Origin of the sequence: Rhizobium sp. ZW T2_16 (assembly GCF_044987325.1) — a bacterium.
GTDB lineage: Bacteria > Pseudomonadota > Alphaproteobacteria > Rhizobiales > Rhizobiaceae > Neorhizobium > Neorhizobium cellulosilyticum.
Genome location: NZ_JBJDRG010000007.1, coordinates 110,842 through 223,256, shown reverse-complemented (window position 1 = coordinate 223,256; position 112,415 = coordinate 110,842). Strand labels below are relative to the sequence as shown.

At 58.7% G+C, this 112,415-nt stretch carries 114 protein-coding genes, 2 tRNA genes and 1 pseudogene (1 of these 117 running past the window's edge); 56 read left to right on the top strand and 61 right to left on the bottom strand.

The genetic code is table 11. The features are described from left to right. From secA to ACI3K0_RS18875, 3 genes are all read left to right on the top strand, one after another. Nucleotides 1-2,032: the 3' portion of a preprotein translocase subunit SecA gene (gene secA / locus ACI3K0_RS18885; RefSeq protein WP_404945954.1), read on the top strand. It extends 680 nt beyond the left edge of the window; 2,032 of the gene's 2,712 nt are visible here — the last part of the coding sequence; the start codon falls outside the window, past its left edge; the stop codon is at nt 2,030-2,032. A 164-nt stretch (nt 2,033-2,196) separates the two neighbouring features. Further along, nucleotides 2,197-3,606 (top strand): lipopolysaccharide biosynthesis protein, encoded by a 1,410-nt coding sequence (locus ACI3K0_RS18880; protein WP_206828175.1) that lies wholly within the window; start codon nt 2,197-2,199, stop codon nt 3,604-3,606. Between the two features lie 2 nt (nt 3,607-3,608). Beyond that, nucleotides 3,609-4,874 (top strand): GNAT family N-acetyltransferase, encoded by a 1,266-nt coding sequence (locus tag ACI3K0_RS18875; protein ID WP_404945953.1) that lies wholly within the window; start codon nt 3,609-3,611, stop codon nt 4,872-4,874. Nucleotides 4,875-4,947: 73 nt separating this feature from the next. Here ACI3K0_RS18875 and ACI3K0_RS18870 read toward each other — a convergent pair whose 3' ends face one another. Next, entirely contained in the window at nt 4,948-5,715 is a 768-nt protein-coding gene (locus tag ACI3K0_RS18870; RefSeq protein WP_404945952.1) for a hypothetical protein, read from the bottom strand. Nucleotides 5,716-5,946: 231 nt separating this feature from the next. Between ACI3K0_RS18870 and ACI3K0_RS18865 the strand changes: the two genes are divergently transcribed. Then, nucleotides 5,947-6,031 (top strand) — tRNA-Leu (locus ACI3K0_RS18865). 243 nt (nt 6,032-6,274) lie between these two features. Here the strand turns inward: ACI3K0_RS18865 and ACI3K0_RS18860 are convergent. Genes ACI3K0_RS18860 through ACI3K0_RS18835 form a run of 6 tightly spaced genes read right to left on the bottom strand, consistent with a single transcriptional unit; the run spans nt 6,275 to nt 8,114 of the window. Continuing rightward, nucleotides 6,275-6,475 (bottom strand): GcrA family cell cycle regulator, encoded by a 201-nt coding sequence (locus tag ACI3K0_RS18860; RefSeq protein WP_404945951.1) that lies wholly within the window; start codon nt 6,473-6,475, stop codon nt 6,275-6,277. Beyond that, complete coding sequence (locus tag ACI3K0_RS18855) at nt 6,472-6,933, bottom strand: hypothetical protein (protein ID WP_404945950.1); 462 nt, start codon at nt 6,931-6,933, stop codon at nt 6,472-6,474. The genes ACI3K0_RS18860 and ACI3K0_RS18855 overlap by 4 nt, the downstream gene beginning before the upstream one ends. 3 nt (nt 6,934-6,936) lie before the next feature. Further along, nucleotides 6,937-7,125: a hypothetical protein gene (locus tag ACI3K0_RS18850; RefSeq protein ID WP_404945949.1), complete on the bottom strand. Its 189-nt coding sequence runs from the start codon at nt 7,123-7,125 to the stop codon at nt 6,937-6,939. Beyond that, nucleotides 7,122-7,571 carry a hypothetical protein gene (locus ACI3K0_RS18845; protein ID WP_404945948.1) on the bottom strand — a complete coding sequence of 150 codons (450 nt, stop codon included), beginning with the start codon at nt 7,569-7,571 and terminating at the stop codon, nt 7,122-7,124. Before ACI3K0_RS18845 ends, ACI3K0_RS18850 begins: the two co-directional genes overlap by 4 nt. Then, nucleotides 7,571-7,879 carry a hypothetical protein gene (locus tag ACI3K0_RS18840; RefSeq protein WP_404945947.1) on the bottom strand — a complete coding sequence of 103 codons (309 nt, stop codon included), beginning with the start codon at nt 7,877-7,879 and terminating at the stop codon, nt 7,571-7,573. The genes ACI3K0_RS18845 and ACI3K0_RS18840 overlap by 1 nt, the downstream gene beginning before the upstream one ends. Before the next feature lie 49 nt (nt 7,880-7,928). After that, complete coding sequence (locus ACI3K0_RS18835; protein ID WP_404945946.1) at nt 7,929-8,114, bottom strand: hypothetical protein; 186 nt, start codon at nt 8,112-8,114, stop codon at nt 7,929-7,931. A 128-nt stretch (nt 8,115-8,242) separates the two neighbouring features. Between ACI3K0_RS18835 and ACI3K0_RS18830 the strand changes: the two genes are divergently transcribed. The 7 genes from ACI3K0_RS18830 to ACI3K0_RS18800 all read left to right on the top strand — a co-directional run bounded on the left by ACI3K0_RS18830 (nt 8,243) and on the right by ACI3K0_RS18800 (nt 11,855). Next, on the top strand, nt 8,243-8,488 hold the full coding sequence (locus ACI3K0_RS18830; protein WP_404945945.1) for a multiprotein-bridging factor 1 family protein: 246 nt from the start codon (nt 8,243-8,245) through the stop codon (nt 8,486-8,488). Continuing rightward, nucleotides 8,485-8,910, top strand: coding sequence for a hypothetical protein (locus ACI3K0_RS18825; protein WP_404945944.1), 426 nt, complete (start codon nt 8,485-8,487; stop codon nt 8,908-8,910). Before ACI3K0_RS18830 ends, ACI3K0_RS18825 begins: the two co-directional genes overlap by 4 nt. A 38-nt stretch (nt 8,911-8,948) precedes the next feature. After that, nucleotides 8,949-9,188, top strand: coding sequence for a hypothetical protein (locus ACI3K0_RS18820; RefSeq protein WP_404945943.1), 240 nt, complete (start codon nt 8,949-8,951; stop codon nt 9,186-9,188). A gap of 157 nt (nt 9,189-9,345) precedes the next feature. Beyond that, nucleotides 9,346-10,164 (top strand): site-specific integrase, encoded by an 819-nt coding sequence (locus ACI3K0_RS18815; protein ID WP_404945942.1) that lies wholly within the window; start codon nt 9,346-9,348, stop codon nt 10,162-10,164. 154 nt (nt 10,165-10,318) lie between these two features. After that, nucleotides 10,319-10,774 (top strand): Panacea domain-containing protein, encoded by a 456-nt coding sequence (locus ACI3K0_RS18810; RefSeq protein ID WP_404945941.1) that lies wholly within the window; start codon nt 10,319-10,321, stop codon nt 10,772-10,774. Then, entirely contained in the window at nt 10,774-11,379 is a 606-nt protein-coding gene (locus ACI3K0_RS18805; protein WP_404945940.1) for a hypothetical protein, read from the top strand. Before ACI3K0_RS18810 ends, ACI3K0_RS18805 begins: the two co-directional genes overlap by 1 nt. Then, on the top strand, nt 11,367-11,855 hold the full coding sequence (locus ACI3K0_RS18800) for a hypothetical protein (RefSeq protein WP_404945939.1): 489 nt from the start codon (nt 11,367-11,369) through the stop codon (nt 11,853-11,855). Before ACI3K0_RS18805 ends, ACI3K0_RS18800 begins: the two co-directional genes overlap by 13 nt. Before the next feature lie 1,130 nt (nt 11,856-12,985). Here the strand turns inward: ACI3K0_RS18800 and ACI3K0_RS18795 are convergent. From ACI3K0_RS18795 to ACI3K0_RS18775, 5 genes are all read right to left on the bottom strand, one after another. After that, entirely contained in the window at nt 12,986-13,222 is a 237-nt protein-coding gene (locus tag ACI3K0_RS18795) for an acyltransferase (protein ID WP_404945970.1), read from the bottom strand. A 257-nt stretch (nt 13,223-13,479) separates the two neighbouring features. Continuing rightward, nucleotides 13,480-14,790: a hypothetical protein gene (locus tag ACI3K0_RS18790; RefSeq protein ID WP_404945938.1), complete on the bottom strand. Its 1,311-nt coding sequence runs from the start codon at nt 14,788-14,790 to the stop codon at nt 13,480-13,482. Between the two features lie 272 nt (nt 14,791-15,062). Continuing rightward, the gene (locus ACI3K0_RS18785) at nt 15,063-16,028 is read right to left on the bottom strand and encodes a hypothetical protein (RefSeq protein ID WP_404945937.1); all 966 of its coding nucleotides are present in this window, start codon (nt 16,026-16,028) and stop codon (nt 15,063-15,065) included. Nucleotides 16,029-16,449: 421 nt separating this feature from the next. Beyond that, nucleotides 16,450-17,538: an acyltransferase family protein gene (locus ACI3K0_RS18780; protein WP_404945936.1), complete on the bottom strand. Its 1,089-nt coding sequence runs from the start codon at nt 17,536-17,538 to the stop codon at nt 16,450-16,452. A 125-nt stretch (nt 17,539-17,663) separates the two neighbouring features. After that, nucleotides 17,664-17,963 (bottom strand): hypothetical protein, encoded by a 300-nt coding sequence (locus tag ACI3K0_RS18775; RefSeq protein ID WP_404945935.1) that lies wholly within the window; start codon nt 17,961-17,963, stop codon nt 17,664-17,666. Nucleotides 17,964-18,041: 78 nt separating this feature from the next. Here ACI3K0_RS18775 and ACI3K0_RS18770 point away from each other — a divergent pair, with 78 nt between their 5' ends. Together ACI3K0_RS18770 and ACI3K0_RS18765 are read left to right on the top strand one after the other, a co-directional pair. Next, on the top strand, nt 18,042-18,500 hold the full coding sequence (locus ACI3K0_RS18770; RefSeq protein WP_404945934.1) for a hypothetical protein: 459 nt from the start codon (nt 18,042-18,044) through the stop codon (nt 18,498-18,500). Beyond that, nucleotides 18,500-18,838 carry a hypothetical protein gene (locus ACI3K0_RS18765; protein WP_404945933.1) on the top strand — a complete coding sequence of 113 codons (339 nt, stop codon included), beginning with the start codon at nt 18,500-18,502 and terminating at the stop codon, nt 18,836-18,838. The genes ACI3K0_RS18770 and ACI3K0_RS18765 overlap by 1 nt, the downstream gene beginning before the upstream one ends. A 437-nt stretch (nt 18,839-19,275) precedes the next feature. Here ACI3K0_RS18765 and ACI3K0_RS18760 read toward each other — a convergent pair whose 3' ends face one another. The 3 genes from ACI3K0_RS18760 to ACI3K0_RS18750 form a co-directional block, all read right to left on the bottom strand. Next, nucleotides 19,276-20,160 carry a DNA adenine methylase gene (locus ACI3K0_RS18760; protein ID WP_404945932.1) on the bottom strand — a complete coding sequence of 295 codons (885 nt, stop codon included), beginning with the start codon at nt 20,158-20,160 and terminating at the stop codon, nt 19,276-19,278. A gap of 51 nt (nt 20,161-20,211) precedes the next feature. After that, nucleotides 20,212-21,696 carry a hypothetical protein gene (locus tag ACI3K0_RS18755; RefSeq protein ID WP_404945931.1) on the bottom strand — a complete coding sequence of 495 codons (1,485 nt, stop codon included), beginning with the start codon at nt 21,694-21,696 and terminating at the stop codon, nt 20,212-20,214. A gap of 315 nt (nt 21,697-22,011) precedes the next feature. After that, on the bottom strand, nt 22,012-23,364 hold the full coding sequence (locus ACI3K0_RS18750) for a hypothetical protein (protein WP_404945930.1): 1,353 nt from the start codon (nt 23,362-23,364) through the stop codon (nt 22,012-22,014). A gap of 776 nt (nt 23,365-24,140) precedes the next feature. Between ACI3K0_RS18750 and ACI3K0_RS18745 the strand changes: the two genes are divergently transcribed. From ACI3K0_RS18745 to ACI3K0_RS18735, 3 genes are all read left to right on the top strand, one after another. Beyond that, on the top strand, nt 24,141-24,422 hold the full coding sequence (locus tag ACI3K0_RS18745; RefSeq protein WP_148148248.1) for a hypothetical protein: 282 nt from the start codon (nt 24,141-24,143) through the stop codon (nt 24,420-24,422). Nucleotides 24,423-24,545: 123 nt separating this feature from the next. Further along, nucleotides 24,546-24,887 carry a hypothetical protein gene (locus tag ACI3K0_RS18740; RefSeq protein ID WP_404945929.1) on the top strand — a complete coding sequence of 114 codons (342 nt, stop codon included), beginning with the start codon at nt 24,546-24,548 and terminating at the stop codon, nt 24,885-24,887. A gap of 251 nt (nt 24,888-25,138) precedes the next feature. After that, nucleotides 25,139-25,654 carry a disulfide bond formation protein B gene (locus ACI3K0_RS18735; protein ID WP_206828076.1) on the top strand — a complete coding sequence of 172 codons (516 nt, stop codon included), beginning with the start codon at nt 25,139-25,141 and terminating at the stop codon, nt 25,652-25,654. A gap of 33 nt (nt 25,655-25,687) precedes the next feature. Here ACI3K0_RS18735 and ACI3K0_RS18730 read toward each other — a convergent pair whose 3' ends face one another. Together ACI3K0_RS18730 and ACI3K0_RS18725 are read right to left on the bottom strand one after the other, a co-directional pair. Then, nucleotides 25,688-26,245 carry an HNH endonuclease gene (locus ACI3K0_RS18730; protein ID WP_404945928.1) on the bottom strand — a complete coding sequence of 186 codons (558 nt, stop codon included), beginning with the start codon at nt 26,243-26,245 and terminating at the stop codon, nt 25,688-25,690. Between the two features lie 99 nt (nt 26,246-26,344). After that, nucleotides 26,345-27,001 (bottom strand): DNA-3-methyladenine glycosylase, encoded by a 657-nt coding sequence (locus tag ACI3K0_RS18725; RefSeq protein WP_183828207.1) that lies wholly within the window; start codon nt 26,999-27,001, stop codon nt 26,345-26,347. A gap of 195 nt (nt 27,002-27,196) precedes the next feature. Between ACI3K0_RS18725 and gluQRS the strand changes: the two genes are divergently transcribed. Then, entirely contained in the window at nt 27,197-28,078 is an 882-nt protein-coding gene (gene gluQRS, locus ACI3K0_RS18720; protein WP_183828210.1) for a tRNA glutamyl-Q(34) synthetase GluQRS, read from the top strand. On the opposite strand, the gene ACI3K0_RS18715 is transcribed toward gluQRS, so the two are convergent. After that, nucleotides 28,007-28,981: a YihY/virulence factor BrkB family protein gene (locus ACI3K0_RS18715; protein WP_404945927.1), complete on the bottom strand. Its 975-nt coding sequence runs from the start codon at nt 28,979-28,981 to the stop codon at nt 28,007-28,009. The two genes, gluQRS and ACI3K0_RS18715, sit on opposite strands and share 72 nt — an antisense overlap. An 82-nt stretch (nt 28,982-29,063) precedes the next feature. Here ACI3K0_RS18715 and ACI3K0_RS18710 point away from each other — a divergent pair, with 82 nt between their 5' ends. From ACI3K0_RS18710 to ACI3K0_RS18680, 7 genes are all read left to right on the top strand, one after another. Further along, nucleotides 29,064-29,897: an SDR family oxidoreductase gene (locus tag ACI3K0_RS18710; protein ID WP_404945926.1), complete on the top strand. Its 834-nt coding sequence runs from the start codon at nt 29,064-29,066 to the stop codon at nt 29,895-29,897. Between the two features lie 20 nt (nt 29,898-29,917). Beyond that, on the top strand, nt 29,918-30,121 hold the full coding sequence (locus ACI3K0_RS18705) for a twin transmembrane helix small protein (RefSeq protein ID WP_404945925.1): 204 nt from the start codon (nt 29,918-29,920) through the stop codon (nt 30,119-30,121). A 12-nt stretch (nt 30,122-30,133) separates the two neighbouring features. Next, the gene (locus tag ACI3K0_RS18700) at nt 30,134-30,706 is read left to right on the top strand and encodes a cob(I)yrinic acid a,c-diamide adenosyltransferase (RefSeq protein ID WP_148148240.1); all 573 of its coding nucleotides are present in this window, start codon (nt 30,134-30,136) and stop codon (nt 30,704-30,706) included. 22 nt (nt 30,707-30,728) lie between these two features. Then, nucleotides 30,729-31,475 carry a rhomboid family intramembrane serine protease gene (locus ACI3K0_RS18695; RefSeq protein ID WP_404945924.1) on the top strand — a complete coding sequence of 249 codons (747 nt, stop codon included), beginning with the start codon at nt 30,729-30,731 and terminating at the stop codon, nt 31,473-31,475. A 139-nt stretch (nt 31,476-31,614) separates the two neighbouring features. Further along, on the top strand, nt 31,615-32,361 hold the full coding sequence (locus ACI3K0_RS18690) for an electron transfer flavoprotein subunit beta/FixA family protein (RefSeq protein WP_313604839.1): 747 nt from the start codon (nt 31,615-31,617) through the stop codon (nt 32,359-32,361). 25 nt (nt 32,362-32,386) lie between these two features. Then, nucleotides 32,387-33,316: an electron transfer flavoprotein subunit alpha/FixB family protein gene (locus ACI3K0_RS18685; protein WP_404945923.1), complete on the top strand. Its 930-nt coding sequence runs from the start codon at nt 32,387-32,389 to the stop codon at nt 33,314-33,316. A gap of 166 nt (nt 33,317-33,482) precedes the next feature. Further along, complete coding sequence (locus ACI3K0_RS18680) at nt 33,483-34,358, top strand: 3-hydroxybutyryl-CoA dehydrogenase (protein WP_148148236.1); 876 nt, start codon at nt 33,483-33,485, stop codon at nt 34,356-34,358. 332 nt (nt 34,359-34,690) lie between these two features. On the opposite strand, the gene tlpA is transcribed toward ACI3K0_RS18680, so the two are convergent. Further along, nucleotides 34,691-35,359 (bottom strand): thiol:disulfide interchange protein TlpA, encoded by a 669-nt coding sequence (gene tlpA / locus ACI3K0_RS18675; protein WP_404945922.1) that lies wholly within the window; start codon nt 35,357-35,359, stop codon nt 34,691-34,693. Between the two features lie 26 nt (nt 35,360-35,385). Here tlpA and argH point away from each other — a divergent pair, with 26 nt between their 5' ends. The 4 genes from argH (at nt 35,386) to ACI3K0_RS18655 (ending at nt 41,264) form a co-directional block, all read left to right on the top strand. Further along, a complete protein-coding gene (gene argH / locus ACI3K0_RS18670) occupies nt 35,386-36,786 on the top strand; it encodes an argininosuccinate lyase (RefSeq protein WP_404945921.1) in 1,401 nt (466 codons plus the stop codon). 101 nt (nt 36,787-36,887) lie between these two features. After that, entirely contained in the window at nt 36,888-37,085 is a 198-nt protein-coding gene (locus tag ACI3K0_RS18665; protein WP_148148233.1) for a hypothetical protein, read from the top strand. A 15-nt stretch (nt 37,086-37,100) separates the two neighbouring features. Next, a complete protein-coding gene (lysA, locus tag ACI3K0_RS18660) occupies nt 37,101-38,369 on the top strand; it encodes a diaminopimelate decarboxylase (protein ID WP_404945920.1) in 1,269 nt (422 codons plus the stop codon). Nucleotides 38,370-38,525: 156 nt separating this feature from the next. After that, entirely contained in the window at nt 38,526-41,264 is a 2,739-nt protein-coding gene (locus tag ACI3K0_RS18655; protein WP_404945919.1) for a TIGR02302 family protein, read from the top strand. Between the two features lie 216 nt (nt 41,265-41,480). On the opposite strand, the gene ACI3K0_RS18650 is transcribed toward ACI3K0_RS18655, so the two are convergent. From ACI3K0_RS18650 to ACI3K0_RS18640, 3 genes are all read right to left on the bottom strand, one after another. Further along, nucleotides 41,481-41,858, bottom strand: a complete 378-nt coding sequence (locus tag ACI3K0_RS18650; RefSeq protein ID WP_148148230.1) for a response regulator — start codon at nt 41,856-41,858, stop codon at nt 41,481-41,483. A gap of 150 nt (nt 41,859-42,008) precedes the next feature. Further along, nucleotides 42,009-42,551, bottom strand: a complete 543-nt coding sequence (hpt, locus tag ACI3K0_RS18645) for a hypoxanthine phosphoribosyltransferase (RefSeq protein WP_148148229.1) — start codon at nt 42,549-42,551, stop codon at nt 42,009-42,011. Nucleotides 42,552-42,616: 65 nt separating this feature from the next. Beyond that, nucleotides 42,617-43,291: a hypothetical protein gene (locus ACI3K0_RS18640; protein WP_404945918.1), complete on the bottom strand. Its 675-nt coding sequence runs from the start codon at nt 43,289-43,291 to the stop codon at nt 42,617-42,619. Between the two features lie 221 nt (nt 43,292-43,512). On the opposite strand from ACI3K0_RS18640, the gene ftsE reads away from it, so the two are divergent. The 4 genes from ftsE (at nt 43,513) to ACI3K0_RS18620 (ending at nt 46,874) form a co-directional block, all read left to right on the top strand. Next, nucleotides 43,513-44,172 (top strand): cell division ATP-binding protein FtsE, encoded by a 660-nt coding sequence (ftsE, locus tag ACI3K0_RS18635; RefSeq protein WP_183686322.1) that lies wholly within the window; start codon nt 43,513-43,515, stop codon nt 44,170-44,172. Nucleotides 44,173-44,257: 85 nt separating this feature from the next. Then, on the top strand, nt 44,258-45,208 hold the full coding sequence (locus ACI3K0_RS18630; RefSeq protein WP_244654445.1) for an ABC transporter permease: 951 nt from the start codon (nt 44,258-44,260) through the stop codon (nt 45,206-45,208). Between the two features lie 70 nt (nt 45,209-45,278). Then, complete coding sequence (locus ACI3K0_RS18625) at nt 45,279-46,010, top strand: YdcF family protein (protein ID WP_148148225.1); 732 nt, start codon at nt 45,279-45,281, stop codon at nt 46,008-46,010. Between the two features lie 72 nt (nt 46,011-46,082). After that, nucleotides 46,083-46,874, top strand: a complete 792-nt coding sequence (locus ACI3K0_RS18620) for a 1-acyl-sn-glycerol-3-phosphate acyltransferase (protein ID WP_206828101.1) — start codon at nt 46,083-46,085, stop codon at nt 46,872-46,874. Between the two features lie 5 nt (nt 46,875-46,879). Here the strand turns inward: ACI3K0_RS18620 and ACI3K0_RS18615 are convergent, their stop codons facing one another. Continuing rightward, nucleotides 46,880-47,398 (bottom strand): gamma-glutamylcyclotransferase, encoded by a 519-nt coding sequence (locus ACI3K0_RS18615; protein ID WP_206828103.1) that lies wholly within the window; start codon nt 47,396-47,398, stop codon nt 46,880-46,882. A gap of 52 nt (nt 47,399-47,450) precedes the next feature. On the opposite strand from ACI3K0_RS18615, the gene ACI3K0_RS18610 reads away from it, so the two are divergent. Then, on the top strand, nt 47,451-48,455 hold the full coding sequence (locus ACI3K0_RS18610) for a DUF2125 domain-containing protein (protein ID WP_404945917.1): 1,005 nt from the start codon (nt 47,451-47,453) through the stop codon (nt 48,453-48,455). A gap of 69 nt (nt 48,456-48,524) precedes the next feature. On the opposite strand, the gene ACI3K0_RS18605 is transcribed toward ACI3K0_RS18610, so the two are convergent. After that, on the bottom strand, nt 48,525-49,454 hold the full coding sequence (locus tag ACI3K0_RS18605; protein ID WP_404945916.1) for a prephenate/arogenate dehydrogenase family protein: 930 nt from the start codon (nt 49,452-49,454) through the stop codon (nt 48,525-48,527). Beyond that, nucleotides 49,454-50,560, bottom strand: a complete 1,107-nt coding sequence (hisC, locus tag ACI3K0_RS18600; RefSeq protein ID WP_404945915.1) for a histidinol-phosphate transaminase — start codon at nt 50,558-50,560, stop codon at nt 49,454-49,456. The genes ACI3K0_RS18605 and hisC overlap by 1 nt, the downstream gene beginning before the upstream one ends. A 141-nt stretch (nt 50,561-50,701) precedes the next feature. On the opposite strand from hisC, the gene ACI3K0_RS18595 reads away from it, so the two are divergent. Beyond that, a complete protein-coding gene (locus ACI3K0_RS18595; RefSeq protein ID WP_404945914.1) occupies nt 50,702-51,130 on the top strand; it encodes a nuclear transport factor 2 family protein in 429 nt (142 codons plus the stop codon). Here the strand turns inward: ACI3K0_RS18595 and ACI3K0_RS18590 are convergent. Next, a complete protein-coding gene (locus tag ACI3K0_RS18590; protein ID WP_148148218.1) occupies nt 51,121-51,870 on the bottom strand; it encodes a class I SAM-dependent methyltransferase in 750 nt (249 codons plus the stop codon). The two genes, ACI3K0_RS18595 and ACI3K0_RS18590, sit on opposite strands and share 10 nt — an antisense overlap. 89 nt (nt 51,871-51,959) lie before the next feature. On the opposite strand from ACI3K0_RS18590, the gene gloB reads away from it, so the two are divergent. Together gloB and ACI3K0_RS18580 are read left to right on the top strand one after the other, a co-directional pair. Beyond that, nucleotides 51,960-52,730, top strand: coding sequence for a hydroxyacylglutathione hydrolase (gene gloB, locus ACI3K0_RS18585; RefSeq protein WP_404945913.1), 771 nt, complete (start codon nt 51,960-51,962; stop codon nt 52,728-52,730). 4 nt (nt 52,731-52,734) lie between these two features. Beyond that, nucleotides 52,735-53,175, top strand: coding sequence for a cupin domain-containing protein (locus tag ACI3K0_RS18580; RefSeq protein WP_404945912.1), 441 nt, complete (start codon nt 52,735-52,737; stop codon nt 53,173-53,175). On the opposite strand, the gene ACI3K0_RS18575 is transcribed toward ACI3K0_RS18580, so the two are convergent. Both ACI3K0_RS18575 and ACI3K0_RS18570 read right to left on the bottom strand, forming a co-directional pair. Beyond that, nucleotides 53,176-54,066: a DMT family transporter gene (locus ACI3K0_RS18575; RefSeq protein WP_404945911.1), complete on the bottom strand. Its 891-nt coding sequence runs from the start codon at nt 54,064-54,066 to the stop codon at nt 53,176-53,178. A gap of 51 nt (nt 54,067-54,117) precedes the next feature. After that, nucleotides 54,118-54,888 carry a DUF3108 domain-containing protein gene (locus ACI3K0_RS18570; protein WP_183686326.1) on the bottom strand — a complete coding sequence of 257 codons (771 nt, stop codon included), beginning with the start codon at nt 54,886-54,888 and terminating at the stop codon, nt 54,118-54,120. Nucleotides 54,889-55,131: 243 nt separating this feature from the next. Between ACI3K0_RS18570 and rpmB the strand changes: the two genes are divergently transcribed. Next, complete coding sequence (rpmB, locus tag ACI3K0_RS18565) at nt 55,132-55,422, top strand: 50S ribosomal protein L28 (protein ID WP_148148213.1); 291 nt, start codon at nt 55,132-55,134, stop codon at nt 55,420-55,422. A gap of 109 nt (nt 55,423-55,531) precedes the next feature. Next, a complete protein-coding gene (locus tag ACI3K0_RS18560; protein ID WP_206828118.1) occupies nt 55,532-56,173 on the top strand; it encodes a queuosine precursor transporter in 642 nt (213 codons plus the stop codon). Nucleotides 56,174-56,202: 29 nt separating this feature from the next. Here the strand turns inward: ACI3K0_RS18560 and ACI3K0_RS18555 are convergent, their stop codons facing one another. The 4 genes from ACI3K0_RS18555 to ACI3K0_RS18540 all read right to left on the bottom strand — a co-directional run bounded on the left by ACI3K0_RS18555 (nt 56,203) and on the right by ACI3K0_RS18540 (nt 60,810). Beyond that, entirely contained in the window at nt 56,203-57,147 is a 945-nt protein-coding gene (locus ACI3K0_RS18555; RefSeq protein WP_404945969.1) for an esterase-like activity of phytase family protein, read from the bottom strand. Between the two features lie 49 nt (nt 57,148-57,196). Next, a complete protein-coding gene (cobT, locus tag ACI3K0_RS18550; RefSeq protein WP_404945910.1) occupies nt 57,197-59,107 on the bottom strand; it encodes a cobaltochelatase subunit CobT in 1,911 nt (636 codons plus the stop codon). A 19-nt stretch (nt 59,108-59,126) separates the two neighbouring features. Then, nucleotides 59,127-60,119: a cobaltochelatase subunit CobS gene (gene cobS, locus ACI3K0_RS18545; protein WP_183828269.1), complete on the bottom strand. Its 993-nt coding sequence runs from the start codon at nt 60,117-60,119 to the stop codon at nt 59,127-59,129. Nucleotides 60,120-60,180: 61 nt separating this feature from the next. Next, the gene (locus tag ACI3K0_RS18540) at nt 60,181-60,810 is read right to left on the bottom strand and encodes a J domain-containing protein (RefSeq protein ID WP_183828272.1); all 630 of its coding nucleotides are present in this window, start codon (nt 60,808-60,810) and stop codon (nt 60,181-60,183) included. A gap of 105 nt (nt 60,811-60,915) precedes the next feature. Here ACI3K0_RS18540 and ACI3K0_RS18535 point away from each other — a divergent pair, with 105 nt between their 5' ends. After that, entirely contained in the window at nt 60,916-61,197 is a 282-nt protein-coding gene (locus tag ACI3K0_RS18535; protein WP_404945909.1) for a BolA family protein, read from the top strand. 116 nt (nt 61,198-61,313) lie between these two features. Next, entirely contained in the window at nt 61,314-61,664 is a 351-nt protein-coding gene (locus ACI3K0_RS18530; RefSeq protein ID WP_404945908.1) for a hypothetical protein, read from the top strand. Here the strand turns inward: ACI3K0_RS18530 and ACI3K0_RS18525 are convergent. The 4 genes and pseudogenes from ACI3K0_RS18525 to ACI3K0_RS18510 all read right to left on the bottom strand — a co-directional run bounded on the left by ACI3K0_RS18525 (nt 61,661) and on the right by ACI3K0_RS18510 (nt 65,581). Further along, complete coding sequence (locus ACI3K0_RS18525) at nt 61,661-62,842, bottom strand: diguanylate cyclase (RefSeq protein WP_404945907.1); 1,182 nt, start codon at nt 62,840-62,842, stop codon at nt 61,661-61,663. The genes ACI3K0_RS18530 and ACI3K0_RS18525 overlap by 4 nt on opposite strands. A gap of 107 nt (nt 62,843-62,949) precedes the next feature. Next, a pseudogene (locus tag ACI3K0_RS18520) lies at nt 62,950-63,822 on the bottom strand (CBS domain-containing protein); the annotation flags it as partial. Nucleotides 63,823-63,833: 11 nt separating this feature from the next. After that, nucleotides 63,834-64,964 carry a 3-dehydroquinate synthase gene (aroB, locus tag ACI3K0_RS18515; RefSeq protein ID WP_404945906.1) on the bottom strand — a complete coding sequence of 377 codons (1,131 nt, stop codon included), beginning with the start codon at nt 64,962-64,964 and terminating at the stop codon, nt 63,834-63,836. Continuing rightward, complete coding sequence (locus ACI3K0_RS18510) at nt 64,961-65,581, bottom strand: shikimate kinase (RefSeq protein ID WP_404945905.1); 621 nt, start codon at nt 65,579-65,581, stop codon at nt 64,961-64,963. Before ACI3K0_RS18510 ends, aroB begins: the two co-directional genes overlap by 4 nt. A 156-nt stretch (nt 65,582-65,737) precedes the next feature. Between ACI3K0_RS18510 and ACI3K0_RS18505 the strand changes: the two genes are divergently transcribed. From ACI3K0_RS18505 to ACI3K0_RS18485, 5 genes are all read left to right on the top strand, one after another. Beyond that, on the top strand, nt 65,738-65,893 hold the full coding sequence (locus ACI3K0_RS18505; protein WP_183686328.1) for a hypothetical protein: 156 nt from the start codon (nt 65,738-65,740) through the stop codon (nt 65,891-65,893). A gap of 14 nt (nt 65,894-65,907) precedes the next feature. Further along, nucleotides 65,908-66,852, top strand: a complete 945-nt coding sequence (gene xerD, locus ACI3K0_RS18500; RefSeq protein ID WP_404945904.1) for a site-specific tyrosine recombinase XerD — start codon at nt 65,908-65,910, stop codon at nt 66,850-66,852. Between the two features lie 63 nt (nt 66,853-66,915). Next, nucleotides 66,916-67,869 carry an acetyl-CoA carboxylase carboxyltransferase subunit alpha gene (locus tag ACI3K0_RS18495; protein ID WP_183828296.1) on the top strand — a complete coding sequence of 318 codons (954 nt, stop codon included), beginning with the start codon at nt 66,916-66,918 and terminating at the stop codon, nt 67,867-67,869. Nucleotides 67,870-68,047: 178 nt separating this feature from the next. Next, entirely contained in the window at nt 68,048-69,361 is a 1,314-nt protein-coding gene (locus ACI3K0_RS18490) for a L,D-transpeptidase family protein (RefSeq protein WP_404945903.1), read from the top strand. Further along, the gene (locus ACI3K0_RS18485; protein ID WP_353654236.1) at nt 69,358-69,606 is read left to right on the top strand and encodes a sulfurtransferase TusA family protein; all 249 of its coding nucleotides are present in this window, start codon (nt 69,358-69,360) and stop codon (nt 69,604-69,606) included. The genes ACI3K0_RS18490 and ACI3K0_RS18485 overlap by 4 nt, the downstream gene beginning before the upstream one ends. On the opposite strand, the gene ACI3K0_RS18480 is transcribed toward ACI3K0_RS18485, so the two are convergent. Then, nucleotides 69,596-70,792: a CobW family GTP-binding protein gene (locus ACI3K0_RS18480; RefSeq protein ID WP_404945902.1), complete on the bottom strand. Its 1,197-nt coding sequence runs from the start codon at nt 70,790-70,792 to the stop codon at nt 69,596-69,598. The genes ACI3K0_RS18485 and ACI3K0_RS18480 overlap by 11 nt on opposite strands. Before the next feature lie 12 nt (nt 70,793-70,804). Then, the gene (locus ACI3K0_RS18475; protein ID WP_286195004.1) at nt 70,805-71,902 is read right to left on the bottom strand and encodes a D-alanyl-D-alanine carboxypeptidase family protein; all 1,098 of its coding nucleotides are present in this window, start codon (nt 71,900-71,902) and stop codon (nt 70,805-70,807) included. Nucleotides 71,903-72,161: 259 nt separating this feature from the next. Between ACI3K0_RS18475 and ACI3K0_RS18470 the strand changes: the two genes are divergently transcribed. The 3 genes from ACI3K0_RS18470 (at nt 72,162) to ACI3K0_RS18460 (ending at nt 74,224) form a co-directional block, all read left to right on the top strand. Continuing rightward, entirely contained in the window at nt 72,162-73,325 is a 1,164-nt protein-coding gene (locus tag ACI3K0_RS18470) for a M20 aminoacylase family protein (protein ID WP_404945901.1), read from the top strand. 55 nt (nt 73,326-73,380) lie between these two features. Beyond that, nucleotides 73,381-73,457: transfer RNA gene (locus ACI3K0_RS18465), tRNA-Arg, on the top strand. Between the two features lie 284 nt (nt 73,458-73,741). Then, on the top strand, nt 73,742-74,224 hold the full coding sequence (locus ACI3K0_RS18460) for a hypothetical protein (protein ID WP_404945900.1): 483 nt from the start codon (nt 73,742-73,744) through the stop codon (nt 74,222-74,224). Nucleotides 74,225-74,322: 98 nt separating this feature from the next. On the opposite strand, the gene ACI3K0_RS18455 is transcribed toward ACI3K0_RS18460, so the two are convergent. The 3 genes from ACI3K0_RS18455 to ACI3K0_RS18445 all read right to left on the bottom strand — a co-directional run bounded on the left by ACI3K0_RS18455 (nt 74,323) and on the right by ACI3K0_RS18445 (nt 77,395). Beyond that, nucleotides 74,323-74,481 (bottom strand): hypothetical protein, encoded by a 159-nt coding sequence (locus tag ACI3K0_RS18455; protein ID WP_183686332.1) that lies wholly within the window; start codon nt 74,479-74,481, stop codon nt 74,323-74,325. Between the two features lie 226 nt (nt 74,482-74,707). After that, nucleotides 74,708-76,630 carry a PAS domain-containing sensor histidine kinase gene (locus ACI3K0_RS18450; protein ID WP_183828314.1) on the bottom strand — a complete coding sequence of 641 codons (1,923 nt, stop codon included), beginning with the start codon at nt 76,628-76,630 and terminating at the stop codon, nt 74,708-74,710. 24 nt (nt 76,631-76,654) lie between these two features. Then, the gene (locus tag ACI3K0_RS18445; protein ID WP_148148197.1) at nt 76,655-77,395 is read right to left on the bottom strand and encodes a helix-turn-helix domain-containing protein; all 741 of its coding nucleotides are present in this window, start codon (nt 77,393-77,395) and stop codon (nt 76,655-76,657) included. Nucleotides 77,396-77,512: 117 nt separating this feature from the next. Between ACI3K0_RS18445 and ACI3K0_RS18440 the strand changes: the two genes are divergently transcribed. Further along, nucleotides 77,513-78,241 carry a response regulator gene (locus ACI3K0_RS18440; protein ID WP_148148196.1) on the top strand — a complete coding sequence of 243 codons (729 nt, stop codon included), beginning with the start codon at nt 77,513-77,515 and terminating at the stop codon, nt 78,239-78,241. Here the strand turns inward: ACI3K0_RS18440 and ACI3K0_RS18435 are convergent. From ACI3K0_RS18435 to ACI3K0_RS18425, 3 genes are all read right to left on the bottom strand, one after another. Continuing rightward, nucleotides 78,214-78,678: a hypothetical protein gene (locus ACI3K0_RS18435; RefSeq protein ID WP_404945899.1), complete on the bottom strand. Its 465-nt coding sequence runs from the start codon at nt 78,676-78,678 to the stop codon at nt 78,214-78,216. The two genes, ACI3K0_RS18440 and ACI3K0_RS18435, sit on opposite strands and share 28 nt — an antisense overlap. Before the next feature lie 131 nt (nt 78,679-78,809). Further along, entirely contained in the window at nt 78,810-79,358 is a 549-nt protein-coding gene (locus ACI3K0_RS18430; protein WP_404945968.1) for a DUF2937 family protein, read from the bottom strand. 90 nt (nt 79,359-79,448) lie between these two features. Next, on the bottom strand, nt 79,449-80,678 hold the full coding sequence (locus ACI3K0_RS18425; protein ID WP_404945898.1) for an FAD-dependent oxidoreductase: 1,230 nt from the start codon (nt 80,676-80,678) through the stop codon (nt 79,449-79,451). 127 nt (nt 80,679-80,805) lie between these two features. On the opposite strand from ACI3K0_RS18425, the gene dxr reads away from it, so the two are divergent. Further along, nucleotides 80,806-81,993, top strand: a complete 1,188-nt coding sequence (gene dxr, locus ACI3K0_RS18420; RefSeq protein ID WP_404945897.1) for a 1-deoxy-D-xylulose-5-phosphate reductoisomerase — start codon at nt 80,806-80,808, stop codon at nt 81,991-81,993. A 33-nt stretch (nt 81,994-82,026) separates the two neighbouring features. On the opposite strand, the gene hemA is transcribed toward dxr, so the two are convergent. After that, nucleotides 82,027-83,241 (bottom strand): 5-aminolevulinate synthase, encoded by a 1,215-nt coding sequence (gene hemA, locus ACI3K0_RS18415; protein ID WP_404945896.1) that lies wholly within the window; start codon nt 83,239-83,241, stop codon nt 82,027-82,029. A gap of 390 nt (nt 83,242-83,631) precedes the next feature. On the opposite strand from hemA, the gene ACI3K0_RS18410 reads away from it, so the two are divergent. From ACI3K0_RS18410 to ACI3K0_RS18390, 5 genes are all read left to right on the top strand, one after another. Beyond that, nucleotides 83,632-83,895 carry a glycine zipper domain-containing protein gene (locus ACI3K0_RS18410; protein WP_148148190.1) on the top strand — a complete coding sequence of 88 codons (264 nt, stop codon included), beginning with the start codon at nt 83,632-83,634 and terminating at the stop codon, nt 83,893-83,895. Between the two features lie 187 nt (nt 83,896-84,082). Then, on the top strand, nt 84,083-86,011 hold the full coding sequence (locus tag ACI3K0_RS18405) for an autotransporter assembly complex family protein (protein WP_404945895.1): 1,929 nt from the start codon (nt 84,083-84,085) through the stop codon (nt 86,009-86,011). Between the two features lie 18 nt (nt 86,012-86,029). Beyond that, nucleotides 86,030-90,526, top strand: a complete 4,497-nt coding sequence (locus tag ACI3K0_RS18400) for a translocation/assembly module TamB domain-containing protein (protein ID WP_404945894.1) — start codon at nt 86,030-86,032, stop codon at nt 90,524-90,526. A 192-nt stretch (nt 90,527-90,718) separates the two neighbouring features. Further along, entirely contained in the window at nt 90,719-91,198 is a 480-nt protein-coding gene (locus ACI3K0_RS18395; RefSeq protein ID WP_148148187.1) for a chemotaxis protein CheW, read from the top strand. Between the two features lie 204 nt (nt 91,199-91,402). Then, entirely contained in the window at nt 91,403-93,166 is a 1,764-nt protein-coding gene (locus ACI3K0_RS18390) for a methyl-accepting chemotaxis protein (protein WP_404945893.1), read from the top strand. Nucleotides 93,167-93,210: 44 nt separating this feature from the next. Here ACI3K0_RS18390 and ACI3K0_RS18385 read toward each other — a convergent pair whose 3' ends face one another. The 8 genes from ACI3K0_RS18385 to ACI3K0_RS18350 all read right to left on the bottom strand — a co-directional run bounded on the left by ACI3K0_RS18385 (nt 93,211) and on the right by ACI3K0_RS18350 (nt 102,240). Continuing rightward, nucleotides 93,211-94,260: an aldo/keto reductase gene (locus tag ACI3K0_RS18385; RefSeq protein WP_404945892.1), complete on the bottom strand. Its 1,050-nt coding sequence runs from the start codon at nt 94,258-94,260 to the stop codon at nt 93,211-93,213. Between the two features lie 176 nt (nt 94,261-94,436). After that, nucleotides 94,437-95,264: a formate dehydrogenase accessory sulfurtransferase FdhD gene (fdhD, locus tag ACI3K0_RS18380; RefSeq protein ID WP_404945891.1), complete on the bottom strand. Its 828-nt coding sequence runs from the start codon at nt 95,262-95,264 to the stop codon at nt 94,437-94,439. Between the two features lie 108 nt (nt 95,265-95,372). Continuing rightward, on the bottom strand, nt 95,373-96,269 hold the full coding sequence (locus ACI3K0_RS18375) for a LysR family transcriptional regulator (RefSeq protein ID WP_148148183.1): 897 nt from the start codon (nt 96,267-96,269) through the stop codon (nt 95,373-95,375). After that, a complete protein-coding gene (locus tag ACI3K0_RS18370; protein WP_404945890.1) occupies nt 96,266-97,072 on the bottom strand; it encodes a phosphate/phosphite/phosphonate ABC transporter substrate-binding protein in 807 nt (268 codons plus the stop codon). The genes ACI3K0_RS18375 and ACI3K0_RS18370 overlap by 4 nt, the downstream gene beginning before the upstream one ends. A gap of 103 nt (nt 97,073-97,175) precedes the next feature. Beyond that, nucleotides 97,176-98,108, bottom strand: a complete 933-nt coding sequence (locus ACI3K0_RS18365) for an L-lactate dehydrogenase (protein ID WP_404945889.1) — start codon at nt 98,106-98,108, stop codon at nt 97,176-97,178. Nucleotides 98,109-98,169: 61 nt separating this feature from the next. After that, on the bottom strand, nt 98,170-99,294 hold the full coding sequence (locus ACI3K0_RS18360) for a mandelate racemase/muconate lactonizing enzyme family protein (RefSeq protein ID WP_404945888.1): 1,125 nt from the start codon (nt 99,292-99,294) through the stop codon (nt 98,170-98,172). Nucleotides 99,295-99,543: 249 nt separating this feature from the next. Continuing rightward, nucleotides 99,544-101,043 (bottom strand): aldehyde dehydrogenase, encoded by a 1,500-nt coding sequence (locus tag ACI3K0_RS18355; RefSeq protein ID WP_404945887.1) that lies wholly within the window; start codon nt 101,041-101,043, stop codon nt 99,544-99,546. A 12-nt stretch (nt 101,044-101,055) separates the two neighbouring features. Further along, complete coding sequence (locus ACI3K0_RS18350) at nt 101,056-102,240, bottom strand: iron-containing alcohol dehydrogenase (protein WP_404945886.1); 1,185 nt, start codon at nt 102,238-102,240, stop codon at nt 101,056-101,058. An 82-nt stretch (nt 102,241-102,322) separates the two neighbouring features. On the opposite strand from ACI3K0_RS18350, the gene ACI3K0_RS18345 reads away from it, so the two are divergent. Beyond that, on the top strand, nt 102,323-103,219 hold the full coding sequence (locus ACI3K0_RS18345; protein WP_404945885.1) for a LysR substrate-binding domain-containing protein: 897 nt from the start codon (nt 102,323-102,325) through the stop codon (nt 103,217-103,219). A 212-nt stretch (nt 103,220-103,431) separates the two neighbouring features. Here the strand turns inward: ACI3K0_RS18345 and ACI3K0_RS18340 are convergent, their stop codons facing one another. From ACI3K0_RS18340 to ACI3K0_RS18305, 8 genes are all read right to left on the bottom strand, one after another. Beyond that, the gene (locus ACI3K0_RS18340; protein WP_183686345.1) at nt 103,432-103,839 is read right to left on the bottom strand and encodes a F0F1 ATP synthase subunit epsilon; all 408 of its coding nucleotides are present in this window, start codon (nt 103,837-103,839) and stop codon (nt 103,432-103,434) included. 110 nt (nt 103,840-103,949) lie between these two features. Continuing rightward, a complete protein-coding gene (gene atpD, locus ACI3K0_RS18335; RefSeq protein WP_404945884.1) occupies nt 103,950-105,380 on the bottom strand; it encodes a F0F1 ATP synthase subunit beta in 1,431 nt (476 codons plus the stop codon). Between the two features lie 23 nt (nt 105,381-105,403). Beyond that, nucleotides 105,404-106,282, bottom strand: a complete 879-nt coding sequence (locus ACI3K0_RS18330; protein WP_148148174.1) for a F0F1 ATP synthase subunit gamma — start codon at nt 106,280-106,282, stop codon at nt 105,404-105,406. A 32-nt stretch (nt 106,283-106,314) separates the two neighbouring features. Further along, complete coding sequence (atpA, locus tag ACI3K0_RS18325) at nt 106,315-107,844, bottom strand: F0F1 ATP synthase subunit alpha (protein WP_404945883.1); 1,530 nt, start codon at nt 107,842-107,844, stop codon at nt 106,315-106,317. Then, nucleotides 107,844-108,410: a F0F1 ATP synthase subunit delta gene (locus tag ACI3K0_RS18320; protein WP_404945882.1), complete on the bottom strand. Its 567-nt coding sequence runs from the start codon at nt 108,408-108,410 to the stop codon at nt 107,844-107,846. The genes atpA and ACI3K0_RS18320 overlap by 1 nt, the downstream gene beginning before the upstream one ends. A gap of 261 nt (nt 108,411-108,671) precedes the next feature. Further along, complete coding sequence (locus tag ACI3K0_RS18315; protein WP_404945881.1) at nt 108,672-109,055, bottom strand: DUF4345 domain-containing protein; 384 nt, start codon at nt 109,053-109,055, stop codon at nt 108,672-108,674. A 124-nt stretch (nt 109,056-109,179) separates the two neighbouring features. Next, on the bottom strand, nt 109,180-111,417 hold the full coding sequence (locus tag ACI3K0_RS18310; protein WP_404945880.1) for a primosomal protein N': 2,238 nt from the start codon (nt 111,415-111,417) through the stop codon (nt 109,180-109,182). A 54-nt stretch (nt 111,418-111,471) separates the two neighbouring features. After that, on the bottom strand, nt 111,472-112,401 hold the full coding sequence (locus ACI3K0_RS18305) for a GNAT family N-acetyltransferase (protein ID WP_404945879.1): 930 nt from the start codon (nt 112,399-112,401) through the stop codon (nt 111,472-111,474). Nucleotides 112,402-112,415 lie beyond the last annotated feature (14 nt).

The window sequence follows — 112,415 nt, the reverse complement described above, 5'->3', positions numbered from 1 at the left end:
TTCCGGCCCGCTGGACGACCGTTCCGATCTCTACACGACGATCGATACCTACATCCCGCTTCTCTCCGAAGAAGATTACGAGATCGACGAAAAGCAGCGCTCCGCCAATTTCTCCGAAGTCGGCACCGAGAAGCTGGAAAACCTTTTGCGCCAGGCCGGCCTCCTGAAGGGTGAATCGCTCTACGACGTCGAGAATGTCGCGATCGTCCACCACATCAACAACGCGCTGAAGGCCCACAAGCTCTTCACCCGCGACAAGGATTACATCGTCCGTAACGGCGAGATCGTCATCATCGACGAATTCACCGGCCGCATGATGCCGGGCCGCCGTTATTCGGAAGGCCAGCACCAGGCGCTGGAAGCCAAGGAAAAGGTACAGATCCAGCCGGAGAACCAGACGCTCTCCTCGATCACCTTCCAGAATTACTTCCGCATGTATTCCAAGCTCGCCGGCATGACCGGTACGGCGCAGACCGAAGCGGAAGAATTCGGCAACATCTACAAGCTCGAAGTCATCGAAGTTCCAACCAACCTGCCGATCGCCCGTATTGACGAGGACGACGAGGTCTACCGGACCTTCGAGGAAAAGTTCAAGGCGATCATCGTCGAGATCAAGGCTGCCCACGAGCGCAACCAACCGGTTCTCGTCGGTACGACCTCGATCGAAAAATCCGAGCTTCTGGCCACCATGCTGCGCCAGTCCGGCTTCGAAAACTTCAACGTGCTGAACGCCCGTTACCACGAGCAGGAAGCCTATATCGTTTCCCAGGCCGGTGTGCCGGGGGCCGTCACGATCGCCACCAACATGGCCGGTCGCGGTACCGACATCCAGCTCGGCGGCAATGTCGACATGCGTCTTGAGCGCGAGCTTGAAGGCGTGGAGGACGAAGCCGAGCGCAATGCCAGGGAAGCAGCGATCCGCGCTGAAATCAAGGAACTCAAGGCCAAGGCGCTGGAGGCCGGCGGTCTCTACGTCATCGCCACCGAACGCCACGAAAGCCGCCGTATCGACAACCAGCTGCGCGGCCGTTCCGGCCGTCAGGGTGACCCCGGCCGCTCCAAGTTCTTCCTGTCGCTTCAGGACGACCTGATGCGCATCTTCGGCTCCGACCGCATGGACGGCATGCTGCAGAAGCTGGGCCTCAAGGAAGGCGAGGCGATCGTCCATCCATGGATCAATAAGGCCGTGGAACGCGCCCAGAAGAAGGTCGAAGCCCGTAACTTCGACATCCGTAAGAACCTTTTGAAATACGACGACGTCACAAACGACCAGCGCAAGGTGATCTTCGAACAGCGTATTGAAATGATGGATTCGGAAGATGTTTCCGAGACCATCGAGGACATGCGCAACGAAGTCATCGAGGTCATCGTCGCCAAGCATATCCCGGAACGCGCCTACGCCGAACAGTGGGACGCACCCGGCCTGCATCAGGATGTCCAGCGCCTGCTCAACCTCGAACTTCCGATCGAGGACTGGGTCAAGGAAGAAGGCATCGGCGAAGACGATATCCGCGAGCGCATTACCGAGGCAGCCGACGCCGCTGCCAAGGATCGCCGCGAACGCTTCGGCAACGAGGTGATGAATTATGTCGAACGCTCGATCATGCTGCAGACGCTCGATCACCTGTGGCGCGAGCATATCGTCAATCTCGACCACCTGCGCTCCGTCATCGGCTTCCGCGGTTATGCTCAGCGTGACCCGCTGCAGGAATACAAGGCAGAAGCTTTCGAACTATTCCAGGCGCTGCTGGCTAACCTTCGCGAAGCCGTCACCGCCCAGATGATGCGCGTCGAGCTGATGCAGAATCCGGAGCCGCCGGTTCCGCCACAGACCTATGAGGAACATCATCTCGACCCGATGACCGGCGAAAACCAGATTACCGGCCGCGACGATGAAGACTTCATTGCCGCCCCCGAGGATCGTCACCCGGAAGATCAGTCGACCTGGGGCAAGATCGGCCGCAACGAGGCCTGCCCATGCGGTTCCGGCAAGAAATACAAGCATTGCCACGGCGCCTTCGAACAGGCCTGAGGCATCTGGAAATAGCTGATACAAACGCCGCCCAATGGGCGGCGTTTTGCTTTTGAGGCCAACGGCATCCATCAGTCTATCGTCGCTGCCAACCGTTTCTTAACCGCGACCTGCCATGCTTTTCATCAGTATTTGTGCGGCATAACGAGTATCCCTTGCCCTTCATGGCGGTTATCGAAACAGCGGAAAAACTGCTTCCGCCGGGCTTGCGCGCCCGGATCGTACCGCTGATCGCAAAAATCGGCACCGCACTGACGGACAACAGCGAAACGGCGAAGGCCCAGCGGCAGGCCCTGACGGCTTTCGCTATTCGCATCGCCTCGGCCGCAATCGCTTTTCTCTCCCAAATCGCTCTCGCACGGCTGATGGGGGAGTTCGAATACGGTCTCTACGCCTTCGTCTGGGTGATCGTGATCCTGACCGGCAATCTCTCCTGCCTCGGCTTCCACACCTCGATCATCCGCTTCTACCATCAGCATCTTGCAAGCGGCGAAACCGCGATATTGCGCGGGCTGAACGTGGCATCCTGCCTTGTTGCATTTCTGACGGCAACGCTGGTCGGCACACTGGGCTTTGCCTTCCTGGCCGTGTTCGGCAACGATATCGCCTCCTATTATCTCGTTCCGATCGGCATTGCGCTTTTCATCATCCCGATGATCGCGCTCGGCGATATTCTCGACGGCATGGCAAGGGCGCGCGGCTGGACCGTTTCGGCACTGGCGCCGACCTTCATTCTGAGACCGATCCTCATCCTCGTCTTCATGGCGACTGCGGAATTCATCGACGCACCGCATGATGCGACGACTGCAATGGGAGCGGCACTCGCCGCGACCTATGTCACCACGCTTGCCCATCTCGTGCAGCTCGCCGCGCTGATCCGCAAGGAGAAAAGCGAGGCGCCGCGCCAATATCAGTTGGGCACCTGGATGAGATATTCGCTACCGCTCTTTCTCGTTGACGGGATCAGTTTTCTGCTGACCAATGCCGATGTGGTCGTGGTCGGCCTTTACCTCCCGCCCGATCAGGTCGGCATCTATTTCGCCGCAGCAAAAACGATCGTGCTGGTGCAATTCGTCTATTTCTCGGTCAAGGCTGCAGCCGCACCGCGTTTCTCAGCCATCATTGCCGCCGCAGACCATGATGCGCTTGCCGATTTCGCAGCCCGGTCGACACGCTGGACCTTCTGGCCGTCGCTCATTATCGGCCTTTGCGCCCTCGCCGCCGGCGAGATGCTTCTGTCCCTCTTCGGCCCGAACTTTACCGACGGCTATGGGCTGATGGCCATCCTTTTTGCCGGCATCCTGGCCAAGGCATCCATCGGTCCTGCAGAAGTCCTGCTTACTATGGCCGGACACCAGAAACTCTGCGTTGGAGTTTATGCTGCAACCCTGATTGCTGCAGTAATCCTGTATTCTGTGATGATCCCGCTATTCGGCTTGACTGGAGCAGCCGTTGCGGCTGCTACTGCAATCATGATCGAATCCCTGCTGCTTCATCTGACAGTCCGCCGTACGCTCGGCATCACGCTGTTTGCCTTTGCACGCAAACCTCTTGCCGGTTTGGGAGCGAATTGACCATGCAATTCCCACCACCGGGCATCGAAAATACGAAGGGGCAAGCGGCTCTGGGACAGGATAGACAGGAATTGCCCGAAGCCGATCTCAAACTGCCTGTCGGCCGGGCCGGACGCGAATTCTCGCTCTATCCCGCAACCCTTGGCTATGAGCTGCAGGAAGAGCTGGAGTTCCTGTCGCATCGGGCGATGGAACCCAACATCTTTTTCTCCGCCCGCCTTCTGGCTCCTGCCATGCCACGTGTGGAAGACAAGCAGGTGCGTTTCGCGCTGATCCGCGATGACAACGGCATGCGCTCGCGCCTGCGCCTGCTGATGCCCTTTACCGTCGAGCGGCCAGGCTTTTCGGTCGGCGCTCCGATCATCCGTACCTGGGCCAATCCCTTTGGGCCGCTTGGAACTCCACTGCTGGACACAGAGGATGCCGCCGAGACGATAGACAACCTGTTCGAAGTTCTGACCCAGCCCCAGACCAAACTGCCATCGGTTCTGGTTCTGCCGGATATTCGCCTTAACGGTCGCTTCGCTCAATTGGCGAAGGCCGTCGCGATCGCCCGCGATCTTTCAGTCGCCACGACCGACACGTTCCGGCGCCCGATGCTGGAAAGCTATCTCGACGGTGAAAGCTACCTGAAGCAATCCGTATCGGCCCATCATTATCGCGAGATGCGCCGCCAATGGCGCAACCTGGAAAAGCTTGGCACCCTGACCTACAACGTTGCCCGCCAGCCGGAAGAGGTCCGCCTGCGGATGGAGGAATTCCTCGCCCTGGAAGCGAAAGGCTGGAAGGGCAAAAAGCGGTCAGCACTGATCAACGACCGTTATCGTGCCGCCTTCGCCCGCGAAGCGATAACCAACCTCGCCGAAATCGACGCGGTGCGCATTCACACGGTCGATCTCGATGGCCGCGCGATCGCCTCGATCATCGTTTTCATCATGGCCGGTGAGGCCTATACGTGGAAAACCGCCTATAACGAGAGTTTGGGCCGCCATTCGCCCGGCAAGCTGCTGATCATGAAGCTGACGGACTGGCATCTGGAGGATGCCAACATCCTGCGCACCGACAGCTGCGCCGTGCCCGATCATCCGATCATGAGCCGCATGTGGGAACAACGCGATGAGATGGGAAGCCTCGTCATCGGCCTGACACGCAATAGCGACCGTGATGTCCGGCAGGTCGCAACCCAGCTCCATCTCTATAGAAACACCCGCAATATAGCTCGTATCCTGCGCGAAAAGATCCTGCATCTGGCCGGCCGCGATACGTGACAAGAAATCTGTCGTGGATGCAGCATACTCAAGGGGCCGGCGTGTCAGCCGACCCCTTGAGTAACCCGAGCCGCTAACGCGACGCGGTCATGCGCAACATGCGGCAGAGCTGGACGAGCGCCGGATCATAAGCGCCAGCAGAGACATCCACGCATCGCTTCAACAGCTTCTGCCTTTCGCTCGGCGACATAGCGTTGAAGGCAGCCCGCTGAGGACCGGTCAATCCGCCTCCGGCTCCACCACCACCCGTTCCCGGACCTGTACCCGGCCCTGTTCCGGGCGTGCCGCCGCCGACCCCGACTCCGACATCCACACCGACACCAGTCGTGCCTCCGATACCGAGCCCGACAGTCGCGCCGATACCGCCGGTGCCGCCGATCGATGCGGTCGTTCTGGCATTGATGCCGTTCGACGTGCTGGCGCCGACCCGCGCATTCACCCCGTCGCTGCCTCCCACAGATGCGGCAACCCCGGCATTCAGCCCACGTGAACCATTGACGTTTGCACCGGCATTGACACCACGGCTTCCTCCGACCGAGGCATTGGCGCTCGCCACGCTGGAATTTCGTCCGATGCCCGCACCGGCATTCGCACCATTGCGACCACCGACGGATGCCCCGACACCAACACCGCCGGATCTGCCGCCGACGCTGGCTCCGGCATTCACGCCGTCACGCCCTCCCACCGACGCGCCCACACCGAGCCCGCCATTGCTGCTTCTGCCAACGCTGGCGCTGACGCCCCGATCACCCCCGATGGATAATCCCTGAGCATAGACTGGCGTCAGCCCGGCCGCCGTGATGCATGTGGACATCAATGCCGAAACAAATAGTTTTTTCATGATACTCTCCTCCTTGAGGGTCTGCCTGCAGAACCCACGGATTCGAATTCCAATCGCCGGCATTAGTTTCAGATTATTCTAATATAAGGCCTGCGAATATTAACGGTTTATGACGACGCCGCTTCGCGCCTCGCGTTCTTCCGGGAAGCGGATCGTTGCGGATCATATTTGAAGAACTTGCGCCTTGCATCTTCGTGGCCGCGCATGGTAAGCGCGTTCCACATCTACTGTGCCCCGTTGGCGGAATTGGTAGACGCGCCTGACTCAAAATCAGGTTCCGAGAGGAGTGCTGGTTCGATTCCGGCACGGGGCACCAACAAATTTCAAATAACGATGCAATATCAGCTACTTAGGAATACGTAAGGTTTTCCGGTCCACCTTGCTATCCACCTTCATTTTTTCGTTGGATTGATAGTCGGGACGATTGATCGCGCCACCCTGACGTGTCGCGGCAACCTCTGACGGATCTCGTCTTCGAGAATTTTCTCACCGATTCGAAGCAGCGCGGCGGATATTTTCAACATGCGCCGCGCGAACCTCAGTCTAATGATGCTCCAAATCATGCCACCGACCGCCGTGCTTGATCACTAGCCGGACGATACGCGAGGCGGCAATGCTTCGTGCAATACGGCTTTCCTTTGCGCGCGACATCCCCGCAAAAGAGAAAATGCCGGCCGTTGGGCGCGTCATTGACCGGAAACCGGCATTCGCCGCGCTCGATGTCGACCAGAGCTCGTGGAGCTTTGACAAAAGCGGTCATACGCTCCTCCCAGACGCAACCGGCTGCCGTGAGGCATACAGAGCGCGCGCAAGCCTCCGATGGTCCTTGATGACCTGGCGGAGCATTTGCCGCGCCACCTCGGCACCGTCGCTTGAAACGAGATCAGGTTCGCTGATGTAGGTCTTCTCGTCGGACACGTCGGCTGGCAACCATCCTTCCTCCCGGTCGGGCTCGCCACACCGAGGGTTATTCCAGCCAAGCGTCGGCTCGTGCTCGTCGCCTGACCATTCGTCATCGCAACTGTCGAGTTCGAGCTCGTACTCAGCATCGTTTTCGAAGATACGCGGGGCGCTGCCGATAGATGGTTCGGCATCGGCGCCATCTTCGAGGTCGCTATCGCCATCCAGCAGATCGAGGAGCGCGATTGCCTCGTCTATCCAGCGCTCCAGTTTCCCACGACTTAATTGATAGACGGCAGGGCTGACTATCGTTTCCATGGCTTAGCCCTCCTTCAAATCATCGACGATGTTCTGCGCTTGTGTGATACGCTCCATGGCGGTCATCGCCAGCAGATCGAGCGCACAGTAGTCAGCCCCCTCACCCATCAGTTGCTCAAGCATGCGACGTACCGCATGAAGGTAACTCTGTGCAGCGCCGAGAGCGTCTTCCACCTCGATCTTCCGGCTCATGCAATCCTCCGCCCGATGAAGGTGTTCAGACGGGTTTCGATGAGCTGCATCCGCTCACCCGGGCAGGTGACTTCGAAGAGGCGCTCGCCGTCGATCTGGTCGGCGAGGAGGCGAACTTTGTATTCCGTCTTGCTGCCGTTCCAGTTTTTCTTTCCAGCCTCATACAAGCCGTCGCCCTCGTACCAGCCTGTGGTGCGGAATGCCGAGATAAGGATGCTGCAACCCTCTCCGGCGCTCGTGTGGTCACGGACGAGCCAGTCACCAATGCGCGGGTCAAGCTCTTCCGCAGCCCGCTTCAGTTCGGACAGGTGGAAGTCGAAGCGCTCCTGAGCTGTCATCGGTTGGTCGTGGGTCGCACCCACTTCTATGGCGATTGCAGCCGAAGGTATTGCCGTGATGGCAACACCCCCAAGGAACCCACGACGGGAGACGTTGAGATCCTTCATTATGCGTCCTCCCCGTACCGAGCGGCCATGAAGCCGGACTTGAGCGCTCCGATCCTGGCTTCGATGTCATTGATCGCGAAGAGGAGCTTCTCGCGCTGCATCCTGCTGATGTGGAAGACGAGCTTGTCGCCAGCATATGACTGTGGACGCTGGAACCATTCGCCTGCCAGATCTGCGGTGATCGATGCCATTATCTGCAGATCGTAGAGGGGCGTTTCGAGATCGGCCATTGCGTCGGCGATTTGCTCGTCAGTCGGCTTTGCTTTCGGCACGGCTTCGCCGGCGGCCGGAACGGGTTTGTTCGGCATGGTAGGTCTCCAGATTGTCAGGAAATGAAGGTCTGCGCCGCAGCGCGTGTTATGCGAGTTCGAGTGCTTCCAAGTTGCGGCGCCACTGCATCGAGGCACCAGCGCCACCGATGAACTTCGGCTCGCGCGGAGCCGGGATCGTCAGCGCTGCGCCGTTGTCGCGCTCGGCGCGTTCGAAAGCGGCCCTGACGGCCGGGTTAGCAAAGAGGCTGGATAGTCTGATGGCTTCGTTCATAACCATTATTCCTTTGCATATGATCATTTTCTGTTTATAAATAAACCAGAATGATTAACTATGGTCAACAGGAAATGTTTACACGTAAGCAAAAAATGTTTATGTGTTCGGTATTGCAAGAGGAAACGATGTTGAAAGCGAACCAGATCCGGGCAGCCAGAGCCCTTCTCAACTGGAGCCAGGGCGAGCTTGTCGAAAGGACTGGTCTCTCTCTAACCACGATCCGCCGCATGGAAGATGACAAGATTGGGCCCCAGCGCAGCTCGGCCGGCAACGTCTCGACCGTTACCAAAACGCTCGAGGATGCCGGCGTACTATTCATCGGAGATGGTGACGACCGTCCTGGCGGCGCGGGCGTGAGGATGGGGCTATGACCCTAACCATCATGCTCTCTGTATGGGGAGCAGCGATCTCGACAGGTCTTGCCTGGATCAAGATTTGGGAGACGTTCTGGAAGGACAGGACACGCTTAGACACCACCTACACCTTCACAGGCGAGCGAGGGGGTGAGCACGAGATCGTCATCGCGAACCTGTCATCATTGCCCGTTCAGGTATCGTCCTGGGAGTTGGCGTGGGACCCTCGCTTTCTCCGGTTCGATCGCCCAAAGATTGACGTAACTCCCGCCTGGGAGGATGTCATCCGGTTCAAGATCGATGGCCATTCCACTTACACGCTGAAGTTTGCTGAAGAAAACAAGTTCCCCTGGGGACACAATATCTCTCGGGGCCGCCAGCTGAAACTCAAGCTGAAGATCTTCGGCCGCCGCCGCTGGCAAGTGCTTCAAATAACCTAGCGGGAAGAACTCTTATCGCTACCAGTTGAGGATTCGCGATGGCGAAGAAAGCAGTCATACCGAATGGCTCATGGCCCGCCCTTCTTCGGGACGAGTATGCCGCGGCATATGTTGGCGAGTCGTCAGTCGAAGCGTTCCTCGCTCGTGTCGGCAAAGACTGGCCGATGCCTTGGAAGGAGCGCGGTACCGGCAAAGGAAAATATCGAGTTTGGCGGAAGAGCGATCTCGACCGCCTCATAGACCCTGAGTTGCTCGGCGGCGATCCGCCCGCGTTGTGATGGAGACTTGCATGACCACATTGACGTTGGTGAGCCCGCAGCCTGGCTTAGAGGCTACTTCCGATCTCAGCGCCGATGCGCTCGACTATGGCCGCGCTGCGCTGTCCGAGAACACCATGCGGGCTTACAAAGGCGATTGGCAGGAATTCGAGGGTTGGTGCGCGGCTCGGCAGCGATCGCACACCTGCCGGCCTCTCCTGCGACCGTGGCGAACTATGCCAGCGCTCTCGCCTCGATGGGAAAGAAGGTACCGACGATCGCCCGAAAGCTGGCGGCAATCCGGTTCTTTCACCGCGGCGCTGGCGAAGACAACCCGACCGACAATGCCGGCGTGGCTGCCATCCTCAAGGGCATCCGCCGCACAGTAGGCACAGCGAGCCGCCAGAAAGCGCCGGCAACCGTTGACGTCATCCATGCCTTTCTCGGCCGCATCGACGCCAGCACCCTGCAGGGGAAGCGAGACAGGGCGCTCTTGCTGCTCGGGTTCGCCGGCGCCTTCCGCCGATCGGAGCTCGTGGCTATCACTGTTGAGGAGCTGACGTTTTCCGACAAGGGGGTGGACGTGTTCCTGCGGAAGTCAAAGACCGACCAGGAGGCGAAAGGCCAGTCGGTGGCTGTGTTGAACGGCAAGGCGCTTAAACCGGCTGACAGGCTCAAGGAATGGCTCGACGCCGCCGGCATCACCGCGGGGCCGGTCTTCCGTCGCATCAACCGTGGCGACCACCTGACGGACGAACCGCTATCGGCGCAGTCGGTGGCGCTGATCGTGAAGAAGTATGCGGATGCCGCCGGCCTCGATGTCGAAAAACTGTCGGGGCATTCGCTGCGCGCCGGCTTCGTTACCTCGGCTGCAGAGAACCGAGCCTCGATCAGTCGCATCATGGAGGTCACGAGGCATCGTGATCCGCGGACGGTAGAAACATACGTGCGGCGTGCCGACCGCTTCAAAGACCATGCCGGCGATGGCTTCCTTTGAACTTCATGGGAATTAAATCAAACGAAATCAATTGGCCGGACAATGAGGCGAAATCCTGCACTGGCAGTCAGCCTCGAACAAGTCTATGTAGCTACGCGTTGTGCCCGTAGTGATACGGCCACTTAGCTCAATAGTGAGCGATAAGGAGATCGAAATGTCCGTTAGGGATGTAGCAGAATACATCTTGCGGTCTTGCGGCGAAATGACCGCGATGAAGCTCCAGAAGCTGGTTTATTACTCGCAGGCGTGGTCGCTGGTCTGGGATGAACGTCCGTTGTTCAACGATCGCATTGAGGCATGGGCAAATGGCCCAGTATGCCGCTCTCTTTATTCGATGCATCACAGACAGTTTTCGATCCCACCGCGCCAGCTTATGCAGACAGATCCTCAGCTCGACGATCGCGCTCGCACCACGATCGACGCCGTTCTAGAGTTCTATGGAAAGCAATCTGCCCAGTGGCTGAGCGACCTCACTCACTTGGAGGAGCCATGGAAGCAAGCCCGCGCTCGCGCTGGTGTAGCTGAAGGCTATGCCTCGGATGAGGAAATTACCTTGGCCGATATGCATGAATATTATTCCGGTCTGCAGGCGAGCAATACGACCAACTAATGGACCGGCGACAGGCGCGGATTGATCGGCGGCTCGAAAAGCTGGTGAAGCAGCAGGAAAAAGCTGCACGCTTGGTGGTGAAGGTCGAGGCAGAGCAGAAGCCTAGGCAGGCTTTTTCTCCCGAAGGCGGCAAGTCGCCACGATCGATTGCTGATCCCGGCAGCATCATGCAAATGCGCATGGAATACACGATCCATGATCATTCCGATCGCAAAGAAACGTGGACTTGGGGCGAGCAGCGCAACTGGTGTCACCCGGAGTACGGCCCGGAAAACGCCTGCATTATCAGAGCGACTATGATTGAAATGAGTGGTCTCTATTGGCACGAGATCATGGCGCAGATGACCGGTGGCAAGGACCGCCACAAGAAGCATCATTCCCAGCCCTTCGACAGTATTTGTCCGGAAGCTCAAGACAGGTGGATCGAGATCGGTCGCGTGGAGGACGAGTTATTCAGATTTCTGAGAGCGGCGCACCGGCGCTTGAGATCGGCGCAGCGTCGAGACTGTCAGTCAACCAGGTACGCGCCCTACAGGACGTGCACGGCTGGCAGATCGCCTCGCAGTCTTGGAGCACTGAGGACCTTGCCACCGTGCGGGCGCTAACGGAAGAACAGCGCACGGCGTTCTATGGGAAGCTGCGCGCTTGGCACGCCGCTATGGGCTTCCGTGGTGGCATGGATGGTTCCTATTATTCCGGCGTGTCTCAGAGCGAACCCGATATGCTGCCTTCGCTTCGCCAGCACTTCCGGACCATGCGGACCTATGGCGGTCCCGCGCCGACAGGGCAGCCGATCCTACATTTCGGTGAGTGCGCGCCGCTCTCGGATCCCATGCGCTATCGTTGTGTCGAATTCGGCGCGAGTCGCTTCCAAGCAGCGAACGCCTACGCCAACGACATCAAGTCGTATATCGATCAGGCTGCGAACAATAAGGGCGCGGCGATCTTCGTCACCCACAACAACTTCGAAAGCAGCAACACACAGAACCTGCAAAACCTCCGCGACATGTGCGCCGATGTCTATGCTCGCAGCGATGTCGAGTGGATCACGCTCGATGACTATATCCGCAGCTACTCGTAACCCACCGCCCTGACATCGGGCGATGCTCAGGGCCGCACCCGAGGCGTAGATAACGACCTCATTGACAACCTATGTGACTGCATCCAATGCTGAGCGGCCACATACAGTTTTGGGGGATCCAAATGTTACGGAAGATTTTGCGTTTCCTCTTCCCAGTTTCGCGGGAATGGCATTGGTACGGAAGCCGTATGCGAAAGCAGACTGACAACGGCAAAGTCATCTATCGAGACCCAACTAGGCAAGAGATTGATGACCGAACAGCGTTCGAAGATCGTAAGGCCTATTAAGCCACCGCCTCGGCATCTGGAGCGTTGAGGGCCGCCTTTATGCCACGGCCCTCAACTTTGGGCGACCAGGGTGTTTTGGCTGCATCGACTAGGCGCTATTACGCTAGGAACTTCGATTGGTTTGATTTCAACCGCAGGATTACCGCCAATTCGCAACCCGCCCCCAAATGAAGTTGTGACCACTGAGCCTTTGTCGACCGAGCAGGCTGGTCCTATTTTTACTCCAGGGTAAATGACTGTATCCGCATAGATCCATGTCCCATGACAAACCTCGATCGACCTGCTCATAGGTGTGCCAGGCCCGCGCGAATTGCTAACCGTTACGAGTTCAGATGTTAAGAAAACAACATTGTCAGCTACGAAGCAGAGCTTGCCTAGTGTAATGCTTCCATCGCCTTCGAAGACACACCCGCCGCCAATGTAGGTGTTCCGACCCACTGAGAGGGTTTCAGGATGCATGAAGGTGCTTCCTGATATTATCGTCACCTTCTCAGCAATCTCTGCACCTGCCGCCTTTAAAGCACGAGCTCGTAGGAAGCTCGGGAGCAGAGCACATGATGCAGCGGACCGAAAAACCGCGCGCTTTAGCTTTATCGTAAAACCGATGATATTCACGGGCCGATCTTGTTCCATGATGCTTCGGTTTCTTCTTCGTGTGTGCAATTGCGATACTCGAACTTTCCATTACGCCAACGACGCATTCTGAACGTAGTTGAAGAGTTCGGGCGATCGTCAGCCACTGGTTGCCAGTTGGCTTCGAACACCCGTCGATATAGCCTCACAACAGCTTGAAATGCGTCGATCGGCGAGGGAACACTCATAGGCTTCTTCCTCAATAACATCTTAGTTGAGTGGTTTTAGTTTTCTTGCTGGGCTGCCGACGTACAGTGAGTTGGCGTCACATGATTTCGTCACGACGGATCCAGCACCGATGATGCAACCTGGACCAATGCGAACGCCCGGGAATATGATGACGCCAGCCCCGATCCAGCTTCCGTCACCTACCTCAATCGCTCCATGAATGGGTGGGCCGGCTCGGCACGATGATCCGCCAATTTCATGTGTTGTTGTCAAGAACATCACTCCGGTAGCTACATTGCAGTTTTTCCCGAGCCGGATGTTCTCTTCCCCTTCGAAAGTGCAACGGTAGCTTATGAAGGTTCCTGTATCCACCGTCAATTTCTCTGGGCGCCTGAAGATGTTGCCGGAAAGAATTACGACGTCTTTTGAGAGTCTCGCACCAGCGGCCCGAAGGATTCTCAGTCTGATCGAGGCGGGTAGCAAAGCAGAAGCGGAAGCTAGGTTAGAAATTGCGCGCTTGAACTTCATCGACACCTCTAAAAATGATTGCTCTTGTTCACGGGCAGAATTCCGATATCAGTCGCGCCGAGCTCATTCAGGCGTTTCAGCTGTCGATTACGCATGGCTTCGCGGCGACTAACTGAATACTTTCGAGGTTTGCTAGAACTTAGTGCGAGACCAAGAATTAAAGCGGTTAAGGTCGCTCCGCCATACATTGCCGTCGGCGAGATTGCGCCGTAAGCCGTTAGAAGGCACCCGGATAAGAACAAAGGCCATCCATACCGCTCCTCAAGAAACTGCAATGGTCTGGAGCAGACAAGCAGGAGATAGAAGAGCAAAAACAGGCCGAACAGGCCTAAATCGAACCAAGTCCCGAGAGCTCCGAGATCGCTGGGAAAGATGTCTTGCTGTCCTAGAAATTGTCGAACGTATATTAGGTCTGGCGGGACGCCGAAACCGAAGAGGGGTTCCTGTCTTAGCACGTAACGTACCACATCAAATTCATAGGCGCGGTAGGCTCCAGAGAGATCCGTTGCAAATGCGGCGAACGGATTGAAAGTAAAATCCACGAAACCATAGAAGATATAGGCTGTTACTGCGACGAACGCCGCTCTAACGCACAACGATATAACCCAGGCCCTGCACCTAAAAATGAAAGGTATTGTGAGACAAAGCAGAATGAGCAGATATACGCGCGAGAGGGACAAAACCGAGGCCAAGGCGGCGACCGCATAAAAAAACAGGCTACTGTATGTTACACGCCTCCGTAGCTCGTACAGCCAGTAGAAATAGGCGATTGCTGCGACCGTGGCATATAGGAATACTCGTGCCCCGCGGGCATCTTGGTCACTAACGATGGCCGACAATATGCTGTACGGAAGAATTCCAGTCAGTTGGGCTAAGGACATGAGGACGTAGGCGCAACAATAGGCCGTTGAATAAAATACGACTTCACGAAGCATGTAGCGCCTCAAGCCGACTGTCACCCATGCGTAGAATGGAATAAAGGCCATCAGCCATAGAAACTGAAAGAATACATTCGCATGAAATGTTATCGCAGCTCGGTCCGCGAATACTCCGATCTGGTAGAAAATAAGCGCAGCATATAAAGCACCAAGTGCGACGGGTAGAACTTTGCCGCGCGCCAGAAGATAGACCATGTAAAAAACGACAATTGCTGCCGCTGTTCCCAAAAGAGCAGGCTGGGCGAAGCCCCCGATCACTCGGTTTAGCCTTGATGAATAGAGGATATCACAGATGATGAGCGCGTGGATCAGGAGGCGATGTAGCGCATACTCGAGCGCAACCATCGGCTCTTTAGACCGTCTTTGAAGGGCGTTTCGCATTCAGGGAGTCATTCTCAATGCGATCAGATCTTGTTTTTCATCCTCGGTAGCGCGTCGGAATTGTTTAATGCCATTTATGGTCCTGTGGGCCACGAAGCCTTCCGCCCAATCCCCGTCTATCAATTCGACAGGTGAACGGACAAAATCGGCCTTCCATTCCTCTAAAGGACCCTCTGACCACCGGCTCAACTTGTCGCGAAGGCGGTGTGTCACGATTACCATCAGTTTGGACCAAGCTGGCATGCGTTAAGTTTCCGGTTATCCGAGGTTGCCTATGACGCTAATGTCTGTATCTGCAGAATTCTGTTCTGAAGTTCAATGATTTCAGAATCCAGCCGCGGTGCACTAATCTCGAGGGCATTCAAGAGTTTAGAAAACCGCCATCGCCAATCTAGCTGACGAAGGGCGCCCATGTGGTTTCGGGCTGGCGTGGCTGGCGTCCAAGATTTCAATGCGGCCTCGATCTGAATTAGCCCGTCGAGGCGGTTGAGATTTCGAAGCTTTAGCAACGCTTCAGGCCAGTCGAGCAAGGCAGTATCCCCTTCAGGAGGAACTCCAACTACGGTCGCCCCACACGCAAGCGCATCGGTCCATCGCCCAGTCATGTAAGCTTTCGTGGGATGTGTATAGGGTGCCGGCGCGGCGATATTCGAGTTTGCAAGAACGAACTTGGTTCGGCTGTAATGAGAGCGCATCAGTTCGGGAAAATCTTCCACTGCTGACAACATCGGTGGGCGACCGCGGAATGCTATGCCGCTTTTTGCGCATGCTTGAGCCGTGACATAGTCATCCTCCCAATCGGTCGGCTGCCGTCCGATCCGGAGAAGGTCGATTTCTCTTACAGCATTCGCCGTTCCCAGATTCAGCGCATCGCTTCCCCACTCCAGTCGAAGCGCTCGATCACCGAAGAGTTTTCGGTAGAATTCGTCGTCGTAGGACTGCATGTACGCGACAATATCAAAATGTCTGTCGATCAGCGTTTTCTCGCGTAATGAGGCGTCGGTCCAAAAGCTGTCGATGATCCAGATTGCGGTTCGAGAGAAACCTCCGAGTTCCTTCGCTACAGGCACAAACTTCCGAGCGCCAAAGGCTGTCGCGGTGATGAATAATGCAACTTTATCGTCCGTAGTACGCGCTCTTGAAGTATGCCGATAAAACAATGAGTGCAGTCGGTTGCTCTTTCGGAGTGAGACATCCTCGACCTCGCTCGAAGTTAGCTTGGCTAGTAGCTCCTGCATGTGAGATATCGGGGACCATCCCGTATGGAAGGGAATATCGCTTACAATAGTCAAACTCATCCGGAACGGACCTCGAATTTGCGATAAGAACCTCGGTAGAACTATCGCGATAAGAAGAAATCTGTAATACGCTGTGCATCGATAGAAAAAATACACAACATTGTAACGGAAACATCAATCCGATCGAGGTTTCAACTGCTACCTAAAAACAGGATTAATTCCAGAGGGTGGACATGAGGGTGCAGTTCTATTTGATCGCGACCCTGACTGGATTGATAGCTTGGGTGGCGATGTTTAACGGCACCCGTGACTTATATCGTTACGGCCAGTATGTCGGCGTGATGCCAAATCTACACATTAAAAGCCGCTTGAGTGGCGATGCGGTTCCCCCGTAGAATCAAACATAGGAAAAGTACTTCAGTCACTGCGGTGTCTCGTGGCTGATGGCGCCGGTGGCTTCGATATTTCGTTTGGCCTTTCGGTGGCGGAGGTTCAAGAAGGGCGTCTCAATAAAACGATAGCTCAATTCTGCCGCTATAAGTGATAGCAAGAATGTTGGGAGGATCCAGACTGTACGGCGAATTTCTGATCCCCACATCGCCGCCACAATCGGGTAATGCCACAGGTAGAAGCTATAAGATCGCTTTCCGAAGTAGACGGCTAGTGGACTGCTGAGTAGCCGTTGAATGATGTTATCGCCCAACGCGACTAGCAGCAGGCAAGCGGAGATGGCAGTAAAAAACGGGAGAAACATCCAGATGTCGTTGCTCTTGTCATCGGCGGCCCTGAGCACGATGAGAAGTCCGATAATCGGTATGAGCCAAAATCGGCTGGCAAGCCGCACCGCTTTATCAATTGGCACGCAAGCGAACAGCGCGCCGATCAATATGGCGTCTGCTCTGGTGTCTAAGCCATTAAGAATTCGGGCCGGCGTGGCCCCAGAGATCCCCAGATAAGATTTCCAGGCGATGATGAGAGCCATGGTTGCCACGAGTATTGGCGCGAGCGTTTTTCTACTGCCCTTGCGTACTAAGACGAGCACGACCAGTGACCAGATCGCATAAAATTGCTCCTCAACAGACAAGGACCAAGAGTGGGCCAAGTAGTTGCCATCGTAGTCAGTGAAGGCGCGTAGCCAGTTCATAAAGCTGAAAACTGCAGCCGCGAAATTGAGAGAAGCGGATTGTCCGTGGTCTCCCATCGCACCGTTGGCAAAAAGATATACGAATGTGAAAAAGAAAAGGGCTGCGGGCAATATCCGAAGTGAGCGTTTCATGTAGAAGTCGCGTATCGATATCGTGCCGGTTCTATCCGCCTCTCGTAACAATATAGACGTTATTAGGAAGCCGCTTATGGCGAAAAAGATATCAACGCCTATAATCCCGCCTGGGACCTTGTCATGGTACGCATGGGTAGCAAAAACGAGAAAAGCAGATACTGCTCGAAGCCCGTCTATCGCAGGAATATACGAAAAATTCGTTTGAGTATGAACATGAGTATATTTGACCACAGCAACCCCATCCGCACCAATTCGGTCGAAAATGAAGCATCAAGACTGATTGATCAATCGTTATATTTACGTTTCGTTGTTAATATTAATTCGGCTGTATTCCATAGGGCGATGTCGAGTTGACGTTATTTGCGAGGCAGCAATCCGTTCGCCTCGCGCATTCTATCATACCAGTCCTCCACCGCCTTCGCGGCCTGCCAGTGTTCTTTCTCCCATCCCCGATGGGGCATGATGATACGCGTTTTGAAGCCGTCTCTCCCATGAGCGCCGCCTGACCACATGAACTCGTTCTTGTGCGTGTGCGTCGTCAGGTCGCGCATGATCCGGCCGATGTAGATATCGCCGTCATAACCGGACCAATCCTCATGGCCTTCACCCGGCCATGTCACCCGCCACTCGTATTGTTTTTCCCAGTCATGACCCATGGCTGATCGAAATCCTGCGCCGTGGTTTCTGTCAACTATGGAAAACTCTATGTCGAAACCTTTCACAGGAGGCGGCCAATGATCTTGTTGCGCCGTGTCGCCGGTGGCGTCGCCAACCACTTCAGGATCCGAGCGTCGGAATGGATCATGCTCTGGCCGACCTTCGGTCTCTACCTTGTCTTGATGAACGACCCCACGATGTTCCAGACGTCGCCATCTTTCACTGTCCTTGCTGATTGGGCTGATGAAACGACCTGGGCATTATTCGTTATTGCCAGTGGCCTCGCTCGGCTCGCGGCGCTGACGATCAACGGAACCTTCCGAGGTTTCGTCTTCTCGCCTCACATCCGCGCGGGTGCCTCGCTGATCGGGGTAGGGATATGGTCTCAAGTGTCGCTTGGGTTCTTCATGGCTTGGCTTACTTCGGGCGGCGCAGCGTCAGGGGTGATCGCCTGGTCCACAATGGTTCTGCTGGAAATCATCAATACGCATCGGTCATGGGCTGATGTTGGTTCGCAGGGAATGGAAAAGCGGTAATGGATTGGACCGGGCTGGACTATGAGAAAATCGCAAATGCTCTTGTGATACTGGTGACCGGCTTGGCTGTCGGGCTCGGTTTCCGGCGAGGCAGAAGGGACGGGGGTGGGACGGCTCCGACCCTGGAGGTGGCGGCGGCCCTTGTGGACAGCTCCTCAGTCCGTAATCTCGAAAATGCCGTGAAGGACGTCAGGGTAGCGATTGAAGAGGGAACAGAGGAAAACCTCAATTACCGCAAGTCCCTCGAGCGTGCGGTCAAGGACATGACCGAATCTATCGACGAGCTGACGAAGGGGTTGGCGTCGCTCGAGAAAGAGATGATCCGCGAAAAGCATTGAGCGCGAGGCCCCTAACCGGGCCTCGCGCTTTTTTTCGTTGGGAAGGCGGCGGGGAGCTTGAGCACCAATCTGGCAACCAAATTGACTCTGCAGCACGAACCAAGAACGCAGCCGGATTTGTTCGGGACTTTTTCGGAACTTTATGCGCCGGAACTGGTGATTTGAGCGCTTTTTGTTCCGTATTTGCCAATACGGGCAAACTTAAGAAATGCCATAATATCAAATGATATCAAGGGGATAATTGGTCGGAATGGCGGGATTCGAACCCACGACCCCTTGACCCCCGGTCGAGTGTACTACGGCGAGCCTTCAGTTTTCCCTCGAACTGAACTGCCCCTAAAATTTGTGGGTGGACTGGCCTTGTTGAAGAGATTTGAACTCTTGGTCTCTCCCTTACCAAGGAGAGAGCGAGCTGGACAACCGAACAGGTAGATATGTTAACCCGCCGCCCTCTGGTATCTGCGCTGCTCCGCCTGCGTTGCGAAGACTTGCCCCGGTCTCTTCAACCCGCGGTCGAAGATCATCACCTCGGTGCCTTTCGCATAGTTTCGGGCGCTGTAGTTGATGCTAAACTGTTCCTGCTCGAAATCCGTGTATAGGCGACGGATCTGCTCGGCATTGTCATACGAGACGATCCATCGGTGATGTTTCATCTCGGAAATGACTGAAGCTAGCTGGGCGTGATCCTGGTGAACGTAATGATTTTGATACAAGAAGGCACCCTTAACATAATAGGGCGGATCAATGTAGACGAGACATTTCTCAGGGATAGTATTCAGGTGAGCCGACAGGAAATCTGAAGCGTCAAGTCGTGTGAGCGATATTCGCGACCTATACAGGCCAATACGCTTAGTCCGCTCTGCCAGGTCCTGACGGTTGAAACGGCAGTCGATCTTGTAGTTTCCGCTTTGATCAAGTCCACCGATCATTCCACCATTCAAAATACCGGAACGATTGGTCCGGTTTAGAAAAAATGCTGCGAACCCGACTTCGAATGGTGAATGGCTCTCGGGATAGCGCTTGATCTCTCTAGCCTGTAGCCACGTCTCAACGTCGATCTTTGTGCTCAAGATGCGATCCACGAACGCGTCGGTCTCGTAGATAACCGAATGCCAGAAGGAGTGTACGTTCAGGTCGATATCATTAATATGGATATGCTTGACCCGCTCGGAGAAAAGTAGATCTAACGCAACCGCTGCGCCCCCCGCAAAGGGCTCGGCGTAATGTCCGCCCTCCAACGAGTTTAGGCGGAGGATGTCCGTGAGGTAGGGTGCGAGCTTGCCCTTGCCGCCTGGATATCTAAGAGGTGAATAATTGGTCATAGGCGCCTCCGCATATCCTCGGCTAACATAAACTTCGCGCCTCGGCCAGAATTATTTCCCATTCTTTTCAAGGTAGTTGAAGATCTCTTCGTAGTAGGGGTGAAGGCGATCCCACACAGTGATGATCTCCTGAGTCGACGGAATGGCTTTATGGTCATGTATGGCTTCGTTCATACTGTCCAAAGTATGAATTTTGTCCTGCGCAGCGTTCGCAATATCTCGTGCGTACTCCAAACTGCGGATCTTCTTTTTGGGATCAATCACCCCTAAAACAGCACCTACCTTCGAGCGGAGTTTGACATTGCTGTCATGCCATCCGTTGGGGTTTTGGGAGGTTACAGCCATTGCCTCAAGAAAAACCATCGTGGATTTTTCGAGGAAAATGCGGTTCATCACCGAGCTTATGTAAGGGCTTTGGTCGACGCTCAGTTTACGCAACTCTCCGTAGAAACGGTTTAGACCATCGTTGCTTATACGGAGGCCATTAGCTGCGAGCTTTTTCCTAGTTTTCACAGGTTTCGATCTTGTTGTCGATGAGGCAGTCCCCGCAGCTTGAGCGCTTGCTCCGCCAGAACCGCTGCCGGAACTAACACTGCCCACTGAAGAGCTGCTTCCACCAGAAGAGGATCCTGCTCCGGTATTCGTGCCGGCTCCTGCTGTCGATCCGCCAGATGCAGATCCATTCGTTGCGCTGTGACCGTTGGCTGCGTTTCCGGCGTTTTGTTTGACCGGCGCTGGGTTCTTCTTGACACTAAGCGCGGCGAAGCCCTCAATATATTCGCGCTGTAGACTGGCGGTTGTCACTTTTGGTTCGTTGAAGTCTGGTTGTCCCATAGCTTTGAGCAATGCGACCAGAAGGCGGGCGGCAGCGGCTTCGTCACCATTCTCAGGTTCGACCTTGCCAGATCGGTCAAAGATCAGCCCGAGAGTGCCCGCAATTGATGGAGAGACCAAAACGCGCTCGACAGTCGTAGTTTTTGATGCGATGCCCTCAAGAAGCTCGTCAGTGTCTATTCCGTGGCCTTCCAAAAAATTCAGCGTCGTCATCCAACGAGCATATTTTCCTTCCGAGGCGTCGCTCCGTGCGGTCGCTATAGCGTTCCACCCTACGACGCCTCTGCCGCCCATCGCATTGTAATGCTTGCGCTTGATCCATGCGAAGGCTTTGCTCCGCTCTTCTACTACGCACTCAAGATCTTTGATGTTCAGTGCTAGAAAGCGGGAACTTAGAGCTTTGAAGGTAGGAAAGGGCGGTGTTCCGGCGGCGATCTGAGGATTGATCAGGGTCTTAAGTGCCGTCAATCGCCTGTTGCCCTCAAGTGCGATGTAGCCTCCTGGGTGATCTGAGTCTTCCATCACAATCATCAGCGACGACGGATCAAGTCCCCCCATCTCCACGATGTCTTGGGCCAGCTCGGAAATTTTGTGGATCTTATCTTCTTTAAGAAGAATTTCCATCGCCTCTCGTTCGGTGGCGACGTTCTTGTGACGAAAGTTTTGGATATCAAGCGAGATGCTAGCGATGTCAATTTTCATTGATTCCCCCAGAAGTTGCCGAGAGTTCTAGCCGCAAGCATGCAGACTAGTAAATGGTCCGCATCAACTCATAGACTGCAGGCACCTCGCACCCCTCGGTTTACCGAGCGTCGGTTTCACACCTGCTGAGTAAGTCGGTGCGCTTAAAAAAACACATTGAATCGATGTTGGGTTTGCATCCAAATATAGAAATAAACTCGTTGTTTTCGTTGAGTAACAACAAGTCGACGTCCTGCCAGAGTTCCTCTGGTTGGCGTATCTCAGGTGTGTTGGGTCTTGTAGCTCAGGCCCTGCCAGACACACTGCTTCGTTCCCTCATCGACCGCTGCTTAGTTGGGCTTTCAAGCCATCAAAGTCGGCACCAGAATACTCTTTGGCAATCGCCTCGGCAGCTACTTCGTCCAGCTGCATGAACTCGAAGGCTTTTTTCTTTAGGGTTGGAATCTGGTTGTAGGTGTCTGATTGAACAGCTGAGGCACCCCACGCTCCCCAGTTGGCAGCCTGCTGAATGGATGAGAGCAACCTGAACGCTTCCTCGTCGCTGATGTAAGTCGAAAGCTCTGCGTCGAATTCTGGAATGGCGCGAGCGAGACGGTTAGCTACGTCATAAGTACTAGAGCCTGCCCTAGAGATTAGGGCCTCCATGATCTTTGATCGAATCCGGCCAGACTTTTTCAAGCTGCCTACGATTTGCGGATTATGCCAGTACGCTTCTATCACGGCGTCCGCGAACTCGTGAAACGGTAGCAATTCAGCCGTACTGAGCTCGCTCGTCATCTGGTTCAGCAAGTGAAGTGGATGTCTTAGAATTGTTACTGCCAATCCGCTTTCGGTTGAAGCCACAATGTGGACGAGCAGTTTTGCTAGGCGCAATTTCGTGGCGCCATCTGATGTCAATAGCAGTCGAGGGTCCACTGCCAGCGGCGCTGCGAGTGTCTCCCACATGAGGAGATCATGTGCCTCTTTGACGATGAGATGCTTGTCTAATGCTTCGCGGATAGCCTCTTGATTGAGGCCCGCCATACCTGTGAGAAAGAAGCGTCCGTTACGCTGAATGTCGGCAGAAATAGACTTACACAGTTGAACGAGCTTCAAGATCAAATATGGGTAGGTAAGAGGATGTATCTCTCTCACCTCTGCGGCCACCACCGCATTAATGTTTGTTACGGACCGATCCGGAAAATAGTTCGCGCCGGCCATTCTCTGCAAAAGCAGATCCACATGCTGTGTCGATGACAGTATGGGGGCACTCAAAAACTTGTCGATAGCCTCAAAGAAGACGAACCGCGCTTCTTCCGCCGACGCATGCAATCCTGAAGGGTGTGCTGCTTTATTGCGATGGTCTATGAGTTGCTTAAGACGCTGACTCTGTAGAGTTGTGATGATTGATTTCGAGGCTAACCTGTCCACCAAAGTCGATTCATAGGGCTTCTGATCTTGCGCTAATAGCTCTATGTCATCAGATATCTTCTTGGCGTCCGAGCTCACCGAGGACAGTACGCGCACTTTCTGTCTAAGATCCTCAAACAGCGCGTTACAGGTGAGTACGATGCAGGCGCGGTTAGCCCCGACGCTGTAACAGGTCATAGCTTCCCGCACATAATCGGCCATCCCAGGATCTGCGACCCTGGCCGATAGTTCCTCCATATCCGTCAAGCCAGCGCCCATAGAAACCTTCCTCGAGTGATCTCGCAGCTAGCGCTCCTCTTCATCGAGAGGGTCAGCATCGTCAAGATCAAAAAAGGTCGCGCAAGCTAATCCCAGTCAGATCCGCGGCATCGCCGCTGGGGCCGAGAGAGAGTCTAGATCCTGTTGTTTGGCCTATTTGGCCCTATGAGTGTCGAGACTTGCTCACGTTCCGTTTGTAGAAACATCAGTCGAATAAATCATTTCCCAGGTGCGGGGACGGTTTAATTTTTCGAAACAAAATCAAAACATCGGCATAGCCCCGCACCCAGTGTGAGGTTCGTTGATTTTACTGGTGAATTGGCGAAAAATCGTGGTCGTTGAGTAACTCGAACTTTTTGACGGCAGCCGCCGGCTACATCAGTTCTGGTAAGACTCGGAGCTTCCCACCCCGATTATCGTCTTTACTTGATTCACGATGCGTGGCCTCTGACGTACCATGTGTTTCGAAATGCAAATTCTTGCTGGACACTTTCCGAAAAAGCGTAATTAAGATGTGTTGGCGGCATTGGTCCAGATAACGCTTAAGCTACTGCTTTTGCTGATTTAAGGTACGCCGGCACGGGGCACCATATTATCCGAAATAGACAGATCAATTGTCAGTTTGCGCGATTAAAGCCGTGCAGATATCTCCCCGCATTTGCCTTAGGATGACCTGCCGTGAGACAATATCCGGCATGCATCTTCAAGCTCCCTGTTGCGATGCACGTAAATCTTCCTAAATGACTGGGCATCGAGGAAAAATGGAGAAGAACTAGATGAGCGCCGAATTCGGCCCCTACGTCCAGATGTGCACCCTTGCTCAGCAAATGGCTGTCCAATATCAGAAAGACACCAATCTCGCCTTGGCGCCTTTTCTGAAACATTTCATGGATGAGGTCGAAGTGAACGTGGCTGCCGATAGTTTCAATCATCTCGGATTCATGCAGAAGATCCGAGAGCCGGTCGAATTGGGAGCGGAAAAGGCGTCCGACGCACGACGCAAGGAGTTTCTTCAGGCTCTTGCAACTGCTCTGCATGAGCGCATCCAAAGACACTGAGCAAATGCCAGCCACGACTGAACCGCTCGGGCTGAACAATCAGGCTTACGAGATTTGAACCTGCCCCCCGCCCTGGCACCTCTCGCCAGCCGTTCATGCGATGGTTGCACGCTTTGTTGCCGATTGCCCGATATCGATGACCTCGACAAGCCGGCAGATCAATGGTGCAGGCACTGCATTGCCGGGCGAGGCTGTTCCATCTATGTAGATCGCCCGAAACTCTGTCGTGATTTCCTTTGCCACTGGATGCTCGACAACGGTCTGGGCGATGAGTGGGATCCGTTGAAATCCCACATGATGGTCTACGGGCAGGGGCAGCAGATCACAATCCTGGCCGATCCTGACCGACCCGACCTATGGCGTCGTGAGCCGTATATGTCACAGCTCAAGAAGTGGGCGGCAAGCACGGCGCCGACAGGAGGATATGTGATCGTGTTCTGGCGAGACGAAGTGGTGAAGATCTGAAGACACGTCGTCCGGGCCGCTGACACGATGACGCGCGGCCATAGCGAGCCTTTGCAGTTCTCGCGTCTCCCGTTAGCATTCCGAAAGACGAGAAGGCCGATCACGACAATTTGCCGAAGGCAGAGTGTTACGCTGACATGTCCACCGGTTTACAGACTGGCGGATTGTGCTCTACAGCTTCGGCCCAATTTGACCCAATCGGCACAATATCGAACGGCAGCGTTCGATGGCGATTATGAAGGAGATGCGCAATGGCGCTGGCAGGTTCCACCACAAGGTTCAGCACGGGAGTAGCTTATGCCGGCTTCCTGACCCTTGCCATGGCCGCAACAGTCGGCAGCGCTCTGGGCTTCGAACATATCGGCGGCTACATTCCCTGCGCTCTCTGCCTGCTTGAGCGAGACCCTTACTATTTCGGCATTCCGATCGGGATTCTTGCGGTTGGTTCGGCAGCTTTCGGCCTGCCCTCCTGGATTACCCGTTCGCTTCTGATCGTCATCGGCATCATGATGCTGGTCGGCGCCGGCATGGGTGTCTACCACTCGGGCGTCGAATGGGGTTTCTGGCCCGGCCCTTCCGCCTGCGGTGGCAGCACAGCGATCACCACCAATGCCGGCAATCTGCTCGGCGACCTGAACACGGTTCACGGCCCGTCCTGCGCCGACGCTGCCCTTCGCGTGCTCGGCCTGTCCTTTGCCGGCTGGAACGTCGTCGCCAGCATTTTCCTCGCAGCCGTTGCCTTCATCGGCGCAAAAAAGGCCGCTTAAGCGGCCTTCGTGCGATCAGATCGACTGGTATGATCAGGGCTGTAGCTCAGTATCCCAGTAGAGATAGTCCATCCAGCTTTCATGAAGATAGTTTGGCGGAAACAGCCGGCCGTTGTTATGAAGATCCTGCATGCTCGGTGCATAGGGTTTCTGGTGCGGGATCATGCCGGCCTGTTTCGGCAATTTGCTGCCCTTGCGCAGATTGCAAGGGGAACAGGCCGCCACGACATTCTCCCAAGTCGTCTCGCCGCCATGGGCACGGGGAATGACGTGATCGAAGGTCAGTTCGTCATCCGCGCCGCAATACTGGCATTCGAACTTGTCGCGCAGGAACACGTTGAACCGCGTAAAGGCCGGGTTACGGGTCGGCTGAACATAGGTCTTGAGGCTGACGACGCTCGGCAGCTTCATCGAGAAGCTGGGCGAGCAGACCGAATGGTCGTATTCGGCGATGATGTTGACACGGTCAAGGAAGACCGCCTTGATCGCGTCCTGCCAGGACCACAACGACAAGGGATAGTAACTCAGCGGCCGGTAGTCAGCGTTCAACACGAGCGCCGGCAAGGCCTGCGGGGAGACTGCAATCGTCAAGTGACGCTCCTACCCGATTCGGCATCTATCTCCTCTATATTAGGTCCGTTGTTACAGGATTGTGAAGCCCTATAAATGCAGCGGGATACTTCCCCGCATTTATACGATGGGCAAAGCCTCGCGACGCATCGTCGCAGCGTAATAGGCCCAGAAAAGTCTGGCCGCGATCGACCGGTAAGGCGCCCATGACCGGGCGATTTCGGCGAGTTCTTTTGCCACCGGCCGCTGCTCCATTGCGAAGGCACGAGCCACGGATGTCTGCAGCGCCACGTCGCCGCCGGGAAAGACATCCGCATGGCCGGCGCAGAATATCAGATAGACTTCCGCCGTCCACGGCCCGATGCCGGGGAGAAGCACAAGCTGCCGAAGCGCCGCCTCGCCCTCAATCACGCAGATCGCATCCAGATCGATCGCACCGGTGAGCACAGCTTCGGAAAGTTTCCGCAGGGTCGAGGCTTTGGCACGCGAAAGGCCGAATGTGGCAATAATCTCGGGATCAAGCGCGGCATAGGCTTGCGCCGTGACCGGCCCCACCGCCTCGATCCGCCGCCAGATCGCATCCGCACTTGCCCGCGACACCATCTGCGAGACGATGATCGAGGCGAGACCGGCAAAGCCGGGCGCAGCAAGCCTGAGCGGCAGCGGGCCGGCGATCTCGGCAATCGGGACAAGGCGAGGGTCGAGTTGCAGGAGCTGGTTGAGCCCGGCTTCGATATCGGCGTCGTTGCGGATGATATTGATCTGGTCTTCGCGCATGACGCTTTCATGCTTGTGTCTGGATCCCCGGGTCAAGCCCGAGGATGACGAACGAAAGGTTTGCATGATAGGTGCCAGGAGACACCTTTCAGCAAGCTCTCAGGGTGCTATGTGGTAAAAACGTCTCCACAGGCTCGTCATCCTCGGGCTTGAACCGAGGATCCAGACGCAAGCAAGCCCGAACGCAAGCAATCAATGCCGAACTCACCGCCAGAAAAACCCGTCTATCGTTTCGCCCCCAGCCCGAATGGCTTTCTCCATCTCGGCCATGCGCTTTCGGCGTTTCTGAACCACGACATGGCGAAGGCGAGTGGTGGGCGGTTTCTGCTGCGCATCGAAGACATAGACCTCACGCGCTGTACAGCCGAATTCGAGGAGATGATCTATCGCGATCTCACCTGGCTCGGTCTCGACTGGGAAATGCCGGTGCGCCGCCAGTCAGAGCATTTCGATGCCTACCGGGACGCGCTCGACAGATTGCGGAGCATGGGCCTCGTCTATCCCACATTCCTCACCCGCGGCGAGGTGAAGGCGCACGTTACGGCATATGAAACAAATGGAAAAAACTGGCCGCGCGATCCCGATGGCTCGCCGCTTTATCCTGATGACGACAGACTGCGCAACGAGGCGGAACGGGCGCATCTTATCGCCAAGGGGATCAAACACGCGTGGCGAATGGATGTGATGAAGGCGATGGCCCTGGTCGGCAAGCAGCTTTCATGGCAGGAAACCGGCACCGGCCACCCCGAGACAATCCCGGCTGATCCGACGATCTGGGGTGATGTGATCCTGTCACGCTCGGATGCGCCGTCGAGCTATCATCTGTCGGTCGTGATCGACGATGCGTTGCAGGGAATTACCCATGTGGTGCGGGGCGAAGATCTCTATACGGCTACCGCCATCCACAGGTTGCTGCAGGAACTGCTCGGCTTGCCTGAGCCGGTCTATCATCACCATCAGTTGATTGTCGGAAGCGACGGGCGAAAACTGTCGAAAAGCGAAGGCTCAACCGGAATTGCGGCTCTTCGTGACGAGGGCCTCCTGCCCGGCGACATTCGCCGCATCGTCGGGCTCTGAGCGGCCGGCGCGCTTTGCCTTGCGCTTCTTGTTCACCTGATTGACCACCGAATAGACCTTGTATTTCAGGATAGCCGCATTGAGTTCGGCCCCGAGCATGAAGATCACGCCGACCATATAGAGGAAGACGAGCACGATCATGATCGAGGCAAGGCCCGCATAGGTGGCCGCGTAATTGGCAAAACTCGCCAGGTAATAGGCGAAACCGAAACCGAAGATCGTCCAGATGACGATGGTCAGCACCACACCTGGAAGCACATCGATGATCCGCCGGTCGCCAGCCGGCAGCCATTTGTGGGAAAAGAGCAGGCCAAGCATCAGAAGCAGGCCGGTGCCGACGAGGCCCCAATTGGCAAGCGCGTTGAGATCGCTCATCAGCCAGGGGAATTTCGTCTCGGCAAAGCGCTGCGCCACCGGCACCGCCAGAAGCACGATGCTGATCACGGCAAAGATCACCACCGCGACGATGACGTAACCGAGGCTGGCAAGGCGCGTCACATACCATGCCCGCGTTTCGGTCACCCGATAGGCACGATTGAGCGAGATGCGCAGGGCCTCAACGCCGTTGGAGGCGAAGTAGGCGGCTGCAAGCACGGAAACCGTCAGAAGCCCGCCGCGCGGCATGTCGATTACCCGCTGGATTTCCGACGCGATCGGATTAGCGATATCCGCCGGCCAGGCATCGAACATCAGGTGGATTGCCGTTTCTGAAAATCCGCCGGCACCGAGAAAACCGGCAAGTGCAGTGCCGAAGATCAGGAACGGGAACAGCGCTAGGAGCCCGGAAAGCGCCACATGGCTGGCCATGGCCCAGCCGTCATCCTCCGTGAAATGCCAATAGGCATCCCACAGGACCTTGAAGGCCAATCGGTGCCATCGCGGCCGGCGTATTTCTTCCTGCAAGGTCTGCTCCGTTGTGACTTAGGGCGAAATATGGGAGGAACATTCTCACTTGTACAGGTGAGTGCCGAGGAAGAATTCCTGAATGACTGCAACAAGAACGATCATCGTCACCGGCTGTTCCTCCGGCATCGGCGCTTATGCGGCAAGGGCATTGAAGGCAGACGGCTGGCGCGTCTTCGCAACGGTTCGAAACAGCGAAGATCTCACTGCCCTTGAAGCTGACGGCATAGAGGCGCTGATCCTCGATTACACGAAGCAGGATACGATCGATCAGCTGGTAAAAACCGTGGTCGAACGCACCGATGGCAGGATCGACGCGCTGTTCAACAATGGCGCCTACGGCCAGCCGGGAGCGGTGGAGGATCTGGCGACGGATGTGCTGCGCATCCAGTTCGAGACCAATCTCTTCGGCTGGCACGAACTGACCCGCCAGATCATTCCCCTCATGCGGGCTCAAGGGCGCGGCCGCATCGTAAACTGCTCCTCCATCCTCGGCCTTTTGCCTTATCGTTATCGCGGGGCTTACACGGCCTCGAAATATGCGCTCGAAGGACTGACGCTGACCCTGCGCATGGAACTGGCCGGCAGCGGCATCGAGGTGAGCCTGATCGAGCCCGGCCCGATCACCACCCGCTTCACCGCCAATGCACTCGCCAAGATCAGCGAGAATATCGATCTGACCGGCTCCGTACATGCCGCCGACTACGCGAGGCAGCTGCAACGCCTTGATGGCAGCGGCCCCGTCAACCGCCACAAGCTTGGTCCGGAAGCCGTTTACAAGGTGCTCGATCATGCCTTGAACGCGCCTCGTCCAAAGCCGCATTATCTGGTAACCAGACCTGCAAAGCAGGGTGCGTTGCTGAAGAAATTGCTCCCGGCTCAGCTTTTCTACACGCTGATGCGCCGTATCGACTGACAACTGACGGGAGGCAGGACATGTCGAGCTTCACTACCTTTCTAACCCTGATCGTGATGGGTCTCGTCGTGTTCGTGCTGATCCGCGGTCTGATCAACATGCTGAAAGGTACGGACGCCAACCGCTCGAACAAGCTGATGCAACTGCGCGTCATCCTGCAGGCGGTGGCGATTGCGCTTATCATGCTGACGCTGTGGATCACCGGCGGGGGAAGGCCAAGCTAAGGAAAAGAAAACATGGTCAAGCTGAACAAGATCTATACCCGCACCGGCGACAAAGGCACGACCGGGCTTGTCTCCGGTCCGCGCCGCGAAAAATTCGACCTGCGGGTGGAAGCTTACGGCACGGTTGACGAAACCAATTCGGCGGTCGGCCTCGCCCGGCTTCATACCATCGGCCTCGACGAACTGGACGTCATGCTTGTCCGCATTCAGAACGATCTCTTCGATCTCGGCTCGGACCTTGCGACACCCGACACCGGCGAGGAGTTGAGCTACGAGCCACTGCGCATCATCGAGGCGCAGGCGGAGCGGCTGGAGCGGGAGATCGACGCCCTGAACGGCGAGCTTGATCCCTTGAAATCCTTCGTGCTGCCCGGCGGCACGGCAGCGGCCGCACACCTGCATATGGCACGCACGATCGCAAGGCGCGCCGAACGGCTGATGGTCGAGCTGTCGCGGCAGGAAAAGGTGGGCGCCGCGGCGCTGAAATACATCAACCGCCTCTCCGATTTCCTCTTCGTCGCCGCCCGCTTTGCCAATGATCGCGGACAGGCTGACATTTTGTGGGTACCCGGCAAACACCGCTAAACGCCGCTCCAGGAGGTCGCGCATGTTCGTCCCGCTGCATGACACGAACGAACTGAAATATATCCGCGTCCAATGGATCACGATCAGCCTGATCGTGCTGAATGTGCTGGCATGGCTGTTCACCACATTCGCTCCGGTGGAACAGGCGGAGCGTGCGTCACTGGGCTTGGGTTTCATCCCTGCCCTGATCTTCGACCACGCGGTTCTCGATCCATCACTGGTCCTGGTGCCGGAAGATATGACCTTCCTGACCTATGCCTTCCTGCATATCGATTTCTGGCATCTCGCCCCCAACATGCTTTTCCTTTGGGTCTTTGGCGATAATGTCGAGGATGCGCTGGGCCATTTCCGCTTCCTGATCTTCTATCTTCTCTGCGCCGCAGCGGGAGCCGCACTCCATGGTTTCGTTACCCCCCAATCGGAAGGCCCGCTGATCGGTGCATCGGGTGCGATTTCCGGCGTGGTTGCCGCCTATTTTCTGCTGCATCCGCGGGTACGGGTGTGGGTCCTGGTGCTCTTTCGTATTCCCCTGCCGCTTCCCGCCTTCATTCCGCTGGCGCTCTGGATTGCCCAGCAATTCGTCATGCTGGCGCTGAACATGGATGACGCCGTCTCCTGGGGAGCGCATGTGGGCGGCATCATCGCCGGCGCGCTTCTGGTTCTCGTCATGCGCCGTCCCGGGGTTCCGCTCTTCGACCGACAGATCGTCACCCCTCGCGCCGTACATCATAAAACCAGCGTTCCGCAGGTACCGGCACGCGTCGAATAGGGATATGAGAAATGCGCAAGTGTCGGCATGGAAACGGCGTTGTAATCGGGTGAAAAATGCGTATCCATGTCGCCCACTGACACATGAGGAGATGGCAAATGTCGCATTTTGCCGTCGGAGATAGTCAAGGAAGGACCCCATGAAGATCCTGGTGCCTGTTAAGCGAGTCGTCGATTACAACGTGAAGATCCGCGTCAAACCGGATGGCACGGGCGTTGAACTCGCCAATGTGAAAATGTCGATGAACCCGTTCGACGAAATCTCCGTCGAAGAGGCTCTGCGACTGAAGGAAGCAGGCAAGGCGGAAGAAGTGGTGGTCGTGTCAATCGGACCGGCCAAGGCGGAAGAAACGCTGCGCACCGCGCTCGCCATGGGTGCCGATCGCGCCATCCTGATCGAGACCGACGATGCCGTCGAGCCGCTCGCCGTTGCCAAGATCCTGAAGGGCGTCGTTGACGCCGAAGCGCCTGGCCTGATCATCGTCGGCAAGCAGGCGATCGACGACGACAGCAATCAGACCGGCCAGATGTTGGCGGCTCTGCTCGGCTCTGCACAGGCAACCTTTGCCTCCAAGATCGAGATCGCCGGCGACAAGGCGACCGTGACCCGCGAAGTCGATGGCGGTTCCCAGACGATCGAAGTCAAGCTTCCAGCCGTCGTCACCACCGACCTGCGCCTCAACGAGCCGCGCTACGCTTCGCTGCCCAACATCATGAAGGCGAAGAAGAAGCCGCTCGACAAGAAGTCGCCTGCCGATTTCGGCGTCGATACCGCGCCTCGCCTCAAGGTGCTGAAGACCGAAGAGCCGGGCGGCCGCAAGGCTGGCGTCAAGGTCGGGTCGGTTGAAGAGCTGGTTTCCAGCCTCAAGACCGCCGGCGTGATCTGAGAACGGAAGACAGGAGACAACAATCATGACCATTCTTCTTCTGGCAGAAAACGACGCATCCGGCCTGTCCGACCAGACCGCGAAGGCGCTCACCGCCGCATCGAAAATCGGCGGCGATGTGCATATTCTGGTCGCTGGCGCAGGTGCAAAGGCTGCTGCCGACGCCGCCGCCAAGCTTTCCGGCGTCTCCAAGGTTCTCGTGGCCGAGGATGCGAGCCTCACCAACAATCTCGCGGAACCGCTGGCCGACCTGATCGTCTCGCTTAGCGCTTCCTATGACGTGATCGTCGGACCGGCCACGACGTCTGCCAAGAACGTCCTGCCGCGCGTTGCCGCCCTGCTCGACGTGATGCAGATCTCGGAAATCGTCGAGGTCGTCTCGGCTGACACGTTCAAGCGCCCGATCTATGCTGGCAACGCGATCCAGACCGTCCAGTCCACCGATGCCAAGAAGGTCATCACCGTGCGCACGGCATCGTTTGCCGCAGCAGGCGAAGGCGGTTCGGCAGCGGTTGAAACCGTTTCGGCTGCCGGAAATCCGGGTATATCGAGCTTCGTCTCCGACGCACTCGCCTCGTCCGAACGCCCTGAACTGACCTCGGCCAAGGTGATCATCTCGGGCGGTCGCGCGCTCGGATCTTCGGAAAAGTTCCAGGAGGTCATCCTTCCGGTCGCCGACAAGCTGGGTGCCGCCGTTGGCGCATCACGCGCCGCGGTCGATGCCGGTTACGCCCCGAACGACTGGCAGGTCGGCCAGACCGGCAAGGTGGTCGCTCCTGATCTCTATATCGCGGTCGGCATTTCCGGTGCGATCCAGCACCTCGCCGGCATGAAGGATTCGAAGGTCATCGTCGCCATCAACAAGGACGAGGAAGCCCCGATCTTCCAGGTCGCAGACTACGGCCTCGTCGGCGATCTCTTCGACATCCTGCCGAAGCTCGAAAAGGCGCTCTGACAGACGATCCGCCTTCGCGGCAGCGAAAAAAGCTGGCAAAATGATGGCCAGGCGAATAGAAAAATGCCGGACCGCTACACGTGGCCCGGCATTTTTTAAATAAGAATTTTCAAATAAAAAGCGTGCACCACAAGTGCGCCCAAGCCCAAGGGATGGAGTAAGCGTTATGGCCTTCCAGAATATCGGCATCATCGGCGCAGGTCAGATGGGCTGCGGCATCGCGCATGTTTCCTCCCTCGCAGGCTACAGGGTGCAGATTTACGATCTGGACCCGGACCGGATCCAGGCAGCACTTGCAACGATCAACGGCACGCTCGCCCGCCTCGTCGCCGGCGAGAAGATAACCGATGAGGAACGCAACGCGGCGCTCTCCAAAATCTCCGGCTCCGCCGACGTGAATGATCTCGCGCCGATGGACATCGTCATCGAGGCGGCAACTGAAGACGAAAGCGTCAAGCGCAAGATCTACGCACATGTCTGCCCGGTCCTGAAACCCGAGGCGCTGCTCGCCACCAATACCTCGTCGCTCTCCATTACCCGACTTGCTTCCGCAACCGACCGCCCTGAACGGTTCATGGGCATTCACTTCATGAACCCGGTGCCGGTGATGAAGCTGGTTGAACTGGTGCGTGGCATCGCCACCGACGAGCCGACCTTCAGGGCCGCCAAGGAATATGTCGCCTCGCTGGACAAGACCGTCACGGTCTCCGAGGATTTCCCGGCCTTCATCGTCAACCGCATCCTTCTGCCGATGATCAACGAAGCGATCTACACCCTTTATGAAGGCGTGGGGTCGGTGGACGCGATCGACACAGCCATGAAACTCGGCGCCAACCATCCGATGGGCCCGCTGCAGCTCGCGGATTTCATCGGCCTGGATACCTGCCTGTCGATCATGCAGGTTCTTTATGATGGCCTAGCTGACAGCAAATACCGCCCCTGCCCGCTTCTGGTGAAATATGTCGAAGCCGGCTGGCTCGGCCGCAAATCCGGACGCGGATTTTATGATTACCGCGGCGAGGTTCCAGTTCCGACGCGGTAAGACGGCTTCCGGAGGTCTTGCTTGTAAGAAATTACGCGACAGACTATATTGCGGAGTGAGAGGCGAGCTATTGCCCACCTCTCTGGTTTATTTATCGGAATGTGACCCGCACGCTTGCCTGCCAGCTCGTGCGGGTTTTCCGTAAGATAAACGTGATGCTAAATGGCATTGGCCACATAGTTCACTCTCCGGTTGGATGACGAGGCCTTCGCCCGGTCGAAGTGGCCTATCCTCTCCGATACGCCTGGCAGCGCGCGTCTGCTTCCACCATCACAACTTTCGAGAGAATATCGAAAAGCATGCTGCCGTCCATCAGCAATAATGCCGTACAGCTAACTTCCCTTCGCCGCCGTGATCAGCGCCTTGGCATCCTCGCTGTCCCATTCGGCGGGGCCGTTCATGGCGCCGATCAGGCAGCCTTTTTTATCGAGGATCAGGGTTGCCGGAAGGCCGAAGGCGAGGCCTTCCTTTTTCACGGCATTGAACACGCCCATGGAGCTGTCGCTGTAGAAGGCGAGCTTGTCGATCTTGTAATCCTGATAGAAATTCTTCGGTTTCTGGTCGCTACCGGTATCGATATTAACGGCCACAACCTCGAAATCACTCCCGCCCATCGTGCTCTGCAAGGCGTTGAGCGCCGGCATCTCTTCCCGGCAGGGCACGCACCATGTCGCCCAGAGGTTGAGCAGCACCGTCTTGCCGGCGAGATCGGCTACCGTCATCTCCTTGCCTTCCGGCCCCTTGAACGCCAGTTGCAACGGCCGCGGCGGTTGCGCCGCCGCCATGGCGGCCACTTCGCCCTTGGAGAAAGCGGAAACCGACTTCGCTAGTTCGGCAGAACCTTCGCACTGGCCGGCAGAGGACGTCGTCAGGCCGTCCATGCCATTGCCAGACCCCATGCTCCTCACGTATACCGCCACGGCGCCGGCGGTAATCCCTGCAATGGCGGCAATCATGATCAATCGGGCGGATGGGAGACCAAGCGGTCTTTTGGATGCCATTTCTTAACTCCAGGACTTGAGCTGCCATGGCCGATACGAAGGACGCGACCTCTTCCAATCAGATGTGGGGCGGACGTTTCGCTTCCGGGCCGGACGCGATCATGGAGGAGATAAATGCCTCGATCGGTTTCGACAAGAAGCTCTACGCCCAGGACATCCGCGGCTCAATCGCCCACGCAACCATGCTGGCCGAAAAAGGCATTATTTCGCGCGAAGATAAAGACAAGATCGTCGAAGGACTGAACACGATCCTGTCAGAAATCGAGAGCGGCAAGTTCGAGTTCTCGCGCAAGCTTGAAGACATCCATATGAACATCGAGGCGCGGCTGGCGAAGCTGATCGGCCCCGCTGCCGGCCGCCTGCACACGGCCCGTTCGCGCAACGACCAGGTCGCGCTCGATTTCCGCCTCTGGGTCAAGGAAGAACTTGCCAAGACCGAAAAGATGCTGACCGACCTGATCGCAGCCTTCCTCGACCGCGCGGAAGAACATGCAGACACCGTCATGCCCGGCTTCACCCATCTCCAGACCGCGCAGCCGGTCACCTTCGGCCATCATTGCATGGCCTATGTCGAAATGTTCGGCCGTGACCGCGCCCGCGTGCGTCACGCAATCGACCACCTGGACGAAAGCCCGATCGGCGCAGCAGCGCTTGCCGGCACCGGGTTCCCGATCGACCGCCACATGACCGCCAAGGCGCTCGGCTTCCGCGAGCCGACCCGCAATTCGATCGATACCGTGTCCGACCGCGACTTCGCGCTGGAATTCCTCTCGGTCGCCTCGATCTGCGCCGTGCACCTGTCGCGCCTCGCCGAAGAGATCGTCATCTGGTCGACCCCGCAATTCGGCTTCGTCCGCCTGTCGGACGCGTTTTCCACCGGCTCGTCAATCATGCCGCAGAAGAAGAACCCGGATGCCGCCGAACTGGTGCGCGCCAAGACCGGCCGTATCAACGGCTCGCTGGTGGCGCTGCTCACCATCATGAAGGGCCTGCCGCTCGCCTATTCCAAGGATATGCAGGAAGACAAGGAGCAGGTCTTCGACGCTGCCGAAAACCTGGAACTGGCGATTGCCGCCATGACCGGCATGATGCGCGACATGACGATCCGCGCTGACCGCATGCGCGCCGCCGCAGGCTCGGGTTATTCGACGGCCACCGATCTGGCCGACTGGCTGGTGCGCGAGGCGGGCCTTCCCTTCCGTGACGCCCACCATGCCACCGGCCATGCCGTGGCACTGGCAGAAAAGAAAGGCTGCGAACTGGCTGAACTCTCGCTTGAAGAGCTGCAGGCGATCAACCCGGCAATCACCGAAAAGGTCTTCGACGTCCTGACGGTCGATGCCTCCGTCGCCAGCCGCCAGAGTTTTGGCGGTACCGCGCCGTCCGAAGTGCGGAAGCAGATCGCTTACTGGCGCGGCCGCAATTGAACCCATATCAATTGATCGCCGATTGATATGGAAATGAACTGCACAAAAGGCTGGAACTTCGTTATGAAAGTTCCGCCTGTCCGTGCCGGAGAAAGAAGAGAATGTCCAAGTCGCTGATGAATACCGCCCGCGTCGCCCTGGTGCTTGGCCTTGCCGGCATCATTACCGTTGGCTGCGGCCGCAAAGGCGAGCTGGACCGCCCAAGCACGCCCGTGGAACAGCAGAATGTTCGCAAATCGGACGCTGCAAAAAAAGACCCGGTCGCTGAGCGCCCCTTCATCCTCGACAAGCTTCTGTAATTTCCGAGACCTGACGTGAACCATTTCCAGTATATCGACGGCGTGCTGCACGCCGAAAACGTCGACATTCGCGACATCGCCAAGGCTGTCGGAACCCCGTTCTACGTCTATTCGACGGCAACGCTGGAACGCCATTACAAGGTCTTCGCCGCAGCGTTTTCCGACGTCGACACCATGGTCTGCTACGCCATGAAGGCCAATTCCAACCAGGCCGTGTTGAAGACACTCGGCCGCCTTGGCGCCGGTGTCGATGTCGTTTCGGGCGGCGAACTGCGCCGCGCGCTGGCGGCCGGCATTCCGGCCAACCGCATCATGTTTTCCGGCGTCGGCAAGACGGTCGGCGAAATGGACCTCGCGCTGGAAGCCGGCATCTACTGTTTCAACGTCGAATCCGAACCGGAACTGGAAGTCCTCAACCTTCGCGCAGTCAAGGCCGGGAAAAAGGCGCATGTCTCCTTCCGCATCAACCCGGATGTGGATGCGGGAACACATGCCAAGATCTCGACCGGCAAGAAGGAAAACAAGTTCGGCATCGCCTATGAACGCGCCCGCGACGTCTATGCCCATGCGGCAACGCTTCCCGGCATCGAAGTTACCGGCATCGACATGCATATCGGCAGCCAGATCACCGAGCTTGCACCCTTCGAGCACGCTTTCCGCCTGCTGCGCGAACTGGTCGACACGCTGCGCGGCGATGGCCACCGGATCGACCATGTCGATATCGGCGGCGGTCTCGGCATTCCTTACAAGGACGACAACACGCCTCCCCCGCTGCCGGACGCCTATGCAGATACGGTCAAGCGCCAGTTGCGCTCGCTCAACTGCAAGATCGTTACCGAACCGGGCCGCCTGATCGTCGGCAATGCCGGCATTCTGGTGACCGAGGTCATCTACGTGAAGGACGGCGGCGAAAAGACATTCGTCATCGTCGACGGTGCGATGAACGACCTGATCCGTCCGACGCTTTATGAAGCCTACCACATGATCCGCCCGGTCGTCGTGCCGGCAACCGATGCACCGCGCATCCGGGGCGATATCGTCGGACCGGTCTGCGAGACCGGCGACTATCTGGCGCTCGATCGCGAGATGGCCGAACCGAAGCCGGGTGACCTGATCGCAGTCGCATCTGCCGGAGCCTATGGCGCCGTGCAGGCCGGAACCTACAATTCCCGCCTTCTCGTACCGGAAGTTCTGGTCAAGGGCTCGGAGTTCCACGTCATCCGCCCGCGCGGCACCTATGATGAGCTTATCGGGCTCGATTCCGTTCCAGCGTGGCTCAGCTGAGGGCGGATAAACGCCCGGATGCGCATTTGACGTGACATTCACAATTGCGGGAAACTGCCTAAAATATGAGGTCTGGCCCACGCCTGCCCTCGTCTTCGCCACAAAGACTGTTATCTTAGAGGCTTGTTTGCGCCGCCACGATCGGAGACGGACCGCATGAGCTTTACCCGCAAAGGTGCTTTTGAGACCCATCCCGCGCTTGCCCGCAGGGTGGCCCTGAAGCGTTCCTTCGCGCGTATCGTCCTGTTTTTCGAGCGGCTTTTGCCTCGGGCGCTTGCCCCGGTCGGCATCGTTGCCCTGTTTTTCTCCGCATCGTGGTTCGGCATTTTCCGCCTGTCGCCAGATTGGTTGCGCTGGGTACTGCTTGCAGCGTTTCTTTTCGCACTGATCGCAACCCTTCTGCCCTTGGCGCGGATTCGTTGGCCAAGCGCCAATGAAGCGGACCGTCTGCTGGAGGATCGCAACAATCTTCCGCACCAGCCGGTCGGCGTGCAGGAAGACGAGCCAGCCTTCGAGACCCCCCTATCCCGCGCCTTGTGGAAGGAACACCAGATCCGCATGGCGAAGCGGATTGCAGCGCTCGATGCGGGCCTGCCGCAGCCGGATATCGCCAAGCACGACCGTTTTGGCCTGCGAGCCATTCCGGCGCTCGTCTTTACCGTTGCGCTTGCCTTCTCCTATTCCAACCGCGGCGGCAGCCTGGGCGATGCCTTTATCCCCGCACCTCCGGCACCCAGCATCAATCCCGACCTGCGCATCGATGCGTGGCTGACCCCGCCTTCCTATACCGGGCGCGCACCGGTGTTCCTTACCGGCCAGCAGGCGCAGAACAATAACGGCAACGTGTCGATACCGCAGAACTCCGCCCTGACGGTCCGCGTCACCGGCGGTGAGGGCGAAGAGGCGGTGGTCTTCACCACGACCGCCAACAAGCAGGATGTGACGCTCCAGACGGAAGAGGCTAAGGCCGCGGCGAAAAAGGCTGCCGAGCAGGCCCAGAATGACGCTAATGCTCCAGTCGACCAGACCGCGAGGCCTCAGCCGCAGGCAGCACCGGCAAACGGCAACCAGCCGCTCGCACCGCGCACCTATGCCATGGCAATTAATGAAAGCGGCAATCTTACCGTCAACGGCCAGAACTGGATATTCAACGTCATCCCCGATCGCGCGCCGGAAATCGCTTTCGAAGGCCAGCCGAAACGCTCGGTCAATGGTGCGTTGGAAATCGGCTTCAAGGCCAAGGACGATTACGGCATTCGCGAAGCCCATGCGCTGATCGAGCCTGCAGGTCCGCAGGATCCGGCAACCACGCCTCTCTATCCGTTGCCGGAATACCGGCTCGATTTACCCCGCCAGACAAAAGGCCAGGAGATCAAGGGCCTCACCAGCCGCAGCCTGATCGAACATCCGCTGGCCGGAAAGCGCGTTCGCGTGACGCTGGTCGCAACCGACGGCGCCGGCCAGACGGGGCGCAGCCCGGTGCATGAAATGATCCTTCCCGGCCGCGGTTTCTCCGAGCCTCTCGCCGCAGCCGTTGCCGAACAGCGGCAGGTCTTTGCGCTCGACACCCGCCAGATGCCGAAGGCAATCGCGCTCAACGAAGCGCTGACGATCCGCCCCGATGAGACCATTCCGAACCTCGGCCATTTCCTGCTGATAGAATCCGCCCGCGGCCGCATGAAGCTTGCCCGGGGCGAGGAGCAGTTGAAGGAAACGGCTGATTATTTGTGGGAGATCGCGCTCGGCGTCGAAGACGGCGACCTGTCGCTTGCAGAACGCCGCCTGCGCGACGCCCAGCGCAACCTCTCCGAAGCCCTGCAGAACGGCGCGAACGATCAGGAGATCGCCCGCCTGATGCAGGAAATGCGCGAGGCGATGCAGCAATATATGAACGAACTGGCGCAACGCATGCAGAATGCTCCGCGGGCGCAGCAGAACATGCAGGCGCAGAATGTCATCCGCCAGCGTGACCTGCAGAACATGATGGACCAGATCGAAAATCTGGCCCGTTCCGGCAATCGCGATGCCGCCCAGCAGATGCTGAACGAATTGCAGCGGATGATGAACAACCTGCAGGCCGGACGCCCGCAGCGCGGCCAGCAGGGCCAGCAGCAGCAGAACAGCCAGATGCGCCAGCAGATCGACAAGCTCGGCGAGATCATGCAGGAACAGCAACGGCTGATGGATCAGACCTTCAAGCTGGATCAGGCGCTGCGCGACCGCATGCAGCGCGGCGACCCCGACGATCAAGGTGAAAGCGAACAACAGCAGTCGCAGCAAGGCCAGCAGCAACAGGGGCAGCAGGGTCAACAAGGCCAAGAGCAGCAGGGGCAAGGCCAGCAAGGTCAGCAGAACACCGACCAGATGACTGCCGAACAGTTGCGCGAGGCGCTGAAGAACCTGCGCGCCCAGCAGGAGGGCCTCGGCAAGAAGCTTGGCGAATTGCAGCAGGGCCTTAAGGGTCTAGGCATGCAGCCCGGCGAAGGCTTCGGCCAAGCTGAGCGTGAAATGGGCAATGCAGGCAAGGCTCTGGGTCAGGGTCAGGGCGAACAGGCTGTGCAGGGACAGGGCAATGCGCTCAATGCCCTGCGCCAGGGGGCCCAAAACATGATGCAGCAGATGATGCAGGCCATGCAGGGCCAGCAAGGGCAGCAGGGCGAGCAGAATGGCGAGGGCGAAGGCATGGCCAACCAGGGCGGCCAGAACGGCCGCGACCCCCTTGGCCGCCCTCGCGCCACGTCAGGCCCGGATTTCGGCGATCAGGTGAAGGTCCCCGACGAGATCGACGTGCAGCGGGCGCGAGAAATTCTCGACGCCATTCGTGAGAAGCTCGGCGGCGCGTTGTCGGGCGATGCGGAGCGGCAATATCTGGAGCGTTTGCTGGAGATCAGGTGAGCGTAAAAAAGCAAAGGCGGCGCAAGCATTGCCCCTCATCCGCGTGCCGGCACCTTCTCCCTGTCATGGCGGGGAAAGGAGCGGCGACCTCTCCATCCATCTCTGGCGTCAAACGGGGCACGTCCCCTCTCCCCGCTTGCGGGCCGAAGGACGGGTGAGACCCGTGGCCAGCCCTGGTATGGGCTAGGGTCAGTGGCAGCTTATCTCAGATAGATTTCAGGCAGCCTGCGACGACACACCCGCAAGCGCTCTTGCCACCGCTTTGCGGATATCCGGCAGCGCAAACGGCTTCGGCACGACGTCAACGATCTTGCTGGCGAGGTCGTCGGCGCGTTCCCGCTGCTCGGCATAACCGGTCATCAGCAGGATTTTCATCTCCGGAAAGCGGGCGGAAGCCTGGTGGGCGAGTTCGATCCCGTCCATGACCGGCATGCGGATATCGGAAAGAAGCAGATCATAGGAGCCCTCGTCGAGCTTCTCCAGTCCTTCTGCCCCATCACCGGCTTCAAAGGTCTCGTGACCGTCAAGCCGCAGCGCGCGTGCGACGAAGCGGCGGAGAGATTCCTCGTCTTCGGTAATAAGGATTCTGGCCATAGCGATCATCGCTCCCTGTGTTTCAATTCGGGAGCAAATGACCAGACTTTCCTTTTCGAGGAGTAAACGGAGCCCCCGCGGAGGCTCCGGATGGTTAACGCCTTGCCACCGCCGGAATGCGATTTCTTACCTCCCGACGCCCGTCCAGTATCAGGCGTCGCCGGTAACGACGCCGACGAACGGCAGTTCGCGGAAGGCATAGGCTGCATCCATGCCGTAGCCGACAACGAAATAGTCGGGGCATTCGAAACCGACGTAATCGGCTTCCAGCTCTTCCTTGCGCTTGACACTCTTGTCCAACAGTACGGCGATCGTCACGTTGCGCGCGCCGCGCTCATAGAGCAGTTCCTTGGCGAATTTCAGCGTGCGACCGGATTCGAGAATATCGTCGATCAGAAGCACATCGCGGCCATGCACGTCGCTGTCGATATCCTTGACGATGCGGACACCCTGCGACACCGTGCCCGTGCCGTAGCTCGACAATGTGATGAATTCAACTTCCGGGGCAAGGCCCGTCTCATGCAGCGAGCGCAGAAGGTCGGCCGCGAAAATGAACGATCCCTTGAGGATGGCGATGACCAGAAGGTCCTTGGTCGGACCCTTGGCGATCTCGGCCGCGATGGCATGATTGCGCTCAGCAATCTGCTCGGCGGTGAATAGCGGTTCGATCTGCTTGCCGCGCACGACTGGCATGAGGCTCTCCTGCGTGTCTCTCAAAGACGCCGCGATAGCACAATCGGCCCTGCTAAAGAAAGCTTTCAGGCTCCGCGCCCGGCCAATGAGAGCCTCAGATCGGGAAGTTTTCCACCGGGATGGGGTACGCGCACGGAAAAACCATAGCTTTCGCGGCCACCGATCTGCGAGGCAGAGGTCGAGATCAGCGTGCTTGCAACCACCGTTTCGCCCGAGAGAAGATCGGCACGGATCGACGGCATGTCGAGGCGGCCTTCAGTGCGATTCTCGACGATCCCGTTGATCAGGAGCACCCGCATGCCATTCGCATCCTGCGGCGTCATCGTCACATGGGTGATATCGAGCGCCGGCCCTGGCTCGGTCGATGCGCCCGAAAGCAGCGAGAAGCCGCCGAAAACCGTAAACACCGTCACGACGACGCTCGCGACGACGGCAACGAAGGCATCCGGCGACAGACGCAGGAGTTTTCGTTCGATTGCGCCGATCATGCCGCCGACAATGGTTTGGCGAGGCATGGCTTTGGCTTTGCGCGGTCGGCGATCGTTCGAATAGGTAGCAGCACGGCGGCGAGCACGATCGTTGACCGGCACGAAATGCGCGTCCTCGACCTCGGACGCCTTTACGAATGGCTTGGGAAACCGGATGACCTTCCCTTTGCCGTACTTCTCGTCACCCTCGGGCGGAAGAATATCGATCGGCATCTTGGCGCGGGCTTGGCGACGGTCCTGGAAGGTGCTCATGGTGCCCTCTCCGCCTACCTCCTCTTTACCCCTGATCAGTCTCGATCAGGCTTGAGAGGTCGGGCATTGAAACAAACTCTCCCCAGTCGTAAACTGATATGGTTAACGCTTTCCAAATTTGGCCTGAAAATCGCCCTTTTGACTGCTTGATTTACCCTTCGTTTACCCGCGGCGTTAAGAGATAGCCGCTGAAGCTTCACACAGCCAAGACAAGGTCGCCGGTGATCCATTTCGAAAATGTCGGTCTGCGTTATGGCATGGGCCCGGAAATCCTTCGGGACATGACGTTCGACATTCCCAAACGATCCTTCCAGTTCCTGACCGGCCCCTCGGGCGCGGGCAAGACGACGCTGCTTCGGCTCCTGTTCATGTCGCTCAATCCGACCCGCGGCATCATCCGCATGTTTGGGCGCGACCTGTCGCAGATCCCGCGCGACGAGTTTCCCATGCTGCGCCGCCGCGTCGGCATCGTCTTTCAGGACTTTCGTCTTCTCGACCATTTGACGACTTACGAGAATGTCGCCCTGCCGCTGCGGGTCAGGGGCAAGGATGAGGCCTCCTATCGCAATGACGTGATCGACCTTTTGAAATGGGTCGGTCTTGGCGAACGGATCAACGTACTTCCGGCAATCCTGTCGGGCGGTGAAAAGCAGCGTGCGGCAATCGCCCGTGCCCTTATGGACCGCCCGGAGATATTGCTTGCCGACGAACCGACGGGCAATGTCGACCCGCCGATGGCGCGCCGCCTGCTCAGCCTGTTTCTGGAATTGAACCGACTGGGCACCGCCGTCGTTATCGCAACGCACGACCTGGCATTGATGGATCAGGTCGACGCGCGACGTATGATCCTGACAGATGGACGGCTCGACATCTATGAGTGACGCAGGCCGAATGGGAAGGTCGCAATTTCCTGAAGACGAAACCACCAATAGCGGACGCCAGGACACCGCACGGCGCCGCACAGAAATGCACGTCCGCTCGACAGCCGCAATCCTGCCGCCCGCCAACATCCAGGGCAATGCGCTGATGGTCGTCATCGCCATCATGGCCTTTCTTGCCTGTCTCACGCTTGGCGCCGTCAGCATGGTGCGCGCCACGGCAGCCGGCTGGCAAAGCCAGATCTCCCGCGAGATCACCATCCAGATCAAGCCGGCCGAAGGGCTGGACATGGATGCTGCGCTGAAAAAGGCGCGGGATCTGGCGCTGACATTCGTCGGCACCAAGTCCGGCACGATCATGGATGACGCCGCAACCGCGAGACTTCTCGAACCCTGGCTCGGCTCCGACCTGCAGCTGGACGATCTGCCTGTGCCCCGCCTCGTCATCATCACCATCGACGAAAGCAATCCGCCGGATTTCGAGGGGATGCGCGCATTATTGAAGACGGAAGTGCCGCAGGCGTTTCTTGACGATCACCGCACCTGGGTCGACCGGCTCGTTTCCATGGCCCGCACCACGGTCTGGATCGGCACGGGCGTCCTGATCCTCGTTTTCACCGCGATGATCCTGACGGTAATCTTCGCCACTCGCGGCGCGCTTTCCGGCAACCGCCATATCGTCGAAGTGCTGCATTTCGTCGGCGCCGAACGCACCTTCGTTGCGAACGAATTTCAGAAACACTTCCTTAAGATCAGCCTGAAGGGCTCCGCGGTCGGCGGCGTGGTCGCAGCGCTCCTCTTCGCCACGGCCAGCCTTTGGCAGTCAAATTCCCGTGCGACACCGGAAAGTGAGCAGGCCATGGCACTGTTCGGATCGTTCACGATCGGCTGGAACGGCTATCTCGGCATCTTTGCCACAATGCTGATCATCGCCCTTCTGACCACGCTGACGGCGCGTTTCACCGTGATGCGGACGATCGACGAAATCGACCTCGTAAGATCCGATCCATCTCGCTCAGATGGACTGCCACCATCCTGACATTCAATCATATTACCTGGTAACGTTTCGAGGACTATTCACCGCCTCAATCTGCGACTAATGACAGGTCATGAAATTCGGCTGGAGCAATCGCTGGACGCCCGAAAGCCGCCCTCCGGGCAGGCCGGAAATCGGGCTATTGTCGCGCCAGAGCGCCTTGCGGCGGTTCGCAAGGCGACTGATCATGCTGGTCTTTATCTGTGCGGCTATCCTCGGCGGTGGTTTTTTGTGGTTTGCTGATTCGGTCACGTCGCTGCGCGCGCCCGATGGCGTAAAAGCAGACGCCATTGTGGTTCTTACCGGCGGTTATCTTCGCATCGAGCAGGCAGTCGGCCTGTTGCGAGACGGCGCGGGTAAGCGACTGCTGATTTCAGGTGCCCATCCCTCCACCACGCCGACCCAGATCCGCAAGGCAACCCAGGCATCTGCTGACCTGTTCAAATGCTGTGTCGATATCGGTTACGATGCGATCGACACGATCGGCAATGCCAACGAGATCACCCGCTGGATCCATGACCATGGTTACAAATCCGTTCTGGTCGTGACCAACAACTATCACATGCTGCGCAGCCTGCATGAATTGCGCCGCGCCGATCCCGCAACCGAATTCATTGCTTATCCGGTGGTCAATGCCGACCTTGCCCGTCGCGCCTGGTTCGCGGAACCCGACACGCTGCGCACGATGCTGTCGGAATACGGAAAGGTCGTGCTCGCCTCACTTCGGGACTGGCTTGGCATGGCGCGCTGGACCGGGCTTCGGACAGAAGAAGATCCTGACAAAACCAAGAACCCTTCTCCCTGATCTCGCACCGAGAACTCTTTTTTCCGTGCCCGATCTCGTGTAGGCAACGCGCAATCCTCAAAGGAACCCATCATGCTGTTGCTGCGCTCGATCCTGTTCAATACCGCGTTCTATACCAACACCATCCTGCGCATGATCCTGCTCTCGCCGGTCTATTTTCTCTCCCCGCGCAAGGCAGCCTTTCGGGTTCCGAAGGCCTGGGCAGCATCCAACAACTGGCTGATGGAAAAGATCGTCGGTGCGACATTCGAGATCGAGGGTATCGAGAACATCCCCGAAGGCGGCTGCATATTCGCGCCGAAACACCAGTCGGCCTGGGACACGTTTGCACTGCTGCCCTACCAGCGCGATCCAGTCTATATTCTGAAGCGCGAACTGATGTGGATCCCGCTTTTCGGCTGGTATGTCGCCAAACAACGGATGATCCCAGTCAACCGTGGCGCTCGCGGCAAGGTCATGGTCGAGGTGATGAAGCGCACCCGGCAGGAAATGGACAACGGCCGCCAGTTGATCATCTATCCGGAAGGCACGCGCAAACCGCCCGGCGCCCCGCCGGAATACCGTTACGGCATCGCCCGCATCTATCGCGACGTCAAGGTTCCGGTTGTGCCGATCGTTGCCCATTGGGGCTTGTTCTGGGGCCGCCGCAAACTGGTGAAGCATCCCGGCCGCTTCAAGGTCCGCATCCTGCCTCCGATCGAGCCGGGCATGGACCCGGATGCCTTTTATGCGCACCTGATCGAGACGCTGGAAAAGGCGAGCGACGAACTGCTGATCGAAACCGTAGAGGCCAACCCGCACCTGCCGTTGCCACCGACTGCGGTAAAGCGCTTGGCGGAATTGCGGGCTCAGTCGGCGGCCTGAGCCGTTTACGGGCTGACAGCGTCCCCGACTGCCTCCAGCCATAGATCGCGAATACCCATCTGCTTCAGTTGCGCCACCGTGTTGAGCACATAGGCATCGTTCGGCCCGGACTGACCATGCGATCGCAATACGACTTCCGCCGCCTCCTCCACGCTGAGGCTCCCGGCATATTGCTCGTGGTGGCGGTCGACCACATAGGTCACGGCCTGCACGCGACGCCCGCCCGGCAGGCCGATGGGTAGGATGCGTTCCTTGTAGACATTGGTGATGAGTTCACGTTTGCGCAGATAATCCAGCGCATCGTCACGATCCTTGTCGTCAACCCTGAATGCCATGCCCCGGCAGGACCCACCCCGGTCCAGTCCCATGACGAGACCTGGGTTTTCTGCGGTTCCGCGATGCGCGGTTGACCAGATGCAAAGCGAGCGGCGAAACCCGTGAACGCGTGCAGCCTCTCGTTCCACATAGGGAAATCCCGGGTTCCACATCAGTGATCCGTAGCCAAAGACCCAAAATTCGTCCATATCGCACGCCATGCCATCATTTTAGTTTGCGTCGCACCATTGGGAGAACAACATGGCAGCGTCAAGCCGATCCGGCACCAGCAGAAAACTCTGGTTTCTTGCGAGTGCCGTCGTGCTCGTCATCGCAGTCTACACCGCGGGCTGGTTTTATGCCGCCTCGGCCCTGCGCGAAAGGACGCTGCTTCTGCTCGGTAGCCAAGCGGATGCCGGTATTTCGGCCAACTGCGAGAATGCCGAATATCGCGGTTATCCCTTCCGCATCGGGATGTTCTGCTCGAAGGTAGATGTCGACGATACCGTCAACGGAATATCCGCAAGCTTCGGCCCTCTGCGTTCGGCAGCTCAGGTCTACAATCCGGGCCATATCGTATGGGAGCTCGATGCGCCGTCGGAAGTGCGCACCGGCCATGGCCTTTCCGTCGCCAGTACATGGGAAAGCCTGCAATCCAGCCTCGTGACCAAGCTAAAGGGCGTCGAGCGGGCCTCCATGGTCATCCAGAAGCCGAAGACGACCATTCAGTCTTCCGCCAGCGGGCAGGCTTTCGATATCGCGGCTGACCAGTCAGAAATTCATCTGCGCCAGAATGGTGCGGATCTCGACGCCGCCATCCAGCTGCAGAACGCCACAACGACAGCCAAGGGCCTGCCGCAGCTTCTACCCGCCACCAATACCAGCATCGACGTGACGCTCAAGGACCGCGCCGGTGTTCTGGACGGAAGCGACCGCAACGGACTTGCGCTGCATGGTTCGGAAGGAGACTTGCGCGAATTCAAGGCCGATCTTGGCCAAGGCCAGGTACTAACCCTTTCCGGTCCATTCTCCTTCGACGACAGGGGTCGCATGTCCGGCAAGATGAAGCTGAGGATTGAGGATATCCCGGCCTGGCAGGACAGCCTGAGCCGCGCATTTCCGGGCCTGGAATCGACGATCGGGACTGCGGCGAACATGCTGCAGGCACTAGGCGGCGGAGAGAAGGCTTCCCTCGATATCACAATCCGCCGCGGCAAGGTGTTTGCCGGTGGGCTGATCCCGATCGGCGAAATCCCACCGATCTAAGCGATTGCAGCAAAAGTGTGCAGCGGTTTTGCGTCCGCAATCGCGCACAACAAAATGGCTTTTCCGCCCCTACTTCTTCGTATCCAGCGAGTGGCGACCAAAGTCCGGCGCATCCACATCCTGTCCGGCCTGGACGATCGAACGACGGATCGCGCGGGTGCGGGTAAAAAGTTCGAACAGCTTGTCGCCCTCGCCCCATCGGATCGCCCGCTGCAGATAGGCGAGATCTTCGGAAAACCGCGCCAGCATTTCCAGGATCGCGTCCTTGTTGTGCAGGCAGATGTCGCGCCACATGGTCGGGTCGGACGCCGCCAGACGGGTGAAATCGCGGAAACCGGAAGCGGAATATTTGATCACTTCCGATTCCGTTACCGTTTCCAGATCGTCGGCGGTACCGACGATATTGTAGGCGATGATATGCGGCAGATGCGACACGATCGCCAGCACCTTGTCATGGTGCTGCGGGTCCATGTCGTCCACCCGCGAGCCGAGCGCCATCCAGAAGGCTTTCAGCCTGTCCAGTGCGTCAGCATCGGTATCCGGCAGCGGCGTGAAGATGCACCAGCGATCACGAAACAGACCGGCAAAACCGGCATCCGGGCCTGACTTCTCCGTGCCTGCCAGCGGATGGCCCGGAATGAAATGCACGTTGTCCGGCATATGCGGCGCCATCTGCGCGATAACGGATGCCTTGGTCGAGCCAACATCGGTCACGATCGCACCCGGCTTTAGCGAGCTGGCAATCTGCTTGGCAACGACCTCAGATGCGCCAACGGGAACCGAAACGATGACGAGATCAGCATCCTTGACCGCATCGGCGGCCGACACGGTGTATTCGGTGCCGAGCTCCAGTTCTTCGGCGCGGCGGAGCGTTTCCTCGCTGCGCGTCGAGACGACCACATGTTTGGCCAGCCCGAGCTGCTTGACGTCGCGGGCGATCGACGAGCCGATCAGGCCGATACCGATCAGCGCGATCCGCTCGAAATGCACGTCACTCATCATTTCCGTCCCATGAATTCGCCGAGCGCTTCAATGACGCCGCGATTGGCTTCTTCCGAGCCGACCGTCATGCGCAGTGCATTCGGCAGGCCGTAACCCTTCACCATGCGCAGGATGTAACCGCGGCTGGTGAGGAATTCGTCGGCATCCGGTGCACGCTTGCCGTCGACATCCGGAAAATGGATCAGCACGAAGTTGGTGACCGAAGGCGTAACCGTAAGACCGATGGTCTCGAAGGCATGGGTCAGCTTGTCCTTCCAGAGCAGATTGTGCTCGACGGCTTCCCCGACGAAGTTCTGGTCGCGGATGGCTGCGGCACCGGCGGCGATTGCCGGGGCATTCATGTTGAACGGACCACGCACGCGGTTCAGCGCATCGAGAATGCCGGCCGGGCCATACATCCAGCCGATACGAAGTGCGGCAAGGCCATAGACCTTCGAGAACGTGCGGCACATGACGACGTTCCTGTTCTGCGAAACCAGCTCGACGCCCGCCTCGTAGTCATTCTTGCGCACATATTCCGCATAGGCCGCATCGAGCACGAGAATGACATTCTTCGGCAGGCCGGCATGCAGGCGGCGGATATCGGCGACCGGAACATAGGTGCCGGTCGGATTGCCAGGATTGGCGATGAAGACGAGCTTGGTCTTGTCCGTAACGGCCGCAAGGATCGCGTCGACGTCGACCGTGTAATCCTTCTCCGGCACTTCGATGGCCGTCGCACCGGCGCCCATGATCTGGATCTTGTAGACGAGGAAGCCGTGCTGAGTGATGATCGCCTCGTCACCGGCACCGAGATAGACGTGACACAGCAGGCCAAGAAGTTCGTCCGACCCATTGCCGCACATGATATTTGCGACGTTCAACCCATGCACGGAAGCAATTGCCTCGCGCAGCGCCATCGCCTGGCCGTCCGGATAAAGCTCCAGATGACCGGCCGACTGGCGGAAAGCCTCAAGCGCCTTGGGGCTGGCGCCAAGCGGCGTTTCGTTGGAGGAAAGCTTGAACACGCGCGCAACGCCGGGAGCATGTTCCTTGCCGGGTACATAGGCAGCGATATCCAGAATGCCTGGACGCGGAACGGGCTCACTCACAACGATGCTCATCGGATCAACCTTCTTGGAAATGCCTGCAGTGGCAGGGATGTGAGACGGATTAAAGCCGAAAACGATTGTTGTCGAGAGTAACTGTCGGAACGATCGGCCCCAAAACGTCTTGAAGATGACTGGACTGCGATGGAGGAGACGATGAGCACCGGTGACCACGATGATATCAAGGCCTTGCTGGGGGATTGGATGGCCGCCTTGCGGACAAAGGATGCGGACGGGATCATCCGCTGCCAGTCAGTTACGATCCGCCAATTTTGGCTTGCCCCGCCGCTGCAGGAGACAGGCAATGACACGTCCTCCCTGCAAGCCTGGCTCGACAGCTGGGATGGACCACTCGAATTCGATATCCGCGACACAGACCTGAGGCTTGGCGGCGACATTGCCTGGTGCTCGGCGTTGGCCTGGCTGAGCGGCATCAAGAACGACGGACAGAAGATCGGTTTCTGGTTTCGCCTGACCATTGCCTTTGCCCGCGAGGACGGACGCTGGCTGATCGTCCATATCCATGAGTCCGTACCCTTCGCCATGGAAGGCCAGCCCCTGGCGATCTTCGACCTTCAGCCCTGATTTCGCTCGCGCGTGGTTCTGACGCCCTGCGGCGCCAACACAGGCACAAAGACGCGGCGTGATGCACGCGCGGCAACCGGCAATCCCTGATAGAGCCGTTTCTGTGCCTCAATCACGATGACGCCGGAAAAGACCGGCCAAAATCGCCGGCCCAGCCGCTCGAAAACATTCCTGGCCTTGAGCACTGCGCGCACCTTCGAGGGCGGAAAGAACAGCGCCTCGGCCGCAGCTCCGGGCGTGAAATTCGCCTCGCGCAGAAGCGTCGTCAGCTGGCTGCGGGAATAGGGCCGCCCGGAACCGAAGGGCGTGTGTTCCATCCGCGCCCAGACCCCGCGGCGGTTCGGCACGACGATGACCAGCCGCCCGCCGGGAGCGAGCACTCGCCAGATCTCCTTCAGGCTTTCCCTCGGGTTTTCGGTAAATTCCAGCGAATGGACCATCAGCACGCGATCGACGGAACTGTCCGGCAAAGGCAGTTCCTCATCGAAAACCAGCGCTGTCGAGGATTTTTCCCCGACCGGCCAGTTCACTGCCCCCTGCCCGGCCGGCATGAAGGCGAAGGTCCGTTCCGTATCGGTCCGGAACCGATCGAGATAGGGAACCGCATAGCCCAGTCCCACCAGGCGCTCCTCCGGCAGCCGCGCCCACAGCGAGGAAAGCGCCATGGCGATCGACTGCTCCGCCAGACGGCCGAGCGCGGAATGATAGAACTCACGGAGGTCAACAATATCGACAGACAAAACGCAAATGCTCGTGTTCAGTGGTTGGACTTGGACATGCCTCCCTCTACATTGTTCCGCAGGAAGCATTGAGCAATAGGTCTATTCTGATGAAGCCTTTGGAAATCGAAGTTTTTTCCTGCAGGAGCGATAATTACGGCGTTCTGGTGCATGAACCGGAAAGCGGATTGACCGTATCGATCGATGCGCCGGAGGAAAAACCCATCGTCGAGGCAGCAAACCGCCGCGGCTGGAAACTCACCCATATCTTCACCACCCACCACCATACCGACCATGTGGAAGCCAATCTGGCGTTGAAGGAGCGTTATGGGCTGGAGATTATAGGACCGGTCAACGAGGCGGTCGCTATCCCCGGGCTCGACAGGAGTGTCGAGGACGGTGAGGAATTCCAGTTCGGTGAACATCTTGTGCGGGTGATCGAAACGCCCGGCCACACCGCCGGCCATGTCTGCTTCCATTTCCCTGACGACAAGATCCTGTTTGCCGCCGATACGCTGTTTGCGCTCGGCTGCGGACGACTGTTCGAGCGCCCCGCCGCCGACATGTGGCACTCGCTGCAGAAACTGGCAGGCCTCCCGGACGAGACCGCGATTTATTTCGGCCACGAATACACGTTGTCCAACGCGAGATTTGCGCTGACGATCGATCCCGACAACGAGCCGTTGCAACGCCGCGCCGCCCAGATCGAGGAACTGCGTAAAGAGGGAAAGTTCACAATTCCGACAATGATGGGGCTGGAGAAGGAAACCAACCCCTTCTTGCGTGCCAAGGATCCAAAAATTCGCCGCAACCTGATCATGGAAGGCAAGACGAACGAGGAAGTGTTTGCAGAAATCCGCAAGCGCAAGGACAATTTCTAAATCGATGACACCCAACCCCGTCACGCAGACAGCAAAAGAAATCATTGCCGCGCTGAACATGCAGCACCACCCGGAAGGCGGCTGGTTTGCCGAGACCTTTCGGGATGGCGACGGCAAGACCCGTGGCCCCTCGACGGCGATATATTATCTGCTGCAAGCGGGTGAACGGTCGCATTGGCACCGCGTCCGTGATGCGGCCGAGGTCTGGCACTACTATGCCGGAGATCCGCTGCTTCTGAAGATCTCGGATGGGACGACGGTAGAGGAAATCCGCCTGGGCCCGGATCTCGCCGCCGGCGAGCGTCCGCAGGCGGTGGTGCCGGCGAACGCATGGCAATCGGCCGAGCCGCTGGGCAGCTTCACGCTCGTCGGCTGCACGGTGGCACCGGCATTCGAATTTTCGAGTTTTGAGATGGCAGAGCCCGGCTGGGAGCCGGGCGGATAACTATTCCGCGGGTGCCTCTGCCGCTTTCCGCTTGGGCTTGATCATCTCCTTCGCCGCCAGCACCGCCCCACCGGTAATCAGCACGCAGGCGATCAGAATCCGCCAACTCGGTTCGGCAAAGCCGCTGGCGAGCAGGATCAACGTCGAAAGCAGTGGCGCGGCATAGCTTGCAGCTCCGATCACCTGGATGTCGCCGTTCTTGACGCCGTAATCCCAGGCATAGAAGGCAGCACCCACCGGCAACAGGCCAAGGCCGACCACGGCCGCCCATTCGCCACCGCTCGCCGGCCAGACCGTCGTTTCCAGCGCCAGATGGCAGACGAGCGACAGAAGCGACGTTGCCAGGCAAAAGCCCGTCACCACGTCCGTCGACACCCGATCGAAACTACGTGTCAGCAGCGAATAACCCGACCACGTGAAGGCGCAAAGCAGAGCCGCGCCATAACCCAGGAGATAGGACTGGTCGAAGGATACGCCATTGCGCGAGACGATAGCGACAGTGCCGCATAGTCCGGCGAGTGCCCCGGCGACGTGATACCAGCGCAGCCTTTCTCCTGGCAGAAGCGCCGAACCGACAACGATCAATAGCGGCCAGAGATAGGCGATCAATCCGGCCTCAACAGCCGGCGCGTTACGAAGCGCGGTAAAATAGAGGAAATGATAGCCGAATAGACCGGCGATCCCTATGATCCACACCTTCGCCGGCTGCTTGAGCAGCTTGATACGCTCCGGCTTGATGGCCAGCAAAACCAGTCCCGGCAGGCTACCGATCGCGAATGTCATCGCATTCATCTGGAACGGCGGAACGCTTCCGGAAGCCGCCGTCATGAGAGCCAGCAGCGACCACATCAGGATCGCGGTAAAACCGATCAAGGTACCCTGTAACTTCAACCTCAGTTCCCCTCTTTGTTGGCCACGTCGCCGCGAGCACGGCACACGCTCTCAGCCGCCGTATCGGGCGGCCGTTATATAGAGCGGTCCCATCCTCGTTGGGATACGGGCATAGATCGGGGCATATACATTGGACCCGTCTGCCTTGGCAAACCACACTTCCATCGGGGTCTTCTGCAAATACTCGATGTCATCGCGTCCCTTACGGTAACCGGATTTCGGCTGGTAGCGGACAGTGCAGACGATGGCTTCGCCCTTGAAGCCCTTGGTCTCATAGGGCTTGGTCCCTTCCCGCTTGAGCAGCAGGTCCATCCGCGATTCCCCGTCATAAACCGGCACGCGGCTCGGGCAGACGGTCGCCCCCTCCGGGAAGATCAGCCCGCTCAACGGATCCAGCACCGAACGCAGGTCCTGTGGCGTGACAGGCACCCAGTTTTCCGCCTTGCGGCGCGGTGGCGGCGTAATCGTCGTGTCCGTCACATTGCCGTTGGTATAGACGACATCATAGATCCGCGTCCGTTTGCCCAGCTTGTAGACCAGATTGTATCGGTTGGCTTGCAGGCGATCCCCCTCGATCCGTCCTGCCACGTTCGTCTCGGCCGACACCTTCTTGATCACGTTGACGATGCCGCCTGACTTGAAGATGCCATTGATCTTGTAGCCGTTACCGTCGAATTCGCTCGAAAAGCTCGCCGTACCGATCGGCAGGATACCAAGAGTGATATCGTAATCGGTGACATGTTTATCGGCAGACCATGCCGATGAGGTGCCTGCAACAAAGAGGAAGACAGCTCCCGCAAGCGGGCGGATGAATGAGAACATGGTTTGCCTGCGACCGGTTTGAGAATTCCAAGAATCCGATATAAGAGGCGCATCATGGCAAGAAAATAGCCATGGCTGCAGTTAGTCGCGGTGCAAAGACGTACGAAAGCCGAGGTTTTGGCTTGACGCGCCGAGCCTCACTGACTATAGAACCGCAACTTTCCAATCAGGACCAGTTGGATCGGCGTGCTGGACATTGTCCGGATGAGCCTCCGATTGCAGAAGAAAACAAAGGTGAATGCCATGTCTCGTGTATGCGAACTGACCGGCAAGGGCGTAATGACCGGCAACAACGTCAGCCATGCCAACAACAAGACCCGTCGTCGGTTCCTCCCGAACCTGTGCCAGGTCACTCTGATCTCCGACGCTCTCGGCCAGCGCTTCCGCCTGCGCGTTTCCGCGCACGCTCTGCGTTCGGTTGAACACCGCGGCGGCCTCGATGCCTTCCTCCTGAAGTCCGACGAGACCGAACTGTCGATGCGCGCTCGTCTGCTGCGTCGCCAGATCGCCAAGAAGACTGCAGAAGCCGCTTAATAGCGACTTCAACACTTCACCGGCTTTGGAGAAGGCTTGACCGGATAATACCGGGCAAGCCTTTTCTCTTGGCCTATCCGCAACTGGTGGCATACCCCAGGATAAAAAAATGCAAGTAGCACGCTATACCCTTATCTATTCGCTCGCGATGGCAGCCATCGTGGTCGCCTCCAATATCCTCGTCCAGTTTCACCTGACCGGAACTCTGTGGGGCATCGCTCTCGGCGATATCCTCACCTGGGGCGCATTCACCTATCCCGTCGCTTTCCTCGTCACCGACCTTGCCAACCGCCAGTTCGGTCCGGCGATTGCCCGTCGCATCGTGTTCGTCGGCTTTGTCGTCGGCGTGGCGCTTTCCTTCTGGCTATCCGAACCGCGCATCGCGATCGCGTCGGGCACCGCTTTCCTGATTGGCCAGCTTCTCGATATCTCGGTCTTCAACGAACTGCGCCGAAAGACCTGGTGGAAGGCACCGCTTGCCGCCTCGATGATCGGCACCGTGATCGACACGGTCCTGTTCTTCTCGATCGCTTTTGCACCGGTCTTCGCCGTCATCGGCCCGAATTTCGATTTCGCCACGGCTCCCGCCCCTATCCTCGGCGTCATGTCCACGGAAGCGCCGCGCTGGATCTCCTGGGCACTCGGCGACCTCGTGGTCAAGGTCGTCGTCGGCGTCGTCCTGCTTCTGCCCTATGGCGCGCTGATGAACGTGCTGAAGCCGATGCCGCATGTGGCGGCAAAGACGGCCTGAAACATCAAAGGGAGCCTCGGCTCCCTTTTTTATTGGCTGATTTTGAACTCCAGCATCAGATTGCGCTGGAGAAAAAGTCCGTTGTCATCCGAGATGATAATGACATGTGAGCTGCCATCCGGCCCTGCCACCACGTCGATGCCTTCCATGTTGTCGATCGAATGATCTGCCCCGACATCGATCAACACCTCGCCATCGACCACGGCGCCCGGACGGATATCCGCGCCCTTGATGCGTCTAATCTTCATGCCCATTCCGCCGACAAAGCTGAAACGGCGCTCCAGAAGCAGAAGATCGCCGTCCGGCAGGAAAGCACCGTCCGTCGCGTCATAGGGGTCGTGGCGCACGACGGTGAATTGCCCCTTCAGCGGCCCGTCTACGATCGCCGCAAGCAGATTGCCCGCCGCATCCCGGCTGCTCTCCGCAATCGCCACAAGCCCGCCGGCAAGCGGACTGGAAGCCGGAGACGCAACCAGTGTTTCGATCCCGGCATTGCGCCGAAGCTCCTGCCGCGGAATGAGGAAATTGACGTTGCGCGAGGGCTTCGAGGTCTCGAAACCGGGATCCGGATAGGCATCGACCCGATGCTGCTGCTCAAAGCTGACAAATGCCTCGCCATCCCGCAGCGCCAGCCCTTCGGCATCCGAGGCGGATTTGGACCCCGCCTGCCCGTTGCGCATCAGGATAGGGCTAACAGCGACTTCGGAAAGCCCGGAGAGCCTCCCCGACGCGTCCCGCATTATCTGCCCGGTCAGCCATTCGCCCGTATCGAGAACGGAAATGAAATGCGTGCCATCCGGCCGAAAACGAATACTGGAAAGCGACTGGACGCGGCCATCATCAGAGCTGAACTCGATACCGCCAAGAAACTCCAGCGGTCCGAACTTCGTCTGATTGGAGTTCGGCTTGAATTGCAAGATCGGCTTTGCCGTCACCCGCGCAGCATCCTGCGCAAATGACATGGCCGGCATCATCGCAAGGACGACACCGGCCAGAAGAGCGTGCGACAGTTTTGACAATGGGTCAGCCAGCCCGGCGCATACGGCCACCACGAGCCGGGCGGCCAACCGCCGACTTGTCGACAAATAGTTCCGCCAGCTGCTCGGTCATCGCACCGGCAAGCTCGTCGGCATCGACGATCGTCACGGCATTGCGATAATAGCGCGTCACATCATGGCCGATACCGATCGCCAGCAGCTCCACCGGAGACTTGGTTTCGACCTGCTCGATGACGGCGCGCAGGTGCCGCTCCAGATAATTGCCCGGATTGACCGACAGGGTCGAATCGTCGACCGGTGCACCATCCGAGATCATCATCAAGATCTTGCGCTGTTCTGGCCGGTTGATCAGCCGGTTATGCGCCCACATCAGCGCTTCCCCGTCGATGTTTTCCTTGAGCAGGCCTTCGCGCATCATCAGGCCGAGATTGCGGCGCGAACGACGCCACGGAGCATCCGCCGACTTGTAGATGATATGGCGCAGGTCGTTGAGACGGCCGGGCGAAGCCGGCTTGCCGCTGGCCAGCCAGTTTTCGCGGCTCTGGCCGCCCTTCCACGCCTTGGTGGTGAAGCCCAAAATCTCGACCTTGACGCCGCAGCGCTCCAGCGTACGCGCCAAAATGTCGGCGCAGGACGCCGCAACCGTGATCGGCCGGCCGCGCATCGAACCGGAATTGTCGATCACAAGAGTGACAACAGTATCGCGGAACTGCGTGTCGCGCTCCTTCTTGAAGGAGAGCGGCTGCATCGGGTCGATGATCAGGCGCACAAGACGGGCCGGATCGAGATAGCCCTCTTCCAGATCGAAATCCCAGGAGCGGTTCTGCTGCGCCATCAGGCGGCGCTGCAGTCGGTTTGCCAGGCGACCGACCGCACCTTGAAGATGCGCCAGCTGCTTGTCGAGGAAAGCGCGCAAACGATCGAGTTCCGCCTCGTCGCAAAGCTCTTCGGCCGTGATCTCCTCGTCGAATTCCTGCGTGAAGATGTGATAATCCACCTTCTCGTTGAAATCGTCGAACGGGCTGTTCGGCCGGCGGGTTTCGCCGGGCGTTTCGGAATGGTCGTCGGCCTCGTCGGACATTTCGTCGTCCGACATTTCCGCGCCGTCCATCTCGCCTTCGTCCATCTCCTCGTCGGCAGCTTCGCTCTGCTCGGCGGGCGCTGCGTCGGAGCCGGCCTCTTCCTCGACCTCTTCGTTTTCGGTCTCGCCGCTGCTCGGCTGGTCCTCTTCCGACTGGTTCTCGATCTCTTCCGGCTCGTTCTCGTCGCCGTCCAGATCCTCGGCCATCTGCATGGAGGACAGCATGTGGCGGACGAGCTTTGCAAACGCCTGCTGGTCCTCGATCACGTTTTTCAGGTTATCGAGATCGGTAGAGGTATTTTGCTCGATGAAGGGACGCCAGAGATCGAGCACCTTGCCGGCGCTTTCCGGCGGCTTCTGGCCGGTCAGCTTTTCGCGCACCAGCATGGCGACCGCCTCGCCGATCGGCGCCTCTTCCTGCCGCTCGATGCCGGAAAAATTCGCCTTGGCGTATTTCTCTTCCTGCATCGAATTGAGGTTGGCGGCGACGCCGGCCATTCGCAATGCACCGATCGATTCGACGCGCGCCTGCTCGACGGCATCGAAAATCGCACGGGCATCAGACCCTTGCGGCGAAAGCGTCGCGTGGACATTCGTGTCGTGGCAGGCGATGCGCAGGGCCATGGAATCGCCAAGGCCTCGCGTCACCGCAAGCTCGTGCGCCGTCGGCCGCTTGGAAATTTCCGGCAGGCGGATGCGCTCGCCGGCCAGCCCCGGACGTTCATTGGCGAAGGAAACCTCCACCTCCTGGCTACCGGCAATCGACCGCACGCAGCCGGTTATCGCCCGCCGCATCGGTTCGGTATCGACCGGACCGGCGGGCTTGCCCCTGGAATTATCTCCGCGACCTGCCATCGGCTTCGCTTCCTCTGCCTTATGCTCCCAGAACGATGTTGGCGGCGCTTTCCTTCAGCTCTACGCCGAAGGCGCGCTGGTACTGTTCGGCCACCAGGGTCCGCTCCAGTTCATCGCACTTGTTGAGGAAGGTAATGCGGAAGGCGAATGCCACGTCACCGAAGATCTCGGCATTTTCAGCCCAGGTGATGACGGTACGCGGGCTCATCACGGTCGACAGGTCGCCATTAATGAAGGCCGAACGGGTGAGATCGGCAACGCGAACCATCTTGGAAACCGTCTCGCGGCCTTCCTTGGTGGCGCCGAAAGACTTCACCTTGGCGGCGACGATATCGACTTCCTTCTCATGCGGCAGGTAGTTCAACGTCGTGACGATAGACCAGCGGTCCATCTGCGCCTGGTTGATCTGCTGCGTGCCATGATAGAGGCCGGTCGTATCACCGAGGCCAACGGTGTTGGCAGTCGCAAAAATGCGGAAGGCGGGGTGAGGACGGATGACGCGGCTCTGGTCCAGAAGAGTCAGGCGGCCAGACGATTCCAGCACGCGCTGGATGACGAACATCACGTCCGGGCGACCGGCATCGTATTCGTCGAACACGAGCGCGACATTGTGCTGGTAGGCCCAGGGAAGAATGCCGTCCTTGAATTCGGTGATCTGCTTGCCGTCCTTCAGAACGATCGCGTCCTTGCCGACGAGATCGATACGGCTGACATGGCTGTCGAGATTGATACGCACGCACGGCCAGTTGAGGCGGGCCGCAACCTGCTCGATATGGGTCGATTTACCCGTACCGTGGAAGCCGGAGACCATCACGCGTCGGTTATGGGCAAAGCCTGCAAGAATGGCGAGCGTCGTGTCGCGATCGAAGAGGTAGTCCGGGTCGAGGTCCGGGACATAGGGGTCGCCGCTGCTGTAGGCCGGAACCCTCAGATCCGTGTCGATGCCGAATACTTCCCGAACGGAAACTGTGGTGTCGGGGAGGTTTGTAATATCCAAGTCAATCTTGCTCATCATAACTCCAGGGCACGGGCAACCGCCCGGCCGTCATCCTCGCTGCCTTGATTTTTGAGGCTTAGCAGAAACCCGCCTGCTTCAACAACTGATATGCTTGCACCACAGCACGAAAACGTTCCTCCGACCCGCGGTCCCCACCATTGGCATCCGGATGGTGCTTTTTCACCAGCTCCTTGTAGCGGGTCTTGATCTCGCTCGACGTGGCGTTGGCGCCAAGCTCCATTGTATTGAAGGCCTTGGCCTCCAGCGTCTTCAGCTTTCGCCCCTGCGTTTCATATCGCCCGCCGCCGCCAGCGCGCGCCTGCGCGACGAAGCCGAACGGATCCTTGAAACGCTGCTGCGTATAGGCGGAACCCGATCGTGCAGACGAATGGATGGGTGTGTCCTTGGCGTCCTTGTTGACGCCGACCTTCCATGTCGGGCGGTGGCCGGTAATCGCTTCCTTCTGGTAACGCGCGATCTCGCCATCCGACAGGCCGGAAAAATAATTGTAGCCCTTGTTGTATTCCTTCACATGCTCGAAGCAGAAGATGAAGAACTGGCCTTCGGCATTGCGCCCGACCGGTGCCTTGTGCACACCCGGCCTGTCGCATCCGTCCCATTGGCAGGTCGGCGCTTGCGGCGGGGCATCTTGCTGCCTTTTCCGGCGCGTCCGGATCCGGTCGAAATATTTGGAGTCGAGCTTCATGAGGCACACATTATGGGGCCCAAGATCGGGCCAAACAAGAATTGACAAAGCGGTTTGTTGCTGGTTTCTGGATCACCCTCTTGCGCCGACCACCGGAGCTTAAAAATGTCTGTCAAATCCCGTATCGAAGCCGCGCTTCGCGATAATCTCGCGCCCGAAAGGCTCGACGTGATCAACGAAAGCCATCAGCATGCCGGCCATCAGCCGGGCATGGATGGAGACGGCGAAACACATATGCGGGTGCGTATCGTCGCAGCAGCCTTTACCGGCATGAGCCGGATCGACCGGCACCGGACGGTAAACGCTCTTCTGAAACCTGAACTGGACGCCGGTCTTCACGCGTTGGCGGTGGAGGCCGCAGCACCGGGAGAACCGACACGCTGGTGATGGGGGATAGATAGGGATCGGAAGGCGAAACGCCAAGATACGCTGCATCCCTGTCACAAGTTGCTGCTTAGATCATGGCCAAAGGTACGATCGGCTATGGCTGGGGAGCGGCAGAAATGAGCGCTACATTTTCCGAATCGAGTGAACGCATCGGTCGTGTCAGCGAACTTTACGCACAGGCGCACAATATTCCACGCGATCCCGATTGGTATCTGCTCAAACTGACGGAGGAACTCGGCAAACTGACCGCCGAGCATCTCCTGCTGAACGGCCGATCCAAACCGAATGCCGATGGATCAGGCGGAACCCGCGAGGCACTGGAAAACGAAGCGGCAGACCTCTTTGGCCAGTTCGTCCTCTATCTGCGCGCCAACGATATAGATATCGAAGCCGCCATCGAACGAAAATGGCTGCGGCACCTCGATCGCCATGGTGAGTTGCTCATAGATCGCACCGTATCTGACTAAGCCGCGACCTGCGGCTCTTCCGAGATAACGACCATGTTGCGCCCACGGTGCTTGGCCTCGTAAAGCGCTTCGTCAGCCCTCTGGAGAAGCTTTTCGATCGCTGTCCGCACGGGCATGGCGGAAGCGACACCGAGGCTTGCGGTCACGACACCATGGTCCGACTTGCCATGTGGAATGGCTAATTCTTCTATCGCCCTGCGGATTTTTTCAGCCATGGCCAAGGCCTGCAGGGCCCCCTGCCCCGGCAACAAAACCAGCATCTCTTCTCCACCAAAGCGGAAGACGGAGTTCACCCTGCCCACGGTTGCAAAGATATGCTGCGAAACAGTTCGGATGCAGGCATCTCCGTCCATGTGGCCGTAGAGATCGTTGAACCGCTTGAAATGATCGATGTCGAGCAGGATTGCGGAAACGACCGGCGGCTCCAGTTGCCGACCCGTATTCCAGATTTCGCGCCCTATACGCGCCAGCGACCGACGGTTTAGAAGCCCGGTTAGCTCATCCCGCTCGGCATTGACCTCCAGCCGTCGATAAAGCAGGCCGGCACGTAGCTGATTGAGGAAATTCCGCCGGTCGGTGCGCTCCAGGAAATAGGCGGCGGCAGCAAGGAATATCGACAGCATCATGTAAAACGTCACGATGCCGCCAAAGGTGACGGCGTCGAACGCGCCCGTCAGATAGGCCGCGGAAAGATGCGAGACACACATCAGCACCAGCCCTGCCAACATGGCGGGAAACAGGGGCCGCAGGGCGATAACGAAAAACAGGAACGCCGCGGCATTGTAGTTCTGATAGATCAGAAGATAGGAACTCTGGCTACCGACAGCAGCCGCCATCGGCAGGCTGACGCCAAGCACGGCAACAAGCACGCTCAAGGCATCATAAAGACGTGAACTGGGCCAACGGCGCACCACGAGAGCACATGCGATGACGGCGGGCGTGAACACGAGAAGTCTGAGCGCCGTCACTTCGGTCAATACGTCGGGGATCATGGCCCGATCGCCGAAATAGACCAGATCATAGATAAAAAGACCGATCACGGCCCAGATGCCGATGAGGCGATTGCGCTCCGCGACATAATCCTGCCTGAACAGCAATTCGATTTCCGGCTTGAAACGCAGAAGCGCGAAACGATGCGCGATCTGGGCCTCTACCTGCTCCAATGTCACGATACTCATGGCAATACCTTAAACATACGGTAGTGCCGGCGTTAGGTTACAAAACTGAAGATTGAGCTAAGCTTTTGTGATCATTTGTCGGCATTGCACACGCCGCCCGAGCCGAACTACTCCGCAGCCGGCACCGCATCATCCGCCGGCCTGATCCTCAGCCGGGTGATCCGGTTCTTCTCCCGCTTCATCACGATGAAGCGCTTGCCGTAGAAGGTAAACGCCTGCCGTTCTTCGGGAATGAGCATGGATGAGTTGATGACGAGACCCGCGATCGTCGTCGCATCGCCATCCGGCAAATCCCAGCCGAGCGCGCGGTTGAGGTCGCGGATCGGCACCGAGCCTTCGACCACGATCGAACCGTTGGCTTCCTTGCGCACGCCCTGGAGTTCGACATCGTGTTCATCGGCAATATCGCCAACGATCTCTTCCATGATGTCTTCCAGCGTGACGATCCCCTGCACCTCGCCATATTCGTCGACCACGACGGCGAAATGCACCTTCCGCTTCAGGAAGGCCGCAAGCTGGTCCTTGAGGCTCGTGCTGTCGGGCACGAACCACGGCTTCTGCATGATTTTCAAAATATCGACATCGGCAGGCGTCGTATCCGGCTCCAGGAGCGCGCGCAGCAGGTCCTTGGCGTGCACCACGCCGATGATGTTTTCCGTCGAATTGCGCCACACCGGCATGCGCGTATAGGGGCTTTCCAGCACCGTGCGCACAATCACGTCCGCCGGGTCATCCGCATTGACGGCAACCATGGCCATGCGGTGGCGCATCACGTCGGAGACTTCCAGCTCGGTGAGATCGAACAGCTCGCTCAGCCGGTCACGATCCTCTGCGCCGAAATTGCCCTCCCGATGCATGGCATCGAGCGCGGCATGCAGCTCGTCATGACCACAGAGTGTCAGCGTTTGGCCGTTGAGCGATGTCCCGGTCGCACGCATCAGCCCACGGATGACCGCGTTTATGCTGCGCGAAAGGAGGCCGCCTGACGCTGTCATTTTGCGAGCTTTTCTTTCAGGAAGCTCAGGACTTCCGAAGATGGAACATCGTCAGCGACAAACGACTGGCCGATGCCGCGAGTAAGGATGAAGGTCAGCTTGCCGCCCTTCACCTTCTTATCCTGCATGATCGCATCGAGAAGCACGTCCGCACCCGGCAGATCACCCGGAATCTCACTCATCCTGGTCGGCAGGCCGACAGTCTTCAGATGCGCCTCGACGCGCTTTGCGTCATCCGGGCTTGCGAGATTGAGGCGGGTGGAGAATTCATGCGCCAGAACCATGCCGATCGCCACACCTTCGCCATGCACCAGCCTTGCGCTGTCATACTGCGTGGCCGCTTCCAGCGCATGCCCGAATGTATGGCCGAGATTGAGCAGCGCGCGACGGCCCATCTCGCGTTCGTCCTCGACGACGACATCGGCCTTCGACTGGCAGCTGACGGCAATTGCCTCGATCCGCTCCGGGCCGCCCTCGAACACTTGTTTCCAGTTCTTTTCCAGCCATTCGAAAAAGGCCGGGTTGTCGATCAGCCCGTATTTCGCAACTTCCGCATAACCGGCGCGGAATTCGCGCGGCGACAGCGTATCGAGAATGGATGTATCTGCCAGAACCAGATCCGGCTGGTGGAATACACCGAGCAGGTTCTTGCCATGGCGCGAGTTGACGCCGGTCTTGCCGCCAACGGAACTGTCGACCTGCGACAGAAGCGAGGTCGGGATCTGCACAAAGCGCACGCCGCGGCGCACGATACCGGCCGCAAAACCGGCAAGGTCGCCGATCACGCCGCCGCCGAGCGCGATCACCGCGTCATTGCGCTCGATGCGGGCCGCGAGCACCATGTCGCAGACGGTTGCCAGATGATCGAAGCTCTTGGTCTTCTCCCCGGCAGGCAGCGTCAGCGACACGGCTTCGATACCGTCGGTCTGCAGCGCATCCATCAGGGCTTCGAGATAGAGCGGGGCGACATGTTCGTCGGTGATGATCGCAGCCTTGCGTCCCTTGAGCCGCGAGGTGATCTCGCCGCCGGCACGGGCCAGCAATCCCGGACCGATCAGGATATCGTAGGCCCGGTCTCCGAGCGGCACATGCACGAGGCGTTCGGGGGATCGGGACTGCACTGTCATTCTGTATCACCTCGTTGGGCCGGATCGGATTGGATCATACCGGGTTGAGCCAAACCGGTAATTGCCTCCAGAACCGCGTTGGCCATCAATTCCTTGCGGATATTCACCGACATCACCGTCAGATCGGCCTCGGCATAAATCGGGTAACGCTGGATCATCAGGTTCTCCAGCGTCTGTCTTGGATTTTCCGTTTTAAGCAGCGGACGGTGGTCTCGCCGGCTGACCCGGTCCCACAATGTATCGAGATCGGCATTCAGCCAGATCGACAGACCGCCCTGTTTGATCTGGGCGCGGGTCGCTTCATTGATGAAGGCGCCACCGCCTGTGGATACGACCCGCGGCCCCTGTTTCAGCAGCCGTTCGACCACCCGCGTTTCCAGCGCCCGGAACTCCGTCTCACCATATTGTGAAAATAGTTCCGCGATCGTCATCCTGGAAACGGACTCAATTTCCGCGTCGGTATCGACAAAGGGAATTCCGAGCGTCTGGGCGACCAGCCGGCCGATAACCGACTTGCCCGCACCCATCAGGCCGACAAAAATCAGGTTGCGGTCGCCGAGCGCTTCGCGAGCCTGGTCCCGTAATGTCTGTCGCTCGACTGTTAGTTCTTCACTCATGATGCCGTCCGTTCGCAAAAACGGTATCAACAAATGTTCATTCAGCGTCAAGCCACGCACGCGACCAGATCCCTCAAGATCACGCCGCAGATGCAGTTCTTGTCGATCTATAAACCATTCGGGCTATAGTGCGCCGTAACGATACGGAGCCTTTTCATGCCCACTCTCTTCCGCTTCCTGTTCATCCTGGCTGCCATTGCCGGCGTGATCTATGGCAGCATGGTCGCGCTCGTGGTGCTGGTCGAGCCGAAAGACCGCGAAATCACCATCAGGGTCCCCTCCGAACGGCTCAACCCGCCCGCGCAGCAATAGGCGAGGCCATTCTCATGCGAGATCTGTCCGCTGCCCATATAGAAGCTTTTCTGGAAATGCTGAGCGCAGAACGGGGCGCTGCCGAAAACACGCTTCAAAGCTACCGACGGGATCTGGACGACCTCTATGATTTCCTGATTTCTCACAAGACCACGCCGCTTCTGGCCGAAAGCAAAAACCTTTCAGCCTATCTTGCCAATCTGGGAAAACGCGCCTTTGCGCCCTCCTCTCAGGCGCGCAGGCTTTCCGCCATGCGCCAGTTCTACAAGTTTCTTTATGCGGAAGGCCTGCGCGGCGAAGATCCGACCGCAGTGCTCGATGCACCGAAGAAACAGCGCGCCCTGCCGAAAAACCTGAGCGAGGCGGATGTCACCCGGCTTCTGGAACGCGCAGCACTGGAAGCGGCCGAACCCGCAAAGGATCACCTCAACCGCCTGCGCATGCTGGCGCTGCTGGAACTGCTCTACGCAACCGGCATGCGCGTCAGCGAACTCGTCTCCCTGCCGCTGAAAGTGCTCGAACAGGACGGGCGTTTTCTGATGATCCGCGGAAAAGGCAACAAGGAACGGCTCGTTCCGCTGTCGCGATCTTCGATCGCAGCATTGAAGGCCTATGGCGAGGCGAAGAAGGCGGCGGAAACCGATGGCGAGCCCAGCCCGTGGCTGTTCCCCTCGCATGGCAGCGCGGGTTACTTACCGCGCCAGGTCTTTGCCCGCGACCTCAAGGGATTGGCGGCAAGGGCCGGCATAAAGGCCGCGTCCATATCGCCGCATGTCATGCGCCACGCCTTTGCCAGCCATCTTTTGGCGCATGGCGCAGACCTGCGCGTTGTACAGGAACTGCTTGGACATTCAGACATTTCGACCACTCAGATATATACGCATGTGCTGGAAGAAAGGCTTCGTCAACTGGTGGAAACACATCACCCCCTTGCAAAAGAAGCCAAAAACCGGGATTAGAAGCCCCAAATGAAAAATGGGAGCTCTACGTTCCCATGGGAAAACAACGGGAAACCGGATCTGATGCAGACTTATCTCGATTTCGAAAAGCCTATCTCGGACCTCGAGGGCAAGATTCACGAGCTGAAGAAGCTCGCGACCGAAGACGAGAGCATCGACACGTCGGACGAAATCACCAGGCTCGAGGCGCGCGTCAAGGAAGCCACCCGCGAGATCTATTCCAAGCTCGGCGCCTGGGAAAAGACTCAAGTTGCACGTCATCCGCAGCGCCCGCATTTCGTCGATTACGCGGCGCATCTGTTCACCGAGTTCACGCCGCTCGCCGGTGACCGCAATTTCGGCGAGGACGCCGCCATCCAGGCAGGCCTTGCCCGCTTCAACGGCATTCCGGTTGCCCTGATCGGCCAGGAAAAGGGCAGCGACACCAAGACCCGCCTGAAGCACAATTTCGGCAGCCCGCGTCCTGAAGGATACCGCAAGGCGATCCGTATCATGGAAATGGCCGACCGCTTCGGCCTTCCCGTCATCAGCCTTGTCGACACGGCCGGTGCCTATCCGGGCGTTGGCGCAGAAGAGCGCGGCCAGGCGGAAGCCATCGCCCGTTCGACGGAAATGTGCCTTGGCCTGAAAGTTCCGATGATCTCGATCGTCATCGGCGAAGGCGGCTCGGGCGGCGCAATCGCGATCGCTACCGGCAACCGCGTCTACATGCTCGAACATTCGATCTATTCGGTCATTTCGCCGGAAGGTGCAGCCTCAATTCTCTGGCGCGATTCGACCCGCGCCCGCGAAGCGGCCACCAACATGAAGATCACCGCGCAGGACCTGAAGGGCCTCGGCATTATCGACGAGATCATTCCGGAGCCGAATGGCGGCGCGCATCGCGAGCCGAAGACGGTCATGGATGCAGCCGGCAAGGTCATTTCGTCGGCTCTGACAGACCTTTCGAAGCTCTCGGGCGAAGAAGTACGCAACGCACGCCGCCAGAAATTCCTGGAAATCGGCCGGAACCTCTGATTGCCGCCTTCTTTATGGAAGGTTGCCAATTTCGGCCACATTGATCATAACAGTGGTGCGCTGAGGGTTTTGCTGGACAGGCGATTTTGAGCGGTTAAGAAAATGTAAAGCTTACCGTATTATTATCGCACGCCTCTGCCCCCGGTTTGATGCCGAACTAGATATGTGGTCCGTTCCGATGCGTCTGAAGCACATCGCCCTCGCTCTTCTGGTTGCAACAGCTCTCACAGGCTGCAACGACACCCTTGATTCCGCGACCAGCGTCGATATTTCCAAGGTCAAGAACAAGGTCGAGCAGCCCTTGCCGGCAAAGATCGTCGCCGACATGCAGGCGAAGAACATGCCGCGCAATTCGCCGATCATGATCCGCATCCTCAAGGAAGAGGGTAAGCTGGAGATCTGGAAGGCGAAGGCGGACAACCGCTTCGACATCATCAAGAGCTACGACATCTGCGCGTGGTCGGGAAAGCTCGGCCCGAAGATCAAGGAAGGCGACCGCCAGGCGCCAGAAGGCTTCTACAGCCTGACGCCGGCGCACCTGAACCCGAATTCGCAATACTATCTCGCGATCAACACCGGCTTCCCGAACCGCTATGACGCGGCCAACGGACGCAACGGTACGAACCTGATGATCCACGGCGCCTGCTCGTCGTCGGGTTGTTATTCGATGACCGACGAGCAGATCCTCGAAATCTACGCCTTTGCCCGCGACGCCTTCAAGGGCGGCCAGACCTCCGTGCAGCTGCAGGCCCTACCCTTCCGCATGACGGCGGAAAACATGGCGCGCCATCGCGATAGCGGGCACAGCGACTTCTGGAAAATGGTCAAGGTCGGCTACGACAATTTCGAAGTCACCAAGCGCCCGCCGGAAGTGGCGGTCTGCGGCAAGAAATACGTCTTCAACCAGGAATCCAAGGGGCCGCTCAGCGCAGCCGCCGCCTGCCCGGACATGTCGACGCCGCCGGCGCTGGTTTCGGCTCTTTCCTCCTACAACAAGACTTATGATCTCGCCTTCGAAAAGGCCGTCGACAAGCTTGGCAAGAAGGTCTGGTACGAGCCGAGCGAAGCCGAACGCAAGGCAGTCGTTGCCGAAAAGCGCAAGGGCCGTGAACTCGCCTATGCGCCGACCGGAACCTCGCTCGAAGCCGGCAAGCTGATGAGCCAGTCGGAATTCCAGGAAATGATGCAGAAGCGCATGGCTGCCGGCCAGCCTAAGCCTGCATCGACCCAGCTCGCTTCGCTTTCTGCCGCTCCGCAGACGGCAACCGTCGCCGAACGGATGAAACAGGACCGCCTGCCGGCAACGACCGGTGCAATTCCGTCTGCGACAGGCGCCACCGTCGCCAGCACGACGGTGCCGACGATCCAGACAGCCGAAGGCAAGACGACCGCCGTGCCTGTTCCCGAACAAAACCCGCTCGCCTATGCAGCGCCCGCGGCACCGGTCAGCGAAGCCAAGAAGCCTTTCTGGAAGTTCTGGGACAAGCAGTGACCTCGCCGATAGACGTGATCTATGACCTCAGGGGGCTGAAATGCCCTCTGCCGGTGCTGAAGACCCGTCGCCGGCTGAAAGCACTTCATGACGGCGACCGCCTAGTCGTGGAGACCACCGATCCGCTCGCCGGCATCGATATCCCGCATTTCTGCAGCCAGGAAGGTCACGAACTCGTGGACAGCGAGAAGACGGCGGAAGGCCACCGCTTCATCATTCGCAAGGGTATCTCTGTTATCGGCTGAAGCCGGGCACGGCCAGCGGATTGTCTTCCAGCGCCGCCCGGTCCGGACGGTCGAGACGCGGTTCGCCGGTAAACGCCGCGAAAAGATCGGCGACGAATTCCTCCGTCAGCCCCTTGGTGATCAACACCATCCGGGTCTTTTGGTCGGAACCCTCCGGCCAGCGCGGCAGACGCTGCGGCGGATGGAAGATCGCCTGCACGCCATGTAGAACCAGCGGCCGCTCGGGATTGTCCGACAGCTTCACCACAGCCTTCATCCGCAAAAGCTTCTCGCCATGCGCGGATCTTAAGAGATCGACGAACATGTCGATCGCCATCGGATCGATCGGCCGATCATGCACGATCGAAAACGACCTTATATCGTCGCCATGGCGGTTCACGTCATTATGATGGTGGTGCCCATGGTCGTGTGCGTGGTGATGATGATCGTGATCGTGCCCATGGTCATGTCCGCAGTCGCATCCACCATCATGATCGTGGTCATGATAGTGATGCTCATGCTGATCCGCAGCAATCTCGTCGCGCAGCCAGCGATCCACATCCGCAATTTTCGACGATGGATCATAAAGCCCGTTTGCCAGCATCGAGAGGCTGCTGACCGAAGCATCGTCACCATCGGAAACCGGCGCACGCGGATTGAGCGAGGCAAGCCGTGCACGCAGGGCCGAAAGCTGCCCGGCATCCGCCAGCGTCTGTTTCGAGACGATTAGCCGGTCGGCAACCGCCACCTGCTTCACCGCTTCCGGATGCGCATTAAGCGTCGCAAGCCCATTGACCGCATCAACGACCGTTACCACGCCTTCGAGTTCGAAATTCTGGGCGATCACCGGATTGCCCATTACCGACTGCATCACCGGCGCTGGATCGGCAAGGCCGGTGGTTTCGATAACGACCCGCGTGATCGGCTTGGTGCGGCCGGTCTGGATCGCATCGATCATCGAGGCAAGCGTATCGACCAGCTCGCCGCGCACCGTGCAGCACAGGCAACCGTTCGACAGTTCGATCATCGAATCGCCGGAGGCTTCGACGAGCAGGTTGTCGATCCCGACCTCGCCGAACTCGTTGATGATGACGGCGATATCCTTGGCTGCAGGATCGCGAAGCATCCTGTTGAGCAAGGTCGATTTTCCGGCACCGAGAAAACCGGTGATGATGGAGACCGGGATGCGGTCCTGACCGAGGGCCATATGCTGTTCCAATCAGAATGTCGGACGCGGTACCGGGATCGGGATATTGGCGTAGGTTTTTTCGCCGATCTTCGTTTCGACCGGTTCTGTTCCCGGGATCAGGCCGGCAAACACATAGGCCGGCGGATGCGTCATTTCGTGAAGATAGGGCGAGTGCATGATCGTCCGGCCTGCATCGTCGCGCGTTTCGCTGCGAACCTTTGCTGCTTTCGGATTGCAGATGTCCTGGGTGAGGTCGTTGACCACGGCCGTATCGCCGTAAGGCGCGAGCGACGCCAGCGGTGTGCCTTGGCTGCCCGTCGTGGTCAGGCCCTGCTGCAGCAGATTGGCGGAATCGTCCGCACGGCCCGCAAGGCTGTCAGCCCCGAGCACGACCGAGATCACCGTGCGCCCGTTGCGGGTGGCCGAAGACACCTGGTTGAAACCGGCGGCACAGATGAAACCGGTCTTCATCCCGTCGGCACCGTCGAAACGGCCGATCAGCGTGTTGAAGTTCGGATACTGCTTCTTGCCGGTATCGATGCCTTCGATGGTGAAATAGGTCGAATATTGCGGGAATTCCCGCTTGATCTGCATCGCAAGGATGCCGAGGTCACGGGCCGTCGTATATTGTCCCTTGCCCGGCAATCCGTGCGGATTGATGAAATGCGACGAGGACATGCCGAGCCGCTGCGCCTCGGCATTCATCATCGCCACGAACTGATCGGTAGAGCCGCCGACGGTCTCCGCCACAGCAACAGCCATATCATTGGCGGACTTCACCAGCATGATCTTCAGCGCATTGTCCATGGTCAGCTGCGAGCCGGGCCGGAAATACATCTTGCTGGCCGGCTGGTCAGTGGCGAATTTGCTCATCGTCACCGTGCTGTCCAGCGACAGGCGACCGCTCTTCAGCGCCCGGAACGTGACATAGGCCGTCATAAGCTTTGTCAGCGAAGCCGGGTACCATTTCCGGAAAGCATCCTGATGCGCGATCACGCGGCCCGTATTGGCATCGATGATCATGCGCGGGTTGGCGAGCGCAGCATTGGCGGAGGCGAAAACTCCGAATGCCGTCACGAGGCAGGCAAGCCGTCTGGCGGTGCGGTGGCGAATATTTAGGTGCGGCAAGATCGTCCTCGTCCGAATGTTAACGAGTGGGGCCATTAGATGGCCTATATGTCGAAGCAATGGCAAAGAAGATTGATTACGTCAATCACCCGGCGCACTATGCAAGACGGAGGGTGAACATAACCACGTGAAGCCGGATCGCATCGGGCAGGAATGCGAGTAGGCTTTGCGGCCGCGACTTGCGGAAAACGAAAGGAGGAGCATTGACGGCACCAGCATCTTTGCCGGAAATGCTCTGGACGTTCAGGAAAGAGATACTATGCCCATATTGAACCGCGCAGCCGAGCTTCAGGGCGAAGTGACCGGCTGGCGACGATTTCTGCACCAGCATCCCGAAATTCTCTATGATGTTCACAATACAGCGGCCTTCGTGGCGGAAAAGCTGCGCGAATTCGGCGTCGACGAGGTCGCAACCGGCATCGGCCGCACCGGCGTCGTCGGCATCATCCGCGGCAAAGGAGAGGGCAGCCGCACGATCGGCATGCGCGCCGACATGGATGCTCTTCCGCTGACGGAAATGACGGCCAAGGACTACGCCTCGACAACCCTTGGCAAGATGCATGCCTGCGGCCATGACGGCCACACGTCGATGCTTTTGGGTGCCGCAAAATATCTCTCCGAGACCCGTAATTTCAACGGCAGCGTTGCCGTCATCTTCCAGCCGGCCGAAGAGGGCGGCGCCGGTGCGCTGGCGATGGTCGAAGACGGCCTTATGGACCGTTTCGGCATCGAGGAAGTCTATGGCATGCACAACATGCCGGGAATTCCTGTCGGCCAGTTCGCCATCCGCAAGGGCGGCATCATGGCAGCCCCTGACCGCTTCACCATCACCATTACCGGACGCGGCGGCCACGCCGCCCAGCCGCACAAGACGATCGACCCGATCTTCATCGGCTCCCAGCTTGTCGGCAGCCTGCAGGCAATTGCCGCCCGCAATGCCGACCCGGTCCAGTCGGTGGTGATTTCGGTGACGCGTTTCGACGCCGGAACCTCCCATAACATCATCCCCGACACGGCAACGATCATGGGCACGGTCCGTACCCTGAGCGAGGATACCCGCGATCTGGCGCAGAACCGGATAAAGCAGATCGTCGACGGACTGGTGAGCGCCCATGGTGCAACGGCGGATATCGAATATTACCGGCAGTGCCCGGTCACTTTCAACCACGATCTGGAAACCGACCACGCGATAGAGGTGGCGACAGGCGTGGTGGGGGCCGCCAATGTCGATGCCAACGTCGATCCCACCATGGCCGGCGAGGATTTCGCCTTCATGCTGAAGCAACGCCCCGGCGCCTTCATCTTCATCGGCAACGGCGACACTGCCCCGCTCCACAACCCGAAATACGATTTCGACGACGAATCGATCGCCTACGGCATTTCCTATTGGGTAAAACTTGCGGAGAAGCGGCTATCAGAATGATCGCCGGAAAAAGGCTTGGCTAATCCGGACGGCTTTTGTATGGATGAGCGCAAGTGGTCCCATAGCTCAGTAGGATAGAGCGCAGGATTCCTAATCCTGAGGCCGATGGTTCGAATCCATCTGGGATCACCACTTCCCCACTTTCATGTCGTCATGGGTTTTCCGCTTTTTCCGAAGTGCATTGACTGCAAGAGACAGCCCATGAAGCTTTTTGACGGTAACGACTCATTGTTCGTCATGAAGATTAAACGAGGCTGGGCCGGCAAAAATACGTCCGCGACAAAATTTTTAAATACCACCGGTCGAATCTTCTAATGGCATTTCGCCGACCGAAATCTATGGTTGGTCCGGCTTTTATCGTTAGCCGATTGTTCAAGTGTCGGTTGGCATAATCTACGAGGAGGTAAAACGCAGCTTTGATCGATAACCCAAAGTTCTTTTACATTGAGGACGATACAGCTATGCTCTTCGCCTCAAACGGCACTGCTCTTGCTGCTATTCTTGTCGGCCTACCCGACGTATTACCTCTCATCGACTTCCCATTACCAACATACCCGATGTGGGTATATTTTTTAGGCCTGATCTTCGCGTTCATGTCTAAGTCGGTCATCCAAATACAAAATGGGGACATGCGGCAACGCGAAAAACTGCAAGCCGCCCGCGATTGGATTATAAGCGTCAGCGAAAGCCCCGACGCGGCAGTTGAGCTAAAAGGTCAGCTTCCGGCCATGTGGGAGAAATTGGATATTCTACACAAAAAACTGCTGAAAGAGCACCATGGCCCTCGGCTCGACAAAATCCGGGCATTTTGTTTTTTTGCTGCAGGAGTGTGTTTTCTTCTCGGTACAGCGAGCCTCATACACTTGGCGAGTTACGCCAAGGCACCCACATCTTTGTGATCAGTCACCTTAATGTACTCAATAGCCTCAATCTGATTGAGATCGAATGTGCACCCCAGAAAGGCAATGTGATCCACAAACCTAACTGTGCGGCAACCTCACGGCCGCGCCGGTTGCGGCATGTCGCTCTGCGGACCGATCGAACTTGTAAAGGTCCGGTCGACCGATTGAAGACGCGTCCAGGAGACGGATACGCCAAAAAGCAGGATCGCGATGATCGGGATAACAAGAAGCACAACGCCGCCACTGATGCGCATGACCAACTCCAAAACTACATAGTCATGGGTGGGACCTTGTGCGCAGCAGCTTAACGGTTCGTTAATTTGCGCCGGTTTTACACAAGAGCAAGGCTTGTTCCTGCCTCCTTTTGAAACAAAGGCGGCCAGGCACAAAATGGCCGAAAAATGGCCTCAATCGCCACCGCGGACGCAGCTAAACCGGATCAATTGGACTCGAGCCTGCAAACTTACGATCAGCTGATCATCAGTCCAGTAGCTCGCGAATCCGAACGGCAAGCTCTCGCGCGGTATAGGGCTTCTTCAGCCAGCTTCCCGACAGGGCAAGTTCCCGGCCCGCAATCGCCGGCTCTGCGTAACCAGAGGTAAACAAAACCGGGATATGCGGCTTTTCCGAGCGGACGCGGTTGGCCAGTTCATCACCCGTCATGCCACCCGGCATCACCACGTCGGTAAACAGAAGCGCAATATCCTGGTGGCGATCGAGCTGGGAAAGCGCCTGACTGCCGTTCTCGGCCTCGATGACCTCGTAGCCGAAGCTCGTCAGACGTGAGACCGTGACACGGCGCACTCGCGGATCATCCTCGACAACCAGAATTTTCTCCGGTCCACCGGGAAGCGGGCTTTGCGCCTGATGCACCACGGCATGAAGATTTTCACGATCGACTTTCTTCTTTGCGGCGGGCAGGAACATCCTCACCGACGTCCCCTGCCCCGGCTCGCTGTAGAGCTGGATATTGCCGCCCGACTGCTTGACGAAGCCATAGACCATGCTGAGGCCAAGCCCCGTGCCGGCGCTCACACCCTTTGTGGTGAAGAACGGCTCGAAGGCTTTTTCCTTCACCTCCGGCGTCATGCCCGTGCCGGTGTCTGTAACGGCAACCAGAATGAACTCGCCTGTCCGCATGTTGGAATACATCTGCGCATAATCGACATCGAGCTTGATCCGGGAAATCTCGACCGTCAGCTTGCCGCCACGCGGCATCGCATCACGCGCATTGATGACGAGGTTGAGGATGGCGTTCTGCAGTTGCGACGCATCGACAAGCGCCTCGTTCGGCGCACCTGCAATGATCGTCCTGAATTCGATCGCCTCGCCGAGCGTGCGGCGCATCAGCTCGGAGAAGCTCGAGACGAGCTGCCCGACATCCACCAGCTTGTTGTTGAGCGGCTGGCGTCGCCCGAAGGCCAGCAATTGGCCGGTCAGCTTCGCGCCGTCATCCGCAGCCGCCTGGGCCTCCTGCAACAGGACACGAAGATTGGGATCTTCGAGCTTGTATTCCATCATCTCAAGATTGCCGCTGATGACTGTCAGGAGATTGTTGAAGTCATGCGCAAGACCGCCGGTCAGCTGGCCTATCGCTTCCATCTTCTGCGATTGGCGAAGCTCCTCCTCGATCTTCTGGCGGCTGGTGAGGTCGCGGATGAAACCGGTAAAGATGCGCTTGCCGCCAGTGCGCGCTTCGCCAACCGCCAGTTCCATCGGGAAGGTCGTGCCGTCCTTGCGAAGCCCGGTTACCACACGGCCGTAACCGATGATACGCCGCTCCCCCGTTTCCATATAGTTGGAAATGTAACCGTCATGAGCATCGCGATCGGGATTGGGCATCAGCATTCTGACATTCTGGCCACAGACTTCCGAAGCGCTGTAACCGAACAGCCGTTCTGCGGCGGCGCTGAACGATGTGACCGTCCCTCTATCGTCGATGACGATCGTGGATTCCGGAACGGTGTCGAGGATCGAGCGCAGATGCGCTTCCCTTTCTGCCAGATCGGTCTGTACCCTTTTCATCGCGGTCACATCGTTGTTGGTCTGGATGATTATGGGCGCTCCGTCGACCGACAGGGAGACGGCAACCAGACGCGTCGCAACGAAAACCGCAAGGCCGTCGCGTGTGCGGTGCTCCAGCTCTCCCTGCCAGGAATACTCCGATGCGAGCTGCTGCCTGATTTCATCGAGCGGCTTGGGAAAGCGCGTCTGCAGCAACTGGTGAACGGACTGGCCAACCGCCTCCTCACGCGACCAGCCATAGAGCGCCTCACAGCCCGAGCTCCACCGGGTGATGATACCGTCACTCCCGTGGACGATGACATTGGCATCGTCCAGAAGGTGAAGAACCGCATCCAGTTCAGCCTGGGTCGTGAGAGTGTTTCTTATCTTGTGTGGCATCAAATATCCTGGCTGCGCTGCGGCTTAGTGGTGGCGCCGATCTTCGGCTGCACCTGCATCTCCCCAGCCGTATTCATCGTCGTCTCCAGCCAATTGTGCAAGCAACATCGGCTTGATGACCTTGACCGAATGACGGCCTACGCAGCCCAGAACGCCCTTGGTGCTGAGCTTGGTGATCGTGCGCGAGACGGTCTCGATCGTCAGGCCGAGATAGTCCGCCATGTCCTGGCGTGTCATCGGCAGCTGCACCATCGACTGGACGTCGCTCTTGGCCGCCGCCCTGCGAAGGTGCTTCAACAGGAATGTGCAGAGGCGTTCCTCAGCGCTCTTGCACGAAAGCAATACCATCTGGTCCTGGGCAGCGGCCATTTCATCACAAACCCGTTCGAACACCTGCGGGCGCAGTTCTTCCGAATCTTGTACGGCTGCCTCGAAATTCTTTCTGGTCAGCCGGCGAACCTTTGTCCCGACAATCGCTTCGGCGCTGTAGAGGTAATTGCGCTTCAGCGACACGCCGAGAAGATCACCGTCGAAAACAAAACCGGTGATGACCCGGCGACCGTCCGAAATGATCCGGAAGATGCGCAATGCGCCTTCGACGACCTCGAAGACGTGCTTTGCTTCGTCGCCCTCGAAGAAGATCGACTGGCCGGGATGAATAAACTCGACCGGCTGCCGCGAGAACAGACCATTGAGCGTTTCCGGCTCTGCTTCATGAAGAAGAGTTGCTGCTGTGCGTTCGCGATTATAGCTGGTGAGAAGCATGGTATTAACCCCGTCGTTTGATAGGGGTAGTTGACCTGTCGGCAGTAACACGCGAATGCTACAGCCGTAAAAGACGGTTCGAATTGGTAACAGTTTGTAACAGCCCGGCTAGTTTTAATGTCTATTGACCCAGCCCATGCGGCACACATCCTCGTCGTCGATGACGATCCTCGTATCCGCCAGATGCTTTCCCGATATTTCGAGGGTGAAGGCTATCGGGTTACGACCGTACCCGATGGCGTCGAGATGAACGTTGCGATGCGTCAAAATAGTATCGACGCCGTGCTGCTCGATCTCTCGCTTCCGGGTGGACGCGACGGCCTCGACCTTGCGCGCGATATCCGTGCGAAATCCGACGTGCCGATCATGATGCTGACGGGCCGCGACGACGTTGTCGATCGCATCATCGGCATCGAGATCGGCGCAGATGATTATATCGCAAAACCTTTTCATTTGAGAGAAGTCCATGCCCGCCTAAAATCCATATTGAGGCGGCGGCAGCCAGCCACACCGCGGGTTGTGCAGGAAGAGGATCAGGTCATCCGCTTCGAAGGCTGGGCCCTTAACATCTCTCGGCGGCAGCTGCTCGATCCTGCTGGGGCCGAAATTGAACTGACGACCGGCGAATTCGACATGCTCGCAGCGTTCCTCAACCACGCAGGACGTGTGCTGACGCGTGACTTCCTCATGGACATGACACGCGGCCGACAGCTTGAGGCGTTCGACCGCACGATCGACGCCCAGATTGTCAGGCTTCGACGAAAGATCGAGGCGGATGTCAAACATCCCCAGTTCATCAAAGCGATCCGCGGCGTGGGCTACATTTTCACCGGCAAGATAGGATAATCCAGCGGGACGTCGTCATCGACCCCGCAAATCAGCCCATGGTCCCATGGTCCGCGCTCCAGAAAGCCGGTCAGCACGGACCAATCCGGAGGCAGGGCAGTCCATATGTGGATCGTTCGGCATTTTTCCTTGATCGCAAAATTTCTGATAGCTGAAAAAAGTAGGCCCAGCACCTGTCTGTTGTCGACAAGGCTCACCGATACAAAGAGCGGGACTTCGACCTGGCGTCGCAGATCCCCCTCACCTCTGACGGCAACATAGGCTATGCCCCGGATATAACCCATGCTGTCCTTGACGATGAACCAGCAGCGGCACAACGATGTCGTGGCCGTGAGCGCTGTCCACTGCTCCAGATCGACTCCCGGCATGGCTCGCTCAATCAGTGCATAGGCACGCAAGACGTCTCTGGGGCTGAGTGTGCCGATCTTGTAGCCCATTCGCTTCGTCCGCACCGTCTGCACGTTCATTGTTGATCAGATGACAGCCGAGCTATTTTGACGCACCCAAAGGATGTCACCTTGATGCTAATCAACCGCAGGCTGGAATGATGAAGGCACAGAAGCGCGGATTATTGCAGCGCTTTACCCCTGATGCGGGAAAAGGCTTTCGACCGGGCCTCACGACGAAACCGTGCCGCCGTGCCAAACAGCGCACTGACGCTCGCCACACAGAACGTGCCGATCAAGACACCAGCTCCGCACCATATCACTCCGGCTAAACTGACTGGGAAAGACGGCATGAAGCCCCGCCAGGCATCGCTGAAAATTCTATCATCCGGTTGCCTTGCGATCACCAGAGGCCTCAGGACAGAAGAGGCAGCCGCAAGATCTTCAAGTTGGTCCGAAAGCAACTGATATCGCGCTACACTTCGCCGCATTGCATCAACCTGCTGATGCAGAGAGCTCTCGTTCGAGGAGGCGTAAATATTCAGTGCCGTTTGCCGGTCGAGGCCGGCATGATTCGCCTGTTCGTCGAAAATCTGGATGGCGGTTGTAAGCTCGTCTATCGCACTGGCGAGACGGTACCGATATTGCTGCGCGAATTCCGGCGCCTGAGAAAACAGCAGGGCGCAGCCTCCAACAATCAGAACTACCAGCACCCGGCGAACAAGAAACACGGCCAACCCTCGGCTTCGTCATAGTCGTCAACGAATCCGGATCGCAAAGGTTGCAATTCGAAATAAGCCCGATACCCGCGCGGATAAGCCTTATCGTGTGGGACGCGGCTCCCTGACCCGCTCCATCCTGAAGCCGAGGCCGATCAACCGACCGGAAAGATGCGCAAGCACCGGCCATCGGGCGATCCCGCGAATGAAGCCGGGTGGGCCTTTGCGCTTGTGCTCATTCTCCTGATCCGCCCGCCGGCTGCTGCGCATCATTAACTGCAACTTCTGCGTCGCTCGGGTGGGAAAGCTGCGGCGTTTTTCGACGGCCGCGAGATCAGCATCGGCAAGCCTGCCTTCGCGAAGCGGGCGCGAGAGGATATTTGCTGCCGCAACGGCATCCTGGATGGCGAGGTTCACGCCCACCCCGCCGATCGGCGACATGGCATGCGCCGCATCTCCAATGCAGATCAATCCCGACCGCCACCACTGCCTGAGGCGATCGATCCGCACCGTCAGAAGGCTCGTATCGGAAAATGACCGTATTTCATCCATGCGCGATGCCGGAAGTGGCGAGACATCCGCCACCATCTTTCGGAAAGCTTCGATGCCATGATCGCAGATTTGAGCGAATGTCGTCCGACGGACGACATAACCGCATTGCCAGTAGTCACCGCGATCGATCAGGACGAATCCCTGCCTTGGGCCTGCATGGCCCATGACCTCGTTGGGATCGCCATCCTGTTTCGAAAGCTTCATCCAGACGACTTCACTCGGCACGCCGAAATTTTCGACACGCAGCCCAGCTTTGGCGCGAACGACGGAATTACGGCCATCCGCACCGACGACAAGATCACTCTCAATTTGAATGTCGCCTTCTGCCGTTCGGGCGACAACCCCCGAGACCCTGCTACCATCTTCGACGACGCGGGTAATCTCGGCATTCATGATCAACCGGAAATTGGGAAGCCCTTGCGCGGATGCCGCCAGGAAATTTAGAAAATCCCATTGCGGCATGAAGGCGATGAAACGGTTTTTCACCGGCAGGCGGGAAAAATCCGCGATCGTGATCGTCTTCCCACCCATCTCGGCCGAGAGCTTTTCTGCCCGCGTATGCGGCAGGGCGAGGAACTGGTCGATCAGGCCGAGCTGGTCGATCACTTCAAGCGTCGAGGGATGGATGGTGTCACCACGAAAATCCCGCAGAAAATCCGCATGTTTTTCGACAATGGTGACATCGACGCCGGCCCGCGCCAGCAGAAATCCGAGCATCAGCCCGGCAGGGCCGGCACCGGCAATGACGCAGGTCGTCTTGATCTTCACGATTTCGCTCATCGTTCCATTTCGCTCCGATCAGCCGCCGGATCAAGTCGTATCAGATCACATCTGCCGCATCGCAAGCGGTCTTGTGGCCGCCATCGTTCACTTGTAGACCAACGGCAACAGTGAATATGGAAACGGCATGGCAGACATGGATAGACGCCGCATCAGCATTCTCGGGTCGACTGGCTCGATCGGCGTCAACACGCTCGACGTGGTAGCGCAGCTGGGTGGACGGGATGCGTTCGACATCGTCGCAATCACGGGCAACAGCAATGTCACACTGCTCGCAGAACAGGCCGTGACGTTCGGCGCCCGCCTCGCCATCACGGCCGACGACAAACAATATGCGACGCTGAAGGATGCGCTTTCCGGCACCGGCATCGAGGTTGCTGCCGGCCGCGCAGCACTCGTGGAGGCAGGCCAGCGCCCGTCCGATTGGGTCATGGCTGCGATCGTCGGCACCGCCGGCCTGGCGCCGACGGTCGCTGCCGCCGAACGCGGCGCAGATATCGCGCTTGCCAACAAGGAATGTCTGGTTTCAGCCGGCGAACTCTTCGTCAAGGCAGTCGCGGATGGCGGCGGCAAGCTCATTCCGGTCGACAGCGAGCACAGCGCGATCTTCCAGTCGCTGGAGGATGACCAGCGCCACGCAGTCGAGCGGATCGTGCTCACCGCATCCGGCGGGCCTTTCCGTACCTGGAGCCGCGAACAAATGGCAAATGTGACCGCCGATATTGCCCGCGCCCACCCCAACTGGTCGATGGGCCTGAAGATCTCGATCGGCAGCGCCTCGATGTTCAACAAGGCGCTGGAAATGATCGAGGCCAAACACCTCTTCAATGTCCGCCCTGACCAGATCGAGGTGATCGTTCATCCGCAGTCGATCATTCATTCCATGGTCGGTTACACCGATGGCTCAGTGCTTGCCCAACTCGGTTGCCCCGACATGCGCACCGCTATCGGTTATGCCCTCACCTATCCGGATCGCCCGAAGCTCGATGTCGAACGACTGGATTTTGCCAAGCTGGCGCGGCTGGACTTCGAAGCACCGGACGAGGCGCGTTTTCCGGCATTGCGGCTTGCGCGCACCGCCATGGATCGCGGCGGCGTGCAGGGTGCGGTGATGAATGCGGCGGAAGAAACCGCCTTCAACGCCTTCCTGGAAAAGCGTATCGGCTTCCTGCAGATGGCGGATATCGCCGAGGACGTGATGGAAGACATGGTCGGCTACGGTTCTGCCATCACCATGGACGATGTCTTTGCTGCCGACGCGGAAGCCCGACGTCGTGCTGCTGAAGCAATTGCCCAAAAGGAAATGGCCGCATAAGCGGCCATTTTTCTTTAACTCTGGATTTTTGGATCAAGCCACATGCCGCGCCAGCGCGCAGCGTGACCAGAGTTGATGCAGCGAGCCGACCAGATGCTCGAGATCGGCATCCGAATGTAGCGGCGTCGGCGTGATGCGCAAACGCTCGGTCTTGCGCGGCACGGTTGGATAGTTGATCGGCTGCACATAGATATTGCAGTTATCCATCAACAGGTCCGAAATCCACTTGCACTTGGCGGCATCGCCGACCATGACCGGCACGATATGGCTGGGGTTCGGCATATGCGGAATGCCCTTGGCATCGAGCATGCTGCGCAGCTTGCGGACACGCTCCTGATGGCGCGCGCGCTCCATCTGGCTGACCTTCAGATGCTTGATCGAGGCGATCGCGCCGGCAGCAAGAGCCGGCGGCAAGGATGTCGTGAAGATGAAGCCGGAAGCGAACGAACGGACAAAATCGCAAAGTGCCGCCGACGCTGTGATATAACCGCCCATCACGCCGAACGCCTTGGCAAGTGTGCCCTCGATGATCGTCACACGATCCATCAGGCCTTCGCGCTCGGCAATACCGCCGCCGCGCGGGCCGTACATGCCCACCGCATGAACTTCATCCAGATAGGTCATCGAGCCGTATTTGTCGGCGAGATCGCAGATCTCCTTGATCGGCGCGATATCGCCGTCCATCGAATAGACGCTTTCGAACGCGATCATCTTCGGCGCCTTCGGATCGGCCGCCGCAAGCTTGGCTTCAAGGTCGACGAGATCGTTATGCTTCCAGATCACCCGCTCACACTTGCCGTGGCGGATGCCTTCGATCATCGAAGCGTGGTTCAGCGCGTCGGAGAAAATGATGAGACCGGGGATTTTCTGGCCAAGGACGCCGAGCGTCGCCCAGTTCGACATGTAGCCGGAATTGAAGATCAGGCCGGCTTCCTTGCCATGCAGGTCTGCGAGCTCGCGCTCGAGAAGAACGTGGTAGTGGGTGGTGCCAGAAATATTCCGGGTGCCTCCCGCACCCGCGCCACAGTGATCGATGGCTTCATGCATGGCCGCGATCACGGCCGGATGCTGGCCCATACCGAGGTAGTCGTTGGAACACCAGACGGTCACATCCTTGGTGCCATCAGGCGTGTGGTGCGTCGCTCGCGGGAAACTTCCACGCTGTCGTTCGAGATCGGCGAACACGCGGTAACGGCCTTCCTGATGTAGTCCGTCCAGTTCGCTTTTGAAAAATGCCTCGAAATCCATGCTTACGCTCCAAAACCTGCGTCAGGCCTTTTTTGATTTTTGCCATCTTCTTCGTCAACCCGAAAGAGGCTGCTTGCGCTTGCCTGCGGCAATAGGCCCATTTTAGATTTATTCCAATCCGAATCTTAGCGGTAGCCGAAATGTGAAGATTGACCCACATCAAGCATCTGGCGAATAAATTTGCCCCAACTGGACACAAGCAACGTTGACAGACAGTGATTGAAGAACCGGCCTCGCCACTATCCTGGGCAGCATTCTTGCATCGTTTTCGGCAATCCGAACAATAAAATACATTGCTCATATGGACTCTTTACAAGCGAGACCTATTGTTCCAACGGAAACGTAGCGCCGTCAGGGAATGGTTGCGACGAAACGGAACTGGAGGAAGCCATGAAGAAGGCTCTGATTATGTTGATGGTGGGCGCATCGCTCGCAAGTTGCACGGCGACCGAGCAGGGAGCTGGCATTGGAGCTGCATCAGGCGCCATTATCGGTGGCGTTGCCACCGGCAACGTTCGCGGCGCGGCAGTCGGCGCAGCCGTTGGCGGCGTGGCCGGTGCGCTGATCGGCAATGTCTCCGAGCAGCCGGGCCAGTGCTACTATCGCGACCGCTATGGTCGCCGCTACATCGACGATTGCCCGCGTCGTTATTAAAGCGCAGGAACCGACATAACGTCAGATATTTCAAATATGTGGCCCCGAAGCCAGCTTCGGGGCCTTTTATTTCATCAAATCATCATGCAGCCGAGATCAAGGGTACCCCTTTTAGGATTTTCCGGGTACAGAGGTTTCAAGCGACCATGAGGGTCTTCACCGACAGCTGCGATACTTAAGTCTGCGTATGGAAAAGAGAAAAGCTGGGAGGATGAGCGACTGGAGCAGCCGGCGGAGAAGCCTGGCCTGCTTGCTGGCTGGTAGCCTGGCTCTTTCGCCCGTCTTTGCGCCGGAGGCATACGCATTCAAGATATTCGGCGTCACGTTGTTCGGCAGCGACGAGGAAACCGTCGAAGTCATCGATCCGGTTCGTTATGAAGCAACGATCGAAACGGGCGACGCGGACAGCGATCTGGCTGACCGGCTGGAATCCGCCGCCGCACTTGTGAATGACGACGAAAAGCCGATTTCCGGTGATCTCGGCATCATCGTCAAGGCGCGCGAGGACCGGGACCGCCTGGTGGCCGTTCTTTACGAAGAAGCCCGATACGGCGGCATCGTCAACATATCGATCGCCGGAACCGATATCGACCAGCTCCCCCCTAATCCGACATTCGACCATTCCAAGCCTGTTCCGGTAACCGTGAATGTGACGCCCGGTCCCGAATTCAAACTCGGCGCAGTGCGCTTCGAGGGAGACGCGGCGGGCAGAAACCCTGCTGATTACGATCTGGAACCGGGCGGACCGGCCGGCTCGCTGATCATCCTGAAAGCCGGCGAAAAGATCGTTGTCGACTTGAAAGAAGAGGGGCGCCCGCTTGCCCATCCTCTCCAGCGACAGATCACGGCAGATCATGCAAAGCGGACAGTCGATGTGGTGCTTGGCGCCGTCGGCGGACCTGTGGCGCCGTTCGGCACAGTAACGGTCAAGGGCGCTCGGGCCGTCAATCCTGACTTCATCCAGAGTTACTCCCGTCTCGACCGGCGCGAACGCTACTCCCCGGAACAGCTCAAAAAAGCCTCGGAGCGTCTACGCCAGCTTGGTGTATTCTCCAGCATCACCATCCATGAAGCAGACAGCTTGGCTCCCGATGGTTCCCTGCCGCTTGCGATCGAGGTATCCGAAGGCAAGTTTCGCTATTTCGGCTTCGGTCTTGAATACGCGTCGACTGATGGCGCAGGGGTTCAGGGATATTGGGGACATCGCAACCTGTTCGGCCAGGCGGAATCGCTGCGGCTTGAGGGGGCTGTTTCCGGCATCGGCGCCACGACAGACGTGACGACATTCGATTACTCCGCCGGCATCACCTTCACCAAACCCGGTTTCTACGTCCCGGAAGCGACCTTCGTCTCCAAGCTCGAAGCCAAGAGCGAAAATCCCGAAGACATCTACGAAGCCCAGTCGATCACCTATTCCGCCGGCATCGCTTACGAACTTAATGCCACCGACAAGGTCACTGGAGGCGGCGAGATCTCCTACATCCGGGCCGACGACGCGTTTGATCGCAATGACTACCTGACCTTCAGCCTGCCGGTATCCTTCGAGCGCGACACGCGAGACAACAAGCTTGATCCGACCGAGGGCTATTACGGAACAGTCTCCGCCAAACCGAGTTATGAGGCACTTAAGGGCAATGTCTTCTCGTCATTCGAAGGCTCCATCGCAGGTTATTATGGGCTTGGCGCCGAAGACAAGGTGGTTCTCGCAGCCCGGTTGGGTGCTGGCACGTTGGTCGGAACCGGCGACTTGCAGGATATTCCGGTAACCCGTCGCTTCTACCAGGGCGGGGGCGGATCGGTGCGTGGTTACAGCTATCGCGAGATATCGCCCTATAATGACGATGACGATGCGGTAGGTGGCCGCTCCTACGTTTTGGCGTCTTTCGAAACGCGCGTAAAAGTGTCAGAGAATATCGGCATTGTTCCGTTTATAGACGTCGGAACGGTAGCAACCGAAATCGTGCCTGATTTCTCTGATATTCGCGCGGGTGCAGGATTGGGTTTGCGTTATGCAACGCCCTTTGGTCCAATTCGCTTGGATTTCGCAGTTCCACTCAGACGCTATGACGGTGGAAATTCTTTCGGTATCTACGCTGGCATTGGCCAGGCTTTCTAAAGAGGCAGCAACACAATTATGACATTCATCGTCCGCCTTCTGAAATGGACATTGAGAGCCGCAATTGCGGCAATCGGCGTTCTTTTCGTCATGGCGCTCGGCGTTGTTCTCTTCGTCGCCTTCACGCCCGTGGGCGGCGATATCGCTGCCAGCCGCATATCGTCACTTGTGTCCACTCCCGATCGCTCGATCACATTCACACGGCCCGAAGGCCTGCTGACGGGTGACCTTCGCGTCGGCGCACTGACGCTGTCCGACAGCAAAGGCCCTTACGCCCAGATCAACGGCATCGAGATCGACTGGTCGCCGACAGCGCTGATCACCGGCGAGTTCCGTGCCGACCGCATCACCGCAGGCGCGATCGATGTCTATCGTCCACCGGAACCAACCGCTGCAAAGCCCGCCACAACCACGACTTCGTCGGGGGGCACGACATTGCCCGTCGGCATCAGGGTCGCACAGCTCGACCTGCCGGACATCAATCTCGCTCAAGCGCTATCGGGCCGTGACTTCGCACTTTCGCTGAAAGGCTCGATCGATGCGACGGGGCCGAATATCGCGCTAGATCTTCAGGCGACCCGCAAGGATGAGCCGGATGCCAGAGCGCTTGCCGACATCGTTTATGCTCCCTCCGAAAATCGCCTGACACTCAAGGCATCGGTATCCGAGCCACAGGGCGGGCTTCTCGCACGCCTGCTGCGGCTACCCGGCGCTCCTGCTGTTCAGCTCGCCCTCGACGGCGAAGGCCCGCTGTCCAACTGGGCCGGCAAGCTTTCCGGGAATGTCGACGGCCAGCCGGTTATCTCTGTCGATGGTCGGCATGTGATGGTCGATAATGGCGGGCACCGCGTCGAGGTCAAAGGCGGCGGCCAGCTTGCCACTCTGATGCCGCCTGCACTTCGCGATCTGTTCGACGGCACGACCGATATCGATATCGCGGCAACCTATTCGAAATCGGGCCGCGTCGATTTCCAGCGCGGCCAGCTGACCTCGGGTGCCGTACGCATTTCCGCCAAGGGCGCGTGGGACCCCAAGGGTGACAACAGCCTGACTGCAAGCCTTGCTGGCACCAAGGGACCGGTCGAAGTGGCATGGCCGATCAACGGCCAGCCAAGTCGTTTTTCGCTCGAAACCCTGAATTTCACCCTGACCGGCGCCGCCGCGGCCGCGCGCTTCAACGCGACCGCATCCCTCCCCTATGCCGAGATTCCGCAAGGGCGGTTCCGCCAGATCAGGCTTCAGGCGGAAAGCGAAGACCTTGATCTGATTGCTCGTGCAGGCAGCATCCGCAGCCGCTTCACCGTCGGCGAACTGAACTTCGCCAACGCCGATATCGGCCGGATGGTCCGGGGACCGGTAACGCTCGATGCACCGCTGCGCCTTGCGCCACCCGCCATCGGGCTTGATGCCGCCACCTTCGAAAGCGCAGGCTTCAACGGCACCGTCAGCGGTGCCTACGACACATCCAAGCAGGCGGTGACCGGCAATTTCCGCCTTTCGGCCAATCCGAGCATCCTGCCGCCGGCACTCGCGCCACGCTTCGAAGGTGCCATCGCTGCAGAAGGATATGTGGACGTCGTTCAAGGCGGCCGCATGAGCCTTGAAAACCTCGTCGTCAAGTCGAACGCGCTTGAAGCCCATGGCAACGTGTTGATGGAAAACGGCAATGTCTCCGGCCGGCTTGCGGGTCGCCTGCCGGATATCAAGCGCTGGCTGGGTGACGCAGAAGGCGCCGCAGGCTTCGACATTTCCGCGAAGGGCCCGCTGACCGGCGCGAATGTCAGAGCCGTCATCAATTCAGCCGAAGCCCGGCTTGCCGGCCGCAGGCTGGAAGACCTGAGCCTCATCCTCGAAGGCACTGCAAATCCCGATGCGCCGCAGGGCCGCCTTACCGTCAACGGCTCGATCGATAGCAAACCGATCCGCATCAGCAGCGACCTGGCATCGGCGAACGGCGAAACCCAGGCACCGGCGATCAATGCCGAAATCGGCCCGAACAAGCTGACCGGTGCCTTGACCTTCTCGCCGGAATTCATGCCGTCCGGCCAGCTCCAGTTCGATTTCCCCGACGTATCGCTGCTTGCAGCGCTGGCCGCTCAGCAGGCCCAGGGTGATCTCAAGGGTTCCGTCACCTTCAATCGCGAAGGCCAGACAACCGGTGCCGTCATCAAGGCGAACGGTTCGGCAATTCGACGCGGTAATGCAGGCCTGGTGCAGCCGGCAATCGACCTGACCATACCGGACATCAAGACGATCGCCGCACAGGGCTCTATCCGTGCCGCGCGTCTTGGAACCGACAGCATTTTCCTTGAAGGCCTGAATGTCGGATTGGATCACTCCGGCACGACGACCTCGATCGACCTGTCAGCCAATTACGACGGCGCGCCTTTGACCACCAAGGCGACGATCGAAACCGCAAATGGTCTTGCCATCGGCTTGCAGAATTTCGAGGCAACACCGCGCAAGATCCCGGTACGTCTGGAAAATCCGACACGCATCGTCATCGAGAATGGCGGCGCACGCCTGTCGAACCTCACCCTTGCGACCGGCACCGGCAGCGTTTCTGTAAACGGCACGGCCGGCTCGACGCTCGATGTGGCCGCAACGATCAATGCGCTGCCGGCAAGCCTGCTCAACACCTTCCTGCCCACCATCCACGCGGCAGGCAACATTTCGGGCACGATCAATGCAACGGGCACAAGCTCTGCTCCCGCAATACGATATGATTTAGAATGGAGTGATGCCCAGCTTCGCCAGATGCGCGACGCTGGCATCAGTCCGTTTCGCATCTCTGCGACCGGCACCTTTGCAGATGGCGCAGTCACACTAGACGAAACGCGCATTGCCGGCAGCGGCGGCATGGAAATCACCGCCGACGGCAAGGTACTTCTCAACGCGAACGGTGGCCCGGCGCTGAACATCAATGCTCACGCCAAGGCTATTCCCGCCAGTATCGCCAATTCCTTCGTTCCCAGTCTCGGCGCCGAGGGCATGATTTCCGGCACTGTCACAGCCACCGGCACACCTCAGGCACCTGCAGTCCGTTACAATCTCCGCTGGGACAATGCAGCCGTCAGCCAGACCTCGACTGCCGGCGTTGCAGCAGTCGACATAACCGCTGAAGGCACATTTCAGGATGGCCGCGTTACCGTCGACACTCGCCTTTCCGGCGGAGGAGGCATCGCGCTCTCGGGCGGGGGCACAGCCGTGATTACCGGTGACCGGCCGCTCGATCTCAAATTCTCCGGCAGCCTTCCCTTCTCCATTCTTGCAGGTCAGCTTTCCGCCCAGGGCTTCATTCTGGAAGGCACCGGCAATGTCGATATCGCAGTCCGAGGCAATGCAGCGTCTCCGGCGATTACCGGCACGCTTGTCACATCCGGCTCGCGCTTCATTGATGTCCGCCGAAACCTCGCGATCAATTCGCTTACCGCCAATATCGCATTGGACGGCAAGACCGCACGTCTCTCGGGCATCTCGGGTTCGCTATCAGGCGGCGGCACCGTCACAGTTGATGGCACCGTCGGCATCGAACCCGCATCCGGCTTCCCCGCAGACCTGACGATCAGGCTGGCCCAGGCGAGTTATGCCGATGGCACCCTGTTTGCGATCACGGCAGACGGCACTCTCACATTCAAGGGTCCGGTGATGTCCGGCCCCATACTGGGCGGCGACATCGCGCTGACCAAGGCTTCGATCACCGTTCCGGCCAAGCTCCCGACCTCGCTCCGTTCGATCGATATCCGGCACCGCAACGCACCAGCTGCAGTTCTGCGACAGATGGAAGAGATCAGGCCGAAACAGGCATCGGGCAGCTCCAACCCCATCAGGCTCGAACTCAAGGTACGCGCACCAAACGGCATCTTCGTCCGTGGCCGCGGCATCGATGCGGAGCTTGGCGGGGAACTGACCGTCGCAGGCACGGCGATCGAGCCGCAGGTATCGGGCGGCTTCGAAATGCGCCGCGGCCGTATCATCATCCTGACCAAACGTCTCGATTTCACCGAGGGCGATATTACTTTCGGCGGCGGCCTGATCCCGGTCCTCAACATGTCGGCTGACACAACATCAGGCTCCACGACGATCACAGTCGGTGTAACCGGAATGGCCGACGACCCGACCATCGCCTTTTCTTCCTCCCCTGCCCTACCGCAGGATGAAGTTTTGGCGCAGCTGATCTTCGGCCAGTCCATGTCACGCCTTTCGCCCCTGCAGATCGCCCAGCTGGCCGATGCCGTGAGCCAGCTTGCCGGCGGCGGATCGACCTCGCTCCTGCAGACGTTGCGCAGCAATCTTGGCGTCGACGATCTGGACGTCAATACGGACTCGGCCGGCCAGACAACCGTTTCGGTTGGCCGTTACATCAATAACCGCACCTATCTCCAGGTAGAGCAGGGCGGCGAAGGTGGGGCGCAGGCGACGATCAATCTCGATGTCGGCCGCGGCGTGAAGCTCAAGGCAGGAGCAGGCACCGAGGGCGGCAAGGCCGGTATCTTCTACGAGAAAGAATATTAAGGCCTTAGCCTCTAGACCGCGATTTTGCGTTCTATGATTTATGTTTGAGAAATAATCCTCGATTAAAGTCGGCATCGCGCAATCTGAGATTCGCCGTGCTTCGGCGCCGGATTGCGACGTGATGGGATTTGCACCTGAATTCGTCAGGCGCGGTGACCACCATGCGGGCAACGGACAGCTGGGGCATTTCTGATGGCGACCACGATCAATTCCACCATGTATAACGGCGAAATGCTTGAGATCATCGCCTTCCGTCTTCACGATCAGGAATTCTGCGTCAAGACGACGACGATCCGCGAAATCCGCGGCTGGGCACCGTCCACGCCGCTCCCGCATGCACCGAAGGATGTCATCGGCGTCATGAACCTGCGCGGCTCGGTCATTCCGATCATCGACCTCGCCTACAAGCTTGGCATGAAGAGCACTGTTGCAAACGAGCGTAGCGCCATCGTCGTTGCCGAAGTCCATAACATGGTCATCGGTATGCTGGTCGATCGCGTCTCCGATATCCTCACCATTCCGTCGAGCCAAGTTCAGCCGGTTCCGGAAGTCTCCGCATCCTTCGACAAGTCCTTCTCCGAAGGGATCATCGCCAACGAACACGGCATGATCTGCTTCCTGAACCTCGCCAAGATGTTCAAGGGCACCGAAATGGAAGATATTGCCGCCTGAGGCAAGCTTTCACAGCAAACCAAGTCAAAGAGCCGCGAAAATGCGGCTCTTATTTTTCCTGGCTAATAATTGTAGTTTTAATAAAGGTCGCATTAATTTTTTGATGTCCTAATATAAGTGGAAGTTCAGCGCGTTGTCTGAAAGCGCAACCTCCATTGACTATATGGCAGTAGCCGCCACAAGGTTACGTCTGAGGGACACTCAATGCTGGGACTGGGCAAGACGGCAGGTGCGCTGGACACTCTCGCCGCGATATCGCGATCGCAAGCAGTCATCGAATTCGATCTTGGCGGAAACATCCTAAACGCCAATCCCAATTTCTGCGAAGCGCTGGGTTATTCGCTTGCAGAGATCAAGGGAAAACACCACCGCATCTTCTGCGAAGCGGACTATGTGACGTCGGCCGAATACAAGGCTTTCTGGGCCAATCTTGCAGCCGGAAATTTCGACGCCAAAGAATATAAGCGGATCACCAAGTCCGGCCGCGAGATCTGGATCCAGGCCTCCTACAACCCCGTTTCGCGCCGCGGCAAGCCCTACAAGGTCATCAAGCTCGCAACCGATATAACCGCAGCGAAAATCAAGGCAACCGAAGACGCCGCAAAGCTTTCCGCCATCAGCCGCTCGCAGGCTGTCATCGAATTTCTCCCAGATGGTACGATCCTGGAGGCAAACGAAAACTTCTGCGCCGGCCTCGGTTACGACCTGTCGGAGATCAAGGGCAAGCATCACCGGATGTTCTGCGAACCCGGCTACGCCGCATCACAGGACTACGCGGAATTCTGGCCGCGCCTCGCCAATGGAGAATTCATTGCCGATGAATTCGTCCGTTACGGCAAGGGTGGTAAGGAGATCTGGATCCAGGCGGCCTATAACCCTATCACCGATCTGAACGGCAAGGTCTGCAAGGTGGTGAAATTCGCCACCGACGTGACCCCGCGCATGAGCGCGATCGGCATGCTCGGCACGGGTCTTCGCGATCTGGCCGACGGCAAGCTCGATCAATCGATCGAAACCCGCTTCGTACCCAGCATGGAATCGACCCGCCAGGATTTCAACTCGGTCGCCGCCAAGCTGCGCGACGCGATGAAGGTCGTCTCGCAGAACGCTTCCGGCATCGCCTCTGCATCGAGTGAAATCCGCGACGCGTCTCAAGAACTGGCAAAACGTACCGAACAGCAGGCCGCATCGCTGGAGGAAGCTGCAGCGGCGTTGGAAGAAATCACCCGCACGGTCGGCGATTCCAGTCATCGCGCCGAAGAAGCCGGACGGCTTGTCACCAACACACGCCAGAATGCCGAACAGTCCGGCCTTGTCGTCCAGCAGGCAATCGCCGCCATGGACGAGATTGCCAAGTCATCCAACGAGATCACCAACATTATCGGTGTCATCGACGACATCGCCTTCCAGACCAATCTCCTGGCGCTCAATGCCGGCGTCGAGGCCGCCCGCGCAGGCGAGGCCGGCAAGGGATTTGCGGTCGTCGCCCAGGAAGTCCGTGAGCTGGCGCAACGCTCCGCCAAGGCCGCCAAGGAAATCAAGACGCTGATCAACACCTCCAGCCATCAGGTGTCCGGCGGTGTCGAACTTGTCGGCCGCACCGGCGGTTCGCTGCGGGATATTCTCGAACAGGTCGCCAGCATCCACGACAACGTCTCCGCCATCGTCGAAGCCTCGCGCGAGCAGGCATCGAGCCTCCGCGAGATCAGCCAGGCGGTGAACCACATGGATCAGGCGACCCAACAGAACGCCGCCATGGTGGAAGAGACAACCGCGGCCAGCCACTCACTGGCAAGCGAGGCTAAGAGCCTGCGCGAACTTCTGATGCAGTTCGATATCGGTGAAGGCACGCGGCTCGCATCCCGACCAGCCGCCCATAGCGCTCCTCAAACCGCACATGTCGGCACGGCTCCGTTGCGAATGGCGCATGCCAATCTCAAGAAGGCAGCCGGCTGGGAAGATTTCTGAGCAGAAACGGAAAAAGGGAGGCCGATCCGGCCTCCCTCACGATCTCAGCCCTTCGGCTCGAAAGGAGCCGGGCGGCGACCCACCCCCTGCCGCTCCAGCATCCAGCCCGGATATTCCGGCATCAGCGCACTCACTTCGTCGAGCTTTTTCAGGTCCTCAGCATCGAGTTTCACAGAAACAGCCTTCAGGTTTTCATCCAGTTGCTCAATCCGCTTGGCCCCAATGATGACGCTGGTGACGAAAGGCTTGGCAAGGATATAGGCAAGCGCCACCGCAGCCACGCTCGTTTCATGCCTGGCCGCAATCTCCCGCATGGCGGCAACGCAGGCCCAGGCGCGGTAATTGTCGACCGGCGGGAAATCGAATTCCTGACGCCGTCCCTCGCCATTTCCGGGCGCGCCGGGGCCGTATTTACCCGAAAGCAGACCTCCGGCGAGCGGCGACCATACCATGAGGCCGAGCTTTTCCTCCTGCATCAACGGCACGATCTCACGCTCCAGATCACGGCCGGCAATCGAGTAATAGGCCTGCACCGTTTCGAAGCGGGCAAAACCTCGCCGTTCCGAAATGCCGAGCGCCTTGGCAATCCGCCACGCTGCCCAGTTGGAAAGCCCGATATAGCGAACGAGCCCGCGTGAAACGAGATCGTCGAGCGCTCTCAACGTCTCGTCGATCGGCGGGACAGTATCCGTACCGTGGATCTGGTAGAGATCGATATGATCGACCTGCAGACGCTCAAGGCTTTTCTCGACCGAATCCATGATATGCCCGCGCGAGGCGCCGCGGTCGTTGGGCTTGTCGCTCATCTGACCCAAGAACTTGGTGGCAATCACGATGTCCTTGCGGGCGACGCCGACATTGCGGATGGCCTGGCCGAGAATCCGTTCCGAAGTACCGAAGGAATAGACATCCGCCGTATCAACGAAATTGACCCCGGCCTTGATCGAACGGTCGAGGATCTGGTCGGCAGCATCCTGATCGACGCCGGCGATCTTACCCCACAAGGCGGCGTTGTCAGCCTCGCCGAAGGTCATCGTGCCGAGGCACAGTTCGGATACGAACAGCCCTGTATTGCCCAATTGATTGTATCGCATGAACGGCTCCATCTGGGAGATATGCTATGTGAAATGAGAAGATGCCCCGGCCGCAGGACTGCGCAATCCGCGAAAGGCACGGCGCATGAATAACCGACATTGATCGGTTTGGCAAGATAAACGGAGGCATCTCCGTTTATAAAAGTTGCCCGGCCGCTGACATCAGGCCAGAGGCATCACGCCACGTCGGCGACAGATCCCGTGCCGATGCGCTCCGCACCGGCAAATATCTCGAAATCCTCACCGCGCGTCAGCGCCACGAGCGTCATGCCGGCTTCTTCCGCGGTACGAATGGCAAGCGCTGTCGGTGCCGAGATCGCCACGAGCGTCGAGCTTCCAAGGATCGCCGTCTTCTGCACCATCTCCACGGAGATACGGCTGGTGACGACGACGATGCCCTGCCCACCCTCTCGCCCAGCGCGGATCACCGCTCCGGCAAGCTTGTCGAGCGCATTATGCCGGCCGACATCCTCGCGCACCGCAATCAATCCCTCGCCAGGAATGAAAAAACCTGCACCATGAACCGCATGTGTCTCCGCATGCAAAGGCTGCGCGCCGTTCAAAGCTGCCATCGCAGCCGTAATGTCTTCAGGCGTCAGTAGCACCGCAACATCACTGACATCCGGAACGACCCGCATGGCCTGCTCGATCGACTCAATGCCGCAGAGCCCGCAGCCCACGGGCCCGGCCATATGCCGCCGCCGGGCGCGCAAGGCATCCTCCTTGTTTTCCGCAAGCCGCACCTGCACGTCGAGGCCCTGGCCCTCGTCCAGAACCGCGACCTCCTCGATCTCAGCCATTGAAGCGATGATACCTTCCGTCAGGCTGAAACCGATGGCGAAGTCTTCTAGATGCGCCGGTGTGCCCATCATGACGGCATGGGTGGAGCCACCGTAGGAAAAGGCGATCGGCACTTCCGCAGGCACCACACGCGAGCCTGCACGGACCACTCCATTCCGGCGAATGATCTCCTGCGCCACGATCGTCGTCCTGAAGCCGGTCATGACCTCTCCTCGATTGCCTTATCTATTTACGTTCGGTGCCACCACTATCACGTAGTGCTTCCGTGATCGATCGCCAGTCGCATACTGCCGATCGTGGATCCTTGAAAACTATATCTCTGCCATGTCCCTGCCGAGGCCCCTCGCCTCATGCAGCAGAGCAGAGACTAGGGGAGTAAACGGCTCCCGATACGGCGCGACCAGCCCCACCATGTGTTTCGCTTCCGGCTCCACAATCGGGATCATGCGGAGGCTCTGCGTGAAGCCGAAGGATTTTGCGACATTGCGCGGCATGATGCTGGCCCAGCGCCCGGTCGCCACATGCGATAGCAGCACCACCATCGAATTCGATTCCAGCATCGGCGTGATCGACACGCCTGCATTGGAAAGATGCTGGTTGATAATCCGCCGGTTCTGCATGTCCGGCGTCAGCAGGCACAGCCGCAGATCCGCCATCTCGGCCCACCTCACACTCTCCCGGTCCGCGAGAGGCGTCCCTTCAGCCGTAACAAGCGTATAGTTTTCCGAATAGAGCGGAACGCTGGTCACGCGCCCGAGCGGCTCGTTGTCCAGATAGGTAATCCCGGCATCGATCTCGAAATCGTCGAGCTGCGACAGAACCTGCAGCGAATTGCGCGAAACGATCGAAAAGGTCACGTTCGGATGTTTCTGCTGAAACGGCTCCGTCAGCCGCGGCACCATGGCAAGCGCGGTGGGAATGACGGCAAGCCGGATATGTCCCGCCAACCCCTTCTTCGCCGCCCGCATTTCCTCGCGCATCGTCCGGGCATCGCCGACGATACGTTTGGCCCATTCAAGAACCCGCTGCCCTTCAGGCGTCAGCCCCTGAAAGCGGGACCCGCGCACCACGAGCTGAACACCGAGCTGCTCTTCCAGCTGGCGAATAGCGGCCGACAACGAAGGCTGGGCAATGCCGCACTCCTCGGCAGCCCGCCCGAAATGACCTTCCCGCGCCAGAACGATGAAGAATTCCAGCTTGTCGATCATCGCGGCACCGCAAAAGATGTGAGGGAATAGGCGGCATCTGATGGCAGCTGGCCCTCGATGGAACGCCACGCTTCGGCAACGCCGACGTAATCTTCTGCCTTTCGGCGCAGGAAACCGGTGAGCAGAAGTTCGCGGCGAAGCGAAGGAACAAGCATTTTAACAGCCTCTTCGAATGCACGGGCAAGACCGTCGGTCGCCACATCCGGCAATGCGCTGATCAACGCCATTCCCGGCGTCGGACGCGTGCAACCGATCACTTCGACGGCATCAGCTTCCGACATGTAGCGCTTCGCCAGGGTGAAGGAGACGACATCGATCGCCGCCAGCCCCGCTTCGCCATGCGCCACGGCCTTGATCGAGGCGCGATGCGCACCGGATGCGCGAACATTCACCTCGTTCATATCCACGCCGGCCGCCACGAGCGACAGCATCAGCGTTGCAAAGCCGGACTGGGAACTGAACTCGTTGATCACGACAGGCCCGCGAAACCTCTCAAGGTCCGTGGACCTGCCCTTCGGCACGATCAGCACGCTGTAATAACAGCCGGGCGCGCAGCCGATATCGTAGGCGGGAGATCCGATCAGCCGGACATGGCGGTTAAGATCCATGGCAAAGGGAAGCGCACATGTCTGTCCGAAGACAAGATCGGGAGAATGCCACATCCCGGCCAGATCATCCTGCCGCGTCAAAGCTTCAGGCGCATCAATGCCCCGGCGCAACAGACAGCCCCTGAGCAAAGTCCAGAACTCGTCCGTGGCCGCCGAAATTTCCGGCCAGTCATACATGGGTAGGCCTGCAAGCATCTCGTCCTCGACATCGTCAGGACAAGTTCTATCTCTTCCTGCTCGAACCTGCCAACAGGCAAATCCGGCAGTACTTGCAGGCCACACCTGTTTCGACAAAGCCTCAGATATGCAGGGAGTCGGAAAGTTCCTTGAGCATCTGAGCGCTGCGTGTCAGCGCCTGCTGCTCGGACGGTTCGAGATCCGGCAACAAATCAGCCGTGACGCCACGGGCGCCAACGACACGCGGCAGGGAGAGCGTCACATTGTCGACGCCAGCGACATGGTCCGTATGGATCGAGACGGAAAGCACCGACCCCTCGTCCCGCGTGATCGCCCGGACGATCCGGGCAATGCCGGCCCCGATGCCGTAATAGGTTGCCCCCTTGCCTTCGATGATCTTGTAGGCGGCATTGCGCACGTCGTGGTCGATCGCCTTGCGGACATCCTCGGTGATCGGCTTGCCTAGTTGCGCGGCAAACGAGATGAGATCGGCCGAACCGGCAACCGCACCGGACCATGCGAGCACTTCGCTGTCCCCATGTTCGCCGATCACAAAGGCCGGAATGGACTGCGGCGAGATTTCGATATGACGGGCAAGCAGGCTGCGGAAGCGCGCCGTATCGAGGATGGTTCCCGACCCGATCACCCGGTTGCGCGGCAGGCCGGAAATCTTTGCCGCGATGTGGGTGATGACATCGACGGGATTGGCTGCGACCAGCAGGATAGGGTCAGGTACGACCGCCAGAATCTCGCTGACGATACTGCGAATGACGATGGCATTGCGTTCCAGAAGCTCGAGCCGTCCCTCGCCCGGACGCTGCCCAACCCCGGCGGAAAGAACCACGATCCCGGCCCCGGCGAGATCCGCATAACCGCCGGCCCTCACCCGCGTGGCAGACATGAACGGTACGGCATGGGAAATATCCTCGGCCTGCGCCACCGCAAGCGCCTCGTTCTTGTCCACGAAAACGATCTCATTGGCATAACCGGCAATCGCAAGCGCGAAGCCCGCCGAACTGCCCACCATGCCCGCACCGACAATACCGATCTTCATCGCAATCACTCCATGAAATGCATCAACCATAGCAGGTCGGCATCACGGCGCCATGGCGAAATCAGCCGATCCGTGTGGCGCAAAGACGCTCCTCGTCCAGCACCACGCCAAGGCCCGGCGCATTGCCCAGCTCCAGCCAGCCGTCGTGGTGCCTGAGCGGCGAGACCATCGGATAATCCCGCCGCACCTCGCTCCATTCGGGATTGTCGTAAGGGTATTCGAGAAACGGCGCATCGCCCGCACCTGCCGTCAGATGCGCATTGGCGAGAACTCCGATCCCGTTCGTCCAGCTATGGGGCGTGAACATCACGCCCGCCTCGCGCGCCTGATAGACCAGCCGCCGGCAACCGGTAATGCCGCCCACCAGTGCCACATCCGGCTGGATCACATCGAAGGCGCGTTCCTCGATGATGTCGCGAAACTCGTAAAGCTCACGAGTCATCTCGCCGCCTGCGATCCTGACAGACGTCGCCTCCTTCAAAGCCTCCATCCCCTTTCTGTCGGAACGGAACAGCGGTTCCTCCATCCAGTAGACGTCGAGCTTCTCCAGTTCCTTCGCAACCGCAAGCGCATCCTTGAAGCTCCAGGGCAAGGTCGTGTCCCAAGGCATGCGCCAGCCTTGGTTACAGTCGACCATCAATTCCAGCTTGGTCCCAACCCTTGACCTGATCGCTTCCAGCGCCTTCACGTCATCACGCCAACTGGTCCGCCCACCGGCGGAAGATGAAAAGCGCACTTTCATTGCCGGAAAACCTTCGTCGATATAACGCTCCGCCTGATCTGCCATCGCCGAAGGCTCACGCAACACGCCGGAAGACGCATAGAGCCTCACCCTGTCCGATCGCCCGCCAAGCATCCTCCATACCGGCTCGCCGGTAATCTTGCCGGAAAGATCCCACAGCGCCAGATCCAGCGGCCAGCAGCGACCATAATGAAAGTTGATATGCGACAAGACCTCGTAATGCCGCTCCAGATGCCGCGGGTCCTCACCGATAAACAGGTCTTCATGCCCCTCGAACCCTTTCATCAGGTCGCCCGAACCGATCCCCTCACGACCCTCATCATCCCTCACCCTGACGATCGTCGCATCGAAATGCCCCCGCGCGCGCCCATCCCAGCTCGCCTTGAATGGCGGATCGAGAGGGAGACGGTGATGGGTGATCTCGATGGATGTGATGCGGGTCATATGGTCCTCTCCCACTTCAGACTAGGCGTCTCTCGGCTGCTTGTGCATGGATCCTCGGGTCAAGCCCGAGGATGACGAGTTTGTGGCTGGCGGCAAATCTCAAACGCTAACATTGCGGTTTGTGGAGCGCTTGATTGGTGACCCATGGCACTCAGTTTCAACCGTCATCCTCGGGCTGGACCCGAGGATCCGCACACAAGCCGGTCGCCCTTCACCATCAGCATGTACCCACAGGCGATCGAGAAAACCTCACCCGAACTGCTGCCAGATCGTCTTGTAGTCGCAATACTTGTCAATCGCATGCACCGAGCGATCCCGCCCGAAACCGGACTGTTTGAAGCCGCCGAACGGTGTCGAGAAATTCGACATGTCATAGCTATTGATCCACACCGTACCGGCATGCAGCGCCTCGGAAAAGCGATGTGCGCGGTCCATGTCTTTCGTGAACACGGCACCTGCCAACCCGTAGATCGTATCATTCGCAAGCCTTAGCGCCTCTTCCTCCGTATCGAAGGGGATCGCCGCCAGAACCGGCCCAAAAATCTCCTGCTGAGCAAGGCTCATGTCGTTGGTCATGTCGACGAACACGCCGGGCGAGATGTAATAGCCGCCCGTTTCCGACATCACCTGCTCGGCCCCGAAGGCACGCCGTGCACCATCCTTCTCGCCATCGGCGATCATGCCGAGCACTTTTCGCATATGGGCTTCCTCGATCAGCGCGCCGATCTGCGCCGACGGCTCGAACGGATGTGCCAGCGCGATATCGCTCTTCGTCACCGCCTCGATCTTCTCGATCAGTCTCTCCTGTACCGAACGCTGCACCAGAAGCCGTGTCGAGGCATGGCAGGTCTCGCCTGAATTGTAGAAACAGCCCCAGGCGACGGCCGAGGCCGCCGCATCGAGATCAGCATCTTCAAACACGACGAGTGGCGACTTGCCGCCGAGCTCCAGCGCCACGCGCTTGACGTTGGATTGCGCCGCATAGCCCATGATCAGCTTGCCCACCTCCGTCGAGCCGGTAAAGGCGATCATGTCGACATCCATATGCAGCGCCAGCGGCTTGCCCGCCTCCTCGCCGTAACCGGTGACGACATTGAAGACACCGGCTGGAAGCCCCGCTTCAATCGCCAGCGCCGCCAGCCGGATGGCCGAAAGCGACGATTGCTCTGCCGGCTTCAGTACCACCGAATTGCCGGCAGCAATCGCCGGCCCGAGCTTCCACGCATCGATGATCATCGGATAGTTCCACGGTGTAATCACCCCGATCACCCCGATCGGCACCTTGCACACCAGAGCCCGGGCATTCGGCCCTGTCGGCGCGATCTCGTCATAGAGCTTGTCGATCATTTCCGCATAAAACTGGATACCGTCGGCACAAAGCCGGACATCGACATTCAGCGACGCCAGCACCGGCTTGCCGACATCCAGCGTCTCCAGCATCGCCAGCTCTTGCGCATGAGCGCGGATCAACTCCGCCCATTTCAGCATTATCCGCTTCTTCTCCAGCGGCTCCTGTCTCCGCCAGACAACACTCTCGAAGGCAGCTCGCGCGGAAGCCACTGCAAGATCGATATCACCCACTCCACCGCGTGCCAGAACCGCACCCGGTTTGCCGTCCATCGGCCGCTTACGGATGAATGTCTCACCAGACAGCGCATCGCGACACTCGCCGTCGATGAAATGCCGGCCCTCCAGCTTGAGATCGGAGAGAGCGTTTTCCCAGTATTCACGGCTGTAGGTCTTTGTCATCGCAGCACCTCGTCAAAGCGTTTTCGGCAGCGTCATGATCTTCGCCGCAAAGGCATCGATATCGGCATCCGTGACCTCTCGAATGGTAGAGCGCCGCATCGGCTGGTTTTCGGGCGCCCGCATCTCAGCAGCCAGATCCTGCGCAGAAAACCCGCCGAACACCTTCGGCAAGGCCCGCTCGACACCACAGCGATCCATCATCTTGGACACGAAAGCAGGCAGTTGAGTAGCAACGGATAGCCCGATCGCCCGCGCTGCCTCGTTGAGATCGGTCGTATCTTTCTCGAGCAGCCACGGAAGCGTCGCCTCGAAACCCAGCGCAGTGGCAAGCCCATGATGCACGGGGGCGAGCCCTGCAAGCGCATGGCTGATGTTGTGAGCGATCGCCGTGCCACAATTGTCGATGGCGATGCCGGCATAACAGGACCCGAGCAGCACCTTTCCGCGCGCCTCCAGATTTCCCGGCGCCTTGACCGCCGCCTCCAGCGAGCTTGCGACCAGCCGCAACGCCTCATGCGCATAGAGCTTTGCTCCGGCATGGGCCCAAACTGGGGAGTTACGGTTGGTCGCGGCCTCGAAAGCGTGAATGAAGGCGTCCATGCCGCACCATGAAGTCAGATTCGGTGGCAGCGAGATCGTCAGTTCGGGATCGAGCAGCACCAAATCCGCCTTGGTTTCCGGCCCCCAGATCCAGAGTTTTCTCCCATCCGGCCCGGCAAAGATGTTGGTGGCGGACGTCTCCGATCCGGTCCCGGCCGTGGTCGGAACCATGATCTTCTTCAGCGGCTTCTTCGGAAAAGGATTGGCAGCCAGCGCATAAAACATCGGGTCCTCGCCCGACGCGGCACAACAGGCCGCCACCTTGGCAATATCGAGCGCCGAACCACCACCGACACCGATCACCATGTCGGCTCCCCTCGCCATCTCGCTGGCGGCTCTCAGATGCTGAAGCTTTGGTTCACCGGAGAAATCGGAATAAAGCCGCGGCTCAATTCCGGCCTCCGCCAGTCCCCTTGCAAGGTCGTTCGCCAGACCTCTTGCGGCGAGAAAGCCGTCCATGACGATGAGGGCAGCACGTATGCCCTCGAAGTTTTTGACCATGTCCGCCAAGCTGCCGAAAATGCCGGCCCCGAAGCGGATTTCGGGAATGAAGGAGGTGGAGAACTGCATGGCGGCCCGTGATGGTGAAACGAACATCCATACTCTGCATCACAATCTCAGCTCTTCAAATCCGTCAAAATCTCGGCATATTTGATGATCTGGGATCATGGAGGAATAGATGCTGGACCGCATACCGCTGGAGGCTTTCCGGGTTTATGACGCCGCCTGCCGGTTCATGAACTTTTCCCGAGCCGGCCGTGAACTGCACATAACCCAGGCCGCAGTCAGTCGCCGTATTCAGGGTCTTGAGGAACAGCTCAGAGCAAAGCTCTTCACCCGCCGCGGCCGCAACCTTGCCCTCACGTCGGAAGGCGAACGGTTGGCCCAGCGGGTTCGCGCCACGCTTGAATATCTGGAAGAAAGCCTCGAGCCCTTTCGCGGCGGTGGCTTTGAGACCATCTCGATTGCCGCAAGTGGCTCGGTCTCGCATCTCTGGCTCGCCAAGCGTCTCAAGGATTTCGACAAAGGCAATCCATCCGTTTCCGTAAGGCTGCTGACCACGGACGCCCCCTCCGAACTAGCCTCGGAGGCCAACGATCTCGTCATTCTCTATTCCACCGGCGAGCACCCACGCTGGAACCTGACGCCGCTGATGAAGGAAGTGCTGGTGCCGGTCGCCTCGCCGGATTTTATTCAAAGAAATAGCCTCAACCCGGCCTTGATCCGGCCCGACGAGATCGCCCGCCTCGACCTGATCGACTACGAGCGCTTCAACGCCCACTGGATTTCCTTCCGCCAATGGTTTGCGCGGCTCGCCATTCCGCCCAAGGTGCGTATTGCGCCCCGACTTTCCTTTTCCACCTATTCGCTTGCGGTTGATGCGGCTTTGCGAGGAGAAGGCATCACGCTCGGCAGCATCGGCCTCATTGCCGATGAATTGGCTTCAGGTACACTCATCGAGCTTGGAACGCATCGCCTCGACACTGGCTACGGCTACCACCTCGGCACCCCGCGTTATCGCTCGCTGACGCCAGGCGCGATACGGCTGCATCAGCATCTGTTATCGGGAATATAGACAGAAAGTGGCTATAGTTGACGAGCGGCCCCGCTCCACGTCGTCATCCTCGGGCTTGTCCGGAGGATCTGCTGTCGCTTCAGCTCCCGTTAGGTTTCAGATTCGGCGATCTGGTTAGATCCTCGGGACGAGCCCAGGCATGACGGCGAGAGACCTTAAAACGCAAAAAGCGGCCCGCAAGGACCGCCTTTCAAACTGCGATGTCGCGCAAATTACGCGGCGACAACGATACCGTTCAGCTGCGTCAGGTCCGTCAGGAACTGCTCGAGACGGGTCTTGTGCTCATCGCCCGTCGCTTTGCCGATCTCGGCCTGCGTGGTTTCGATGCGGCTCTGCAGCGTGTCGACCGTCAGTTCGGCAGCAGGGATGGCGGCGTCTGCCAGCAGCGTACAGCTATCCGGCAGGATGTCGGCAAAACCGCCGAACACGACGTATTTGTTGACCTGTCCCGAAGCGAGTTTCACCGAAACCACGCCCGGCTTGATGGTCGTCATCGTCGGCGCGTGGCTTGCAAGCACCGTCATTTCGCCAAGCGTCGCCGGGATCACCACTTCGGATACTTTTTCCGAAACGAGCAGGCGCTCGGGCGAAACCAGTTCAAAATTGAAAGCGTCGGCCATGAAGGTCCACTTCCCCTAATTCCCACGTCGATGAATATCTTTACGCGGGCTTGCGTGTCTTATGCAGGAATGACGCGCCGAGATATCCGGCGCGCCGTTACAATTTCCAATTAAGCGGCTTCGGCCAGCTTCTTTGCCTTTTCGATCGCTTCTTCGATCGAGCCGACCATGTAGAATGCAGCTTCCGGCAGGTGGTCGTAGTCGCCGTTGACGAGACCCTTGAAGCCCTTGATCGTGTCTTCGAGAGCAACCAGCTTGCCCGGCGAACCGGTGAAGACTTCGGCAACGAAGAACGGCTGGCTCAAGAAGCGCTCGATCTTGCGGGCGCGGGCAACGGTCATCTTGTCCTCTTCGGACAGTTCGTCCATGCCGAGGATGGCGATGATGTCCTGCAGCGACTTGTAACGCTGCAGCGTCGTCTGAACCTTACGGGCGATCTCGTAATGCTCTTCGCCCACAACCAGCGGGTCGAGCATGCGCGAGGTCGAGTCGAGCGGGTCGACGGCCGGGTAGATACCCTTTTCAGCGATCGAACGCGACAGAACCGTCGTTGCGTCCAGGTGGGCGAACGAGGTTGCCGGTGCCGGGTCGGTCAAGTCGTCGGCGGGAACGTAGATGGCCTGAACCGAGGTAATAGAACCGGTCGTTGTCGTGGTGATGCGTTCCTGCATCTGACCCATGTCGGTGGCGAGCGTCGGCTGATAACCAACGGCCGAAGGAATACGGCCGAGAAGAGCCGACACTTCCGAACCAGCCTGGGTGAAGCGGAAGATGTTGTCCACGAAGAACAGAACGTCCTGGCCCTTGTCGCGGAAATCTTCAGCGATCGTCAGACCGGTCAGAGCAACGCGTGCACGTGCGCCCGGCGGTTCGTTCATCTGGCCGTACACCAGCGCAGCCTTGGAGCCTTCGCCGCCGCCGTGCTTGTTGACGCCCGATTCGATCATTTCGTGGTAAAGGTCGTTACCTTCACGGGTACGCTCGCCAACGCCGGCGAATACGGAGTAACCGCCGTGAGCTTTGGCGACGTTGTTGATCAGTTCCATGATGAGAACGGTCTTGCCAACGCCGGCGCCGCCGAACAGGCCGATCTTACCGCCCTTTGCGTAAGGAGCGAGAAGGTCGACGACCTTGATGCCGGTGACCAGGATCTGGCCTTCTGTCGACTGCTCGACATAGGAAGGAGCTTCCTGGTGGATGGCGCGCAACGTAGAGCGGTCCAGCGGACCAGCTTCGTCAACCGGCTCGCCGATGACGTTCATGATACGGCCGAGCGTCTGATCGCCAACCGGAACCGAGATCGGAGCGCCCGTGTCGCTGACCTTCTGGCCGCGGACGAGACCTTCGGTCGAGTCCATGGCAATAGTGCGGACCTGGTTTTCACCAAGGTGCTGCGCGACTTCGAGAACCAGGCGGTTGCCGTTGTTCTCGGTCTCGAGCGCGTTGAGGATCGCCGGCAGTTCGCCGTCGAACGCGACGTCTACGACAGCGCCGATAACCTGGGTCACTTTGCCGAGGGACGAGCCCGTTGCGGTAGCCATGATTCTTACCCTCTTCTTTTCGGTCAGAGCGCTTCCGCGCCCGAAATGATTTCGATGAGTTCCTTGGTGATCTGTGCCTGACGCTGACGGTTGTAGGACAGCGTCAGCTTGTTGATCATGTCACCAGCGTTGCGCGTTGCGTTGTCCATCGCGGACATCTGCGCACCGTAGAAGGAAGCGTTGTTTTCGAGCAGTGCCCGGAAAATCTGGACTGCGATGTTCTTCGGCAGCAGTTCTTCAAGGATCTCTTCTTCGCTCGGTTCGTATTCGTAGAACACAGGCGAAGCAGCGTCCGTAGCAGCCGCCTCGAACTTGGCGGGAATGATCTGCTGCGCGGTCGCGACCTGCGAGATCACCGACTGGAAGCGCGCAAAGAACAGGGTCGCAACGTCGAATTCACCGGCATTGAACATGTCCAGCACCTTGCCCGCGACTTCATCAGCCTGGACGAAACCGAGCTGCTTCACTTCGCGGAAGGTGATGTAGTGAACGATGTTGTCCTTGAACGAACGACGCAGAACGTCATTGCCCTTGCGGCCGACCGTGAGGATCTTGACTGTCTTGCCCTGCGCGATGAGCTTCAAGGCATGATCGCGCGCCAGACGAATGATCGAGGAGTTGAAACCGCCGGCAAGGCCGCGCTCGCCGGTGGCAACGACCAGGAGATGAACCTGATCCTTGCCGGTGCCGGAAAGCAGAAGCGGTGCACCCGCATTGCCGGCGTTGGCAGCCGAAAGGCTCGCCAATACCTTGTTCATCCGCTCTGCGTAAGGACGGGCGGCTTCGGCCGCTTCCTGCGCACGACGCAGCTTCGCCGCGGCGACCATTTTCATCGCCTTGGTGATCTTCTGCGTCGCCTTGACGGAGGCGATCCGGTTTTTCAGATCCTTAAGTGAAGGCATCCGTTATCGGTCCTTAAGCTAGATCCGTACTTTTAGGCGAAAGACTTCGAATAGGCGTCGAGCGCCGACTTGAGCTTCGCCTTCGTGTCGTCCGAGATCTGCTTCTCGGTGCGGATCGTGTCGAGAACTGCCTTGCCTTCCGAACGGAGGTAGGAGAGCAGACCCTGTTCGAACTTGCCGACATCGGAAACCGCGATCTTGTCGAGGTAACCGTTGACGCCTGCGAAGATCACGGCAACCTGTTCTTCCGTCTTGAGCGGCGAGAACTGCGGCTGCTTCAGAAGTTCGGTCAGGCGTGCACCGCGGTTAAGCAGGCGCTGCGTCGAGGCGTCGAGGTCGGAACCGAACTGCGCGAACGCAGCCATTTCACGATACTGGGCAAGCTCGCCCTTGATCGAACCGGCAACCTGCTTCATCGCCTTGACCTGAGCGGCCGAGCCAACGCGGGAAACCGACAGACCGACGTTAACGGCCGGACGGATACCCTGGTAGAACAGGTCGGTTTCGAGGAAGATCTGGCCGTCGGTGATCGAAATCACGTTGGTCGGAATGAAGGCCGAAACGTCGTTACCCTGGGTTTCGATGACCGGCAGAGCCGTCAACGAACCGGCGCCGCGCTCGTCGGAGAGCTTTGCTGCGCGCTCTAGGAGACGCGAGTGCAGATAGAAGACGTCGCCCGGATAAGCTTCGCGGCCCGGAGGACGACGCAGAAGCAGAGACATCTGACGGTAGGCGACGGCCTGCTTGGAAAGGTCGTCATAAGCGATCAGCGCGTGCTGGCTGTTGTCGCGGAAATATTCGCCCATGGCAGCACCGGCAAACGGCGCGAGATACTGCATCGGAGCCGGATCGGATGCCGTGGCAGCAACAACGATCGAATACTGCAATGCGCCGCGTTCTTCGAGAACCTTGACGAACTGGGCAACGGTCGAACGCTTCTGCCCGATGGCAACATACACGCAGAACAGCTTGTCGTTTTCCGGGCCGTTGTCGTGGATCGGCTTCTGGTTCAGGAACGCATCGAGAATGATGGCGGTCTTGCCGGTCTGGCGGTCGCCGATGACGAGCTCGCGCTGGCCGCGGCCAACCGGGATCAGGGCGTCGATGGCCTTGAGGCCGGTCGACATCGGCTCATGAACCGACTTGCGCGGAATGATGCCGGGAGCCTTGACGTCGACGCGCGAACGGCGAGTCGCGTTGATCGGGCCCTTGCCGTCGATCGGGTTGCCGAGCGCGTCAACGACGCGGCCGAGCAATTCCGGACCAACCGGAACGTCAACGATGGCGCCGGTCCGCTTGACGGTGTCGCCTTCCTTGATCGAACGGTCGGAACCGAAGATAACCACGCCGACATTGTCGGATTCGAGGTTCAGAGCCATGCCCCGGATCCCGCCCGGAAACTCGACCATTTCACCAGCCTGCACGTTGTCGAGACCGTAGACGCGGGCGATGCCGTCACCAACGGAAAGAACCTGGCCGACTTCCGAAACTTCGGCATCCTGGCCGAAATTCTTGATCTGGTCCTTGAGAATTGCGGAAATTTCCGCTGCACGGATATCCATCAGCCGACCTCTTTCAATGCAAGCTTAAGGGTGGAAAGTTTGGTGCGAAGGGACGTATCGATTTGACGCGAGCCGACCTTGACGATGAGGCCGCCGAGGATCGACGGATCGATCGTAACGGCGATGGTTACGTCCTTGCCGGTTACGCCCTTCAGCGCCGACTTGAGTTCTTTTTCCTGCGTTGCAGTCAACGCATGAGCCGAAGTGACTTCGGCGGAAATTTCACCGCGATGCTCGGCAGCGATCGCGCGGTAGGCGCGGATCATGCCCGGCAGAGCGAAGAGGCGGCGATTGCCGGCCACAACTTTGAGGAAATTCAAAACGGTCACGGAAAGACCGGCTTTTACAGCTATGGCGCTGACCGCCTTCTGCTGCTCATCTGCAGAAAAGACCGGGCTCGCCACGAGGCGCCGCAAGTCTTCACTTTCGTCCATCATCGCTTGGAACCGATCAAGATCGGCACCGACGGCATCAATCGAACCGGTCTCCGATGCAAGCTCGAATAGCGACAGAGCGTAACGCTCCGCGACACCGGAAATAAGCGGGGATGTCTCGGCCACAGGCATAGTTTCCCTGAATTACACCCCAAGCACCAAGTCCGAAAATGACGATCGGACAAGACCTTGAAATTTATTGAATTTCCATCAGAACCCGCAGAGCCTCCGCTCGCCGTTTCCGACGTTCGCGGTTCGTCTAGCATAGGATGTAGGGACTCGCAACACGCCGAGACGCCGAAAAAGCCGCACCCACAAGGCGATGCAGAGATTATTTGCGGCTTTCGCCAGCAAATCCGGGCCATCGGCATTCGGGCGCGGCGATATGCGACATTAGATGTAGCCGAACACGTAGGCGAGCGGCGCGAGAGACAATACACCCTCAAGTAGAAAAAACGCAATATTCTGCGGCGTTACGCCGCGGTCCACGAAGATCGAAACCAGTCGGCCCACCGCGCCAAGCGCAAGCACCACCCCGGTCGCCATATAGAACCATTCCTGCGCAAGCAGGATCGGCAATACGCCAAGACCTATATAGCGCGCGCCCGCGGCCCTGACCGAGCCGTAGCCTTCCGGCCTTACCTCTCCAACCTGGAAGGCGGAAAGTCGCAGGCAGGCGCCGGGAAACAGAAAGATCAGCAAGCCAAGCAGCGCCGTTACGGCACAGCCGACAAAAGCAATCTGTTCGTTCAGTTCAGTTGGGAAGTAGAATTCCATGCCGTCGCACCCCTTCGAATCGCACTGATTCTAGCCAACAGGGTAAACAAGTTGCAAAGATTAGCGTCGCATCATGCAAACATCGCATTGCGCGAGAGCAAGTGGAGAGCGTCAGTCCGAAGGATTACAGGAAGCTCTGCGGGTCGACGTCGAGCTGAACCTGCACGGTTCCCCGCGCCTTGGGACCATTACCGAGCATCGTCTTCAGAAAAGCCTGCATGTCGGAATTCCGCCGCCCATGAACCAGCAGACGGAAGCGATACCGACCGCGAACCAGCGCGATCGGCGCTTCGGCCGGCCCGAGCACCGCAATGCCGGAAACATGTGGGGCCGCAGCGCGCAACCCGCGGGCATGGTTTTCCGCGTCAGCCCGCGTATCGGCAGAAACGATCAGCGATGCCAGCCGCCCGAACGGCGGCAAAAGCGCCTTCTCACGCTCATTGATCTCGCGTTCGTAAAACGCGGTGGAATCACCCGAGACGATCGCCTGCATAACCGGATGCATAGGCTGGAATGTCTGGATCAAGCCATGACTCTTCAAGCCCGTACGCCCGGCGCGCCCGGTCACCTGGCTGAGCAGCTGGAATGTCCGCTCGGCCGCCCGCGGATCGCCGTTCGACAGGCCGAGATCCGCATCGACAATGCCGACCAGCGTCATCAGCGGAAAGTTGTGCCCCTTGGCGACAAGCTGCGTGCCGATGACGATATCGACATCCCCCTTGGCGATCGCTTCAAGCTCCAGCCGCATGCGCTTCACGCCGCCGAGAATGTCGGAAGACATGACGATCGTGCGCGCATCTGGAAAATGCTTCTCGACCTCTTCGGCGATACGTTCCACGCCGGGACCGCAGGCAACGAGATGATCGAGCGTGCCGCATTCCGGGCAGGCTTCCGGCGTCGGCTGGTGATAACCGCATTGATGGCACTGGATCTGGTTTCTGAACCGGTGCTCGACCAGCCAGCTCGAACATTGCGGGCACTGGAACCGGTGGCCGCACACCCTGCAGAGCGTCAGCGGCGCATAACCGCGACGATTGAGAAACAGCAGCGACTGTTCCTTTTTTTCCAGTGTCCGCGCCATCGCCCTCAAAAGCAGCGGCGACAGAAACCCGCCGCGCTCGGGCGGATGCCGACGCATGTCGATCAGATGCAGGTCGGGCAACGCCGCATCGCCGAAACGCGTCGGCAACTGCACGAGATTGTAGCGCCCCGACAATCCGTTGACCTGACTTTCCACCGATGGCGTGGCGGATACCAGCACGACCGGAAAATCGCCGATTCTGGCCCTTACCACCGCCATGTCGCGGGCATTGTAGAAAACACGATCCTCCTGCTTGTAGGCAGGGTCATGCTCTTCGTCGACAATGATGAGGCCAAGCTCTTCGAAGGGCAAAAATAGCGCGGAGCGGGCACCGGCAACCACCCTCACCTCACCTGTCACCACGCCGCGCCAGACCTTTTCGCGCATACGCGGGGAAAGATCGGAATGCCATTCGGCAGGCTTGGCCCCGAATCGCTGCTCGAAACGCTCAAGGAATGCGGGGGTAAGCGCGATTTCGGGCAGAAGGATCATCACCTGCTTGCCGCGCCTCAGTGTTTCGGCCACGGCCTCGAAATAGACCTCCGTCTTGCCCGAACCGGTAACGCCGTCGATAAGCGAGGCGGCAAACCCGCCCGCCTTGATTGAACTGACGATCTCTTCGGCCGCTTGCTTCTGCGGTCCTTCGATGCGCGGCGCGATGTAATCCGGCTCCGGCCGCGCCACGACAGGCGGCGGAGGCAGGAATATCGTGTCGAACATCCCCTGCTTGATCAGCCCGTCAATGACGCTGAGCGACACGCCCGCGGCATGCGCCATGCCGCTGCGGGTCCACGGCACGTCCTGCTCCTTTGCCAGATCGAGCACACGGGTTCTGGCCGGGGTAAGCCGATCCGGCTCGCCACCGAGATACCGCAGGCCCTCCACCATCGGCTCGGGATCAAGTGCGGCAGGCGCGCGGATCGCCATGCGGGCAACCAGGCCAGGCGGAGACAATGTATAGGCAGACACCCAATCAACGAAATCGCGCATGTCCTTCGACAAAGGCGGGCAATCGAACACGAGCGTGATCGGCCGAAGCTTCTTGGGATCGAGACGTTCGTCGTTCTCGCCGTCCCAGACGACGCCGATCACCTGCCTCGGCCCGACCGGTACCTGTACGACGGAACCCGGCTCGACATGCATGCCCTCAGGCACTGCATAACTATAGGCAACTGGAACCGGCAGCGGCACCAGAACCGGCACGACGCGAACCGGTTTCGGCGACGGCAAAAGCGCGTCACCGAACAGCGAAGCCATCATGTCAGAAGAATCCTTGCCCATGCGCGGCGACCATGCCGAAAGACGGAACAAAAGTGAACAGTCAGATGAAGAAAATCAGGCCGTGGCGGCAAGCGTCGGCACAGTCTGGAACTCGAAACGCGCATCGCCATCCCGGGCCAGGTCGAAAACCGTGTGGTTCTCCAGTGCCTTGGTGACTTCGGCCGGATCGCCCTCCAGTGCCTCCGGCTGGATCATGTGACCGACGGTAAAGTCGAACCGGTTGCCCTTCTTGTTGAGCAATTCATAAAACACCGTCATGTCGCGCAACTCGGTCGACCACTTGGCGAACCAGTAGAACAGGCCGGAATTGCGCGCAGTGATATGGATTGGCAGGATCGGCAGATTGTATTTGCGTGCCAGGCTGACAGCGGATGTTTTCCACGGACGCTCGTTCAGCTTTCCATTCGCCCAATAGGCGATGCGGCCGGACGGAAACAGCACCATCACCTTGCCGTCCTCGACCGCCTTGTTGGTCAGGATCAGCGTCTCGCGGGTCTTCAGCTTGCTCTTGTATTCGTCACGCCATTCGACCGGGATGATCATCTCGGCAAACCGCGGGTTGACGCGCACAGCATCGCGATTGGCAAACACCATCAGGTCAGGCCGCTTCGCCTTCAACAGGTCGAAGAGCGCCACCCCATCGGCAATCCCGGTCGGGTGATTGCTGACTAGAATGAAACCGCCCTTTTCCGGAATACGCTCGACATGCTTGGCCTCGATCTGCAGCTTCAGCAGATCGCTCATATATTCAAAGCACTGGAAACCGCTTTTCGGCGCAACGTCGTCGGCGAATTCGATGGCTTTTCCGTATCGCAGCAGCGTGTAGAGAAAAGGCCGCATCACCGGCCAGAACGGGCTGCCGACGATCCTCTGGCCGCGCTCACCGATCAGCGTATCGACGATATGCCCCGGCCGGCCGCGGGAGTTGAGTGTGATGGTCTCCGCGAATTGACTGAATGTCGTCGAATTGTCACGGCGGGCCATACAAACTCCTTGCG

Bases quoted from the DNA above. Each gene is read 5' to 3' on its own strand.
- ACI3K0_RS18770 (WP_404945934.1), top strand. From the start codon at position 18,042: ATGATCTTGTTGCGCCGTGTCGCCGGTGGCGTCGCCAACCACTTCAGG.
- ACI3K0_RS18805 (WP_404945940.1), top strand. From the start codon at position 10,774: ATGGACCGGCGACAGGCGCGGATTGATCGGCGGCTCGAAAAGCTGGTG.
- gloB (WP_404945913.1), top strand. From the start codon at position 51,960: ATGAAGCCTTTGGAAATCGAAGTTTTTTCCTGCAGGAGCGATAATTAC.
- ACI3K0_RS18320 (WP_404945882.1), bottom strand. From the start codon at position 108,410: ATGCCTGTGGCCGAGACATCCCCGCTTATTTCCGGTGTCGCGGAGCGT.
- ACI3K0_RS18755 (WP_404945931.1), bottom strand. From the start codon at position 21,696: ATGAAAATTGACATCGCTAGCATCTCGCTTGATATCCAAAACTTTCGT.
- ACI3K0_RS18425 (WP_404945898.1), bottom strand. From the start codon at position 80,678: ATGAGCGAAATCGTGAAGATCAAGACGACCTGCGTCATTGCCGGTGCC.
- ACI3K0_RS18845 (WP_404945948.1), bottom strand. From the start codon at position 7,571: ATGAAGGATCTCAACGTCTCCCGTCGTGGGTTCCTTGGGGGTGTTGCC.
- ACI3K0_RS18680 (WP_148148236.1), top strand. From the start codon at position 33,483: ATGGCCTTCCAGAATATCGGCATCATCGGCGCAGGTCAGATGGGCTGC.
- hisC (WP_404945915.1), bottom strand. From the start codon at position 50,560: ATGAGCATCGTTGTGAGTGAGCCCGTTCCGCGTCCAGGCATTCTGGAT.
- cobT (WP_404945910.1), bottom strand. From the start codon at position 59,107: ATGGCAGGTCGCGGAGATAATTCCAGGGGCAAGCCCGCCGGTCCGGTC.
- ACI3K0_RS18765 (WP_404945933.1), top strand. From the start codon at position 18,500: ATGGATTGGACCGGGCTGGACTATGAGAAAATCGCAAATGCTCTTGTG.
- ACI3K0_RS18455 (WP_183686332.1), bottom strand. From the start codon at position 74,481: ATGCGCATCAGTGGCGGCGTTGTGCTTCTTGTTATCCCGATCATCGCG.
- ACI3K0_RS18410 (WP_148148190.1), top strand. From the start codon at position 83,632: ATGAAGAAGGCTCTGATTATGTTGATGGTGGGCGCATCGCTCGCAAGT.
- hemA (WP_404945896.1), bottom strand. From the start codon at position 83,241: ATGGATTTCGAGGCATTTTTCAAAAGCGAACTGGACGGACTACATCAG.
- gluQRS (WP_183828210.1), top strand. From the start codon at position 27,197: ATGCCGAACTCACCGCCAGAAAAACCCGTCTATCGTTTCGCCCCCAGC.
- ACI3K0_RS18880 (WP_206828175.1), top strand. From the start codon at position 2,197: ATGGCGGTTATCGAAACAGCGGAAAAACTGCTTCCGCCGGGCTTGCGC.
- ACI3K0_RS18535 (WP_404945909.1), top strand. From the start codon at position 60,916: ATGTCTGTCAAATCCCGTATCGAAGCCGCGCTTCGCGATAATCTCGCG.
- aroB (WP_404945906.1), bottom strand. From the start codon at position 64,964: ATGACAGTGCAGTCCCGATCCCCCGAACGCCTCGTGCATGTGCCGCTC.
- ACI3K0_RS18390 (WP_404945893.1), top strand. From the start codon at position 91,403: ATGCTGGGACTGGGCAAGACGGCAGGTGCGCTGGACACTCTCGCCGCG.
- ACI3K0_RS18640 (WP_404945918.1), bottom strand. From the start codon at position 43,291: ATGAGCACCTTCCAGGACCGTCGCCAAGCCCGCGCCAAGATGCCGATC.
- ACI3K0_RS18510 (WP_404945905.1), bottom strand. From the start codon at position 65,581: ATGAGTGAAGAACTAACAGTCGAGCGACAGACATTACGGGACCAGGCT.
- ACI3K0_RS18400 (WP_404945894.1), top strand. From the start codon at position 86,030: ATGACATTCATCGTCCGCCTTCTGAAATGGACATTGAGAGCCGCAATT.
- ACI3K0_RS18365 (WP_404945889.1), bottom strand. From the start codon at position 98,108: ATGAAGATCGGTATTGTCGGTGCGGGCATGGTGGGCAGTTCGGCGGGC.
- argH (WP_404945921.1), top strand. From the start codon at position 35,386: ATGGCCGATACGAAGGACGCGACCTCTTCCAATCAGATGTGGGGCGGA.
- ACI3K0_RS18440 (WP_148148196.1), top strand. From the start codon at position 77,513: ATGTCTATTGACCCAGCCCATGCGGCACACATCCTCGTCGTCGATGAC.
- ACI3K0_RS18620 (WP_206828101.1), top strand. From the start codon at position 46,083: ATGCTGTTGCTGCGCTCGATCCTGTTCAATACCGCGTTCTATACCAAC.
- ACI3K0_RS18710 (WP_404945926.1), top strand. From the start codon at position 29,064: ATGACTGCAACAAGAACGATCATCGTCACCGGCTGTTCCTCCGGCATC.
- ACI3K0_RS18375 (WP_148148183.1), bottom strand. From the start codon at position 96,269: ATGATCGACAAGCTGGAATTCTTCATCGTTCTGGCGCGGGAAGGTCAT.
- ACI3K0_RS18870 (WP_404945952.1), bottom strand. From the start codon at position 5,715: ATGAAAAAACTATTTGTTTCGGCATTGATGTCCACATGCATCACGGCG.
- ACI3K0_RS18360 (WP_404945888.1), bottom strand. From the start codon at position 99,294: ATGACCCGCATCACATCCATCGAGATCACCCATCACCGTCTCCCTCTC.
- ACI3K0_RS18610 (WP_404945917.1), top strand. From the start codon at position 47,451: ATGGCAGCGTCAAGCCGATCCGGCACCAGCAGAAAACTCTGGTTTCTT.
- ACI3K0_RS18370 (WP_404945890.1), bottom strand. From the start codon at position 97,072: ATGCTTGCAGGCCTACCCATGTATGACTGGCCGGAAATTTCGGCGGCC.
- ACI3K0_RS18340 (WP_183686345.1), bottom strand. From the start codon at position 103,839: ATGGCCGACGCTTTCAATTTTGAACTGGTTTCGCCCGAGCGCCTGCTC.
- ACI3K0_RS18605 (WP_404945916.1), bottom strand. From the start codon at position 49,454: ATGAGTGACGTGCATTTCGAGCGGATCGCGCTGATCGGTATCGGCCTG.
- ACI3K0_RS18655 (WP_404945919.1), top strand. From the start codon at position 38,526: ATGAGCTTTACCCGCAAAGGTGCTTTTGAGACCCATCCCGCGCTTGCC.
- ACI3K0_RS18540 (WP_183828272.1), bottom strand. From the start codon at position 60,810: ATGAAGCTCGACTCCAAATATTTCGACCGGATCCGGACGCGCCGGAAA.
- ACI3K0_RS18835 (WP_404945946.1), bottom strand. From the start codon at position 8,114: ATGAACGAAGCCATCAGACTATCCAGCCTCTTTGCTAACCCGGCCGTC.
- ACI3K0_RS18690 (WP_313604839.1), top strand. From the start codon at position 31,615: ATGAAGATCCTGGTGCCTGTTAAGCGAGTCGTCGATTACAACGTGAAG.
- tlpA (WP_404945922.1), bottom strand. From the start codon at position 35,359: ATGGCATCCAAAAGACCGCTTGGTCTCCCATCCGCCCGATTGATCATG.
- ACI3K0_RS18665 (WP_148148233.1), top strand. From the start codon at position 36,888: ATGTCCAAGTCGCTGATGAATACCGCCCGCGTCGCCCTGGTGCTTGGC.
- xerD (WP_404945904.1), top strand. From the start codon at position 65,908: ATGCGAGATCTGTCCGCTGCCCATATAGAAGCTTTTCTGGAAATGCTG.
- ACI3K0_RS18490 (WP_404945903.1), top strand. From the start codon at position 68,048: ATGCGTCTGAAGCACATCGCCCTCGCTCTTCTGGTTGCAACAGCTCTC.
- ACI3K0_RS18305 (WP_404945879.1), bottom strand. From the start codon at position 112,401: ATGGCCCGCCGTGACAATTCGACGACATTCAGTCAATTCGCGGAGACC.
- ACI3K0_RS18750 (WP_404945930.1), bottom strand. From the start codon at position 23,364: ATGGGCGCTGGCTTGACGGATATGGAGGAACTATCGGCCAGGGTCGCA.
- ACI3K0_RS18525 (WP_404945907.1), bottom strand. From the start codon at position 62,842: ATGAGTATCGTGACATTGGAGCAGGTAGAGGCCCAGATCGCGCATCGT.
- ACI3K0_RS18395 (WP_148148187.1), top strand. From the start codon at position 90,719: ATGGCGACCACGATCAATTCCACCATGTATAACGGCGAAATGCTTGAG.
- ACI3K0_RS18825 (WP_404945944.1), top strand. From the start codon at position 8,485: ATGACCCTAACCATCATGCTCTCTGTATGGGGAGCAGCGATCTCGACA.
- ACI3K0_RS18830 (WP_404945945.1), top strand. From the start codon at position 8,243: ATGTTGAAAGCGAACCAGATCCGGGCAGCCAGAGCCCTTCTCAACTGG.
- atpD (WP_404945884.1), bottom strand. From the start codon at position 105,380: ATGGCTACCGCAACGGGCTCGTCCCTCGGCAAAGTGACCCAGGTTATC.
- ACI3K0_RS18695 (WP_404945924.1), top strand. From the start codon at position 30,729: ATGTTCGTCCCGCTGCATGACACGAACGAACTGAAATATATCCGCGTC.
- atpA (WP_404945883.1), bottom strand. From the start codon at position 107,844: ATGGATATCCGTGCAGCGGAAATTTCCGCAATTCTCAAGGACCAGATC.
- ACI3K0_RS18875 (WP_404945953.1), top strand. From the start codon at position 3,609: ATGCAATTCCCACCACCGGGCATCGAAAATACGAAGGGGCAAGCGGCT.
- ACI3K0_RS18615 (WP_206828103.1), bottom strand. From the start codon at position 47,398: ATGGACGAATTTTGGGTCTTTGGCTACGGATCACTGATGTGGAACCCG.
- ACI3K0_RS18705 (WP_404945925.1), top strand. From the start codon at position 29,918: ATGTCGAGCTTCACTACCTTTCTAACCCTGATCGTGATGGGTCTCGTC.
- ACI3K0_RS18480 (WP_404945902.1), bottom strand. From the start codon at position 70,792: ATGGCCCTCGGTCAGGACCGCATCCCGGTCTCCATCATCACCGGTTTT.
- ACI3K0_RS18760 (WP_404945932.1), bottom strand. From the start codon at position 20,160: ATGACCAATTATTCACCTCTTAGATATCCAGGCGGCAAGGGCAAGCTC.
- ACI3K0_RS18570 (WP_183686326.1), bottom strand. From the start codon at position 54,888: ATGTTCTCATTCATCCGCCCGCTTGCGGGAGCTGTCTTCCTCTTTGTT.
- ACI3K0_RS18495 (WP_183828296.1), top strand. From the start codon at position 66,916: ATGCAGACTTATCTCGATTTCGAAAAGCCTATCTCGGACCTCGAGGGC.
- ACI3K0_RS18625 (WP_148148225.1), top strand. From the start codon at position 45,279: ATGAAATTCGGCTGGAGCAATCGCTGGACGCCCGAAAGCCGCCCTCCG.
- ACI3K0_RS18405 (WP_404945895.1), top strand. From the start codon at position 84,083: ATGGAAAAGAGAAAAGCTGGGAGGATGAGCGACTGGAGCAGCCGGCGG.
- ACI3K0_RS18560 (WP_206828118.1), top strand. From the start codon at position 55,532: ATGCAAGTAGCACGCTATACCCTTATCTATTCGCTCGCGATGGCAGCC.
- ACI3K0_RS18700 (WP_148148240.1), top strand. From the start codon at position 30,134: ATGGTCAAGCTGAACAAGATCTATACCCGCACCGGCGACAAAGGCACG.
- ACI3K0_RS18555 (WP_404945969.1), bottom strand. From the start codon at position 57,147: ATGATGCCGGCCATGTCATTTGCGCAGGATGCTGCGCGGGTGACGGCA.
- cobS (WP_183828269.1), bottom strand. From the start codon at position 60,119: ATGAGCAAGATTGACTTGGATATTACAAACCTCCCCGACACCACAGTT.
- ACI3K0_RS18310 (WP_404945880.1), bottom strand. From the start codon at position 111,417: ATGGGCAAGGATTCTTCTGACATGATGGCTTCGCTGTTCGGTGACGCG.
- ACI3K0_RS18580 (WP_404945912.1), top strand. From the start codon at position 52,735: ATGACACCCAACCCCGTCACGCAGACAGCAAAAGAAATCATTGCCGCG.
- ACI3K0_RS18840 (WP_404945947.1), bottom strand. From the start codon at position 7,879: ATGCCGAACAAACCCGTTCCGGCCGCCGGCGAAGCCGTGCCGAAAGCA.
- ACI3K0_RS18345 (WP_404945885.1), top strand. From the start codon at position 102,323: ATGCTGGACCGCATACCGCTGGAGGCTTTCCGGGTTTATGACGCCGCC.
- ACI3K0_RS18445 (WP_148148197.1), bottom strand. From the start codon at position 77,395: ATGCTTCTCACCAGCTATAATCGCGAACGCACAGCAGCAACTCTTCTT.
- ACI3K0_RS18725 (WP_183828207.1), bottom strand. From the start codon at position 27,001: ATGCGCGAAGACCAGATCAATATCATCCGCAACGACGCCGATATCGAA.
- ACI3K0_RS18385 (WP_404945892.1), bottom strand. From the start codon at position 94,260: ATGCGATACAATCAATTGGGCAATACAGGGCTGTTCGTATCCGAACTG.
- ACI3K0_RS18315 (WP_404945881.1), bottom strand. From the start codon at position 109,055: ATGGAATTCTACTTCCCAACTGAACTGAACGAACAGATTGCTTTTGTC.
- ACI3K0_RS18785 (WP_404945937.1), bottom strand. From the start codon at position 16,028: ATGCAGGAGCTACTAGCCAAGCTAACTTCGAGCGAGGTCGAGGATGTC.
- ACI3K0_RS18435 (WP_404945899.1), bottom strand. From the start codon at position 78,678: ATGGGCTACAAGATCGGCACACTCAGCCCCAGAGACGTCTTGCGTGCC.
- hpt (WP_148148229.1), bottom strand. From the start codon at position 42,551: ATGCCAGTCGTGCGCGGCAAGCAGATCGAACCGCTATTCACCGCCGAG.
- ACI3K0_RS18630 (WP_244654445.1), top strand. From the start codon at position 44,258: ATGCACGTCCGCTCGACAGCCGCAATCCTGCCGCCCGCCAACATCCAG.
- ACI3K0_RS18745 (WP_148148248.1), top strand. From the start codon at position 24,141: ATGAGCGCCGAATTCGGCCCCTACGTCCAGATGTGCACCCTTGCTCAG.
- ACI3K0_RS18350 (WP_404945886.1), bottom strand. From the start codon at position 102,240: ATGTTCGTTTCACCATCACGGGCCGCCATGCAGTTCTCCACCTCCTTC.
- rpmB (WP_148148213.1), top strand. From the start codon at position 55,132: ATGTCTCGTGTATGCGAACTGACCGGCAAGGGCGTAATGACCGGCAAC.
- dxr (WP_404945897.1), top strand. From the start codon at position 80,806: ATGGCAGACATGGATAGACGCCGCATCAGCATTCTCGGGTCGACTGGC.
- ACI3K0_RS18470 (WP_404945901.1), top strand. From the start codon at position 72,162: ATGCCCATATTGAACCGCGCAGCCGAGCTTCAGGGCGAAGTGACCGGC.
- ACI3K0_RS18775 (WP_404945935.1), bottom strand. From the start codon at position 17,963: ATGGGTCATGACTGGGAAAAACAATACGAGTGGCGGGTGACATGGCCG.
- ACI3K0_RS18685 (WP_404945923.1), top strand. From the start codon at position 32,387: ATGACCATTCTTCTTCTGGCAGAAAACGACGCATCCGGCCTGTCCGAC.
- ACI3K0_RS18790 (WP_404945938.1), bottom strand. From the start codon at position 14,790: ATGCGAAACGCCCTTCAAAGACGGTCTAAAGAGCCGATGGTTGCGCTC.
- ACI3K0_RS18650 (WP_148148230.1), bottom strand. From the start codon at position 41,858: ATGGCCAGAATCCTTATTACCGAAGACGAGGAATCTCTCCGCCGCTTC.
- ACI3K0_RS18850 (WP_404945949.1), bottom strand. From the start codon at position 7,125: ATGAGCCGGAAGATCGAGGTGGAAGACGCTCTCGGCGCTGCACAGAGT.
- ACI3K0_RS18595 (WP_404945914.1), top strand. From the start codon at position 50,702: ATGAGCACCGGTGACCACGATGATATCAAGGCCTTGCTGGGGGATTGG.
- ACI3K0_RS18355 (WP_404945887.1), bottom strand. From the start codon at position 101,043: ATGACAAAGACCTACAGCCGTGAATACTGGGAAAACGCTCTCTCCGAT.
- ACI3K0_RS18820 (WP_404945943.1), top strand. From the start codon at position 8,949: ATGGCGAAGAAAGCAGTCATACCGAATGGCTCATGGCCCGCCCTTCTT.
- ACI3K0_RS18505 (WP_183686328.1), top strand. From the start codon at position 65,738: ATGCCCACTCTCTTCCGCTTCCTGTTCATCCTGGCTGCCATTGCCGGC.
- ACI3K0_RS18450 (WP_183828314.1), bottom strand. From the start codon at position 76,630: ATGCCACACAAGATAAGAAACACTCTCACGACCCAGGCTGAACTGGAT.
- ACI3K0_RS18855 (WP_404945950.1), bottom strand. From the start codon at position 6,933: ATGGAAACGATAGTCAGCCCTGCCGTCTATCAATTAAGTCGTGGGAAA.
- ACI3K0_RS18810 (WP_404945941.1), top strand. From the start codon at position 10,319: ATGTCCGTTAGGGATGTAGCAGAATACATCTTGCGGTCTTGCGGCGAA.
- fdhD (WP_404945891.1), bottom strand. From the start codon at position 95,264: ATGACCGGCTTCAGGACGACGATCGTGGCGCAGGAGATCATTCGCCGG.
- ACI3K0_RS18795 (WP_404945970.1), bottom strand. From the start codon at position 13,222: ATGTTCTTGACAACAACACATGAAATTGGCGGATCATCGTGCCGAGCC.
- ACI3K0_RS18530 (WP_404945908.1), top strand. From the start codon at position 61,314: ATGAGCGCTACATTTTCCGAATCGAGTGAACGCATCGGTCGTGTCAGC.
- ACI3K0_RS18735 (WP_206828076.1), top strand. From the start codon at position 25,139: ATGGCGCTGGCAGGTTCCACCACAAGGTTCAGCACGGGAGTAGCTTAT.
- ACI3K0_RS18860 (WP_404945951.1), bottom strand. From the start codon at position 6,475: ATGACCGCTTTTGTCAAAGCTCCACGAGCTCTGGTCGACATCGAGCGC.
- ACI3K0_RS18330 (WP_148148174.1), bottom strand. From the start codon at position 106,282: ATGCCTTCACTTAAGGATCTGAAAAACCGGATCGCCTCCGTCAAGGCG.